This window comes from Pseudomonas sp. PDM28 (assembly GCF_019219115.1).
Lineage (GTDB): Bacteria > Pseudomonadota > Gammaproteobacteria > Pseudomonadales > Pseudomonadaceae > Aquipseudomonas > Aquipseudomonas laurylsulfatiphila.
Map to the genome: position 1 here is coordinate 340,847 of NZ_JAHUWG010000006.1, position 115,343 is coordinate 456,189.

The 115,343-nt window shown below is 60.4% G+C and carries 99 protein-coding genes, 1 tRNA gene and 4 pseudogenes (1 of these 104 cut by a window edge); 61 read left to right on the top strand and 43 right to left on the bottom strand.

What is annotated here, in order from left to right:
- Together KW841_RS15995 and KW841_RS16000 are read left to right on the top strand one after the other, a co-directional pair.
- On the top strand, positions 1-4,000 hold the 3' portion of the coding sequence (locus tag KW841_RS15995) for a hypothetical protein (protein WP_218477919.1). The gene continues 3,422 nt to the left of window position 1, outside the view; 4,000 of the gene's 7,422 nt are visible here — the last part of the coding sequence; its start codon lies beyond the left edge, outside the window; it ends in the stop codon at positions 3,998-4,000.
- An 82-nt stretch (positions 4,001-4,082) separates the two neighbouring features.
- Positions 4,083-5,918, top strand: coding sequence for a tetratricopeptide repeat protein (locus KW841_RS16000; RefSeq protein WP_218477921.1), 1,836 nt, complete (start codon positions 4,083-4,085; stop codon positions 5,916-5,918).
- Between the two features lie 163 nt (positions 5,919-6,081).
- Here KW841_RS16000 and KW841_RS16005 read toward each other — a convergent pair whose 3' ends face one another.
- From KW841_RS16005 to KW841_RS16035, 7 genes are all read right to left on the bottom strand, one after another.
- Positions 6,082-7,410, bottom strand: coding sequence for a TolC family outer membrane protein (locus tag KW841_RS16005; protein ID WP_218477923.1), 1,329 nt, complete (start codon positions 7,408-7,410; stop codon positions 6,082-6,084).
- The gene (locus KW841_RS16010) at positions 7,407-8,741 is read right to left on the bottom strand and encodes an HlyD family type I secretion periplasmic adaptor subunit (RefSeq protein WP_218477925.1); all 1,335 of its coding nucleotides are present in this window, start codon (positions 8,739-8,741) and stop codon (positions 7,407-7,409) included. The genes KW841_RS16005 and KW841_RS16010 overlap by 4 nt, the downstream gene beginning before the upstream one ends.
- Before the next feature lie 7 nt (positions 8,742-8,748).
- Positions 8,749-10,470, bottom strand: a complete 1,722-nt coding sequence (locus KW841_RS16015; protein WP_218477926.1) for a type I secretion system permease/ATPase — start codon at positions 10,468-10,470, stop codon at positions 8,749-8,751.
- Positions 10,471-10,791: 321 nt separating this feature from the next.
- Positions 10,792-11,955: a DUF4350 domain-containing protein gene (locus tag KW841_RS16020; protein WP_218477929.1), complete on the bottom strand. Its 1,164-nt coding sequence runs from the start codon at positions 11,953-11,955 to the stop codon at positions 10,792-10,794.
- Positions 11,952-13,496, bottom strand: a complete 1,545-nt coding sequence (locus KW841_RS16025; protein ID WP_218477930.1) for a DUF4129 domain-containing protein — start codon at positions 13,494-13,496, stop codon at positions 11,952-11,954. The genes KW841_RS16020 and KW841_RS16025 overlap by 4 nt, the downstream gene beginning before the upstream one ends.
- The gene (locus KW841_RS16030; RefSeq protein ID WP_218477932.1) at positions 13,483-14,460 is read right to left on the bottom strand and encodes a stage II sporulation protein M; all 978 of its coding nucleotides are present in this window, start codon (positions 14,458-14,460) and stop codon (positions 13,483-13,485) included. The genes KW841_RS16025 and KW841_RS16030 overlap by 14 nt, the downstream gene beginning before the upstream one ends.
- Positions 14,457-15,182, bottom strand: a complete 726-nt coding sequence (locus tag KW841_RS16035) for an RDD family protein (protein WP_218477935.1) — start codon at positions 15,180-15,182, stop codon at positions 14,457-14,459. Before KW841_RS16035 ends, KW841_RS16030 begins: the two co-directional genes overlap by 4 nt.
- Positions 15,183-15,381: 199 nt before the next feature.
- Between KW841_RS16035 and sbcB the strand changes: the two genes are divergently transcribed.
- On the top strand, positions 15,382-16,812 hold the full coding sequence (gene sbcB / locus KW841_RS16040; RefSeq protein ID WP_218477937.1) for an exodeoxyribonuclease I: 1,431 nt from the start codon (positions 15,382-15,384) through the stop codon (positions 16,810-16,812).
- A 100-nt stretch (positions 16,813-16,912) separates the two neighbouring features.
- On the opposite strand, the gene mvaT is transcribed toward sbcB, so the two are convergent.
- A complete protein-coding gene (gene mvaT / locus KW841_RS16045) occupies positions 16,913-17,290 on the bottom strand; it encodes a histone-like nucleoid-structuring protein MvaT (protein WP_218477948.1) in 378 nt (125 codons plus the stop codon).
- Positions 17,291-17,626: 336 nt separating this feature from the next.
- On the opposite strand from mvaT, the gene purU reads away from it, so the two are divergent.
- Both purU and KW841_RS16055 read left to right on the top strand, forming a co-directional pair.
- On the top strand, positions 17,627-18,475 hold the full coding sequence (purU, locus tag KW841_RS16050) for a formyltetrahydrofolate deformylase (protein WP_007977367.1): 849 nt from the start codon (positions 17,627-17,629) through the stop codon (positions 18,473-18,475).
- Positions 18,476-18,561: 86 nt separating this feature from the next.
- Positions 18,562-18,738 carry a hypothetical protein gene (locus KW841_RS16055; RefSeq protein WP_193601762.1) on the top strand — a complete coding sequence of 59 codons (177 nt, stop codon included), beginning with the start codon at positions 18,562-18,564 and terminating at the stop codon, positions 18,736-18,738.
- Between the two features lie 52 nt (positions 18,739-18,790).
- Here KW841_RS16055 and KW841_RS16060 read toward each other — a convergent pair whose 3' ends face one another.
- The 4 genes from KW841_RS16060 to KW841_RS16075 form a co-directional block, all read right to left on the bottom strand.
- Entirely contained in the window at positions 18,791-19,786 is a 996-nt protein-coding gene (locus KW841_RS16060; protein WP_218477950.1) for a lysylphosphatidylglycerol synthase transmembrane domain-containing protein, read from the bottom strand.
- Entirely contained in the window at positions 19,783-20,559 is a 777-nt protein-coding gene (locus KW841_RS16065; RefSeq protein ID WP_218477952.1) for a DUF2334 domain-containing protein, read from the bottom strand. The genes KW841_RS16060 and KW841_RS16065 overlap by 4 nt, the downstream gene beginning before the upstream one ends.
- Complete coding sequence (locus KW841_RS16070; protein WP_104449226.1) at positions 20,552-21,664, bottom strand: glycosyltransferase family 1 protein; 1,113 nt, start codon at positions 21,662-21,664, stop codon at positions 20,552-20,554. The genes KW841_RS16065 and KW841_RS16070 overlap by 8 nt, the downstream gene beginning before the upstream one ends.
- A gap of 225 nt (positions 21,665-21,889) precedes the next feature.
- On the bottom strand, positions 21,890-23,779 hold the full coding sequence (locus KW841_RS16075) for a methyl-accepting chemotaxis protein (RefSeq protein WP_218477954.1): 1,890 nt from the start codon (positions 23,777-23,779) through the stop codon (positions 21,890-21,892).
- Positions 23,780-23,967: 188 nt separating this feature from the next.
- On the opposite strand from KW841_RS16075, the gene KW841_RS16080 reads away from it, so the two are divergent.
- Positions 23,968-25,446, top strand: a complete 1,479-nt coding sequence (locus KW841_RS16080) for a helicase HerA-like domain-containing protein (protein ID WP_218477956.1) — start codon at positions 23,968-23,970, stop codon at positions 25,444-25,446.
- Positions 25,447-25,565: 119 nt separating this feature from the next.
- On the opposite strand, the gene KW841_RS16085 is transcribed toward KW841_RS16080, so the two are convergent.
- Positions 25,566-26,021 (bottom strand): DUF721 domain-containing protein, encoded by a 456-nt coding sequence (locus KW841_RS16085; RefSeq protein ID WP_007977359.1) that lies wholly within the window; start codon positions 26,019-26,021, stop codon positions 25,566-25,568.
- A gap of 307 nt (positions 26,022-26,328) precedes the next feature.
- On the opposite strand from KW841_RS16085, the gene secA reads away from it, so the two are divergent.
- The 4 genes from secA to KW841_RS16105 all read left to right on the top strand — a co-directional run bounded on the left by secA (position 26,329) and on the right by KW841_RS16105 (position 32,138).
- Positions 26,329-29,064: a preprotein translocase subunit SecA gene (gene secA, locus KW841_RS16090; protein WP_116582969.1), complete on the top strand. Its 2,736-nt coding sequence runs from the start codon at positions 26,329-26,331 to the stop codon at positions 29,062-29,064.
- 120 nt (positions 29,065-29,184) lie between these two features.
- Positions 29,185-30,402 (top strand): bifunctional glutamate N-acetyltransferase/amino-acid acetyltransferase ArgJ, encoded by a 1,218-nt coding sequence (argJ, locus tag KW841_RS16095; RefSeq protein WP_218477958.1) that lies wholly within the window; start codon positions 29,185-29,187, stop codon positions 30,400-30,402.
- A 162-nt stretch (positions 30,403-30,564) separates the two neighbouring features.
- Entirely contained in the window at positions 30,565-31,197 is a 633-nt protein-coding gene (locus KW841_RS16100; RefSeq protein ID WP_218477960.1) for a glutathione S-transferase, read from the top strand.
- Positions 31,194-32,138: a Nudix family hydrolase gene (locus KW841_RS16105; RefSeq protein ID WP_218477962.1), complete on the top strand. Its 945-nt coding sequence runs from the start codon at positions 31,194-31,196 to the stop codon at positions 32,136-32,138. The genes KW841_RS16100 and KW841_RS16105 overlap by 4 nt, the downstream gene beginning before the upstream one ends.
- Before the next feature lie 135 nt (positions 32,139-32,273).
- Here the strand turns inward: KW841_RS16105 and KW841_RS16110 are convergent, their stop codons facing one another.
- Genes KW841_RS16110 through KW841_RS16120 form a run of 3 tightly spaced genes read right to left on the bottom strand, consistent with a single transcriptional unit; the run spans position 32,274 to position 35,857 of the window.
- Positions 32,274-32,855: a cob(I)yrinic acid a,c-diamide adenosyltransferase gene (locus KW841_RS16110; protein ID WP_218477964.1), complete on the bottom strand. Its 582-nt coding sequence runs from the start codon at positions 32,853-32,855 to the stop codon at positions 32,274-32,276.
- Positions 32,856-32,857: 2 nt separating this feature from the next.
- The gene (locus KW841_RS16115; protein ID WP_218478273.1) at positions 32,858-34,894 is read right to left on the bottom strand and encodes a PAS domain-containing sensor histidine kinase; all 2,037 of its coding nucleotides are present in this window, start codon (positions 34,892-34,894) and stop codon (positions 32,858-32,860) included.
- Positions 34,895-34,939: 45 nt separating this feature from the next.
- Positions 34,940-35,857 (bottom strand): putative 2-dehydropantoate 2-reductase, encoded by a 918-nt coding sequence (locus KW841_RS16120; protein WP_218477966.1) that lies wholly within the window; start codon positions 35,855-35,857, stop codon positions 34,940-34,942.
- A 135-nt stretch (positions 35,858-35,992) separates the two neighbouring features.
- Here KW841_RS16120 and KW841_RS16125 point away from each other — a divergent pair, with 135 nt between their 5' ends.
- Complete coding sequence (locus KW841_RS16125; RefSeq protein ID WP_007977344.1) at positions 35,993-36,478, top strand: YajQ family cyclic di-GMP-binding protein; 486 nt, start codon at positions 35,993-35,995, stop codon at positions 36,476-36,478.
- 138 nt (positions 36,479-36,616) lie between these two features.
- The gene (locus tag KW841_RS16130; RefSeq protein ID WP_218477968.1) at positions 36,617-37,459 is read left to right on the top strand and encodes a mechanosensitive ion channel family protein; all 843 of its coding nucleotides are present in this window, start codon (positions 36,617-36,619) and stop codon (positions 37,457-37,459) included.
- Between the two features lie 137 nt (positions 37,460-37,596).
- On the opposite strand, the gene KW841_RS16135 is transcribed toward KW841_RS16130, so the two are convergent.
- A complete protein-coding gene (locus KW841_RS16135) occupies positions 37,597-38,925 on the bottom strand; it encodes an OprD family porin (protein ID WP_007977342.1) in 1,329 nt (442 codons plus the stop codon).
- Positions 38,926-39,833: 908 nt separating this feature from the next.
- Here KW841_RS16135 and KW841_RS16140 point away from each other — a divergent pair.
- Both KW841_RS16140 and KW841_RS16145 read left to right on the top strand, forming a co-directional pair.
- Positions 39,834-40,259, top strand: a complete 426-nt coding sequence (locus tag KW841_RS16140; RefSeq protein ID WP_218477970.1) for an HIT domain-containing protein — start codon at positions 39,834-39,836, stop codon at positions 40,257-40,259.
- A gap of 3 nt (positions 40,260-40,262) precedes the next feature.
- On the top strand, positions 40,263-40,469 hold the full coding sequence (locus tag KW841_RS16145; protein ID WP_007977339.1) for a SlyX family protein: 207 nt from the start codon (positions 40,263-40,265) through the stop codon (positions 40,467-40,469).
- 92 nt (positions 40,470-40,561) lie between these two features.
- Here KW841_RS16145 and KW841_RS29930 read toward each other — a convergent pair whose 3' ends face one another.
- Entirely contained in the window at positions 40,562-41,164 is a 603-nt protein-coding gene (locus KW841_RS29930) for a cold-shock protein (protein WP_095965394.1), read from the bottom strand.
- Positions 41,165-41,696: 532 nt separating this feature from the next.
- Between KW841_RS29930 and KW841_RS16155 the strand changes: the two genes are divergently transcribed.
- The 18 genes from KW841_RS16155 to nadA all read left to right on the top strand — a co-directional run bounded on the left by KW841_RS16155 (position 41,697) and on the right by nadA (position 56,137).
- Positions 41,697-42,032, top strand: a complete 336-nt coding sequence (locus KW841_RS16155) for a ribbon-helix-helix domain-containing protein (protein WP_218477971.1) — start codon at positions 41,697-41,699, stop codon at positions 42,030-42,032.
- A gap of 137 nt (positions 42,033-42,169) precedes the next feature.
- Positions 42,170-42,391, top strand: coding sequence for an FmdB family zinc ribbon protein (locus tag KW841_RS16160; protein WP_007977333.1), 222 nt, complete (start codon positions 42,170-42,172; stop codon positions 42,389-42,391).
- 121 nt (positions 42,392-42,512) lie between these two features.
- Positions 42,513-44,288 (top strand): aspartate--tRNA ligase, encoded by a 1,776-nt coding sequence (aspS, locus tag KW841_RS16165; protein ID WP_102698376.1) that lies wholly within the window; start codon positions 42,513-42,515, stop codon positions 44,286-44,288.
- 128 nt (positions 44,289-44,416) lie between these two features.
- Positions 44,417-45,163 carry a YebC/PmpR family DNA-binding transcriptional regulator gene (locus KW841_RS16170; protein WP_217836214.1) on the top strand — a complete coding sequence of 249 codons (747 nt, stop codon included), beginning with the start codon at positions 44,417-44,419 and terminating at the stop codon, positions 45,161-45,163.
- Positions 45,164-45,321: 158 nt separating this feature from the next.
- On the top strand, positions 45,322-45,846 hold the full coding sequence (gene ruvC, locus KW841_RS16175) for a crossover junction endodeoxyribonuclease RuvC (RefSeq protein ID WP_102698375.1): 525 nt from the start codon (positions 45,322-45,324) through the stop codon (positions 45,844-45,846).
- A gap of 114 nt (positions 45,847-45,960) precedes the next feature.
- Positions 45,961-46,569: a Holliday junction branch migration protein RuvA gene (ruvA, locus tag KW841_RS16180; protein WP_116582961.1), complete on the top strand. Its 609-nt coding sequence runs from the start codon at positions 45,961-45,963 to the stop codon at positions 46,567-46,569.
- Entirely contained in the window at positions 46,570-47,631 is a 1,062-nt protein-coding gene (gene ruvB, locus KW841_RS16185) for a Holliday junction branch migration DNA helicase RuvB (RefSeq protein WP_015096600.1), read from the top strand.
- A 127-nt stretch (positions 47,632-47,758) separates the two neighbouring features.
- Positions 47,759-48,226, top strand: a complete 468-nt coding sequence (gene ybgC, locus KW841_RS16190; RefSeq protein ID WP_007977322.1) for a tol-pal system-associated acyl-CoA thioesterase — start codon at positions 47,759-47,761, stop codon at positions 48,224-48,226.
- On the top strand, positions 48,216-48,911 hold the full coding sequence (gene tolQ / locus KW841_RS16195) for a protein TolQ (protein ID WP_007977321.1): 696 nt from the start codon (positions 48,216-48,218) through the stop codon (positions 48,909-48,911). Before ybgC ends, tolQ begins: the two co-directional genes overlap by 11 nt.
- Positions 48,912-48,934: 23 nt before the next feature.
- Entirely contained in the window at positions 48,935-49,387 is a 453-nt protein-coding gene (gene tolR / locus KW841_RS16200) for a protein TolR (protein WP_162130292.1), read from the top strand.
- Positions 49,387-50,466 (top strand): cell envelope integrity protein TolA, encoded by a 1,080-nt coding sequence (tolA, locus tag KW841_RS16205; protein WP_218477973.1) that lies wholly within the window; start codon positions 49,387-49,389, stop codon positions 50,464-50,466. The genes tolR and tolA overlap by 1 nt, the downstream gene beginning before the upstream one ends.
- A gap of 17 nt (positions 50,467-50,483) precedes the next feature.
- On the top strand, positions 50,484-51,764 hold the full coding sequence (gene tolB, locus KW841_RS16210) for a Tol-Pal system beta propeller repeat protein TolB (RefSeq protein ID WP_162831820.1): 1,281 nt from the start codon (positions 50,484-50,486) through the stop codon (positions 51,762-51,764).
- A gap of 52 nt (positions 51,765-51,816) precedes the next feature.
- Complete coding sequence (gene pal / locus KW841_RS16215; RefSeq protein WP_003178634.1) at positions 51,817-52,314, top strand: peptidoglycan-associated lipoprotein Pal; 498 nt, start codon at positions 51,817-51,819, stop codon at positions 52,312-52,314.
- Between the two features lie 6 nt (positions 52,315-52,320).
- Positions 52,321-53,160: a tol-pal system protein YbgF gene (gene ybgF, locus KW841_RS16220; protein ID WP_218477975.1), complete on the top strand. Its 840-nt coding sequence runs from the start codon at positions 52,321-52,323 to the stop codon at positions 53,158-53,160.
- A gap of 167 nt (positions 53,161-53,327) precedes the next feature.
- Positions 53,328-53,975 (top strand): 7-carboxy-7-deazaguanine synthase QueE, encoded by a 648-nt coding sequence (gene queE, locus KW841_RS16225; RefSeq protein ID WP_007977310.1) that lies wholly within the window; start codon positions 53,328-53,330, stop codon positions 53,973-53,975.
- A 1-nt stretch (position 53,976) separates the two neighbouring features.
- Positions 53,977-54,669 (top strand): 7-cyano-7-deazaguanine synthase QueC, encoded by a 693-nt coding sequence (gene queC / locus KW841_RS16230; RefSeq protein WP_126047263.1) that lies wholly within the window; start codon positions 53,977-53,979, stop codon positions 54,667-54,669.
- Between the two features lie 63 nt (positions 54,670-54,732).
- Positions 54,733-54,808, top strand: a tRNA-Lys gene (locus KW841_RS16235).
- 270 nt (positions 54,809-55,078) lie between these two features.
- A complete protein-coding gene (nadA, locus tag KW841_RS16240; RefSeq protein ID WP_007995624.1) occupies positions 55,079-56,137 on the top strand; it encodes a quinolinate synthase NadA in 1,059 nt (352 codons plus the stop codon).
- A 135-nt stretch (positions 56,138-56,272) separates the two neighbouring features.
- Here the strand turns inward: nadA and KW841_RS16245 are convergent, their stop codons facing one another.
- The 12 genes from KW841_RS16245 to arcD (KW841_RS16300) form a co-directional block, all read right to left on the bottom strand.
- Positions 56,273-56,761, bottom strand: a complete 489-nt coding sequence (locus tag KW841_RS16245; protein ID WP_218477976.1) for an RDD family protein — start codon at positions 56,759-56,761, stop codon at positions 56,273-56,275.
- 95 nt (positions 56,762-56,856) lie between these two features.
- The gene (locus KW841_RS16250; protein ID WP_007977299.1) at positions 56,857-57,069 is read right to left on the bottom strand and encodes a cold-shock protein; all 213 of its coding nucleotides are present in this window, start codon (positions 57,067-57,069) and stop codon (positions 56,857-56,859) included.
- 403 nt (positions 57,070-57,472) lie between these two features.
- Positions 57,473-58,597: a glycine cleavage system aminomethyltransferase GcvT gene (gcvT, locus tag KW841_RS16255; protein WP_218477978.1), complete on the bottom strand. Its 1,125-nt coding sequence runs from the start codon at positions 58,595-58,597 to the stop codon at positions 57,473-57,475.
- Positions 58,598-58,633: 36 nt separating this feature from the next.
- The gene (locus tag KW841_RS16260) at positions 58,634-60,010 is read right to left on the bottom strand and encodes an L-serine ammonia-lyase (protein ID WP_015096592.1); all 1,377 of its coding nucleotides are present in this window, start codon (positions 60,008-60,010) and stop codon (positions 58,634-58,636) included.
- Between the two features lie 204 nt (positions 60,011-60,214).
- On the bottom strand, positions 60,215-63,067 hold the full coding sequence (gcvP, locus tag KW841_RS16265) for an aminomethyl-transferring glycine dehydrogenase (RefSeq protein WP_007977292.1): 2,853 nt from the start codon (positions 63,065-63,067) through the stop codon (positions 60,215-60,217).
- A gap of 11 nt (positions 63,068-63,078) precedes the next feature.
- Positions 63,079-63,462 carry a glycine cleavage system protein GcvH gene (gene gcvH, locus KW841_RS16270; protein WP_015096590.1) on the bottom strand — a complete coding sequence of 128 codons (384 nt, stop codon included), beginning with the start codon at positions 63,460-63,462 and terminating at the stop codon, positions 63,079-63,081.
- Between the two features lie 455 nt (positions 63,463-63,917).
- Entirely contained in the window at positions 63,918-65,426 is a 1,509-nt protein-coding gene (locus KW841_RS16275; protein WP_218477980.1) for a sigma-54-dependent transcriptional regulator, read from the bottom strand.
- Positions 65,427-65,628: 202 nt separating this feature from the next.
- A complete protein-coding gene (locus tag KW841_RS16280) occupies positions 65,629-65,991 on the bottom strand; it encodes a DUF5064 family protein (RefSeq protein ID WP_102698365.1) in 363 nt (120 codons plus the stop codon).
- Between the two features lie 12 nt (positions 65,992-66,003).
- A complete protein-coding gene (arcC, locus tag KW841_RS16285) occupies positions 66,004-66,933 on the bottom strand; it encodes a carbamate kinase (RefSeq protein ID WP_218477982.1) in 930 nt (309 codons plus the stop codon).
- A 192-nt stretch (positions 66,934-67,125) separates the two neighbouring features.
- Entirely contained in the window at positions 67,126-68,136 is a 1,011-nt protein-coding gene (locus KW841_RS16290) for an ornithine carbamoyltransferase (RefSeq protein WP_007974406.1), read from the bottom strand.
- A gap of 68 nt (positions 68,137-68,204) precedes the next feature.
- The gene (gene arcA, locus KW841_RS16295) at positions 68,205-69,461 is read right to left on the bottom strand and encodes an arginine deiminase (protein WP_218477985.1); all 1,257 of its coding nucleotides are present in this window, start codon (positions 69,459-69,461) and stop codon (positions 68,205-68,207) included.
- A gap of 33 nt (positions 69,462-69,494) precedes the next feature.
- Positions 69,495-70,922 (bottom strand): arginine-ornithine antiporter, encoded by a 1,428-nt coding sequence (gene arcD / locus KW841_RS16300; RefSeq protein ID WP_218477993.1) that lies wholly within the window; start codon positions 70,920-70,922, stop codon positions 69,495-69,497.
- Positions 70,923-71,367: 445 nt separating this feature from the next.
- Between arcD (KW841_RS16300) and arcD (KW841_RS16305) the strand changes: the two genes are divergently transcribed.
- A complete protein-coding gene (gene arcD, locus KW841_RS16305) occupies positions 71,368-72,795 on the top strand; it encodes an arginine-ornithine antiporter (RefSeq protein ID WP_218477995.1) in 1,428 nt (475 codons plus the stop codon).
- Positions 72,792-73,655: a DNA-3-methyladenine glycosylase gene (locus KW841_RS16310; RefSeq protein WP_218477997.1), complete on the top strand. Its 864-nt coding sequence runs from the start codon at positions 72,792-72,794 to the stop codon at positions 73,653-73,655. Before arcD (KW841_RS16305) ends, KW841_RS16310 begins: the two co-directional genes overlap by 4 nt.
- A gap of 130 nt (positions 73,656-73,785) precedes the next feature.
- On the opposite strand, the gene KW841_RS16315 is transcribed toward KW841_RS16310, so the two are convergent.
- From KW841_RS16315 to gap, 6 genes and pseudogenes are all read right to left on the bottom strand, one after another.
- Positions 73,786-75,135: a CoA transferase gene (locus KW841_RS16315; protein WP_218478006.1), complete on the bottom strand. Its 1,350-nt coding sequence runs from the start codon at positions 75,133-75,135 to the stop codon at positions 73,786-73,788.
- 170 nt (positions 75,136-75,305) lie between these two features.
- On the bottom strand, positions 75,306-76,061 hold the full coding sequence (locus tag KW841_RS30075) for a methyl-accepting chemotaxis protein (RefSeq protein WP_371319514.1): 756 nt from the start codon (positions 76,059-76,061) through the stop codon (positions 75,306-75,308).
- Positions 76,062-76,211: 150 nt separating this feature from the next.
- Positions 76,212-77,444: pseudogene (locus KW841_RS30080) on the bottom strand (chemotaxis protein); the annotation flags it as partial.
- A gap of 201 nt (positions 77,445-77,645) precedes the next feature.
- Positions 77,646-77,774: pseudogene (locus KW841_RS16325) on the bottom strand (DUF454 domain-containing protein); the annotation flags it as partial.
- 5 nt (positions 77,775-77,779) lie between these two features.
- Positions 77,780-78,244 (bottom strand): methylglyoxal synthase, encoded by a 465-nt coding sequence (locus tag KW841_RS16330; protein WP_104449192.1) that lies wholly within the window; start codon positions 78,242-78,244, stop codon positions 77,780-77,782.
- A 148-nt stretch (positions 78,245-78,392) separates the two neighbouring features.
- Positions 78,393-79,394: a type I glyceraldehyde-3-phosphate dehydrogenase gene (gene gap / locus KW841_RS16335; protein ID WP_007974423.1), complete on the bottom strand. Its 1,002-nt coding sequence runs from the start codon at positions 79,392-79,394 to the stop codon at positions 78,393-78,395.
- Positions 79,395-79,614: 220 nt separating this feature from the next.
- Between gap and edd the strand changes: the two genes are divergently transcribed.
- The 11 genes from edd to KW841_RS16390 all read left to right on the top strand — a co-directional run bounded on the left by edd (position 79,615) and on the right by KW841_RS16390 (position 93,292).
- Entirely contained in the window at positions 79,615-81,441 is a 1,827-nt protein-coding gene (edd, locus tag KW841_RS16340) for a phosphogluconate dehydratase (protein ID WP_007974426.1), read from the top strand.
- Complete coding sequence (locus KW841_RS16345) at positions 81,438-82,388, top strand: glucokinase (RefSeq protein WP_218478010.1); 951 nt, start codon at positions 81,438-81,440, stop codon at positions 82,386-82,388. Before edd ends, KW841_RS16345 begins: the two co-directional genes overlap by 4 nt.
- 176 nt (positions 82,389-82,564) lie before the next feature.
- Positions 82,565-83,296: a response regulator gene (locus tag KW841_RS16350; protein WP_007974429.1), complete on the top strand. Its 732-nt coding sequence runs from the start codon at positions 82,565-82,567 to the stop codon at positions 83,294-83,296.
- A gap of 31 nt (positions 83,297-83,327) precedes the next feature.
- The gene (locus tag KW841_RS16355; RefSeq protein WP_015096573.1) at positions 83,328-84,755 is read left to right on the top strand and encodes an ATP-binding protein; all 1,428 of its coding nucleotides are present in this window, start codon (positions 83,328-83,330) and stop codon (positions 84,753-84,755) included.
- A 242-nt stretch (positions 84,756-84,997) separates the two neighbouring features.
- Entirely contained in the window at positions 84,998-86,257 is a 1,260-nt protein-coding gene (locus KW841_RS16360; protein WP_218478012.1) for an AGE family epimerase/isomerase, read from the top strand.
- Between the two features lie 117 nt (positions 86,258-86,374).
- Positions 86,375-87,673 carry an ABC transporter substrate-binding protein gene (locus KW841_RS16365; RefSeq protein ID WP_218478014.1) on the top strand — a complete coding sequence of 433 codons (1,299 nt, stop codon included), beginning with the start codon at positions 86,375-86,377 and terminating at the stop codon, positions 87,671-87,673.
- Positions 87,674-87,857: 184 nt separating this feature from the next.
- The gene (locus tag KW841_RS16370) at positions 87,858-88,766 is read left to right on the top strand and encodes a carbohydrate ABC transporter permease (protein ID WP_007974433.1); all 909 of its coding nucleotides are present in this window, start codon (positions 87,858-87,860) and stop codon (positions 88,764-88,766) included.
- Positions 88,759-89,604 (top strand): carbohydrate ABC transporter permease, encoded by an 846-nt coding sequence (locus KW841_RS16375; RefSeq protein WP_007974434.1) that lies wholly within the window; start codon positions 88,759-88,761, stop codon positions 89,602-89,604. Before KW841_RS16370 ends, KW841_RS16375 begins: the two co-directional genes overlap by 8 nt.
- Before the next feature lie 4 nt (positions 89,605-89,608).
- The gene (locus KW841_RS16380; protein ID WP_218478016.1) at positions 89,609-90,769 is read left to right on the top strand and encodes an ABC transporter ATP-binding protein; all 1,161 of its coding nucleotides are present in this window, start codon (positions 89,609-89,611) and stop codon (positions 90,767-90,769) included.
- A gap of 207 nt (positions 90,770-90,976) precedes the next feature.
- Positions 90,977-92,323, top strand: coding sequence for a carbohydrate porin (locus tag KW841_RS16385; RefSeq protein WP_007974436.1), 1,347 nt, complete (start codon positions 90,977-90,979; stop codon positions 92,321-92,323).
- Between the two features lie 114 nt (positions 92,324-92,437).
- Positions 92,438-93,292 carry a D-hexose-6-phosphate mutarotase gene (locus tag KW841_RS16390; protein ID WP_218478018.1) on the top strand — a complete coding sequence of 285 codons (855 nt, stop codon included), beginning with the start codon at positions 92,438-92,440 and terminating at the stop codon, positions 93,290-93,292.
- Positions 93,293-93,430: 138 nt separating this feature from the next.
- On the opposite strand, the gene KW841_RS16395 is transcribed toward KW841_RS16390, so the two are convergent.
- Complete coding sequence (locus KW841_RS16395; protein WP_170948639.1) at positions 93,431-94,291, bottom strand: MurR/RpiR family transcriptional regulator; 861 nt, start codon at positions 94,289-94,291, stop codon at positions 93,431-93,433.
- Positions 94,292-94,519: 228 nt separating this feature from the next.
- Between KW841_RS16395 and zwf the strand changes: the two genes are divergently transcribed.
- The 4 genes from zwf (at position 94,520) to KW841_RS16415 (ending at position 98,316) form a co-directional block, all read left to right on the top strand.
- Complete coding sequence (gene zwf / locus KW841_RS16400; RefSeq protein WP_104449183.1) at positions 94,520-95,989, top strand: glucose-6-phosphate dehydrogenase; 1,470 nt, start codon at positions 94,520-94,522, stop codon at positions 95,987-95,989.
- A complete protein-coding gene (pgl, locus tag KW841_RS16405) occupies positions 95,976-96,689 on the top strand; it encodes a 6-phosphogluconolactonase (RefSeq protein WP_218478026.1) in 714 nt (237 codons plus the stop codon). Before zwf ends, pgl begins: the two co-directional genes overlap by 14 nt.
- Positions 96,690-96,706: 17 nt before the next feature.
- On the top strand, positions 96,707-97,372 hold the full coding sequence (locus KW841_RS16410; RefSeq protein WP_104449181.1) for a bifunctional 4-hydroxy-2-oxoglutarate aldolase/2-dehydro-3-deoxy-phosphogluconate aldolase: 666 nt from the start codon (positions 96,707-96,709) through the stop codon (positions 97,370-97,372).
- Positions 97,373-97,575: 203 nt separating this feature from the next.
- A complete protein-coding gene (locus KW841_RS16415) occupies positions 97,576-98,316 on the top strand; it encodes an intradiol ring-cleavage dioxygenase (protein WP_218478037.1) in 741 nt (246 codons plus the stop codon).
- A 2-nt stretch (positions 98,317-98,318) separates the two neighbouring features.
- On the opposite strand, the gene KW841_RS16420 is transcribed toward KW841_RS16415, so the two are convergent.
- Both KW841_RS16420 and KW841_RS16425 read right to left on the bottom strand, forming a co-directional pair.
- Positions 98,319-99,500: an aminotransferase class V-fold PLP-dependent enzyme gene (locus tag KW841_RS16420; protein WP_218478039.1), complete on the bottom strand. Its 1,182-nt coding sequence runs from the start codon at positions 99,498-99,500 to the stop codon at positions 98,319-98,321.
- Positions 99,501-99,520: 20 nt separating this feature from the next.
- Positions 99,521-99,757 carry a DUF3820 family protein gene (locus tag KW841_RS16425; protein ID WP_003227425.1) on the bottom strand — a complete coding sequence of 79 codons (237 nt, stop codon included), beginning with the start codon at positions 99,755-99,757 and terminating at the stop codon, positions 99,521-99,523.
- Between the two features lie 203 nt (positions 99,758-99,960).
- On the opposite strand from KW841_RS16425, the gene KW841_RS16430 reads away from it, so the two are divergent.
- The gene (locus KW841_RS16430) at positions 99,961-100,428 is read left to right on the top strand and encodes a PA2169 family four-helix-bundle protein (protein WP_218478048.1); all 468 of its coding nucleotides are present in this window, start codon (positions 99,961-99,963) and stop codon (positions 100,426-100,428) included.
- A gap of 125 nt (positions 100,429-100,553) precedes the next feature.
- Here KW841_RS16430 and KW841_RS16435 read toward each other — a convergent pair whose 3' ends face one another.
- On the bottom strand, positions 100,554-101,024 hold the full coding sequence (locus KW841_RS16435; RefSeq protein ID WP_007974451.1) for a MaoC family dehydratase: 471 nt from the start codon (positions 101,022-101,024) through the stop codon (positions 100,554-100,556).
- A 41-nt stretch (positions 101,025-101,065) separates the two neighbouring features.
- Entirely contained in the window at positions 101,066-102,010 is a 945-nt protein-coding gene (locus tag KW841_RS16440) for an alpha/beta hydrolase (RefSeq protein WP_218478050.1), read from the bottom strand.
- A 239-nt stretch (positions 102,011-102,249) separates the two neighbouring features.
- On the opposite strand from KW841_RS16440, the gene fadD2 reads away from it, so the two are divergent.
- Both fadD2 and fadD1 read left to right on the top strand, forming a co-directional pair.
- Positions 102,250-103,938, top strand: coding sequence for a long-chain-fatty-acid--CoA ligase FadD2 (fadD2, locus tag KW841_RS16445; protein WP_218478082.1), 1,689 nt, complete (start codon positions 102,250-102,252; stop codon positions 103,936-103,938).
- A 384-nt stretch (positions 103,939-104,322) separates the two neighbouring features.
- Entirely contained in the window at positions 104,323-106,023 is a 1,701-nt protein-coding gene (gene fadD1, locus KW841_RS16450; RefSeq protein ID WP_218478093.1) for a long-chain fatty acid--CoA ligase, read from the top strand.
- Between the two features lie 208 nt (positions 106,024-106,231).
- On the opposite strand, the gene KW841_RS16455 is transcribed toward fadD1, so the two are convergent.
- The gene (locus tag KW841_RS16455; RefSeq protein WP_008054262.1) at positions 106,232-106,609 is read right to left on the bottom strand and encodes a hypothetical protein; all 378 of its coding nucleotides are present in this window, start codon (positions 106,607-106,609) and stop codon (positions 106,232-106,234) included.
- A gap of 202 nt (positions 106,610-106,811) precedes the next feature.
- Here KW841_RS16455 and KW841_RS16460 point away from each other — a divergent pair, with 202 nt between their 5' ends.
- The 3 genes from KW841_RS16460 to def all read left to right on the top strand — a co-directional run bounded on the left by KW841_RS16460 (position 106,812) and on the right by def (position 108,678).
- The gene (locus tag KW841_RS16460; RefSeq protein ID WP_102675617.1) at positions 106,812-107,003 is read left to right on the top strand and encodes a CsbD family protein; all 192 of its coding nucleotides are present in this window, start codon (positions 106,812-106,814) and stop codon (positions 107,001-107,003) included.
- Between the two features lie 176 nt (positions 107,004-107,179).
- Positions 107,180-108,136, top strand: a complete 957-nt coding sequence (locus KW841_RS16465; RefSeq protein ID WP_217836189.1) for a YihY/virulence factor BrkB family protein — start codon at positions 107,180-107,182, stop codon at positions 108,134-108,136.
- Positions 108,137-108,138: 2 nt separating this feature from the next.
- Complete coding sequence (gene def, locus KW841_RS16470; RefSeq protein ID WP_104449174.1) at positions 108,139-108,678, top strand: peptide deformylase; 540 nt, start codon at positions 108,139-108,141, stop codon at positions 108,676-108,678.
- A 131-nt stretch (positions 108,679-108,809) separates the two neighbouring features.
- On the opposite strand, the gene KW841_RS16475 is transcribed toward def, so the two are convergent.
- Positions 108,810-109,226 (bottom strand): GNAT family N-acetyltransferase, encoded by a 417-nt coding sequence (locus tag KW841_RS16475; RefSeq protein WP_218478095.1) that lies wholly within the window; start codon positions 109,224-109,226, stop codon positions 108,810-108,812.
- Between the two features lie 328 nt (positions 109,227-109,554).
- On the opposite strand from KW841_RS16475, the gene KW841_RS16480 reads away from it, so the two are divergent.
- The 6 genes and pseudogenes from KW841_RS16480 to KW841_RS30090 form a co-directional block, all read left to right on the top strand.
- Positions 109,555-110,496, top strand: coding sequence for a fatty acid desaturase (locus KW841_RS16480; protein ID WP_218478105.1), 942 nt, complete (start codon positions 109,555-109,557; stop codon positions 110,494-110,496).
- Between the two features lie 157 nt (positions 110,497-110,653).
- On the top strand, positions 110,654-111,445 hold the full coding sequence (locus tag KW841_RS16485; protein WP_218478274.1) for a phosphate/phosphite/phosphonate ABC transporter substrate-binding protein: 792 nt from the start codon (positions 110,654-110,656) through the stop codon (positions 111,443-111,445).
- Between the two features lie 195 nt (positions 111,446-111,640).
- On the top strand, positions 111,641-112,189 hold the full coding sequence (locus tag KW841_RS16490; RefSeq protein ID WP_218478107.1) for a sigma-70 family RNA polymerase sigma factor: 549 nt from the start codon (positions 111,641-111,643) through the stop codon (positions 112,187-112,189).
- On the top strand, positions 112,186-113,199 hold the full coding sequence (locus KW841_RS16495) for an ABC transporter substrate-binding protein (protein WP_007974473.1): 1,014 nt from the start codon (positions 112,186-112,188) through the stop codon (positions 113,197-113,199). The genes KW841_RS16490 and KW841_RS16495 overlap by 4 nt, the downstream gene beginning before the upstream one ends.
- Before the next feature lie 713 nt (positions 113,200-113,912).
- Positions 113,913-114,581, top strand: a pseudogene (locus KW841_RS30085) (PAS domain-containing protein); the annotation flags it as partial.
- Positions 114,582-114,713: 132 nt separating this feature from the next.
- Positions 114,714-115,127 (top strand): annotated as a pseudogene (locus KW841_RS30090) (methyl-accepting chemotaxis protein); the annotation flags it as partial.
- Positions 115,128-115,343: the final 216 nt, after the last annotated feature.

A 115,343-nucleotide genomic window follows, 5' to 3' on the forward strand; every position in this document is an offset into this window, starting at 1 on the left:
TGCGCTGACCACCACGCAAGTGGCGGCCATGGAAACTGCCGATATCGGTGCGCTGACCACCGCCAGTGTCGTGGCCCTGACCACCGCCCAGGTCGCTGCACTGACCACGGCCCAGGTGGCAGCCCTGAAGGCGACCCAGATCAGCGCCCTGGAAACCGCTGATGTGGCGGCCCTCACCACCGCTCAGGTGGTGGCGTTGACCACGGCACAAGTCGCTGCGCTGACTACCGCCCAAGTGGCTGCGCTGACCACCACGCAAGTGGCGGCCATGGAAACCGCGGACATCGCCGCATTGACCACCGCCGGCGTCGCGGCCCTGACTACTGCGCAGGCCGCAGCCCTGACCACCGCCCAGGTGGTGGCCTTGACCACGGCCCAGGTGGCCGCGCTGAAACCGACCCAAGTGGCTGCGCTGACCACCACGCAAGTGGCGGCCATGGAAACCGCGGATGTCGCCGCACTGACCACCGCCAGCGTCGTGGCCCTGACTACCGCCCAGGTGGCGGCGTTGACCACCGCCCAGGTGGCGGCCTTGAAGGCGACCCAGGTCGCGGCCATGGAAACCGCTGACGTGGCGGCCTTGACCACCGCCCAGGTGGTGGCACTGACCACGGCACAAGTCGCCGCGCTGACCACCGCGCAAGTGGCGGCATTGACCACCACGCAAGTGGCGGCCATCGAAACTGCCGATATCGGTGCGCTGACTTCTGCTCAACTGGTAGCGTTGACCACTGCCCAGGTCGCTGCACTGACCACGGCTCAAGTGGCGGCCCTGAAGGCGACCCAGATCAGCGCCCTGGAAACCGCTGATGTGGCGGCACTCACCACCGCCCAGGTGGTGGCATTGACCACGGCACAAGTCGCAGCGCTGACCACCGCGCAAGTGGCGGCATTGACCACCACGCAAGTGGCGGCCATCGAAACCGCTGACATCGCTGCCTTGCCGGCGACCAGCATCGCGGCCCTGACCACCGCGCAGACCGCTGCCCTGACCACCGCTCAGGTAGTGGCCCTGACCACCGCCCAGGTGGCCGCGCTGAAACCGGCCCAGGTGGCTGCCCTGACCACCACGCAAGTGGCGGCCATGGAAACCGCTGACATCGCGGCGCTGACCACCGCCAGCGTCGTGGCCCTGACCACTGCCCAGGTCGCTGCACTGACCACGGCGCAGGTGGCGGCATTGAAGTCGACCCAGATCGCGGCCATGGAAACCGCTGACGTGGCGGCCCTGACCACCGCCCAGGTGGTGGCACTGAGCACGGCCCAAGTCGCCGCGCTGACCACGACGCAAGTGGCGGCATTGACCACCACGCAAGTGGCGGCCATCGAAACCGCTGACATCGCCGCATTGACCACCGCCGGCGTCGCGGCCCTGACCACCGCGCAGGCCGCTGCCTTGACCACCGCCCAGGTAGTGGCCTTGACCACAGCCCAGGTGGCCGCGCTGAAACCGGCGCAAGTGGCTGCCCTGACCACCACGCAAGTGGCGGCCATGGACACCGCGGATGTCGCCGCACTGACCACCGCCAGCGTCGTGGCCCTGACCACCGCCCAGGTGGCGGCGCTGACCACGGCCCAAGTCGCCGCGCTGACCACGGCCCAGATCGCGGCCCTGGAAACCGCTGACGTGGCGGCACTCACTACCGCCCAGGTAGTGGCACTGACCACGGCACAAGTCGCAGCGCTGAAGCCGGCCCAAGTGGCTGCGCTGACCACCACGCAAGTGGCGGCCATGGAAACTGCCGATATCGGTGCGCTGACCACCGCCAGTGTCGTGGCCCTGACCACCGCCCAGGTCGCTGCACTGACCACGGCCCAGGTGGCAGCCCTGAAGGCGACCCAGATCAGCGCCCTGGAAACCGCTGATGTGGCGGCCCTCACCACCGCTCAGGTGGTGGCGTTGACCACGGCACAAGTCGCTGCGCTGACTACCACCCAAGTGGCTGCGCTGACCACCACGCAAGTGGCGGCCATCGAAACCGCGGACATCGCCGCATTGACCACCGCCAGCATCGCGGCCCTGACCACTGCGCAGGCCGCTGCCCTGACCACCGCCCAGGTAGTGGCGCTGACCACGGCCCAGGTGGCCGCGCTGAAACCAGCCCAAGTGTCTGCCCTGACCACCACGCAAGTGGCGGCCATGGAAACCGCGGATATCGGTGCGCTGACCACCGCCAGCGTCGTGGCCCTGACCACCGCCCAAGTGGCGGCGTTGACCACGGCCCAGGTGGCGGCCCTGAAGGCGACCCAGGTCGCGGCCATGGAAACCGCTGACGTGGCGGCCTTGACCACCGCCCAGGTGGTGGCACTGACCACGGCACAAGTCGCCGCGCTGACCACCGCGCAAGTGGCGGCCTTGACCACCACGCAAGTGGCGGCCATCGAAACTGCCGATATCGGTGCGCTGACTTCTGCCCAGCTGGTAGCGTTGACCACTGCCCAGGTCGCTGCACTGACCACGGCCGAGGTGGCGGCCCTGAAGGCGACCCAGATCAGCGCTCTGCAGACTGTCGATGTCGCTGCCCTGACCACCGCCCAGGTGGTGGCGTTGACCACGGCCCAAGTGGCGGCCTTGACCACCGCGCAAGCGGCGGCCTTGACCACCACGCAAGTGGCGGCACTTGAAACCGCGGACATTGCCGCGCTGACAGTGAGTGACACTGCAAGCCTGACCACCGCGCAGGCCGCTGCCCTGACCACCGCCCAAGTGGTGGCATTGACCACCGCCCAGGTGGCGGCCCTGACCACCGCCCAGGTCGCAGCCCTGACCACCACGCAAGTGGCGGCCATCGAAACTGCGGATATTGGCGCGCTGACTTCAGCCCAACTGGTAGCGTTGACCACTGCCCAGGTCGCGGCCCTGACCACGGCGCAGATCGCGGCCCTCAAGCCGACCCAGATCAGCGCCCTGGAAACCGCTGATATAGCGGCCCTGACCACCGCGCAGATCGTGGCGATCGAAACCACCGACATGGCGGCGTTGACCACGGCGCAAGTCGCGGCGCTGACCACGGCGCAAGCCATAGTCCTGACCACGGCGCAACTGTCGCACCTGTCGATGGCCCAGGTTGATTCGTTCACCACGGCGCAACTGCAGGCAATGAGCGCCACCCAGATCGACGCGCTGGCCCTGTCCACGCCGCTGGTCCTGGACCTCAACGGCGATGGCGTGCAGACCACTCACCTGAGCAACGGCGTCAAGTTCGACCTCAATGCCGACGGCCACAAGGAAACCACCGGCTGGACCGCTGGCGGTGACGGCCTGCTGGCGCTTGACCTCAATGGCGATGGCCAGGTCAACGATGGCTCCGAGCTGTTCGGTTCCTCGTTCCGTCTGCCGGACGGTTCGTTGGCCAAGGACGGCTTCGAGGCCCTCGTCAGCCTGGACAGCAACCATGACGGCGCGGTCAACGGGGCAGACCAGTTGTTCGCGGCGCTGCAAGTCTGGGTCGATGGGAACAACGATGGCGTCAGTGAGAAGGGCGAGATGCACACCCTCAAGGAGCTGGGCATTACCCAGTTCAACCTGGATGTGGCCAAGACCGCCGAGCTCAACCATGGCAACCTGATCGGTCTCGACAGCAGCTTCGAAACCAGCGATGGCCAGAGCCATACGATCGCCGACGTCTGGTTCCGCACCGACGGCAATGGCAATCAGTCCCTGGACCTGACCAAGCTGGATTCGCCGGCAGTCGAAGCTCACTCCCTGGGTGCAATCGATCTGGCGGCCGATGGTGGCAAGGCCAGCGTACTGACCGTCGATGCCGAGGCTGTCGCCAAGCTCGGCCAGGCTGGCCAGGTGGATGTGGCCAGCGGTGCCGCAGCACCGGTGCAGATGATCGTCAACGGTGACCACAACGACACGGTCAACATCACTGGCGACAGTGGTCAGTGGCAGGCGGCGGGGACCACCACGGTCGATGGCGCCAGCTACAACGTGTTCAACGACGGCGATGTCCAGTTGTTGGTCGCAACCGACGTGCAGACTTGGATTCACTGAGTTTCAGTGGTAAACCTTGACTGATCCGATACCGGGCTCGAAAGAGCTCGGTATTTTTTTATTGGAAGAGAACTTCGCGCAAATGCTTAGACAGAATCTTGAGAGCCCGAACCTCGATGTCGTGCTGGCCGCAGCCCTGCAGCTGGCCGAGGGTATCGCTCTGGAACCGATGAAGTTGCTCGAAACCGCAGACCGGCTCAATGGCGCGCAGCGCATTGCCGATGTCGCGGCGCTCTACCAGCGCTGGCTGCAGCACTGCCATTCGTCGGTCAATTACATTATCCAGTTCAACCTGGGGGCCACGCTGTCGCAACTGGGGCAGATCGAGGCCGCAGAGGCAGCCTATCGCGCCGCCATTGCCCAGAATCCGGAATTCGCCCAGGCGTGGTTCAATCTGGGGACGCTGCTGGAGCGTCAGAACAAACCGCAGGAGGCCCTGGCCATCTGGCAGTCGATGCTCGATGACCGCATGGTCGACGCCACGCAAAGCCGCGAGCTGTACCTGATGACCTGCAACAACCTGGGCCGCCTGTTCGAGGAAACCCGGCAGTTGCAGAAATCCGAAGCCATCCTGCGCACCAGCCTGGATGCCGACCCGAATCAACCCAAGGTGATTCAGCACTGGGTGCACTTGCGCCAGAAGCAATGCGTGTGGCCGGTCTATGAGCCACCGGCAGGCTTGACCCGTGGCGATCTGCTCAAGGCGTCTTCGCCCCTGGCACTGCTCGCCGGCAGCGATGACCCCGGCCTGCAACTGGCCGCCGCGGTGCACTTCGTCAAGGAGCGGGTCAATGTACGGGTACCCGCCCTGGCTTCGGCCCAGGGCTATGGCCACCAGAAGTTGCGCATCGGCTTCCTGTCTTCGGACTTCTGCCTGCACGCGGTGTCGTTGCTGACGGTGGAGTTGTTCGAGCTGATCGATCGGCGGCGCTTCGAGGTGTACGGTTTTTGCTGGAGCCGCGAAGACGGTTCGGCCCTGCGCGAGCGGGTCAGGCAGGCCATGGATCACTTCGTGCGGATCGATGCCATGGACGATGCCACTGCCGCGCAATGCATCCGCAACCATGAAATCGACATCCTCATCGACCTGCATGGGCTGACGTCCGGGGCCCGGCCGGACATTCCGGCATACCGCCCGGCGGCGGTGCAGATGACCTACCTGGGCTTTCCCGGGTCGACCGGCCTGCCAGGCATCGATTATGTGATCGCCGATCGCTACCTGATCCCCGACAGCGAGAAGGCGTACTACAGTGAAACACCGCTGTACCTGGCGCAGATCTACCAGTGCAGCGACCGCCAGCGCCCCGTTGCGGCGTTGCCGACCCGCGCCGAGTGCGGCTTGCCGCAAGAGCGTTTCGTGTTTTGCTCGTTCAACAACAACTACAAGTTCAACGAAGAAGTGTTCGACTGCTGGATGCGGATCCTGCAGCGCGCCCCCGACAGTGTGTTGTGGCTGCTGGCCGACAACCAATGGGCCCAGGAAAACCTCTGCGCCAGGGCCCAGGCGCATGGCGTGGATCCGGCACGCCTGCTGTTCGCCCCGCGGGTTGCACCGGAGCAATACCTGGCCCGCTACAGTGCCGCGGATCTGTTCCTCGACGCGTACCCGTTCAACGCCGGGACCACGGCCAACGATGCCCTGTGGATGGGGCTGCCGGTACTGACCCGCTCGGGCCGTACTTTTGCCTCGCGCATGGCCGGCAGCCTGCTGACTGCGCTGGACCTGCCGGAGCTGATCACCACCACGCTGGCCGAGTACGAAGAGCGTGCCGTCGAACTGGCGACCCGGGCGGACCTGTTGCCCGGCTTGCGTGAGCGTCTGCACCGGGGCCGCGAGCACTCGGCGCTGTTCGACACACCACGCTTCGTCAGGGATTTCGAGGACGCGATCAGCAGTGTGGCGCCTGGCCGGGTCTGAGCTGTTCCTATCCTATTATGTAGGAGCGAGCTTGCTCGCGATGGATGTGAGAGCGCTGCGTTCAGTCAGTAAACACGCGTTATCGTTTACGACCATCGCGAGCAAGCTCGCTCCTACAGTTGAGCAGTTGAGCAGTTGAGCAGTTGAGCAGTTGAGCAGTTGATCAGAACAACCCCTGGACCTTTTCCAGCTCATTGCGGGTCATCTGGCCGGTGCGGGTGTGCAGGTTGACGTAGCTTTGCAGCATCGCCAGCTTGGTATCGAGCAGGTCACGCTTGGAAGAGAACAGGCGCTGTTGGGCGTCGAGGATGTCGACCGTCGAGCGCACGCCGGCCTCATAGCCTTTTTCCGCGGACTTCAGGGCGGTCTGGCTGGAGCGCACGGCCGTCACCAGGGCCTTGATCTTCTCGAAGCCCGCCACCACCCCCAGGTAGTTGAGCTCGAGGTCCTCGTTCATTTGCTGGAGCTGGACCTCATACCCGGACCGGGCACTCTCCAGGGCTGCGCGGGCCTTTTCCGAAGAAGCGCTGACCCCGCCGCCCTGGTACAGCGGGATATCGATGACGACGCCCACGTAGTATGTCGACTGGCGCTGGGACGTTTCGTTGATGTCGCTCTGGCCGACCTGCGCCAGCCGGCCGCTCAGCGCCACGGTCGGGTAGTGCCCGGCCTTCTGCTGGTTGAGGTTGGCTTCGGCCACTTTGATCGAAGCACGGCTGACGCCCAGTGCCGACGCGGCCTGGTCGGCCTTGATCAGCCAGTAGTCGAGGTCCTGCTCGGGGGCCAGCAAGGCGGCGGCCGGTGCCTGCTCCTGCATCTGCGGGATCTCGCTGACGGTAATCCCGGCGCGACCCGCCAGCTTGCGCAGGGCCGCACGATGCTGGGCCTGCAACTGGATTTCCTGGGCACGGATGGAATCGAGCCGGGCTTGCGCTTCTTCAAGGTCGGTGATGCTGCCTTCACCGGCTTCAAACAGGCGCCGGGATTGCTTGGCCAGTTCTTCGACCGAGGCTTTCTGCTGGATCGTCAGCTTGAGTTCGTTTTCCACCTGGGCGAGATCGAAATAGGCCTGCACCACGCGATCGAACAACTGCTGGTCGGCTCCTTCGTGCTGGACTTCGCCCAACTGTCCACGCGCCTTGGCCTGCTCGTAGGAGGCCCAGCGGCCTTTATCGAACAGCGGCTGGATAACCGACAGGGCAACGCTGTCGGAAGTGTATTGATCGTTCTGGTTATTGGCGCGGGACTGCTTTTCGAACTCTCCGCCCTTACCGTAGCGCGAGTTGATGGCGACCTGCGGCAGCAAGCCACTGCGGCCGATGGCCTCTTCCTGGCGCGATGCCTCGAAGTCATGGTTGGCAACCTGGTAGGTCGCATCGTTGAGTCGCGAGGCGTCGTAGAGGGCGACCAGTGACAACGGCGCTTCAGCGGCCAGCAGCCGGCACGAGCAGAACACGGAGAGTAGCAAGGCGATGCGTACGGACACGGTCATTCTTCCTTGAAAGCCCCGGCCATACGCTCGGTCACCGGCTGCATCAAGTAATTGGCAAGGGTGCGTTCGCCGGTCTTGACCAGTACTTCGGCCTGCATGCCTGGCTTGACATCCAGGCCCAGCTCGCGCAGATGGATGATCGCCTCGGGGCTGACCGAGACCTCCACCGAAAAGTAGGGCGAACCGGTGTGTTCGTCGATCAACTGGTCGGCCGACACCGTGAGCACCTTGCCGACGATCACCGGGGTGTGGACCCGTTGCAACGAACCGAAACGCAGATCGACCGGCAGCTCCGGCTTGAGCCGGTCGGCCATCATCGGCGGGAATTGCGCCTTGACCACCCAGCTGGAGCCTTGCGGGACAATGTCCATCAGGCGCTGGCCCGCGGGTGCGACGCCGCCGACGGTGTGCACGGTCATGCCCATCACCTGGCCGGCGACGGGCGCGACGATGGCGGCGCTATTGACTTCGAATTCCAATGACTTGATCTGGTCGATCAGGCTCGAGGTCTGCGCCACGACCTGGGTCAATTGCGACTCGGCGTCGCTGCGAAAGACCTGCCCCTGTTGCAGCGCCTTGAGCTCGCTTTCATTGATCGCCTGGCGCGTGCGGCCGATATCGGAAACGCTCGAAGCCAATTGGGCGCCCAGCTGCGCCGCACTGCTTTCCGCTTCGAACAGCCGGTTGCGTGGCAGATACCCTTCACGGGCCAGTTCCCGCAGCCCCTTGAGCGCCTGCTCCTGGAATTGCAGCTGTACGGCGTGGTTGCGCTTGATCTCTTCGAAGCCCTGGAGCTGTTCTTTGAGCGAGGCTATTTCGTGCCGGCTGATTTGCATGCGGCTGGCCAGTTCGGCACGGCGGGTGGCGAACAGATAGCCTTGCAGCTCCATCGCCGCGACGGCGCGCGGGTCACCGGCACGGGCCAGCAATGCTTCGGACCACTGCACCGTGTCGCGGTTCAGGCGTTCGGCCGTCAGCCGGTCCTCGACGGCGCGGGCGCCGAGCCACTGGCCCAGGGCGACATCGAGTTGCGACTTGGCCTGGACGGTGTTGAGCTGCATCACCACTTGCCCCTGCTGCACCCGGTCGCCTTCACGTACCAGGATGCTGTCGATCGTGCCGCCATTGCGCGACTGCACGGTCTTGCGCTCGCCGGAAACCACCACGGTGCCGCTACCGACCACGCCGCGGTCAAGCGGTGCCAGGCAGGCCCAGAGCAGGAACCCGCCCAGGCTCAGGAGCAAAAACCACACGCCGATCCTGGCAATGCCCGCGGCATCCGCATCGGGCTTGTTCTCGGGGGTCGAAATGTCGCTCGAACTGGGTTGCATTGACGCCTCAGGCTTCTTGATTGCGGGGTTCGACGGCTTTTACCGGTGTCGCAGGCACCAGGGTCTTGAGCACCTGGTCACGCGGGCCGAACAGGGTTTGTACGCCGTCCTTGAGGAACAACAGCTTGTCGACCGCGCCGAGAATGCTCGGCCTGTGGGTGACCAGCACCACGGTGCAGCCTTCGGCCTTGAGCTTGCGCACGGCCTGCACCAGTGCCGCTTCACCGGCATCGTCGAGGTTGGAGTTGGGCTCGTCGAGCACCACCAGCGCCGGTTGGCCATACAACGCGCGGGCCAGGCCGATGCGCTGCTTCTGGCCGCCGGACAACCCCAGTCCGCCAGTCCCGAGCAAGGTGTCATAGCCTTTGGGGAAGTGCAGGATCATCTCGTTGATCCCGGCCAGTTGCGCCGCTGCGATGACCTTGCCTGGGTCCACCTCGCCGAAGCGCGCGATGTTTTCGGCGATGCTGCCATCGAACAGCTCGATGTCCTGGGGCAGGTAACCCAGGTGCGGGCCGAGGGCCGCACGCGACCACTGGCCGATCTCGGCGCTGTCCAGGCGTACCGAGCCCTGCCTGGCGGTCCAGATGCCGACCATGGCGCGCGCCAGGGAGGACTTGCCCGATGCGCTCGGACCGATGATCGCCAGGACTTCGCCCTTGGCCAGACTGATGGTCACGCCGTTGACTGCGGGCTTGTGCATGCCCGGCGGGGTGATCACCAGGCGGTCGATGCTCAGGGCCCCGGTCGGTGCCGGCAGGGGCATGCCTGGCGCGGCCTTGGGGAATTCGTTGAGCAGGCGGTTCAAGCGTTCGTAGCTGCTCTTGGCGTTCCCCATCTGCTTCCACGAACCGATCAGCGCCTCGGCCGGCGCCATGGCTCGTCCCAGCAATACCGACACGGCGATCATCACCCCGGCGGAAATCTGGTTCTCGATCACCAGGATGGCGCCCAGGCCAAGGGCCAGCGATTGCCAGGTCATGCGCACAAAGCGTGACAGCGCAGCGATCCGCGAGCTGCGGTCACTGGCCTCGCCCTGCTCGGTAATGACCCGCTGCTGTACGTTGAACCAGCGCTGGCGCAAGGGCGCGAGCATGCCCATCGCCTGAATCACCTCGGCGTTCTGCAAGGTGCTGTTCACGTAGCTGGAAGACGCCACGGACAAACGGTTGGCTTCGCTCATGCTTTTGCGGGTGGTCAGCTCGTTCCAGACGCCCAGCCCGGCAAGGATCAGCGAGCCGATGACCGTGAACACCCCAAGCCAGGGATGGAACAGGAACGTCGCGATGATATAGATCGGCAGCCACGGCGCATCGAAGATGGCAATCAGCGCCGGACCGGTGACGAACTGCCGGATGCTGTTCAAATCGCTCAGCACCTGGGCCGGGTTGGCGCTGTGCTCCTTCAGGCTGCGCTCGAAGGCCGCATCGAACACTCGCTCGCCCAACTGAGTGTCCAGGCCGGCGCTCATTTTGATCATCACCTGGCCACGCACCCACTCCAGCACACAGCCGAGGGCAAAGAACCCGAGCAGGATCAGGCTCAGCATCAACAGCGTGGTTTCATTGCGGCTGGTCAGGACGCGGTCGAAAACCTGCATCATGTAGATGGACGGGACCAGCATCAGCAGGTTGATCACCCCGCTGAACAGTGCCAACACGCCGAACAGTCGACGATAACGTAGCAGCGCGGCATCAATATCTCGCTGGGGATCTAGGAAGAGTCGCATAAAGTCCGAAAGATGAAAAAAACATTGGGAAAGACGACGGTTATGTTGATGCCCGGGTGCATTGCGCGGCGGCGATGCTAGCACTTTGCCCCTTGTTAATGAACAGCTTGAAGCCAGTCGGCACCTCTATTCCATCGGCTTGAAGGAGGCGATCTTGAGTGGGTTTTCGATGAGCCGACGAGCAGTCACCAGGCCGGCTCGATGTGGGCATGGGCAAGCCCGCTTCATGCGCTGAGCAAGTCGCCTCTGGAGCGCGTCGAATCGCCCCGGATTCTCCAGGTACCTTGAAAAATCACTGCGTAATGCTTCCCAAGTACCCGTTCATAAAGCGTTCCTCAGGGATTGCAGGTGGGCGACCTGACGGCTGAATTCAACGCTTGAAAGCCGTTGGTTCGGACGCGGGCTCATGGCCTGGCTGATAGCGCGTGTGGGTTGGCCGGTCAGGCGTGCGAGCACCAACCATTGTTCGGCGACGGCGAGTTGTTCAAAGCCGGGATGGCGACGTCGCACGCGCCGCAGGATGTCCTGCTGCAAGGCTTGCAACAGGCCGGCTTGACCGTTGCGGCGCAACAGGAAGTCGGCACTGGCGCGCAGGTGCTCCTGCAGTTGCCGGCGTGCTTTCGGTGCCGGCTCCAGCAACGGCCCCTGACGCACGCCAAAGTGCCAGAAACCCAGGCCGATCAAGGCGAACAAAGCGGCCAGCGCCTGGGGGAAATAACGCAGCAGCAAGGTCGGCAGGCTGTCGTGATCGGTGTTGAAGATCAGCGTCACGCGGGTGTCGGCGGTCAGGTACCAGAGCAGCCAGGCGTTGTCGTATTGCTCGATGGCCGGGGTTTTCCACAGGTCGGCATCGGTGACCACGATGATCGAGCCGAGTCCGTAATCAAGTTGCATCATGTGCGTCGCCCTGGCGCTGTTGGCCCAGGCCTGGGCGAGGTTTTTCGGGTCTTCGAGGTGGAAGGCGGTATCGAAACCGGCATAGGCCGGGGCGTCTTCGTCTTCCAGATAGAGCTTGGTCAGTTGTGGGTAAGGATCGTCACCGATATCCGGTGGCGGCGCCTTGAGGTCTTTGCTCAAGAACTGGCGCAGCTGTACCCGGTCAAGCAGCAGGTCATTGCTGTGGCCGAGTTTTTCGTCCCACAACGACTCGGCGACGAACAGCAGCCGCCCGCCGCCTCGGGTCCAGTTCATCACCTGGTCGATCTGCCGTGGCGTCATGTTGTAGCGGTCCCCGAGCAACAACAGGCTGTGTCGATGCGGATCGAGGCTGGGGAGGATGTCCAGGCCGTTGGCGTGATCGACGCTCAGGCCTTGCCGGCGCAGGAACAGTTGCGCCGCCAGATAAGGGTTGGCCCTGGCTTCGGGAGAAGGGCCGTGGTCGATTTCGACTTGATAGGGGGTTGCCTTGAGGTACAGATAAAGACCCAGCGCAGCCAGCAGCACGGCGAGCAGTGCAATGGCGATCGTGCCCCGGCGCCGACTCAACGGAACGCTTCCGGATCGAACAACACGCGCCAGCCGTCACACAGTTCCTGTCGCACCTGTTCGGGGGGCAGGCGGTGACCGTAGGCCATACCTTGCCAGTGCCCGGTCAGGTTTTTGCTGTAGGCCAGCAAGGCCGGTTGCTGTAACTGCTCGATGCGCTGCAGCACCTGTCCTTCGGTGTCGGCGGCCTCGAGCGCGATGTTGAAATCGTGCGACAGGCGGCTGAGCAGGGCGCGATAGAGCAATCCCAGGGCTTCGCGCGGATGGCTTTGCCAGAGGCTTTCGGCGCGGGCGGCAATGTCGGCGGGCAGGGACTCGGGCTTGAGGTCCAGGCCAAACGCCTGCTGCGGCAAGGGGCGCACGGCTTTGACGTCGAGGGTCGGTCGCCGGCTGACGAACGCCTGCACCCAGTCGCGATAGCGCCAGATCAACAGGCCGACAGCACCGATGACGATGCCCCACAGCGCGATTTCAATCAGGTTCGCCAAGGCTCTGAAGTGCTGTCCCTCAAACAGCTGCAACAGGGACTTCAACCATTGCGGTGTCTGCCCGTCGCCCGACGCTTGCGCGCCCGGCGGGTCTTCGCTGAAGCGATAGCGTGTCACCGCTTCCCGGTTCTTGAAGGGTGGCTGTTCGAGGATCGTCTTGATGCCGTCCCTGGCGACCTGAGTGTTCAGGGGCTGGTCCAGCAGGCGCGGGCTGTCGGGTGAAATGGCCGGTTCGGCGGCCCACACGCTGTGTGCAGGTGACATCAGCGACATCACGGCGATCAACAGCACGCTGCTTGCGCTGATCAGACGCTGACGCATCCGGCGGAACACCAGTTCGATATCCCAGGCCTCCAGCACGGTGCGCCGGTTCAAATAAAGGCTGAAACCGCAGGCGACATAGATCGGCTCCCAGACCACCAGCACCAGTGCATAAAACAGGTTGGTCAGGTGTTCCAGCCAGCGCCAGTCCTGGGTGGCCGCAGAGATCAGCGACTGCCAGCTCCAGTCCAGCGCGACCTGTTGTGGCAGCAGCAGATAGAACAACACCATCAAGCCGATCCACAGCGCGCCTTCCAGGTGCGCGCCGATGATCGTCAGCCAGCGTGCGGCGCCGGCGTCCCGCTGCAACAGCACCTCTAAACGCTGCTGGCGCTGTTGTCCGTCGAGGCCTTCGAGTTGCGCCACCGGCATCACGAAACTGCGCTGCAGACTCAGGCGTCGCCAGGTCAGGCTGGCCAGCAATTGCCCTTTGAGCAGTCGCGGCCATTGCCGCAGGGCCTGCTTGAGCGTGGGGGCTTCGCCAAACATGGCTTTGGACAAGATGTACAAGGGCAGGCGGTCGAATGCCGGTTTCAACCACCAGAAAATCAACACTGCGAGAGACGGTGAGTCCCAGAGCCCCCAACTGAGCAACGCGAACAGCGGCAACGTGAGTAACGCCCAACTGGTCATCAGCAAGCGTCGGTGGCGTTGGCTCAGGAGCACGCCGAGGTCCATGGCTTCCCAGGTCGAGCGCGGGCGAATGACCACGCTGGCGTCATTCAGGCGCATGGCGGCGACGTCCGGCGAATACGAGATAAACCACCACCAGCAACCAGAGCGCCGCGCCGACCAGGTACTTGGTCTGGGGCAACGGGCGAGTCATCGATGACCAGTAGGCTTCGATAAACGCCGCGATCAACAGGAACAGCATGACTCCGCAGATCAGCAGCACGCTCTTGCGCGCTGCCAATCGCAAGGACTCGGCGCGGGGCAGGCGGCCCGGGGCGACCAGCGCCCAACCCAGCTTCAGACCGGCGGCGCCTGCCAGGGCGATGGCGCTGAGTTCGAAAGCGCCATGGCCGATCACGAATGACCAGAAGGTCTGCCCGTAGCCGACGTAGGTCAGGTGCCCGGCCACCGCACCGATCATCAGGCCGTTGTAGATCAGGAAGAACACACTGCCCAGGCCGAACAGCAAACCGCTGGCGAAGGTCTGAAAGGCGATGCCGATGTTGTGCATGATGTAGTAGCCGAACATCACCCAGTCTTCACTGGCGGCCCGTTCCGCCGTGCGCCCGAGGTGACCGGCAACGGGGTCGTACATGCTTTGCATTTCGCTGACCTGTTCGGCGGGGATCAGGTTGTAGATCAGGTCCGGGAACAGGTACACCAGCACCGCGAAACCGGCCAGGCTGACAAAGAACATCAGGCTGGCGGCGAGCACAAAACGCCACTGTTCGCGCACCAGGCGTGGGAAATCCGCGAGGATGAAAGCCAGTGCATTGGCCCCCAGGCGGCTGCGGTGACGGTAAAGCTGTTGATGCCCGCGCAGCACCTGTTGCTGCAACGAGTCGATCAGAAAACTGCTGTAGCCACGCTCCCGTGCCAGTGCCAGGTGTTGGCAGAGGCGTCGGTAATCCTTCGGAAAACTGCCGGCGTCGGTGACCTTGCCGTCCCGTTCCAATTGTTCGAGCAGCCCGCAGAAACGGTCCCACTCGGCTTTGTGCCGACGTTCGAAAAGGCTTTGTTTCATGTCGGCCCCAACAAGCCGCGGGCGATGCCGTTGAGCTCGGTCACCGCCTGCGCGGCCGGGACGTGCAAGGGTTGGGCGAGAATGGCGGCCAGTTCATCGGCCCGCGCCCGGGAGAGTTCGCCCTGGCGCTCGGCAAACCCGAGGATGGCCCGTTGCTCGCTGAGCGTCAGGGCAAATGTCGTGCGACGGGGTTGGGCTTCGGGGAGTTCGGGGCGGGTGTGCGAGTGTTCGCGGTAGATCACCAGGGTCCCGGCGGCGATATCGCCAAGGCGCTTGAAGTGGGGGTGTTGCAGGCAACTGATGGCCCCGACGAAGTAACCGAAGGGCAACAGGTCGACAACGCGCAACAGGTTGCGCAGCAGCGAAGCGGACCAGCCGACCGGGGTGCCATCGTCGTGCACCACCCGCAGCCCCATCCATTGCTTGCCCGGCGAGCGGCCCTGGTTGAGCGCCTCGAACAGCACCATGTACCACCAGCTCACCCCGAACAGCAGGATCGACCCGAGCCCGGCGCCCAATTTGCCGAGCATCGCCAGCGCAATGAACAGCACACCGAGGACCAGACCGCGCAAACCAAGATCGATGGCGAACGCCAGCGCACGAACCATCAACCCGGCCGGGCGCAGTGGCAGGTCGACGCCCTCCGGCGTTTCGACCTGGTACCGCGTGTCCAGTGGCGGTGACAGCGGCGCATTCCGTGGCAGTGCTGTGGTCTCGAGCATGGGCAACCTGATGATGTGGCCTGGATCGGGATTGTGTATCCATTCGATGCTAGCAGCCTAGTCGAGGGGCGGGGGCGCAGGGAAACGACATAATCCTGTATTGCATGGTGAGCCGCGCAAGGTGCTTGAATGACAGACTACTGGCCGGGGCGGGAGGTGAACGCCTAGACTTTGCCGATCTTCAGTTCAGGAATCGCCCGTGACCTCCATCTTCTGGTACGACTACGAAACCACTGGCATCAATCCCCGTTGCGACCGTCCGTTGCAAATGGCCGGCCTGCGCACCGACTTCGATCTCAATGAAATCGACGAGCCGGTCAATCTTTACTGCCAGCCCAGCGACGACATCCTGCCGCATCCGGCCGCTTGTGCGATCACAGGGATCACGCCCGGGCAACTGCAGGCGCAGGGCTTGAGCGAAGCCGATTTCATGACTCGGGTGCATGCCCAACTCGCGGCACCGGGCACCTGTGGCGCGGGGTACAACACGCTGCGTTTCGATGACGAGATGACCCGCTACAGCCTGTACCGAAACTTCTTCGACCCCTATGCGCGGGAGTGGCAGGGCGGCAACAGCCGCTGGGACCTGATTGATGTGGTGCGCGCCGCTTATGCCTTGCGTCCCGATGGCCTGCAATGGCCGACGGACGACGAAGGGCGGGTCACGCTCAAGCTCGAACGCCTGACCGCGGCCAACGGCATCGATCACGGCAATGCCCACGAGGCGCTGTCTGACGTTCGCGCGACAATTGCCCTGGCGCGCCTCATTCGGGAAAAACAGCCAAAGCTCTACGCCTGGCTGTTTCAACTGCGCAGCAAGCAAAAAGTCATGGACCAGATACGCCTGCTGCAACCGCTGGTGCATGTTTCCGGGCGCTTTTCGGCGGCGCGCAGCTATGTGGGGGTGGTGTTGCCGCTGGCCTGGCACCCACGCAACAAGAACGCCCTGATTGTCTGTGACCTGCATCTCGACCCCCAGGGCCTGCTCGACCTGGATGCCGAAAGTTTGCGTCAGCGCTTGTATACCCGCCACGACGAACTGGCCGAAGGGGAATTGCCGGTGCCGTTGAAGCTGATTCACATCAACAAGTGCCCGGTGGTGGCCCCGTTGTCGGTACTTCGTCAAGAAGATCAGCAGCGTCTGGGGCTGGACATGGCGCTGTATCAGCAGCGGGTGTTGCGGCTAAATGACGCGCGGGAAGTTTGGCTGGATAAAGTCCTGGCGATTTATGCCCGCGAAGATTTTTCCCAGAGCCAGGATCCGGAGCAACAGTTATACGATGGATTTATCGGTGATCGGGACCGGCGTTTGTGCGAACAAGTCAGAGCCGTTGACCCGATGCAGTTGGCACAAGAGCAGTGGCCTTTCGATGACGAACGCTTGCCTGAATTATTGTTTCGATATCGCGCACGCAACTTTCCCGATACGTTGAATGCCGAGGAGCAAGAGCGCTGGCGAATATTCTGTCAGAAACGTTTGTCAGACCCCGGATGGGGAGCGCCAAATACCCTCGAAAGTTTTGTAGAGGCCGCGGCCCAATTGAGCGTTAGTGCCTCTGCGTTTCAGCAGGGGGTGCTCGGTGAGTGGCAGGATTATGTCGAGGGATTGCGTCAGCGTTTGCATCTTTGAAATCGAACCTGTCGGTGCTTAAACACCGCGCATAAAAAAACGCCAGCATTTGCTGGCGTTCTTTTTTTGTCACGGATCCATCTGCGACAAGCTCTGAGGCTTAGCCCAGCAGGGTAGCCCAGCCTTCTACCACGTCGCCGCCCCACTTGGCTTTCCACTCTTTCAGAGTCTTGTGGTTGCCACCTTTGGTTTCGATGACTTCGCCGTTGTGCGGGTTTTTGTATTGTTTAACTTTGCGAGCACGCTTGGTGCCGGTAGTTTTCGCTGCGCCGCCGCGTGGTGCCTTGGTTTTCGACTCTGGATCCAACAGCGCGATGATGTCACGCAGGGACTTGGAGTATTCACCCATCAAGGTGCGCAGTTTGCCTTCGAATTCCAGCTCGGTTTGCAGTTTGTCGTCTTGGGACAGGTTCTTCAAACGGGCTTGCAGCTCTTTGATAGCTTCTTCGGTGGCGCGATATTCGTTGATCAAGGACATGGGAACTACCTTATGTTGTACGCTGGATGGCAGGTGACAGTGCGGCAATAATAGTCACGGTGTTTCATCAAGTAAACATTTGAGCCAACTTTATTTAATTTAGTTGCCGTGTCTTGGGCGCACATAGGTAATGCCGTTATTAGTGTGATCCAGGTCCGTCGGATATACATAATTTAACAATTGCCCGGCATCGCTAGAGCATCCGGACGAACCGGCACGGGTGTTGGCCGTCCAGCCGCACCGACCTTCCGGCAGGGTGAATCGTCAACAATACTGCAGTTTTGCTGCGCAATCGCTAGAATGGCGGCCTTTGCGAAGTTCTGGAGTTTCCCCCTCATGCGCACTTTTCGTCTGGTGATTTCTTGCCCGGACCGTGTTGGCATCGTTGCCAAAGTCAGTAACTTTCTGGCATCACACAACGGTTGGATCACTGAAGCGAGCCATCACTCGGACAATCTCAGTGGCTGGTTCTTCATGCGTCACGAAATCCGTGCCGACTCCCTGCCATTTGGTATCGAAGCGTTGCGCGAAGCCTTTGCCCCGATCGCCGAAGAGTTCTCGATGGACTGGCGCATCACCGATACCGAACAAAAGAAGCGTGTCGTGCTGATGGCCAGCCGCGAGTCGCACTGTCTGGCCGACTTGCTGCATCGTTGGCACAGCGATGAACTGGACTGCGAAATCTCCTGCGTGATTTCCAACCATGATGACTTGCGCAGCATGGTGGAGTGGCACGGCATTCCGTACTACCACGTCCCGGTCAATCCGCAGGACAAGCAGCCGGCTTTCGCCGAGGTGTCGCGCCTGGTCAAGCAGCACGACGCCGAAGTGGTGGTGCTGGCCCGCTACATGCAGATCCTGCCGCCCGAGCTGTGCAGCGAATACGCACACAAGGTGATCAACATTCACCACAGCTTCCTGCCATCGTTCGTCGGTGCCAAGCCGTACCACCAGGCCTCCCTGCGCGGTGTGAAGCTGATCGGCGCGACCTGCCACTATGTGACCGAAGAGCTGGATGCCGGACCGATCATCGAGCAGGACGTGGTGCGTGTCAGCCACAGCGACAGCATCGAAGACATGGTGCGTTTCGGCCGCGATGTCGAGAAGATGGTGCTGGCCCGTGGCCTGCGTTATCACCTGGAAGACCGGGTGCTGGTGCACGGCAACAAAACCGTCGTCTTCTGATAGACGCACGACGCGGTTGAAATTCGAAGGGCCTGGGCGTTCAATCGCTCCAGGCCCTTCGCCGTTTCTGCACCGAGGACATGACCATGGCCGATCCACTGGACAAAGCCACATCCCGGGCTCCCGCCACGCTGGGCGAGGGTTGCCTGAGCCGCTACGACCCGGATGACATGGGGCCTGAAGACGGTACGGAGTTTCCGGGGGCAGCCGAGTTGTGGGAGCAGCTGCAGCAGGAGTCTGACGATGAAACCGGGAAGGATTAAAAAAAATCGCAGCCTGCGTGCCCTGTAGGAGCTGCCGCAGGCTGCGATTTTTTCAGGCCTGCCTGATTTTCATCAATTTCATCAGCAGCGGCCGCCCCAGCATCAGCAAAAACACCGGTCCACCGACCAACAAGTAGAAGTAATACGTCACCGCCCGCCAAATCAGAATCGCCGCGGCGGCCGTGGATTTCCCGACCATGGGTGCCAAGAGCGCCGCCGACGTCAGCTCCGCCGCCCCGGCTCCACCCGGCAGAAGGCTGAATTGGCCGGCGCTGAGCGCCAGCATCTGGATCAGAAAACACCAGGCCCACTGCAAATCCGCGCCGAGCCCGCGCAACGCCAGATAGAGCACGCTGTAGCGCAGGAGCCAATGCACACAGGTCAGGACGAATACCTTGATCAAGGTCTGCGCGGGCAATTTCAGCGTGTCGGTAAACGCCGCCAGAAACTGCAGGAGCTTGCGCGCCCAGCGCATTCGCGTGGCCGCTTTGACATTGGCTCGGGCGAGCCATCGACCGCTCAGGCGAATCAACGAGCGGTGATAGCGGGCGACCATGGCGCAGGTGATCAAGCCGCCGAACAGCGAAACAGCGCTGACCATCAGCATCCATTCCATGCGCTGGCTGAGGTGCTGGAACAGGGCGTAAACAAGAATCCCGCTCAAGGCGCAGAGGAAAAACAGCAAGTCGCTCAGTTGGTCCATGGCAAACACGGCACTGCCCCTGGCCGGACGCACGCCGTGACGCGCCAGCAAGGCCATGATCGTCAGCGGCCCGCCGCTGCCGCCGGGCGTGGCACAGTAGGCAAATTCGGCGGCCATCACCACGCCAAGGCTCCTGAGCCGGCCGACCTTATGGCATTGATCCCCCAGCAACAGGCGCAAACGCAGGGTGTTCACGCCCCAGCACAGCAGAATCATGCCGAACATGATCAACAGCCATGGCAGCGGAAAAGCGCTCAGCCGGTAGCCAATTTCACTGCCGCCCAACAGCAGTGGAATCAGCACCGCCGCGAGCAGGCCGACGAGCAATAGCAGGGCGCGACTCATGCGGCACAGCCCATTCGGTTGTTTTGCAGTGCCAGCCACTGGGACTTGGTCATCGGAATGCGTCCATTGTCGAGCAGGCGCTCGAGGGTTCGCAGCCAGTATCGGTGCGAGAACTCATGGCGCATGTCCACCGGGTGCAAGCCCAGGCGAATCACCGGGGCGTGCTGCCAGCGTTGTTCACGACGGTCGCTGACGAGCTTCGATACACCCCGGCGCCAGGCACTGCGCGCACTCCAGACCAGCCCCGGGGCCTCGATGGCGGTGAAATCCGGTAAACGGTACAAATGCTGTGAGTCGCTGGTGTAACTCAACGGCAATTGGCGCAATGCCTGGCGAGTGCCTTGGCTCATCAACCAGGCCGGGGCGACGAACCCTTCCAGCGGCCAGTCATGCCGGTGGAACATCTCGATGCCCGAACGCAGGCGGGCGAGGGCGTCTTCTTGAGACAAACGATAAAACTCGCCTTCGTGGGTGTAGACCCGACGCATGAACCAGTCGCGGGGATTGAGAGTCATCGGTCCTTCGTCGCTATGGAAATAGCCATGCAGTGCCAGTTCGTCGCCCCGGGCGACCCTGGCACTGAGCTGGCGGCAAAACCGCGGATGGGCGTCCAGGTTGTTGTGTTTGTGGTAATCCGGAACCACCAGCCAGGTGATCGGCACGTCCCCCAAGGCGTCGACGGCTTTGACGAACGGTTGGTAATCGGCCCAGGTGGGGGGTGCCACGTCGTGCAGTACCAGCAGTAAAGCGGGCCTGTTCATGGACTCAACCATTGGCTGTCAGCGGCCATTGGCTGCCGAGCACGGCGTGGTAGTGGCACAGCAAACTGGTGACCACCGTGTCCCAGGCGTAATGTCGTTCGACATGTAACCGCGCTTGGCGGCCCAGCGCTACGCTGTCCGAGCTGAACAGTTCTCGAACAGCGGTGGCCATCGCGGCTGGATCGTTCGGCGCGCAGAGCCGGCCGCAGTCCTCGGTGACGATTTCCTCGAAAGCCCCGGCCGCCACGGCCACCACCGGAATACCGCTGGCCATGGCTTCGAGTATCACCAGGCCGAAGGTTTCCTGATCGCCGGCGTGCAGCAATGCGTCGGCGCTGGCCATCAGGCGGGCCACTTGCGGCGCCGGGCAGAACTCGTCGATCACCGTCACATTGGACGGCACGGCCGTCGGCATCGATGAGCCAACCAGCAGCAGGTGATAGCGTCGGCCCAGGCGTTTCATGCAGTCGAGCAGCACTGGCAGGTTTTTTTCCTTGGAACCGCGCCCGGCGAAGATCAGCAGCCGGGTGTTGTCGTCCAGGCCCAACTCGGCCCGCAGCTCGGGGTCCCTGGCATCGGGATTGAAGGTTTGCAGGTCGACGCCCAAGGGTTGCACGAACACATTCCTGACCCCAAGCCCGGTGAGTTTGTCGGCCATGACCCGACTGGGCGCCAGGACCCGGTCGAAGTTGCCGTAGAGCTTGCTGACATAGGCCTCGACGTTGTTGGTCACCCAGTTGCCCATGCGGTTGCTGACCAGCAGCGGCAGGTCCGAGTGGTAGAAACCTATGACCGGTACATCGAGTTGCCGCCGTGCATCCAGCGCTGCCCATGCAGTGAGGTAGGGATCACCGACCTCGATCAGGTCAGGTTGCAAAACCTGCAGGACATTGCGCCAGGGCGCGAGACGCAGCGGGAAGCGATAGCCTTTGCCGAAAGGCAGGGCAGGGGCTGGAACGGTGAAGATGCCATCCTGCTCGCTCAAGGACGATCCGGGGATCAGCAAACTGTGGCGAATGCCCGGCTTGATGCCCAGGCGACGGTGCTTTGCATCCAGATAAGTGCGCACGCCACCACTGGCAGGGGCGTAGAACATGGTGATGTCAGCGATATGCACGATGAACGATCCTCCGGTCCCGGTACTCCCTTGGTTGACCTTTATGAAGGATAGATGTTCGGTTGGGGTTGTGCGGGTGGGGTGTCAGCGGGTTTTGTCGTGTTTGACAGGCCGCCTTCGCGGGCAAGCCCGCTCCCACAGGTATTTTGAGTGTTCACACAATTTGTGCTTCACCCGGACTCCTGTGGGAGCGGGCTTGCCCGCGAAGGGGCCCGCAAGAGCGCCTCAGATCCTGAAACTTCCCACCAGCTGCTTCAGTCGAGCCGCCTGCTGCTCAAGGTCCGAGCACGCGCGCAAGGTCGATTGCAGGTTTTCCACGCCTTCCTGGTTCAGCGTGTTGATCTCGGTGATGTCGACGTTGATCGACTCCACCACGGCGGTCTGTTCTTCGGTCGCGGTGGCCACCGACTGGTTCATGCCGTCGATTTCCCCGATACGCAAGGTCACGCTGTTCAGACGTTCGCCCGCGAGGTTGGCGATTTCCACACTGTCCTGGCTGTGGCGTTGGCTGTCGCTCATGGTGCTGACCGATTCCCGGGCGCCGACTTGCAGTTCCTCGATCATGGTTTGCACCTGTTGCGCCGATTCCTGCGTGCGGTGTGCCAGGTTGCGCACCTCGTCCGCCACCACGGCAAAACCTCGACCGGCTTCACCGGCACGGGCGGCTTCAATCGCGGCATTGAGTGCCAGCAAGTTGGTTTGCTGGGAAATGCTGGTGATCACTTCGAGAATCTGCCCGATGTTCACCGTTTTACTGTTCAGCGATTCGATGTTGGTGCTCGAGGCGCTGAGCATGCTCGACAGTTGATTCATCGCCACGATGCTGCGGTCCACCACTTGCTGGCCGTCTTCGGCCAGGCTGCGGGCATCGCTGGCCTGACTCGAAGCCTGAGCGGCGTTGCGGGCGATTTCCTGGGCAGCGGCGCCGAGCTGGTTAATGGCAGCGGCGACACTGCTGGTGCGCGAGGCTTGCTGGTCGGAGTTGAACATCGAGGAGTTGGAAGCCGCGACCACGCGCAAGGCCACTTCGTTGACTTGCCCGGTGGCCGAGGACACTTCACGGATCGAGCCGTGAATGCGCTCGACGAAACGGTTGAACGCGGTGCCGAGGGTGCCGAATTCGTCATTGTTCTGGATGGTCAGGCGTTTGGTCAGATCACCTTCGCCGTCGGCGATGTCGGCCATGGCGCGGGTCATGACGTGCAACGGCTGGATCAGGATGCGAATCAACATGCCGAGCAGGGCGATGATGATGGCCACGGCAATGATGGTTGCAACCACAGCCGAGGTGCGGAATTCGCTGAGCATCGAGTAGGCTTTTTCCTTGTCGACCGACAGACCGATGTACCAGTTGACCGAAGGCAAGCCCTTGATCGGGGTAAAGCTGACGATGCGGGTCTTGCCGTCGACGTCTACTTCGCTGAAGCCGTTGCCGATGCGCGGGGTGTCTTTCGGATACGCCTCGCTCAGGGACTTCATTACCAGCGCTTTGTCCGGGTGAACCAGGATCTTGCCGTCGGCGCTGACCAGAAACGCGTAGCCCATGCCATCAAAGTCGCGGGCGCTGAGGGTCGCGATCAGGGTTTGCAGGCTCAGGTCGCCACCCACCACACCGACACTCTGTCCGGCTTTTTTCGAAGCGGTGGCCATCGAGATGATCAGTTGACCGGTTGCCGCATCGATGTAGGGTTCGGTCAGGGTCGGCGTGCTGCTGTTTTCAGCGCCTTTGTACCAGGGGCGAACACGCGGATCGAAACCGTCGGGCATCTTCGCGTCCGGACGAATGGTGAAGTGCCCGGTGGCATCACCCAGGTAGGACGCCATGAAGGTCGACGTCAGGCTTTTCTGCTCAAGCAGGCTGGCGACATTGGCTTGTTCGGGGTTGATGGCGATGTTTTGCGAGAGGTTCTCGATCAGCAAAATACGCCCGGCCAGCCAGGTCTGGATGTTGTTGGCGGTGACGTCACCCATCTCGTTGAGATAGTTATCGAGGTCTTCGCGGATGGCATTGCGCTGCAAATAGTCGTTGTACAGCGTGAACGAGGCGAAGGCGGCTATAACAATGAGGGCGGCGGCAAGCAGGATTTTATGGCTGAAACGCAGATTTTTGTTCATGGCTTGGGGTTCCGCTAAGGTCTTAATGTCCAGCGCGTGCTTTTATAAAGGGACGCACGACGGGCAAGGTTGAAAGCAATTGAATTTTCCGACTCTCCTTAGGGAAATTTCCTACCAGATCGTGTCTGACTGCTTTGTCGTTATCTCTATCGGCCGTGTAGGACCAAAGATTAATCATGGGTGACCAAATGCCTGACTCACTGCAACTCGTTATCGGCGCCGACCTCAAAGGGCAACCGATTGCCCAGGCCATGCGCCTGGCGAATCGCCACGGTTTGATCGCGGGCGCGACCGGCACCGGAAAAACCGTGACGTTGCAACGAATGGCCGAAGCTTTCAGCGATGCCGGCGTGGCGGTGTTCGCTGCCGACATCAAGGGAGACCTGTGCGGCCTTGGCGCCGCGGGCAACCCTCAGGGCAAGATCGCCGAGCGGATTGCCGGGATGCCGTGGCTCAACCACAAGCCTCAGGCTTATCCGGTGACGTTGTGGGACGTACAGGGGCAGTCCGGTCATCCTTTACGCACAACCTTGAGTGAAATGGGGCCGCTGCTGTTGGGCAGCCTGCTGGAACTGACCGACAGTCAGCAGTCGGCGTTGTACGCGGCGTTCAAGGTGGCGGACCGCGAAGGTCTGTTGTTGCTCGATCTCAAGGATCTGAAGGCGCTGCTCAATCACCTGCGGGACCACTCCGAGTTGCTGGGCGACGATGCGGCATTGATGACCACCGGCTCCAGCCAGGCGCTGCTGCGACGTCTGGCGATCCTGGAGCAACAGGGCGCCGAAGCCTTGTTTGGCGAACCGGCGCTGCAACTCGAAGACATCCTCCAACCCACTGCCGATGGCCGCGGGCGTATCCATTTGCTGGATGCCAGCCGTCTGGTGCATGAAGCGCCAAAAGTCTACGCGACGTTCCTGCTGTGGCTGCTGGCCGAACTGTTCGAGCAACTGCCGGAGCGTGGCGATGCCGACAAACCCTTGCTGGCGCTGTTCTTCGATGAGGCCCACTTGTTGTTCAACGGCACACCCCAGGCATTGCGTGATCGTCTGGAACAAGTCGTGAGGCTGATTCGTTCAAAGGGCGTGGGCGTGTATTTCGTCACCCAGTCGCCGGGTGACCTGCCGGATGATGTGCTGGCTCAGTTGGGCTTGCGAATCCAGCACGGTCTGCGTGCGTTTACCGCCAAGGAGCAAAAGTCCCTGCGCGCAGTGGCCGAAGGTTTCCGGCCGAATCCGGCGTTCGATACATTGTCGGTGTTGACCGAACTCGGGATCGGCGAAGCGCTGGTCGGCACGCTGCAGGAAAAAGGCACCCCGGAAATGGTGCAGCGGGTGCTGGTCGCGCCGCCGCAATCGCGGATCGGGCCTTTGACCGGTGCCGAGCGTACGGCGCTGATTGCCGGTTCGCCGTTGCAGGGGCGTTATGACAAGCCGATTGACCGCGAGTCGGCCTATGAAGTGCTGATGGGGCGCAAGGGCCTGGCGCCCGAACCTGAGGCGGAGCAGGGCAAACAGGAACCGAGTTTCACCGAACAGGCCGGGGAGTTCCTCGGCACGGCAGCAGGGAAGGCGCTGAAGTCGGCGATGCAACAGGCGGCGAACCAGCTTGGCCGACAGTTGGTGCGCGGCTTGATGGGGTCGTTACTGGGCGGCAGCAAACGCCGCTAGCTTGAGCGAACACAGTCAATGTGGGAGCGGGCTTGCTCGCGAAGAGGGTATGTCTGTCACCGTTATATTGTTTGACACACCGCATTCGCGAGCAAGCCCGCTCCCACATGGTTTCTGTGTCAGGTTCTGGTCTTGGCGTGCGCCGCCAGTCGCTCCAGCGCTGCCCGCAGATTCGGGTCGCTGATCCCGTCGGCCGTGGCCTGGATGGTCGCGGCCGCATCGTCCGACAGATCCATGGTATGCCCGACCGCGCCCCGCTGGACGGTAGGTGGCTGCACCTTGAACAGGATTCGCGTCAGGTTGGCAAACTCGTCGAACAGTTGCAGTTGCCGCTGCAGGCGCTTCTGCTGATAGCGCAGGCGGGTTGCCCAATGACCGTCGGTGACAATCAGCAACAAACTGCCTTCGCGCCAGGACGCCACGTGGCAATGCTCGCGAGCGGCGGGTTGCAATTGGCTTTCGAGCAAACGTTGCAAATGACCCAGGCGTTGAGCGTGGCCGAGAATGGCTTTCAGCGGCTTGGCTTCGCGTAATAGAACGGCGGGTACTTTGGCCGTAAGTGGGCGAAATGCCATGATCAGACACCTGAAGTAACAGAGGCGCCATGGTAGCAGAAAGCGCCGGATGCACCCGCCCATTGCTTTTGTGGGCGCTTTACCCATTAAATCAACAACTAACTTCTGCCTTGAACGGCTTGAAGTTGAGCAAAACGCCCCTATTTTAAGTGAGCCCCGTCAAAGCGCTGTGCCAGCATCGTGGAATATCGCCACTTTCCTCACCACCGTTTCCGGGTAGAATGCTCGTTCGCATGCGGCCATGAGGGCTGCACGGGCGACTCACGGGGCCGCCCTCCATCCCTTTAGTGTGGAAGATCCTGCCGATATGTTTGCGCCTTTGTTAAAGAAACTTTTTGGAAGCAAGAACGAGCGTGAAGTCAAACGCATGCTCAAGACGGTGCAACTCGTCAATGCCTTCGAAGAGCAAATGGTGGCCCTTTCGGACGATCAATTGCGTGCCAAGACCAGCGAGTTCAAGGCCCGCATCGCCAAAGGGGAATCCCTCGACAAGCTCCTGCCAGAAGCCTTTGCGGTCGCCCGCGAAGCCGGCAAGCGTGTCATGGGCATGCGCCACTTCGATGTCCAGCTGATCGGCGGCATGACCTTGCATGAAGGCATGATCGCGGAAATGCGTACCGGTGAAGGCAAGACCCTGGTGGCAACACTGGGCGTTTACCTCAACGCGCTGTCCGGCAACGGCGTGCACGTTGTGACGGTGAACGACTACCTGGCCCGCCGTGACGCCAACTGGATGCGCCCGCTGTATGAATTCCTCGGCCTGACGGTCGGCGTTGTCACGCCGTTCCAGCCGCCGGAAGAGAAGCGTGCTGCCTACGCCGCCGACATCACCTACGGCACCAACAACGAATTCGGGTTCGATTACCTGCGCGACAACATGGCGTTCAGCATGGAAGAAAAATTCCAGCGCGAACTCAATTTTGCCGTGATCGACGAAGTCGACTCCATCCTCATCGACGAAGCCCGTACGCCGCTGATCATCTCCGGTCAGGCCGAAGACAGCTCCAAGCTGTACATCGAGGTCAACAAGCTGATCCCGCAGCTCAAGCTGCACGTTGAAGAAGTCGAAGGCGAAGTGACCCAGGCCGGTCACTACACCGTCGACGAGAAGACCCGTCAGGTCGAACTCAACGAAGCCGGTCACCAGTACGTCGAAGAAACGCTGACCCGCATCGGCCTGCTGGCTGAAGGCGAAAGCCTGTACTCGGCGCACAACCTGAGCCTGCTGACTCACGTCTACGCCGGCTTGCGTGCGCACAAACTGTTCCATCGCAACGTCGAATACATCGTGCAGGACGGTCAGGTCGTACTGGTCGACGAACACACCGGCCGTACCATGCCGGGTCGCCGTTTGTCCGAAGGCCTGCACCAGGCCATCGAAGCCAAGGAAAACCTGAATATCCAGGCCGAAAGCCAGACGCTGGCGTCGACCACCTTCCAGAACTACTTCCGTCTGTACAACAAACTGTCCGGCATGACCGGTACGGCCGACACCGAAGCGTTCGAGTTCCACCAGATCTATGGCCTGCAGGTCATGGTGATTCCGCCGAACAAGCCGCTGGCGCGTAAAGACTACAACGACCTGGTGTTCCTGACCGCTGACGAGAAATACGCGGCAATCGTGGCCGACATCAAGGAAAGCATGGCCGCAGGTCGTCCGGTGCTGGTGGGTACCGCCACCATCGAAACCTCCGAGCACATGTCCAATCTGCTCGTGAAGGAAGGCATCGAACACAAGGTTCTGAACGCCAAGTTCCACGAAAAGGAAGCCGAGATCATTGCCCAGGCCGGTCGCCCGGGTGCACTGACCATCGCCACCAACATGGCCGGTCGTGGTACCGACATCCTGTTGGGCGGCAACTGGGAAGTGGAAGTGGCTTCCCTGGAAAACCCGACCCCTGAGCAGATTGCCCAGATCAAGGCCGACTGGCAGAAGCGTCACCAGCAAGTGCTCGAATCGGGTGGTTTGCAGGTGATTGCGTCCGAGCGTCACGAATCGCGCCGTATCGACAACCAGCTGCGTGGTCGTGCGGGTCGTCAGGGCGACGCCGGTTCCAGCCGTTTCTACCTGTCGCTGGAAGACAGCCTGATGCGCATCTTCGCCTCTGACCGGGTGAAGAACTTCATGAAGGCCCTGGGCATGCAGCCTGGCGAGGCGATCGAGCACCGCATGGTGACCAACGCCATTGAAAAGGCCCAGCGCAAGGTTGAAGGCCGCAACTTCGACATCCGCAAGCAACTGCTCGAGTTCGACGACGTCAACAACGAACAGCGTAAAGTGATCTATCACATGCGTAACACGTTGCTGGCCGCCGACAACATCGGCGAGACCATCGCCGACTTCCGTCAGGACGTGCTCAACGCCACCGTCAGCGCACACATTCCTCCGCAATCGCTGCCTGAGCAGTGGGACGTGGCCGGTCTGGAAGCTGCGTTGCAGAGCGACTTCGGTGTGACACTGCCGATCCAGCAATGGCTCGATGAAGACGATCACCTGTACGAGGAAACCCTGCGCGAGAAGCTCATGAACGAGCTCATCGCGGCGTACAACGAGAAAGAAGACCAGGCGGGCGCCGAAGCGCTGCGCACCTTCGAGAAGCAAATCGTTCTGCGCGTTCTGGACGACCTGTGGAAAGACCACCTGTCGACCATGGATCACCTGCGTCACGGTATCCACTTGCGTGGTTATGCCCAGAAGAACCCGAAACAGGAATACAAGCGCGAGTCGTTCACCCTGTTCTCCGAGTTGCTGGACTCGATCAAGCGCGACTCGATCCGCGTGCTGTCCCACGTTCAGGTTCGCCGCGAAGATCCTATCGAGGAAGAGCAGCGCCTGCGCCAGGAAGCCGAGGCATTGGCCGCTCGCATGCAGTTCCTGCATGAAGAAGCGCCAGGCCTGGACCAACCGGAAGTGCTGGGCGAAGAGGTCGATGTGGCGCTCGCCGCCGCCCCGGTTCGCAGCGAGCATAAGCTGGGTCGCAATGAGCTGTGCTACTGCGGTTCGGGCAAGAAGTTCAAGCATTGCCACGGGCAGATCCAGTAAAACCCGTTTCAATCGCTGAAATACCCGCGCCGCGACCGGCTTCTGCCGTCGCGGCGTTTTACCATTCGAACCACCGTCTTGCTGAAACGGTGCTGACATTATTTATAAAGGAGCGCATTCATGGCTGTTGGTCTTGGTCCTTTGCCAACGTTGCACCCGGTTGCCGGTTTTGAACTCGGTATCGCCTCGGCTGGCATCAAGCGCCCGGGGCGCAAGGATGTTGTGGTCATGCGCTGTGTTGAAGGCTCCACGGTAGCCGGCGTGTTCACCCTGAACGCCTTTTGCGCTGCCCCGGTTATCCTGGCCAAGCAGCGCGTACAAGGCCCTGTGCGTTACCTGCTGACCAACACCGGCAATGCCAACGCCGGTACCGGCGAGCCAGGCCTGGCCGCTGCCGAGCGCACTTGCGCCAAACTGGCCGAGCTGACCGGCGTCGAAGCCAGCCAGGTGCTGCCGTACTCCACCGGTGTGATCGGCGAACCGTTGCCTGTCGAGAAAATCGAGGGTGCACTGCAAGCCGCTCTGGACGACCTGTCGATCCACAACTGGGAAGCTGCCGCCACCGGCATCATGACCACCGACACCCTGCCCAAAGGTGCCAGTCGTCAGTTCCAGCACGATGGCGTGACCGTTACCGTGACCGGTATCAGCAAAGGTGCCGGCATGATTCGCCCGAACATGGCAACCATGCTCGGTTACATCGCGACCGACGCCAAAGTCTCCCGCAATGTGTTGCAAAACCTGATGCTCGATGGCGCCAACAAGTCGTTCAACCGCATCACCATCGATGGCGATACGTCGACCAACGACTGCTGCATGCTGATCGCCACCGGTCAGGCTGCGCTGCCGGAAATCACCCGCGCCGAGGGCGAACTGTTCGCCAAGTTGAAGCAGGCGGTGTTCGATGTGTGCATGGACGTGGCCCAGGCCATCGTTCGCGACGGCGAAGGCGCGACCAAGTTCGTGACCGTTGAAGTCAACGGCGGCGGCAATCACCAGGAGTGCCTGGATGTCGGCTACACCGTGGCTCACTCGCCGCTGATCAAGACGGCGTTGTTTGCTTCCGACCCGAACTGGGGCCGTATCCTGGCCGCCGTTGGTCGTGCCGGTGTGCCGAACCTGGACGTGAGCAAGATCGACGTGTTCCTCGGCGACGTGTGCATTGCCAGCCGTGGCGCGCGCGCCGCGACCTACACCGAAGCCCAGGGCGCGGCGGTGATGCAGCAGGAAGAGATCACCATTCGTATCGAGCTGGGTCGTGGCGATTGCAGCGAAACCATCTGGACCACCGACCTGTCCCACGAGTACGTGAAAATCAACGCCGAGTACCGTACCTAAGACCGCGTCGACCCGATCGCGGGCAAGCCCGCTCCCACAGGTTCAGTGGCGTACACAAAGGTTGTGTTCAGCGCGGTCACTGTGGGAGCGGGCTTGCCCGCGATGACGGATGACCAGACGCTAGAGATTTTGGCCTGTCCCCCTCATCACAAGGTCCCGACTATGAGCCTGCACCTGATCATCGGCGACAAACTGCATTCCTCCTGGTCCCTGCGCGGCGCTCTGGCCCTCGATCTGGCCGGCGCGGCCTACACCGAAGAACTGATCAAGCTGAACCAGCCGAACACCCGCGAGCGTCTGCTCAAGCATTCGCCGACCGGGAAGGTCCCGCTGCTGAAGACCGAACACGGCACCATCGCCGACTCCCTGGCGATTGCCGAATACCTGGCGGAACAGTTCCCGTCCGCCAACCTCTGGCCGACAGACACCGCCGCCCGTGCCCAGGCGCGTTCGGCGTGTGCACAGATGCACAGCGGCTTTTTCGCCATGCGCGGCAACATGCCGTTTGACCTGAGCCATGACGCAGCGCTGTCGCCGGTCCCGGCCGATGTCCAGGCGGACATCGAGCGCATGTCGGCGCTGTGGGCCGAGTGCCGTGCTGTCGCAACCGAGAGCGGTCCGTACCTGTTTGGCCGCCTCACGTTGGCCGACGCGTTCTTTGCACCCATCGCCGTGCGCCTGCGCACCTATCGGGTGAAGCTGTCCGCGGCTGACGAAGCCTATGTTGAAACCCTCTACCAATGGCCGGCGTTCAAGGCCTGGCAGAAGGCCGGACTGGAGGAGTTGGAAAAGTGAAGCGAGTCCATGTCGCCGCTGCCGTCATCCGCGATGGCAGTGGCCAGATCCTGATCGCCCGCCGTGCCGATTCGCAGCACCAGGGCGGCCTGTGGGAGTTTCCCGGGGGCAAGGTCGAGGCCGACGAGTCGGTCGAAACCGCACTGGCCCGCGAGCTCCATGAAGAGCTGGGCATCGTGGTCGACGCGGCGCGCCCGCTGATCAAGGTCCGGCACGATTACCCGGACAAGCAGGTGTTGCTGGATGTCTGGGAGGTCTCGGCGTTTACTGGCGAACCCCACGGCGCCGAAGGCCAACCGCTGGCCTGGGTGTCGCCCCGCGATCTGCCGGGTTACGAGTTCCCGGCGGCCAATCAACCGATCGTCGCGGCGGCCCGATTGTCATCGCAGTACCTGATTACCCCGGAAGATCTGGAAACCCCGGCGTTGCTGCGTGGCATCCAGAAGGCCATTGCCGGTGGCATCAAGCTGATCCAGTTGCGCGCACCGAATGGTTACGATCCCAAATATCGCGACCTGGCTGTCGATGCGGTGGGCCTGTGTGCCGGCAAGGCACAATTGATGCTCAAGGGGCCGTTCGAATGGTTGGGCGACTTCCCGTCCGCGGGTTGGCACATTACCTCGGCGCAGTTGCGCAAATACGCAGCGGCTGGCCGACCGCTACCGGCATCGCGCTGGCTGGCGGCCTCGTGCCATAACGCTGAAGAGCTGGCGCTGGCCGAACAGATGGGCGTGGATTTCGTGACCCTGTCGCCGGTTCAACCCACCCTGACGCATCCTGGCGCGGAGCCGTTGGGTTGGGAGCAGGCGTCGAGCTTGATCGAGGGCTTCAGCAAGCCGGTGTTCCTGCTGGGTGGCGTTGGCCCGACCGAGGTCGAGAAAGCCTGGGCGGCGGGTGCGCAGGGTGTGGCGGGGATTCGGGCGTTTTGGCCTGAGGGTTAATTCTCTAGCGAGCCTACAGGCCCCTTCGCGGGCAAGCCCGCTCCCACAGTGTTCAAGGTGAAACACAGATTGTGTGAGCACTAGCAATCCCTGTGGGAGCGGGCTTGCCCGCGAAGGGGCCCTGACAGGCGCTGATTAAGCTTCAGGCTTCGCCGCAGGCTGCCAAAGAATTTCCGCCACGCCCTGACGCTTGGCAATCAGCCGCGCCACTACAAACAACAAATCCGACAACCGATTGATGTACGCCAGGCCAACCCCGGCCAACGGTTCAATCGCATTCAATTGCTGACACCGCCGCTCGGCACTGCGCGCCAGGCTACGGCAGACATGGGCCTGGGCAATCAACGCTGAACCGCCGGGCAAGATGAAGTTTTCCAGTGGTCCCAACTCTTCATTCCACACATCGATTGCCGCTTCCAGGCGCTCGATTTCCGCTGTATTCAAGGCCTGATACTCCGGCATTGCCAGCTCACCGCCCAGATCAAACAAGCGATGCTGGCAGGGCGCCAAAACCTCGATCACTTCCTGCAAGCCTGCAACAGTATCCGTTTGTGCGGCCAACCCCGCCAGCAACACGCCCACCTGACTGTTGAGCGTATCGACTTCGCCAATGGCCTCGATCCGCGGGTGATCCTTGGGGACGCGACGGCCATCGCCCAGCCCGGTCTCGCCTTTGTCGCCAGTGCGGGTGTAAATCTTCGACAAACGAAAGCCCATGGTTACCTCGATAGCAGATTGAGTTCTTGCGTGACAGGTGGCGTGCTCGCCAGGGGCAGGCGCAAGGTGAAGCAAGTGCCTTGGCCCAGGGTCGATTGCACTTCCATCTGCCCCTTGTGGTTATTGGTGATGATGAAGTACGACACCGACAGCCCAAGTCCGGTGCCTTGGCCGATTTCCTTGGTGGTGAAGAAGGGTTCGAAGGTGCGTTTGCGCACGCTTTCACTCATGCCGATGCCGTTGTCCTCGACCTGGATTTCCGCCCACGGCGGGTTCAGCCGGGTGCGCAGAATGATCCGCCCCGGCTCACTGTCGTCCTCGCGCTGGTGAATGGCTTGCGCAGCGTTTTTCAGCAGGTTGAGCAGTACTTGCTCCAGTTCGTTGGCGGTGCCGGGGACCGGGCCCAGCGCCGGGTCGAACTGACGAATGATGGCCTGGCCCTTGAAGTCGAAGCCGATCGCCAGGTCGAAATCGTTGCCGGCGATTTCCACCGCCTGATCAATCAGGGCGGGCAGGTCGCATGGGGCCATCTGGCGGGTGCTGCGACGGCTGAAACTGAGCATGTGGGTGACGATTTTGGCGGCCCGGGCACCGGCCTGCTGGATACCGTCGAGCAACTGCGGCACTTCGCGGATTTTCAGATACTGATTGACCGTATCCAGTTCGATGCCGGCCTGTTCGGCCACTTCAAGGTTCTTCGGCAGGTCGGGGGACAGGCGTCGGCGAATGTTTTGCACGTTGTGCAGGATCGCACCCAGCGGGTTGTTGATCTCGTGGGCCATGCCGGCGGCAAGACCGCCTACCGACAGCATTTTCTCCGACTGCACCATCATTTCTTCCAGGGACAGGCGCTGGGTGATGTCGTCGATCCGTATCACTACGCCACGGCCGGCACCGCCCATCAATGGATAGAACGTCAGGGCGTAGTGGCGGGGTTCGTCGTCCTTGAGCCAGGTGACACGTTCGATTTTGGCCACCGTATGCTGTTCGACCGTTTCCTTGAGTTGCGGCAAGAACGGCTTGAGCGGTTCGAAGGCGAGGAAGATGGGCTGGTTCAGAGCTTCATCCAGGCGTGTGCCGGACAGGGCGCTGGCTTCCTGGTTCCATTGAGTCACGTAGAGCTGTTCGTCGAGGGCGATCAGCGCCGACGGCATGGAGTCGATGATGCTGTTGAGGTAGTTCTGGAAGCCGGTGAGCTTTTTCTCGATCTTGCTGCGCACCTGGACTTCGAGCTCCAGTTTGCGGTTGGTATGACGAGTTTCTTCCGCCAGGCCCTGGGCCTGGTCGTAAGCGGCCTGGGAGTCGTCCCGAGCCCGCTTGAGTTGCTGCTCCCTGGCCTCGATCCGCGAGAGCATGGTGTTGAACGCCTCCGCGAGGCTGCCGATTTCATCGTGGTTTCCTCGTGAAGCGCGCAGTGCGTAGTTTTCTTCACGGGTGACCTGCCGCGACAACTCTTCGAGCTGGTGGATCGGCCGGGTAATCAGGCGCTTGATCTGGCGGGCAATGATCAGCCATAGCAGCACGCTGAAGATCAGAATACCCAGACTGGCTGTCAGGGTCCCGGTATAGAACGCCACTGGCAGTTCACTGCTGGCGACCAGCAGCAAATGTCCCGGTGCAGCGCCGGGGCGGGAGAGGGTGATGACTTGATTGGTGCGAAACTCGGTGACCTGCCAGTCTTCGATATGCCGGAAATGTTTGGGCAGCTCGAGATTGTCGCCATGCTGCAATTGCGCCAATCGCTCACCCTTTGCGTCATACAGGGCGGCCGCGCGCAAAGGCGAATAGCTGTTGAGTTCATTCAGCAGGCGCTCGGCGCTTTGCGGTGACGCCAGGGCTTCGGAGGCCAGGCTCGGGTTGGATACCAGCCGGCCGATGGTCTGCAGGGCCTGGGGCGCCATGCTTTCCTGGGAGATGTAGTACGCGGCGCTGATAAAGGTCAGGTTGGCAACCAGCAGGACGGTGACCATCAGTACCAGCAGGGCGGCTAGCAGTTTCTGGCCGACGGGCAGGTTTTCAAGGCGCTGGCGCAATGGCATCGGATTCATCGCAGACAAGGAACAAGTGGCCAGCGTAGCCGCTGCTCAGTCGCTGGGCAATCCAAGGCTTTGCAGGCGAGCGATCAACCTTGCCTGAAGTTGATTGAGGTGAGGCAGGTTCAGTTGATGTCGTCCGGCCACTTTGCAGGCGTAGCCCAGCAAGTAGCTGATTTCCGTGCGGCGCTGGCTCGTGACGTCCTGATGCATCGACGAGTAGTTGGCCGCGGTGGCGTGAATCACCCGTTCGACTTCCTGCTGCAGGTTTTCGCCCGCCGCCGGCTGACCGCAACGCTCGAGCAACTCCACCAGTTCACCGCACAGGGTGGCCACTTCGCACTGATGTTGTTGCAAACCGCCGTTGCGGCAATCGTGCAGCACCGTCAGCGGGTTGATCGCGCAGTTGAGGGCCAGCTTGCGCCACAGCCTGGTCAGAATATCGGTGCTCCACTCGTGAGGGATGCCGGCAGCGCTCAAGTCATCGAGCCAGATCGGCGCGACCGGATGGCTCGCATCCCCCAGCCAGGTGAAGCCATGGCCAGCAAACACCACGCGCCAATCGCCATCGCGGAAGGCGCCTTCGGTGCTCGAGGCATAGATGCAGCGTGCCTGGGGAACCTGTGCGGCCACCGCGTCCTGACTGCCCAGGCCATTTTGCAGCAGGATCAGTTCGGCGTCGGGAGCCAGGCGTGACGTCAGTAGGGCCACCGCGCTTTCGGTATCGTAGGCCTTGCACGCCACCAGCAGGCGGTTGATCGGCTGGCGGCTGTCCGCTGTTTCGGCGGGCACCGCGTAGTGTTGCGCCTGGCCGTGTTCCACCAGTGTCAATCCGCCTGCAGCCTCATAGGCCTGCAGTCTCGCGGTGTCCCGCAGGATCAGCCGGACCGGCACGCCAGCCCGGGCCAGACGTGTCGCCCATAAAGTGCCGAGGCTGCCGGCGCCGAGTACATGCCAGGTGGTGGACATCAGCTTTTTGCTCTGTTTAAGGCGTGCATCGGCAGCTCACAGTGAATGATGGGAAAGACCCGTTATAATCAGCGCGGATTTTAACCGCAAGCCAGGCGCGCTCCATCGGTGCGCCTTTAAATTTGGAGAGATTACATGCCGTCGTTCGACGTGGTATCCGAACTGGACAAACACGAAGTCACCAACGCGGTCGAGAACGCCGTCAAGGAACTCGATCGTCGTTATGACCTGAAAGGCAAAGGCAGCTTCGAGTTCAAGGAAAAAGACCTGACCGTCAACCTGACCGCAGAAGCGGATTTTCAGCTCGAAGCGATGATTGAGATCCTCAAGCTGGCTCTGGTCAAGCGCAAAATCGACGTGCAGTGCCTCGAAGTCAAGGATGCCTTCGCGTCGGGCAAGCTGATGAAGCAGGAAGCCGTCCTCAAGGAAGGCATCGACAAGGAACTGGCGAAGAAAATCGTCGCTCACGTCAAAGATGCCAAGCTCAAGGTTCAGGCAGCCATTCAGGGCGAGCAGGTTCGTATTACCGGCAAGAAGCGTGATGACCTGCAAGAAGCCATTGCTGTGCTGCGGGCCAAGGAGTTCGGTATGCCGCTGCAGTTCAACAACTTCCGCGACTGACTTTGAAAACGGGAACCTCCTGGCGTTTGTGACGTCGGAGGCCCAAGCAACGGCAGAAACGATTGAATCCGTCGCGGTTCGATCTTTCTGCCGCTTTTTTTTACGTATGCCGCATAGCCGGAAAACAGGAGAAAGTAGATGGATTTAAGCGCTGAGGTAGACAACCTGGTCAAGGTATCCCAAACCTGGATCCCGATGATCATGGAATACGGCAGTCGCGTACTGCTGGCGGTCATCACCCTGGCCATCGGCTGGTGGCTGATCAACAAAGTCACGAAAAAGCTCGGCGGTCTGATTGCGTTGCGCAATGCCGACCTGGCGCTGCAGGGCTTTATCAGCAGCCTGGCGAACATCATCCTCAAGATCCTGCTGGTCGTCAGCGTGGCCTCGATGATCGGTGTGGAGACCACTTCGTTTGTGGCAGCAATTGGTGCGGCGGGCCTGGCCATTGGCCTGGCTTTGCAGGGCAGCCTGGCGAACTTCGCCGGCGGCGTGTTGATTTTGCTGTTTCGTCCCTTCCGTATCGGCGACTGGATCGAGGCTCAGGGGGTTGCCGGTACCGTCGACAGTATCCAGATTTTCCATACCGTACTGCGCACCGGTGATAACAAGACCATCATCGTGCCCAACGGAAATCTGTCGAACGGCATTATCACCAACACCAATCGCCAGCCGACCCGCAAAGTGGTGTTTGATGTAGGCGTCGATTATGAAGCGGACTTGCAGAAAGCCCGGGAAGTGTTGCTGGAGTTGGCCAGGGATCCGCGTGTATTGACTGACCCGGAACCTCAGGCAGTCATCTCGACATTGGGTGACAGTTCTATCACTGTTTCCCTGCGTGTCTGGGTGAAGACAGCGGATTATTGGGATGTGATGTTCATGTTCAACGAACTGTCCCGTGATCGTTTGAGAGAGGCTGGTATCGATATTCCATTTCCACAGCGGGTTATTCGCGTGGTTCAGGAGTCCGCAGTGCAGTGATAGACCTATAGTTGTCTGACTTTTCGGTCAGGCATGTAGGGCGATTGTTCAATAATTGAACAATTTGCGCGGACAACAAAAAAGGCCCATCCGAAGATGGGCCTTTTGTTTTGTTACCGCAAACTAACTGGATGCGATTACAAAACCGACAGCGGGTAGTCGACGATGAAACGGAACTCTTTCACGTCGCCTTCACCTTCGTCAGCGTTAGCGAAGTGCCATGCTTGACGAATACGGAAGGAGAGGTCTTTTGCCGGGCCAGTCTGAACAACGTACTTGGCTTCGAAGTTGGTCTCGTTGTGCTTGCCGTCTTCGCCATACAGGCCAGCGTAAGGGCTGCCAACTGGAGTTTTGGTGCCGTCGATGTCCCAGCCTTTAACGTAACGGGTCATGAAGCTCAGACCTGGAACGCCGTACTCAGCCATTTTCAGGTCATAACGAACCTGGGCAGACTTCTCGCCTGGGGCGTTGAAGTCAGAGTACTGGATGGAGTTGGCGAGGAAGATCGAGTCGCCGCCGCGGTTGTTCTTGCCCACACCGATGTAGTCGAACGGAGTGTCACCGTTAACCTTCTGGAAGGCGAGGGTGATGGTGTGTGCTTTCATGAACGAGAAAGCGGCTGCCAGGGAGTAAGCAGTGTTGCTGATCTCGCCTGCTTTGGCATCACCAGTGTCTTTGGTGTTGTAGATGTTACCGTCCAGGTTCAGCGACTCGTCGCCGCCCAGCGGGATGGTGTAGTTCAGGTTGGCGTAGTACTGGTTCCAGATGTCTTCCAGCTTGGCGCCGTACAGCGATGCCGACAGGTTGTCGGTGATGCCGTATTTGCCACCGAAGTAGTCGATGGAGTTGGCTTCTACGCCAGCGTAGGTTGCAAACAGGCCGCCGTCACGAGCGTTGCGGTCCTGGCTGGTCGCCGAGTAGAAGTGACCGGCTTCGAGGTCAAGGTCTTTGACTTCGCTGCTTTGCAGTTGGATACCGCTGGCAGTTTGAGGAAGGATACGGGAACCGCCAACAGCGAACACTGGAGCAGTGCTTGGCTGCATGTCGCCGACTTTCAGCTCGGTTTTCGATACGCGGAACTTAACAGCGCCGCCGGCTTTGCCCTGGCTGTCGTTAACTTCGCCATCGGCGTCGCGGCTCATGTTACCGGTGCCGCCGGTGCCATCACCGCCGTCCAGTTTGATTGCCAGGTAACCGAAAGCGTCAACACCAACACCGATCAGGCCTTGGGTGTAACCGGAGCTGAAATTGCCCCAGATACCTTGGGTCCAGTCTTTCTGGTCGGTTGCGCCATCTTTGCGGTCACGGTTGAAGTAGTAGTTGCGAACCAGCAAGTTCAGGGAGCTGTCTTCAACAATACCTTTGGCTTCAGCCTGGTCACTTACGAAAGGGGCGGCCGTAGCCAATTGGGTACTGGCTGCTGCTGCAACTGCCAGTGCGATCATGCTCCACTTCATCACGCGCATCGTGATTTGCTCCTTTGGTTTTAGAAGAGTACTGCCGTCCCACCTGTTTTATTATCTGGGCGGCTCTTTCTTTTTGTGTCGGCGCAAACTTATATCACGCCGACAATGTTGGCGATACTTGCGTATCTAACCTTTCGCCTTCTTTACGACCATGTCGCAAACAGCGAGGTAGATGTCGCAAATTTCGAGCTCCGACGCAACCGGGCTGACAACTTTAATGCTGTTTTCTGAGCCTTGGTGTCGGTAAAAAGAGTCCTGGTGAAACGTTTGAATCTCCATCGGGCTACCTTGCCACTGTCTTTTTTGCCTGAATGCCCCCCACTTCCAGCGGGTGTCACTCAGGTGATGTTGGGTATGTATGCAACAAGCGTGCACAAAAGCATATTTTCTTTCGGTTTTTTCAAATTAACGCTCTGGCGCTGTAAAAACCTCATAAAACCGGGGGGTTCAAGAGCCTTTGGTTTGGGCTTGACGCTTCGCTTCGCATCATGTTGCACCCTTTGGTCGACTGCATGACAACCAAAAATGTTACCGGTTCACCCCGCCAGTGAGTAAATGGCGGATGTCGAAGCATTCAGCGTAGACCCACTGTGCGGTTTTGGTGCAAAAAAATTTTAATCTTGTGCTGAATTCGCTCCTGATGGTCGAGTGTCTGGCGCGAACTCTTCGTTGTTAATCAGTCATTTCGGCGTTTTTTTCGGCTGGCCGGTTCTGTAGTGGTGCGCGGTGTCGAAAATTGTCTCATTCGGGGGCGGGCTGTCAGCTTTTCGCTGGCACTCTTGGCGTCTGTGCAAGGTTCGCCGTGAAGCGTGTGCCATTCACAGGTATGCTGCCGTCCGGTCGCTTGGTGCGCCGCTCCTCTGGATGGACGCTAAGCTGAAAATGATGACCCGGCGGGAGTACGCGCAGTGTTTGCTTTAGATCCACGACTTCAACAAGACACGTTACCGATCGGGGACTTTCCGCTCTGCCGGTTGCTGTTGTCCAACGACTCGAACTATCCCTGGTTCATCCTGGTACCTCGTCGTGAGGCTATCAGCGAGATATTTCAGTTGGATGTCGCAGACCAGCGACAGCTTTGGCAGGAGACGACGGCGCTTTCGCAAGTGCTCAAGGACTCGTTCGATGCCGACAAGTTGAATGTTGCGGCCTTGGGCAATGTCGTCAGCCAGTTGCACATGCACGTGATTGTGCGCAAGCGCGAAGATGCCGCCTGGCCGGCGCCGGTTTGGGGTAGGCATCCGGCAAAACCCTACAGTTCGGAGCAGATTGCTGCAGTTCGCGAGCGTTTGCGCCTGATATTGACCGATGATTTTACGTTTCTGGAGGGCTGAACCATGAGCCTGGAAGAACGCGTTACCGATCTTGAAAGCCGCCTGGCCTTCCAGGATGACACCATCCAGGCATTGAATGATGTGCTGGTCGCGCAGCAGCGGGTGGTCGAGCGTCTTCAGCTGCAAATGGCTGCGTTGCTCAAGCGGCAGGAGGAAATGGTCGGCCAGTTCGAATCGTTCGAAGAGGAAGCGCCACCGCCGCACTACTAAGTAACCTGCAGCAAGCACCTGCAGTAAGCAATGTGCAGGCATGAAAAAACCGCGTACAGCCAGGCTGTGCGCGGTTTTTTTTCAGCCTTGAATCAGCGACGCGGCAGTGCGGCGATCACATCTTCGGCTTGCAGGCCCTTGTCACGATTCATGACAGAGAACTCCACGCGCTGGCCTTCTACCAGGACGCGGTGGCCTTCGCCGCGAATGGCCCTGAAGTGGACGAAGATATCGTCGCCGGAGTCGCGGGAAATGAAGCCGAAGCCTTTGGATGTGTTGAACCACTTGACGGTGCCGGTATCGCGGTTGCTCATGTCGTAGCTTGGCGAGGCCGCGACCGGTGACGATTTGTAGAAGCTGATGCCCAGGTGCAGGGCGACAGCGATCAGGGCTGCGACCAGGCTGAACAGAACGGCAGGTTGACCGGCGATGACAGGCATCGGCGCGATCAGCGTCAGGGTCTGCAGTACTACCGCCAGAGCCAGCAGGACGCTGACCAGGTTTTGCAGTTGGTGGCGCGGACCTTTGTTCCAGTAAGGGATGACAGGTGCAAGCGTGAGATTGAGCAGGCCGAAAAAGGCCAGGTACAGCGCATCAGGTTGTTGCAGGTAAGGTAAGGCTTCAGGGTGCAGGCTAGGGATGAAGGACAGCAGCAAGGCTGCTGCGCCTATCAACAGATGGACGATTTTCAACATTTTGATTAACTCACGTTAAGACAGCTCACAAGGAAGAGCTGATGGCGCACGGTTCGCTTCAAGACAATAAAGAGGCGTTGGACACGTGCCCGGTATCAGCCTATGCGCCATGCCCGGAAAAATAGGCACTGGCGACACGTCGTCTATTTAACAGCAAAGCCGCAGGCTACTCAAATCAGGGCGTCCGGCGGCTCTTTGGTGGTGATTTGCCCCAGGTTGCCCGAAGTTACGGGGCTGCGGTAAGGCGGGTGATTTGCTGATCCGCGTATGCGGGTGCATGAAAAAACTGGCGCGGCTGCTTGGTGCTCTTCTTTCCTACGTCATTCCATGGGGAGTTTCTGACGGGGGCTTCGTTTCGCTGCGTGGGAAAACGTCTGGAGTAGGACGATCTCCGGGGTCTGCCAAAAGTTGTTGGCTTATCCTACGTCGAGGGCCATAAAGTCGGCTGGAAAATACCTTTGCACCTGCGTTTTTATAAGTCGACACATAGTTGCGCTTTAACAAACCAGGATGGCAAAGGAGTGTCAGCGTTATGGTTTATCAAAGGCAAGAAGAGGGGCGATACGGTTCGCGCAGGGATGTAAGGGTCGATCCGTTTGTTCGCGAATTCGATATGGGATTGGCCCAGCCCCTCTCCCGTTCCGTGCGATTGAACGGCTTCGCTACCTGTTTGCGGCTTGAGCAGGTTTATTGGGATATTTTGGGAGCAATGGCCCGGGCCAACGGTTGTTCGGTCAGTAGCCTGTTATCCCATGTGGATCGCGAAGTTCACTTGCGTCATGGGGGCGTGAGGAATTTCAGTGGGTTGGTGCGGGTCGTCTGTGTCGTACACAGCCTCAAGGAAGCGGGGTGCATGGTCACTGCCTAGTCTGGGCGGTGAAAGCGGCAGAGTGTCGGTCTGTGCAGTCTTACGGCTGCACAGGCCGCATTTAATGGATATAATCCCGCTCTTTGCCGCGAAACCCCTGCGTGTGCGGTAGCAATCTGATCGCCGAGACAACCTCCATGCCGATGTACGATTATCAATGTGCTTCCTGTGGTCATCAGTTGGAAGCCATTCAAAAGATCAGCGATGCACCGCTGGTCGACTGCCCTGCCTGTCAGGCGCCAGAGCTTAAGAAAATGCTGTCCATGCCGGGCTTTCGCCTCAGCGGCACGGGTTGGTACGAAACCGATTTCAAGACCGGTTCCAAGAAGAACCTGGCCGGCGGCGACAAAGCTGACTAAGGTCCTGAACCTGAATTGAACGACACACGCGAGCTCTTGCATCACCCGGTGACTTTTTAAAGGCGGGGCTGCTGTAGGATCTCCAACCGAATTTCGAATTACGAGAAGTGAAACCACGACCATGATGCGCAGCCATTATTGCGGCCAACTGAACGAAAGCCTGGACGGCCAGGAAATTACCCTTTGCGGATGGGTTCACCGTCGCCGTGACCACGGTGGGGTGATTTTCCTCGATATCCGTGATCGTGATGGTCTGGCCCAGGTCGTGTTCGATCCGGACCGCGCTGAAACCTTCGCCGCGGCCGATCGCGTGCGCAGCGAATACGTCGTGAAGATCACCGGCAAGGTTCGCCTGCGTCCGGCCGGTGCGACCAACGCCAACATGGCGTCGGGCATGATCGAAGTCCTCGGCTACGAGCTGGAAGTGCTGAACGAATCGGAAACCCCGCCGTTCCCGTTGAACGAGTTCTCCGACGTCGGTGAAGAAACCCGCCTGCGCTATCGTTTCCTCGACCTGCGTCGCCCGGAAATGGCCGAGAAGCTGCGTCTGCGTTCGCGCATGACCACCAGCATCCGTCGCTTCCTGGACGAGAACGGGTTCCTCGACGTAGAAACGCCGATCCTGACCCGTGCTACCCCGGAAGGCGCGCGCGACTACCTGGTGCCGAGCCGTACTCATGCCGGTTCGTTCTTCGCCTTGCCGCAATCGCCGCAGCTGTTCAAGCAGCTGCTGATGGTGGCCGGCTTCGACCGTTACTACCAGATCGCCAAGTGCTTCCGCGACGAAGACCTGCGCGCCGACCGCCAGCCGGAATTCACCCAGATCGACATCGAGACCAGCTTTCTCGATGAAAAAGAGATCATGGGCCTGACCGAGCAAATGATTCGCAACCTGTTCAAGGAAGTGCTGGGCCTGGAGTTCGGCGAGTTCCCGCACATGACCTTCGAAGAAGCCATGCGCCGCTACGGTTCCGACAAGCCAGACCTGCGTAACCCGCTGGAACTGGTTGACGTGGCCGACCAGCTCAAGGAAGTCGACTTCAAGGTGTTCAGTGGCCCGGCCAACGACCCGAAATGCCGCATCGCCGCCCTGCGCGTGCCTGGCGGCGCGAGCATGCCGCGCAAGCAGATCGACGACTACACCAAGTTCGTCGGCATCTACGGTGCCAAGGGCCTGGCGTACATCAAGGTCAACGAGCGCGCGAATGGCGTTGACGGTCTGCAATCGCCGATCGTGAAGAACATCCCTGAAGCCAACCTCAACGTGATCCTGGATCGTGTTGGTGCAGTTGACGGCGACATCGTGTTCTTCGGTGCCGACAAGGCCAAGATCGTCAGCGAAGCCTTGGGCGCATTGCGCATCAAGCTCGGTCACGACCTGAGCCTGCTGACCTGCGAATGGGCTCCGATGTGGGTCGTTGACTTCCCGATGTTCGAAGAGAACGACGACGGCAGCTTCAGCGCCTTGCACCACCCGTTCACCGCGCCGAAGTGCTCCCCGGCGGAGTTGGAAGCCAACCCGGCGGGCGCTCTGTCCCGTGCCTATGACATGGTGTTGAACGGCACCGAGCTGGGTGGCGGTTCGATCCGTATCCACCGCAAAGAGATGCAACAAGCGGTCTTCCGTCTGCTGGGCATCAACGAAGCGGAACAGGAAGAGAAATTCGGCTTCCTGCTCGACGCGCTGAAATACGGCGCACCGCCGCACGGTGGCCTGGCCTTCGGCCTGGACCGTCTGGTGATGCTGATGACCGGCGCCCAGTCGATCCGTGAAGTGATCGCCTTCCCGAAAACCCAGAGCGCGGCCGATGTCATGACCCAGGCGCCGGGCCAGGTGGATGCCAAGGCATTGCGCGAGTTGCACATTCGTCTGCGTGAAACGCCTAAGGCCGAGTAAGGCTGATCCGAAGGGCGCATCCGCGGATGCGCCCTTTCTTTATAGGCAGAGTTGTTCAAGATTTTTGTTTGCCGGCCAGCGCAATACAGCGCAGCGGGCAATGTTTCAAAGAGAATTCGGAGCGAGTTATGGCAGGTCATTCCAAGTGGGCGAACATCAAGCACCGCAAAGAACGTCAGGATGCCAAGAGGGGCAAGATCTTCACCAAGTGGATTCGTGAGTTGACCGTCGCTGCCCGTCAGGGTGGTGGTGATCCAGGCTCCAATCCGCGTCTGCGCCTGGCCCTGGACAAGGCTCTGGGTGCCAACATGAGCCGTGACATCATCGATCGTGCCATCGCCCGCGGTACCGGCGCTGCCGATACCGACGACGTGGTCGAGCTGACCTACGAAGGTTACGGTCCAGGCGGCGTGGCGGTGATGGTCGAATGCATGACCGACAACCGTAACCGTACCGCGGCCGCGGTTCGCCATGCGTTCAGCAAGTGCGGCGGCAACCTCGGGACTGACGGTTCGGTGGCCTATCTGTTCGAACGCAAGGGGCAGATCTCCTTCGCCGCCGGCGCTGACGAAGACGCGCTGATGGAAGCGGCCATGGAAGCCGACGCCGATGACGTGGTGACCAACGAAGACGGTTCGATCGACGTGTTCACCTCGTTTGCCGGATTCTATTCCGTGCGTAACGCACTGGAAGCGGCGGGTTTCAAGGGTGACGACGCGGAAATCGTCATGCTGCCGACCACCAGCGCCGAACTCGATCTGGAAGGCGCCGAGAAGGTCCTCAAGCTGATCGACATGCTCGAAGACCTGGATGACGTGCAAAACGTCTACTCCAACGCGGAAATTCCGGAATCGGTGGCCGCGCAGCTCGGTTAAAGGGTGGCCACGATCCATGTGGGAGCGGGCTTGCTCGCGAAAGCGGTTTAATATTCAGCAACGATGTTGTCTGATAGTCCGCATTCGCGAGCAAGCCCGCTCCCGCATTTATTATTCGCTGAGTTGAAGATCGTGTTTTTTCTTATCCCGCAGGCGTTATGACTTTAATTCTTGGTATCGACCCCGGTTCGCGCATCACCGGTTACGGTGTGGTGCGTGATACCGGCCGTGGCTGCGAGTACGTCGCCTCCGGTTGTATCCGCACCGGTGCCGGCGAGCTGGCTGAGCGACTGCAGATTGTCTATCGCGGTGTGCGGGAGATCATTCAGACCTACCATCCGGTGACCATGGGGATCGAAAAGGTGTTCATGGCCCGTAATGCCGATTCCGCCCTGAAACTGGGGCAGGCCCGTGGCGCCGCGATCGTGGCAGGCGCCGAGGAAAGCCTGGAAATTGCCGAATATAGCGCAACCCAGGTCAAGCAGGCGGTGGTAGGCACCGGTGCGGCCAACAAGGAGCAGGTGCAGATGATGGTCATGCACATGCTCAAGCTGACCAGCAAGCCGCAGATCGATGCTTCGGACGCCCTGGCCATTGCCATCTGCCATGCTCATACCCGCTCCAGTCTGCTGCCCCATGGTCTCGGGGCGGCACGCAGTCGTGGCGGGCGCCTGCGTCTCTGATAGCATCAGCAATCATTTTCATGGGGTGAGGGCGTTTCGCCTGGGTTGTCGGCGCTACTCCCTTGCTCCATCAGTCGCTGGCCCAGAGCTGGCCAACGCTCAAGGATTTGTAACGTGATTGGACGTTTGCGCGGCACCCTGGCTGAGAAGCAGCCTCCACACTTGATTCTGGATGTGAACGGTCTGGGTTATGAACTCGAAGTGCCGATGACGACCCTCTATCGCTTGCCGTCGGTCGGTGAGCCGCTAACCTTGCACACCCATTTGGTCGTGCGCGAAGACGCACAGTTACTCTATGGTTTTGTCGGCAAGCGTGAGCGCGACTTTTTTCGCGAATTGATCCGCCTCAATGGTGTCGGGCCGAAACTGGCGCTGGCCTTGATGTCGAGTCTGGAAGTCGACGAACTGGTTCGTTGCGTACAGTCCCAGGACACTTCGGCGCTGACCAAGGTGCCAGGCGTGGGCAAGAAAACCGCCGAACGATTGCTGGTGGAACTCAAGGATCGCTTCAAGGCCTGGGAAACCGTACCGGCCATGTTCGCCCTGGTGCCGAACCAGCCGGATGGACCGGCCCCGGTGAACACTGCCGAGACTGACGCGGTCAGCGCCTTGATTTCCCTGGGCTACAAGCCGCAGGAAGCCAGCAAGGCGGTGTCTGCGATCAAGGAGAAAGGTTTGAGCAGTGAAGACATGATCCGCCGCGCCTTGAAGGGAATGATCTAAGTGATTGAAGCTGATCGTCTGATCGCTGCCACGCACAGTCCGCGTGAGCGCGAAGAAGTCCAGGACCGGGCCATTCGCCCGGTCAGCCTGGCGGAATACATTGGCCAACCGACCGTTCGCGAGCAGATGGAGTTGTTCATTCAGGCGGCTCGCGGTCGTAACGAGTCCCTGGATCACACGCTGATCTTCGGGCCGCCGGGCCTGGGCAAGACCACCCTCGCCAACATCATCGCCCAGGAAATGGGGGTGTCGATCAAGAGCACTTCGGGACCGGTGCTGGAGCGTCCGGGTGATCTCGCCGCGCTGTTGACCAACCTTGAGCCTCACGATGTGTTGTTCATTGACGAAATCCATCGCCTGTCGCCCATCGTTGAAGAAGTGCTGTACCCGGCCATGGAGGACTTTCAGCTCGACATCATGATCGGTGAAGGTCCGGCCGCGCGGTCAATCAAGCTTGATCTGCCGCCGTTCACCCTGGTCGGCGCAACGACTCGGGCAGGCATGCTGACCAACCCGTTGCGCGACCGTTTCGGCATCGTTCAACGTCTTGAGTTCTACAATAACGCCGACTTGTCGACGATCGTCAGTCGTTCGGCGAGCATCCTTGGTTTGCCGTTGGACCCGGAAGGCGCCTTCGAGATCGCCCGCCGTGCCCGTGGCACGCCCCGGATTGCCAACCGACTGTTGCGCCGGGTACGAGATTTCGCCGAAGTTCGCGCCAAGGGGCATATCACCAAGCCGATTGCCGACCTGGCGCTGAACCTGCTGGACGTCGACGAACGCGGCTTCGATCACCAGGACCGGCGTCTGCTGCTGACCATGATCGAGAAATTCGATGGCGGGCCGGTCGGGGTCGACAGCCTGGCCGCCGCCATCAGCGAAGAGCGTCACACCATTGAAGACGTACTTGAGCCTTACCTGATCCAGCAGGGTTACATCATGCGCACGCCAAGGGGGCGAGTGGTGACGCGGCATGCCTATCTGCATTTCGGTTTAAACATTCCGTCACGATTGGGCGAAATGCCCGTGGCAGACGAGTTCCTCGGTGCCAGTGACGATTAATTAACGTTGCGTGCTGATTTTTTCGGGCAATGTAGGGTCCCAGCACCGTACTTTCGCAAGAAAGCCGCAGATCAATGAAAAACAGTTGCCTGGCCGGATTGGCAACCTGAGGAGTAAGCACTAGAGTATGCGCGCGCAAAACGGGCTTGAGCCATTCGCACATCGTTGTCGCGTTTATTACGAGGACACCGATGCGGGCGGCATCGTGTATTACGTCAATTACCTCAAGTTTATGGAACGGGCTCGAACCGAGCGGCTGCGAGACCTGGGCTTTGCCCAATCGCAACTGGCAGGGGAGGACCTGTTGTTCGTCGTGCATTCCAGCGAAGCGCGCTACCACGCGCCGGCGCGACTGGACGACGAACTGCTGGTAAGCGCTGAAGTAAGCGAATTGAACCGTGCCAGCCTGCGCTTCAAGCAGCAGGTCAGGCGGGCAACGGATAATGTGCTGCTCTGCGAAGGGCAGTTTCTGGTGGCCTGTGTGCGCACTGAAAGTTTGAAACCCCGGGCCATTCCCGAAGCTCTACGAGCGGCCTTTGCCGACGTGAGCGGCGCGGGTACACACTCAAAGCAGGAGATAAAGCGTGGAAGCTAACGTCGTCGACCATTCCTCCATGTGGAGCCTGGTCAGCAATGCCAGTATCGTGGTGCAACTGGTAATGCTGACCCTGGTAGCCGCATCGGTGACCTCGTGGATCATGATCTTTCAGCGCAGCAACTTGCTGCGCGCCGGTCGACGTGCCCTGGAGAGCTTTGAAGAGCGCTTCTGGTCGGGTATCGACCTGTCCAAGCTGTACCGCCAGGCCGGCAGCAACCCGGACCCTGATTCGGGTGTCGAGCAAATCTTCCGTGCCGGTTTCAAGGAATTCTCCCGCCTGCGCCAGCAGTCAGGCGTTGACCCGGAAGCGGTCATGGAAGGCGTGGCCCGTGCCATGCGCGTTGCGATTTCCCGCGAGGAAGAAAAGCTCGAACAGAGCCTGCCCTTCCTCGCCACTGTCGGTTCCGTCAGCCCCTACATCGGCCTGTTCGGTACCGTCTGGGGGATCATGAACTCCTTCCGTGGCCTGGCCACCGCCCAGCAAGCGACCCTGGCCACTGTGGCCCCGGGTATCGCCGAAGCACTGATCGCCACGGCCATCGGTCTGTTCGCGGCCATTCCAGCCGTTATCGCTTACAACCGTTTTGCTGCTCGCAGCGAAACCCTGCTGGGCCGCTACTACACCTTCGCCGACGAGTTCCAGGCGATCCTGCACCGCAAAGTGCACACCAGCGAAGAATAAGCAGGTAATTCCCAATGGCTTTAATCGCTCGAGCTCGCAAAAAGCGCAAGCCGGTCGCCGAGATGAACGTGGTGCCTTACATCGACGTGATGTTGGTGCTGCTGGTCATCTTCATGGTGACCGCGCCGATGCTCAATCAGGGCGTGAAAGTTGATCTGCCCAAGGTTTCCAGCGAAGCCTTGCCGCAGGACAACAACACCCAGGTCCTGACCATTTCCATCAAATCCGACAAGACCTACTACTGGAACCTTGGCAGCGAAGTCGACACGGACAAGCAGCAGGACCGGGCCATGACGTTGCCGCAGATGACTGACGCCGTGACCAAGATCATTCGCGTCGGCAATGAAAACGGCAAGCACACCCAGGTCTTCATTCGCGGCGACAAATCCGTCGATTACGGTTCCGTCATGGGGGCCATGGGCGGGTTGCAGAAAGCCGGGGTCGGTAATGTTGGCTTGATTACCGAGGCGCCCTGATGCAGCAACAGCGAGAGCCGTCCGCCTCGGAAAGCTACTTCTGGCCTAGTGTCTGGGCGATTGGCTTGCACGTGCTGGTGTTCGGCATGTTGTTCGTCAGTTTTGCCTTTACCCCGGAGCTGCCGCCGGCCAAGCCGATTGTCCAGGCGACCTTGTACCAGCTGAAATCGAAAAGTCGGGCGACCACCCAGACCAATCAGAAGATTGCCGGTGAGGCGCAGAAATCTGCTGCACGTCAGACCGAAGTCGAGCAGATGGAGCAGAAAAAGGTCGAGCAGGAAGCGGTGAAGGCTGCGGAACAAAAGAAAGAAGAGGCGGCTCAAAAGGCCGAGGAAGCCAAGAAGGCCGACGAGGCGAAGAAAGCGGACGAGGCGAAAAAGGCTGATGAAGCCAAGAAAGCCGACGACGCGAAGAAAGCCGCGGAAGCCAAGAAGGCAGAAGAGAAACAATTGGCTGATATAGCCAAGAAGAAATCTGAAGAAGAAGCCAAGAAGGCTGCTGAAGAAGAGGCCAAGAAAGCGGCCGCTGAAGAAGCCAAGAAAAAGATCGTCGAAGACGCGAAGAAGAAAGCCGCGGAAGACGCCAAGAAGAAAGCCGAGGCTGAAGAGGCGAAGAAGAAAGTCGCCGAGGAAGCGAAGAAGAAAGCTGCTGCCGATGCTGCGAAGAAGAAATCGCAGGACGCGGCACGTAAATCCGCCGAAGACAAAAAGGCTCAGGCCCTGGCAGATTTGCTTTCCGACACGCCGCAGCGTCAGCAGGCCTTGGCCGATGAGCAGGGCGACGAAGTCGCCGGCAGTTTCGATGACCTGATTCGTGCGCGTGCAGCGGAAGGCTGGGCTCGTCCACCTTCGGCACGTAAAGGCATGACGGTCGTGTTGCAGATCGGCATGTTGCCGGACGGTACGGTGACCTCGGTCAGCGTGTCCAGGTCCAGTGGCGACGGCCCGTTTGACGCCTCGGCTGTTGCAGCAGTGAAGAATATTGGACGTTTGACAGAAATGCAGGGAATGAAGCCGAGTGATTTCGCTCCGTATCGTTCATTCAAGATGACATTCACACCTGAGGATCTAGCCTTGTGAGAAACCTTCTTCGAGGAATGCTGGTCGTTATCTGCTGCATGGCAGGGATGGCGATGGCAGATGAGAAAAACATTCTGGTTACCAGCGGCAGCGATCGGGCGACCCCGATCGCCGTTGTACCGTTCGGCTTCCAGGGCGGTAGCGTGCTGCCGGACGACATGGCGGAAATCATCGGTAACGACCTGCGCAACTCGGGTTACTACTCACCGATTCCAAAGCAGAACATGATCAGCCAGCCGAGCCAGGCCGGCGAAATCATCTTCCGTGACTTCAAGGCACTAGGTGCCCAGTACGTCATGGTCGGCAGCATTGTTCCGGCGGGCGGTCGCCTGCAGGTGCAATATGCACTGTTCAACGTAGCCACCGAGCAGCAAGTGCTGACCGGCAGCGTGTCGGGCGGTGTCGATCAGTTGCGCGACATGGCGCACTACATCTCTGACCAGTCGTTCGAAAAACTCACGGGTATCAAGGGTGCCTTCTCGACTCGCCTGTTGTACGTAACGGCCGAGCGTTTCTCCGAGAACAACACTCGCTACACCCTGCAGCGTTCGGACTACGACGGTGCTCGCGCCGTGACCCTGCTGCAATCGCGTGAGCCGATCCTGTCGCCGCGTTTCGCACCGGATGGCAAGCGCATCGCTTATGTCTCGTTCGAGCAGAAGCGTCCGCGTATCTTCATGCAGAATATCGACACCGGTCGCCGTGAGCAGATCACCAACTTCGAAGGCCTGAACGGTGCACCTGCCTGGTCGCCGGATGGCAATCGCCTGGCGTTCGTGCTGTCCAAAGACGGCAACCCGGACATCTATGTGATGAACCTGGGCTCGCGTCAGATCAGCCGCGTCACCAATGGTCCTGGTATCAACACCGAACCGTTCTGGGGCAAGGATGGCTCGACCATCTACTTCACTTCCGACCGTGGCGGCAAACCGCAGATCTACAAGACCAGCGCCGGTGGCGGCGGTGCCGAACGCGTAACTTTCGTCGGCAACTACAACGCCAACCCTAAATTGTCGGCTGATGAAAAGACGCTTGTCATGATTCACCGTCAGGATGGCTTCACCAATTTCAAGGTGGCGGCCCAGGATTTGCAGCGCGGTAGTGTAAAAATCCTCACTGATAGCACTCTGGACGAGTCGCCTACTGTCGCGCCCAACGGCACCATGGTAATCTACGCCACCCGCCAGCAGGGCCGGGGAGTCTTGATGCTCGTGTCCATAAATGGACGCGTAAGGCTCCCGCTTCCTACCGCACAAGGCGAAGTCAGAGAACCTTCCTGGTCCCCTTACCTGAACTGACGCGGCGCTATACGTTTTACTTAACACACTGGGGTTCATTAGGAGTTTCACGATGGAAATGCTGAAGTTTGGTAAATTTGCTGCGCTGGCACTGGCCATGGCTGTAGCTGTAGGTTGCTCGTCCAAAGGCGGCGACAATGCCGGTGAAGGCGCGGTAGATCCAAACGCTGGTTATGGCGCAAACACTGGTGCAGTTGACGGCTCCCTGAGCGAAGAAGCTGCACTGCGCGCTATCACCACTTTCTACTTCGAATACGACAGCTCGGACCTGAAGCCAGAAGCCATGCGCGCTCTGGACGTTCACGCCAAAGACCTGAAAGCAAACGGCGCTCGCGTTGTTCTGGAAGGCAACACCGACGAACGTGGTACTCGTGAGTACAACATGGCACTGGGCGAGCGTCGTGCGAAAGCCGTTCAGCGTTACCTGGTACTGCAAGGTGTTTCCCCAGCTCAGCTGGAACTGGTTTCCTACGGCGAAGAGCGTCCAGTTGCTACCGGCAACGACGAGCAGTCCTGGGCTCAAAACCGTCGCGTCGAACTGCGTAAGTAATTCGTCATGCGAACGTGCCGTCGTGCTGTAACTGTTCTGGCTCTCAGTCTCGCGCCGCTTGCGGCGTGGGCTGCGGTTCCTGTGGTCGATAATGACTCCGGCTATAACAATAGCGGGAGCAGTTATCCGCCTGCAGGTTACGGTACGAACGGCGCCTATGCCGGGGGAGGGGTTTCGACCCCTGTCTCGGCACAGGGCCAGCTGTTCAACCAACTGCAACAAATGCAGGAGCAGATCTCGCGCCAACAGGGTGTGATCGAAGAACTGCAAAATGATGTAGCGCGCATGAAGCAGGAAAGCCTGGAGCGATACCAGGATCTTGATCGGCGCATAGGATCCGGCGTTGCACCAGCCGCGACTCCTGAAAATTCTTCCACCGGTGGTGACGTGAACACCGCCGGTGCAGCCGCAGGTGCAGCAGCTGGCGCAACCGCCGCTCAAGCACCTGCCGCGGGTAGCGAACCGGCAGATCCGGCGAAGGAAAAGCTCTATTACGATGCTGCCTTCGACCTGATCAAGGCCAAGGATTTCGACAAGGCCAGCCAGGCTTTCGCCGCATTCCTGCGCAAATACCCGAACAGTCAGTACGCGGGCAACGCCCAGTATTGGCTGGGCGAAGTGAACCTGGCCAAGGGCGATCTGCAAGGTGCAGGTCAGGCCTTTGCCAAGGTTTCGCAGTTGTATCCCAAGCACGCCAAGGTGCCTGATTCGCTGTACAAGCTCGCAGATGTAGAGCGCCGTCTCGGTCATACCGACCGGGTCAAAGGCATTCTGCAGCAGGTCGTGTCCCAGTATCCGGGCACTTCCGCTGCTCAGCTGGCACAGCGTGATCTGCAGAAAATGTAAGGCGGCTTGAGCCGTTTCAAAGAAACCCGCGCTCGTCGCGGGTTTTTTCGTTAGAATTCACCCCCTTTTTTCTGAAACACGCTTTTTGGGATCTGCGCATTGCCGGGGTTCCTTGAAGTGCCTGACGGAGGCGGACAGCCTGTTTAGCTGTTACGCCCGTGGCGACTATGCAAGACACATTGAGAATCACCGAAGTTTTCTACTCGTTGCAGGGTGAAACTCGGACTGCCGGTCTGCCCACGGTTTTTGTGCGCCTGACCGGTTGCCCGTTGCGTTGCCAATACTGCGACAGCGCCTACGCGTTCACCGGCGGAACCATTCGCACCCTCGACGACATCCTCGAGCAGGTCGCCGGTTTCCGCCCGCGTTATGTCTGTGTCACGGGTGGCGAGCCCCTGGCGCAACCCAACGCCATTCCCTTGCTCAAGCGCTTGTGCGACGCCGGTTACGAAGTGTCACTGGAAACCAGTGGCTCTATCGATATCTCGCCGGTAGATTCCCGGGTCAGTCGCGTTGTCGACCTGAAAACCCCGGGTTCGAAGGAAGCGCACCGCAATCGCTACGAAAACATCGAGCTGCTCACGCCCAACGATCAGGTGAAGTTTGTCATCTGTTCGCGGGAGGACTATGACTGGTCCGTTTCCAAACTGATTCAGTACGGTCTGGACCAGCGCGCCGGCGAAGTCCTGTTTTCGCCAAGTCACCATGACCTCAATGCCCGGGATCTGGCGGACTGGGTGGTGGCGGACAACCTGCCAGTGCGTTTGCAATTGCAGCTGCATAAATATCTATGGAATGACGAGCCGGGGCGCTGAAATGACTGAACAACTCAACACTGCTGAAAAACGTGCGGTCATCCTGCTGTCCGGTGGCCTGGACTCGGCGACCGTGGTGGCCATGGCGCGCGCCGAAGGCTACAGCTGCTACACCATGAGCTTCGACTACGGTCAGCGCTCTCACGCCGAACTGCACGCCGCCGAACGCGTGGCGCGGGATCTGGGTGTGGTCGAGCACAAGGTGATCGGCCTGAACCTGAACGGCATGGGCGGCTCGGCGCTGACCGACCGCAGCATCGATATACCGGAAGAGCTGGGTGAGGGCATTCCTGTCACTTACGTGCCTGCGCGTAACACGGTGTTCCTGTCCCTGGCCTTGGGCTGGGCTGAAGTGCTCGGTGCGCGGGACATCTTCATCGGCGTCAATGCGGTGGATTACTCCGGTTACCCGGACTGCCGTCCCGAGTTCATCGAGTCGTTCGAGCGCATGGCCAACCTGGCAACCAAAGCCGGCGTGGAAGGCAATGGCTTCCGCATTCAGGCGCCGCTGCAAAACCTCAGCAAGGCGCAGATTGTCCAGGCGGGCGTGAAGCTTGGCGTGAACTACGGGCTGACTGTTTCCTGCTATCAGGCCGACGATGATGGCCGTGCGTGCGGCAAATGCGACAGCTGCCGACTGCGCGCGGAAGGCTTTGCAGCGGCCGGAATCAGCGATCCAACACCTTATTTTTGATTTTTTTCAAAATAGGTGTTGAATAGTCCTTAAAAATCAGTATTATACGCGCCACCACACAGCGGGTCGTTAGCTCAGTTGGTAGAGCAGTTGGCTTTTAACCAATTGGTCGTAGGTTCGAATCCCACACGACCCACCATTTTTAGCAGTTTTAAAAGTCTGGAAGGCCCACGCAAGTGAGGATTTCCGGATTTTTTTTTGCCTGCGATTCAAGTCCGCCTCGCTTCGGGCTGCTGCGCAAGGCGCAGGTCAGAATCATCTTTTGCATCTGTCGGATATTCTGTAGCCTTGCGCAGCTTCAACGCTGTCCGTGCCTGATGAATACCCACTTTCCCGGCGGTACCCTGAAGGGTCCGGAGCCGGGTGTATACTCGACTTTCGCGCGAATGCGCTTGCAGGTCTTGCGAACATGACGCAAATATCCGAACGCCTTCTGGTTCAAGCCCACCTCGACGCCAAACAGCCCAAACCGCTGACCGCCGATGAAGAGGCTTACTACCGTGCCGCCATCGCTGCCGAGCTCAAGGCTCAGGACGCGGTGCTGGTGGCCCACTTCTATTGTGACCCTGTCATTCAGGCGCTGGCCGAAGAGACGGGGGGCTGTGTCTCCGACTCGCTGGAGATGGCCCGCTTCGGCAATGCCCATCCGGCCAAGACCGTGGTGGTCGCCGGCGTGAAGTTCATGGGGGAGACGGCCAAGATCCTCAATCCGGAAAAACGCGTGCTGATGCCGACCCTCGAAGCGACCTGTTCGCTCGACCTGGGGTGCCCGGTGGACGAGTTTTCCGCGTTCTGCGATCAACACCCGGAGCGCACGGTCGTGGTGTACGCCAACACTTCCGCTGCGGTAAAAGCCCGCGCGGATTGGGTGGTGACTTCAAGCTGTGCACTGGAAATCGTCGAAAGCCTGATGGACAACGGCGAGACCATCATCTGGGGCCCGGACAAGCACTTGGGCACCTACATCCAGCGTCAGACCGGTGCCGACATGCTGCTGTGGGACGGTGCCTGCATCGTTCACGAAGAGTTCAAGTCCAAGCAGCTTGAAGACATGAAGGCGCTGTACCCGGATGCGGCGATCCTGGTGCACCCGGAGTCGCCGACGTCGGTGATTGAACTGGCCGACGCCGTGGGCTCCACCAGCCAGTTGATCGCGGCGGCACAGAGCTTGCCGAACAAGACGCTGATCGTTGCCACCGACCGCGGCATCTTCTACAAGATGCAGCAGCTGTGCCCGGACAAGGTCTTTATCGAAGCTCCGACGGCGGGTAACGGCGCGGCGTGCCGCAGTTGTGCACATTGCCCGTGGATGGCCATGAACACCCTTGAGCGCACGCTCAAGGCGTTGAAAGAAGGCGCGAACGAGATCTTTGTCGATCCGGCGCTGATCCCGCAGGCGATTCGACCGCTCAAGCGGATGCTGGACTTTACCCAGGCGGCGCGGATGAAACTGGCCGGGAACGCCTGAGGTTTATCAGGCAGGTCGCAAAAATTGTGGGAGCGAGCTTGCTCGCGATAGCGGCGTATCAGTCACCATCAAAATTGACTGACACTACGCCATCGCGAGCAAGCTCGCTCCCACAGTGGTTTCTGCGTCGGGAAATTATTTGGTCTTCTTTGGGATCCGCACGATCTGGGTATTGGAATACATGTCATGCCAGCTGCGTTGCTGTTTGTCGAACAGCGACCAGAAGAACCCAAGGCCAACACACAGCAAGGAAGCGATCGACACCACAAAGCGCAACAGCGCCTGCCACAGGCTGATGGATGAGCCGTCGGCGTTCTGTACGCGAATGCACCAGACCTGCATGCCCAGGGTCTGACCCGACCAGGTCCAGAATTTGGCGAAGAAGCCGAACAGTACGAACAGCAGGACTGTGGAGAGCAGGGGATCGCCGTCCAGCGCGCCGGCTTCGGTAAGGGTGCGCATCCTTTCTTCGCCGATGATCGCCATCTGGATCATCTTGTAGAGGCCGCTGGTGACGATCAGCAGGGCGGTGCACAGCAGGAAATCATAGAACATGGCTGCCAGACGACGACCCAGACCAGCGGCAGGAAAGTCGCCCTGGGGAGTAAGCAGGTGTTTCGACATGGCAGGCTCTCGGCGGAAAAAGAAGCCATTTTACGGATTTACGCGCACAAAAAAGCCCCTGATGTCAGCATCAGGGGCTTTTTCGTTACAGAAGATTAGGCTTCTGCTTGTACTTCGTCAGCCTGCATGCCTTTCTGGCCCTGCACGGCGATGAAAGTCACTTTCTGGCCTTCTTTCAGGCTCTTGAAGCCGTTGCCCTGGATGGCGCGGAAATGCACGAACAGATCCGGACCGCTTTCAGGAGTGATAAAACCAAAACCTTTCTCGTCGTTAAACCACTTGACGGTACCGCTCTGACGTTGGGACATTTCTTATTTCCTTTGACGCAAAAAATTAATGACAGTCTCCTTCTCATGAAAGAGTACTGGGGCTGGTTGCAGGAGAGTAAGAAGACGTCGAACGGGATGTAGCTAACTTGTAGGCTACTGCCCAGGTCACGATTCCAAGCGACCCATGCAAACACAGTGAACAAACTCTACGCCAACTACGGGAGAAAAAACAAGCCCTGTGAAGGCCCCGTATTTCCTCAGGTTGATGGCAAAGTCAGTCCACTAGTGGGGCCTTATACGCTAGCGCTGTTCAAATGTTTTCGATCGTTATAAGCAAAGTTCATAATCGAAGCTTAGAGCCAAACAATGCACTATTTTATGGCGGTTGCGTTACACATTAGTGCACAGTTAACGCAACCGCGTTACTTATAGGAACATTCAATCAGCCGCGATAGTAGCGTTGTGGAACAAATGGCATTTTGCTTACAAGCAAAGGCACCTTTTTCCCACGCACAATCGCCCAGACGGGTGTGTCCAGTGCGATATAGGCACTGTCGACATAACCCATGGCCAGCGGCCCACCCAGGGTCGGCCCGAAACCGCCGCTGCAGACGCTACCGATGATGTCGCCGGCTTCGTTGACGATCTCGGCACCCTCGCGCACCGGTGTGCGTTCCTGCGGTAACAGGCCGACGCGTTTGCGGCTGACACCTGCCTGTTGCTGGGCGAACACGGTTTCGGCGCCAGGGAAGCCGCCGGCCCGAGCGCCATCGGCGCGACGCGGCTTGGAGATCGCCCACAGCAGGCTCGCTTCGATCGGGCTGGTCTCGGTGTTCATGTCATGCCCGTACAGGCACAAGCCCGCCTCAAGGCGCAGGGAGTCGCGGGCGCCAAGGCCGATGGCGGCCACTTCCGGTTCGGCCAGCAGGGCGCGAGCCAGGGCTTCGGCGTTGGCGGCGGGGACGGAAATTTCGAAACCGTCTTCGCCGGTGTAACCCGAGCGGCTGACAAAACAGTCCACGCCCAGCAGCTTCACGGGGGCGAACTGCATGAAGGTCATCTTGGCCACTTCAGGTGCCAGGCGCGCCAGTACCGTCACGGCTGCCGGACCTTGCAGGGCGAGCAATGCGCGCTCCTCGAACAACGGCTCGATCGTGCACTGCTCACCGATGTGCTTGCGCAGGTGGGCCAGGTCCTGATCCTTGCAAGCGGCGTTGACCACCAGGAACAGTTCGTCGTTGCCCAGGTTGGCGACCATCAGGTCATCGAGGATGCCGCCCGTCGCATTGGTGAACATCGCGTAACGCTGCATGCCCACCGGCAGGTCGATGATGTCCACCGGCACCAGGGTTTCCAGGGCCTTGGCGGCATCGGCGCCGGTCAGGCGGATCTGGCCCATGTGCGAGACATCGAACAGCCCGGCCTGGTCGCGGGTGTGCTGGTGTTCTTTCATCACGCCCAGCGGGTATTGAACCGGCATGTCATAGCCGGCGAACGGCACCATGCGCGCGCCGAGTTCGATGTGCAGTGCGTGCAACGGGGTTTTCAACAGTTGTTCGGTGGACATATTCAGCTCCTGAAGAAGGGTGCAGATGAGCGCGCATCAGCACTCGATAATGTTGACCGCCAAACCGCCACGGGCGGTTTCCTTGTATTTGCTTTTCATGTCGGCGCCGGTCTGGCGCATGGTGCGGATGACCTTGTCGAGGGAGACGAAGTGTTGCCCGTCGCCGCGCATGGCCATGCGCACGGCATTGATGGCCTTGACCGAACCCATGGCGTTGCGCTCGATGCAAGGCACCTGCACCAGCCCGCCAATCGGGTCGCAGGTCAGCCCGAGGTTGTGTTCCATGCCGATTTCCGCGGCGTTTTCCACTTGCTGCACGCTGCCACCGAGTACTTCGCACAAGGCGCCGGCGGCCATCGAGCAGGCGACGCCGACTTCACCCTGACAGCCGACTTCGGCGCCGGAAATCGAGGCGTTTTCCTTGTACAGAATGCCGATGGCGGCGGCAGTGAGCAGAAAGCGCACCACCCCGTCGTCATTCGCGCCGGGGATAAAACGCATGTAGTAATGCAGCACCGCCGGAATGATCCCGGCCGCACCATTGGTGGGCGCCGTGACCACGCGTCCGCCGTTGGCGTTTTCTTCGTTGACGGCCAGGGCGTACAGGTTGACCCAGTCCAGCACTGACAGCGGATCGCGCAAGGACGATTCAGGGTTGCTGCACAATTGCCGATGCAGCGCTGCCGCCCGGCGCTTGACCTTCAAGCCACCGGGCAGGATGCCTTCATTACGGCAACCGGCGGCGACGCAGTCCTGCATGACCTGCCAGATCTTCAGCAGGCCGGCGCGGGTTTCCGCTTCCGGGCGCCAGGCGCTTTCGTTGGTCAGCATCACCTGGCTGATCGACAGGCCGTATTTGGCGCAATGAGCGAGCAAGTCCTTGGCGCTTTTGAAGGGGAAGGTCAGGGGCGTGGCGTCTTCGACGATGCGGTCGGCGCCAGCGGCGTCCTCATCAACGACAAACCCGCCACCCACCGAGTAGTACTCGCGGCTGCGGATCTGCAAACCCGCCGCATCGAAGGCGCGAAAAATCATGCCGTTGGGGTGGTAGGGCAACGGTTTGCGAATCATCGCCAGGTGTTCTTTCTCGTTGAACGCGATGCTGTGTTCGCCGAGCAGGTTCAAGCGTGCGTTGCTGCGGATCTCTTGCAGGCGCGCAGCGACGGTTTCGGTATCCACGGTGTCCGGGTGTTCGCCTTCCAGGCCCAGCAGCACAGCCTTGTCACTGCCGTGGCCTTTGCCGGTGGCGCCGAGCGAGCCGTACAGCTCGACCTTGACGCAGGTGGTGGCCGTCAGCAGCCCTTCACGGCGCAGGCCTTCGACGAAGCGCACAGCGGCGCGCATCGGGCCGACGGTGTGGGAGCTGGAGGGGCCGATGCCAATCTTGAACAGGTCGAACACGCTTAACGACATGGTGGTTCTCCGGTTTCTTGTTATAGGAATTCACGGAACATAAGACTTGGCACAGATCCCTGTGGGAGCGAGCTTGCTCGCGATAGCGGTCGTTCAGTCGACATTGATGGTGGCTGTCAGTCCGTCATCGCGAGCAAGCTCGCTCCCACAGGGTTGTGGGGTGTTCTGGAAATCGGGGGCGGGATCAACCGCCCCCTGATTGCTTTAAGCGTAGCTTTCGATCGACGGGCAGGCGCAGACCAGGTTGCGGTCGCCGAACACATTGTCGACGCGACCGACCGGCGGCCAGTACTTGCCTTCGATCAGCGACGCAACCGGGTAAACCGCTTGCTCGCGGCTGTACGGGTGCGACCACTCGCCCACCAGTTCCTTGGCGGTATGAGGAGCGTTTTTCAGCGGGTTGTCGTCCTTGTCCAGGGTGCCGTTTTCCACCGCGCGGATTTCTTCGCGGATGCGGATCATGGCGTCGCAGAAGCGGTCCAGTTCTTCCTTGGATTCGCTTTCGGTCGGCTCGATCATCAGCGTGCCGGCTACCGGGAACGACATGGTCGGCGCATGGAAACCGAAGTCGATCAGGCGCTTGGCGACGTCATCGACGCTGATGCCGCTGCTGTCTTTCAATGGACGCAGGTCGAGGATGCATTCGTGCGCCACCAGGCCGTTGCTGCCGGTGTACAGCACTGGATAGTGCTCTTCGAGGCGACGGGAGATGTAGTTGGCATTGAGGATCGCCAGCTGCGAAGCACGCTTGAGGCCCGCGCCACCCATCATGCGAATGTACATCCAGGTGATCGGCAGAATGCTCGCGCTGCCGAACGGTGCCGCACAAACGGCGCCTTCCTTGCGCTCCATTTGCGCGTGGCCCGGCAGGAACGGCGCCAGGTGCGATTTCACACCGATCGGGCCAACGCCCGGGCCGCCACCACCGTGCGGGATGCAGAAGGTCTTGTGCAGGTTCAGGTGCGACACGTCGCCACCGAACTTGCCTGGCGCGCAGAGGCCGACCATGGCGTTCATGTTGGCGCCGTCGATGTACACCTGGCCACCGTTGTCATGAACGATGCCGCAGATTTCGCGGATGCCTTCTTCGAACACGCCGTGGGTCGACGGGTAGGTGATCATCAACGCGGCGAGGTGTTCGCGGTGCTCGATGGCCTTGGCGCGCAGGTCTTCGATGTCGACGTTGCCACGGGCATCGCACGCGGTCACGACCACACGCATGCCGGCCATCTGAGCGGTGGCCGGGTTGGTGCCGTGGGCCGACGACGGGATCAGGCAGATGTCGCGGCGGTCTTCGCCACGGCTCTGGTGGTAGGCACGGATCGCCAAGAGACCTGCGTATTCACCCTGGGAACCGGCGTTCGGTTGCAGCGAAACCGAATCGTAGCCGGTCGCTGCGCACAGCATGGCTTCCAGTTCGTCGGTCAATTGCTGATAGCCGGCGCTTTGCTCGGCCGGGGCGAACGGGTGCAGAGCACCAAACTCGGCCCAGGTCACCGGGATCATTTCGCTGGCGGCGTTGAGTTTCATGGTGCACGAACCCAGCGGGATCATGGTGCGATCCAGCGCCAGGTCCTTGTCCGCCAGTTTGCGCAGGTAGCGCATCAGCTCGGTTTCCGAGTGATAGCGGTTGAACACCGGGTGGCTGAGAATCGGCGACTGACGTACCAGCGCGGCCGGGATGGCGCTCTGCACCGAGGCGGCGAGGGCGGCGAAGTCCGGCAGGGCCTTGCCGTCGGACAGCAGGCTCCACAGGGTTTCAACGTCGGCCTGAGTGGTGGTTTCGTCCAGGGACAGGCCCAGGCGCTCACCATCGACCACGCGCAGGTTGATGCGCTGGGCGTGCGCCTTGTCGTGCAGGGCGGCGGTTTGAGCGCCGGTCTTCACGGTCAGGGTGTCGAAGAAGTTCGCTTGCTCGACGTTCAGACCCAATGCGCTCAAGCCTTTGGCCAGGATCGCAGTCAGGTGGTGCACGCGATTGGCGATCTGCGTCAGGCCTTTCGGACCGTGGTACACGGCGTACATGCTGGCGATGTTGGCCAGCAGCACTTGCGCGGTGCAGATGTTCGACGTGGCTTTCTCGCGACGGATGTGTTGCTCGCGGGTCTGCATGGCCAGGCGCAGGGCCGGGTTGCCGAAACGGTCTACGGAAACACCGACCAGGCGGCCCGGCATGTCACGCTTGAAAGCATCCTTGGTGGAGAAGTACGCCGCGTGCGGACCACCGAAGCCCAGCGGCACACCGAAACGCTGTGCGCTGCCGATGGCCACGTCGGCACCGAATTCGCCCGGTGCGGTCAGCACGGTCAGGGCCAGCAGGTCGGCCGCCACGGCGACCAGGGCGTTGGCGGCGTGGAAGCGTTCGGTCAGCTCGCGGTAATCGAACACGTCACCGTTGCTTGCTGGGTATTGCAGCAGGGCGCCAAAGAACGGCGTCACGTCGGTCAGTTCACGCTCGTCGCCAACCACCACGTCGATGCCCAGAGGCTCGGCACGGGTGCGCAGTACGTCGAGGGTCTGCGGGTGGCAATGCACGGAGGCGAAGAACTGATGGCTGCCTTTGTTCTTGCTCAGGCGTTTGCAGAAGGTCATGGCTTCGGCAGCGGCGGTGGCTTCGTCGAGCAGCGAGGCGTTGGCGATCGGCAGGCCGGTGAGGTCGCTGATCAGGGTCTGGAAGTTCAGCAGCGCTTCGAGACGGCCCTGGGAGATTTCTGGCTGGTACGGGGTGTAGGCGGTGTACCAGGCCGGGTTTTCCAGCAGGTTGCGCAGGATCGGCGACGGCGTGTGGGTGCCGTAGTAACCCTGGCCGATGAAGGTCTTGAACAGCTGGTTTTTGCTCGCGATGGACTTGATCAAGGCCAGGGCATCGGCTTCGCTCAGGCCGTCTTCCAGGCCGAGGACGCTGGTGCCCTTGATGCTCTCGGGAATCACGCTGGCGCTCAGGGCTTCCAGGGAGTCGAAGCCGAGGCTGTTGAGCATGGCTTGCTCGTCACCGGCGCGCGGGCCGATGTGACGGGCGATGAATTCATTGGCGGTGGTCAGATTGATCTGGGTCATGTCAGTGCTCCTCAGGCTTCGGCTTGGGCTTTGATCAGGCGGTCGTAGGCGTCCTGGTCGAGCAGTTGGCCGACAGCGCAGGCATCGGCAGGTTTGAAACGGAAGAACCAGCCTTCGCCCAGCGGATCTTCGTTGACCAGCTCAGGGCTGCTGTCCAGCGCCGGGTTCACTTCCAGCACTTCGCCGTCCAGCGGCATGTACACGCCGCTGGCAGCCTTTACCGATTCCACGGTGGCGGCTTCGGCGCCTTTGTCGTAGGACTGCAGCTCAGGCAGTTGAACGAAAACCACGTCGCCCAGGGCGTTCTGTGCGAAAGCGGTGATGCCGACCGTGACGCTGCCGTCAGCTTCGGTGCGCAGCCATTCGTGATCTTCAGTAAAACGCAACTCGCTCATGGAAACTCCTAAGGGGCCAGACTCGTCTGGTGGACGCGATTGAATGCTTGGGCGATGCCCTGGTGATGGAGAACTACATAGCAAGAACGCGGCCAACGTTGTTTTTATTGTTATTGATCAATGATTTAGGAGATTTCGACAAAGGCTGAAATTCATTCGCTGTAGCGAAATCGATACGGCATATGTCAATGATAAAAGCCGAGGTGGATCAAAGCCTTGCACAGCCGTGACCGGAGAGGGGTGTAGCGATATCGTTCCGCTGTAGCGCTTTCAGTACAGGTGGAGGTCGTTTTTGGCGCGATTTCATGTCGAACACAAAAAACTGTGGGAGCGAGCTTGCTCGCGATGAGGGCGTGTCAGTCGACATTTTTGTTGAATGTGACTCCGCAATCGCGAGCAAGCTCGCTCCCACAGTGGTTCGGTGCTGCTGGTGAGTAACATGTTCCGGCAGTGCCTCAGGCCTTGCCTGGAATGCCGTACTTGCGCAGCCGATGGGCAATCGCGGTGTGGGAGGTTTGCAGGCGGGTCGCCAGTTGCCGGGTCGAGGGATAGCTGACGTAGAGTTTTTCCAGCAGGGTTTTCTCGAACTCGTCCATGGCCTGTTCCAGGCTGTCGACGTCATGGTCGCTCTGGCGCGCCACCGAGGTGCCGGCGATGTCGAGGTCGCCAATGTCCACCAGGCTGCTTTCGCAAATCGCCGCGGCACGGAAGATCACGTTCTGCAATTGCCGCACGTTACCCGGCCAGCGGTTGCCCAGCAGCGCCGGGTAAGTGCCCGGCGCCAGGCGACAGATCGGTCGCTGGATCTGTGCACAGGCCTGCTGCATGAAGTAGCGGGCCAGCAGCAGAATGTCCTGGCCGCGCTCGCGCAGGGGCGGGACTTCGACGTTGAGGACGTTGAGGCGATAGAACAGGTCTTCGCGGAACAGGCCTTCGCTGACCATTTTTTCCAGGTCGCGGTGGGTCGCGCTGAGGATCCGTACGTTGACCTTGACCTCACGGTCGCCGCCGACCCGGCGAAAACTGCCGTCGTTGAGGAAACGCAGCAGCTTGGCCTGCAAATACGGCGACATCTCGCCGATTTCATCGAGAAACACCGTGCCCTGGTTGGCCAGTTCCATCAACCCCGGTTTGCCACCGCGTTGCGCGCCGGTGAAAGCGCCGGGGGCGTAGCCGAACAGTTCACTTTCGGCGAGGTTCTCTGGCAATGCCGCGCAGTTCAACGCCAGAAAGGGTGAACTGTGTCGGGCGCTGATGGCGTGACAGGCACGGGCTACCAGTTCCTTGCCGGTGCCGGTTTCGCCCTGGATCAGCAGCGGTGCATCGAGGGCCGCCACCCTCTGCGCGCGTGCCTTGAGGGTGCGGATCACCGGGGACTCACCGAGCAGTGCATCGAAACCTTCGGCGTGGTCATGGTGCAGTGCGGAAAGACGTTCGCCGATGCGGTTCGGCTGGTACAGGGTCAGCAGGGCGCCGGCGTCAGTGATCGGTGTGGCGTCGAGCAGGAAGGTCTGGCCATTGACGATGATTTCCCGCAGGGGCAGGCGAAAGCCGTGTTCGAGCAGGGCGTCGAGCAAGGCCGGGTCGGCAAACAGCTCGGCCACACTTTCACCATTCGGTTCGCGGCCGTACAGGGCGATCAACGCCGGGTTGGCCAGCAGCACCTTGCCGTCGCTGTCCAGTGCCAGCACCGGGTCGGTCATGGCGGCCAGCAACGCGTCGAGCTGCAAGTGCCGACGCTGGCCGGGCAGGATATCGACCACCGTCACCGCTTGCACGCCACGCACGCTGAACAGGGCATCGCGCAGTTCCTCAAGGACTTGCGGGCTCAGGGTCGGGGCGTCGATATAAACATTGGGCGGGACCATTTCCACCGCATCCAGATTCAGATTGCGCCCGCCAAGCAGGGCCAGGACTTCCTGGGTAATACCGACGCGGTCGATGAAGCTGACGTGGATACGCATGGGGCGGTTTCGGGTTCTGCAGTGCGGAGGGTGGCAAGTATGCCTTGGGGCGGGCTAATGGTGAAATCCTGCGCGGACTTCAATAGAGCGAGGATCCCCCCTGTGGGAGCGAGCCTGCTCGCGAAGGCGTCGTGTCAGGCACCATTGATAGTGACTGATACACCGCTTTCGCGAGCAGGCTCGCTCCCACAGGGAATGTGGGCTACTCGAATTTCTCGAGATCTATCGGGTCGCCGGATTTCATATTCAGTTGCGTGCGGATGTCTTCGAACATCAGGTCGTAATGTTCGTGTGACGAACCAATGGCGATTTTTTCTTTGGGAATGCCATATTTCTCGGCGATTTTCGTCACATTGCTGGCGAAGTTGTAGGCTTCCTCCTTGGGCAGGAAGAAGGGCTCCTTCAGGTCCTTGCCCTGAATGCTGCCATGCATGGTGAACTGAATGCCTTTTTCCCCTTTGGGGTTCTTGCTGACTTCATAGTCTAGGTGAATGTTGTAGCTCACATCATCCTTGTTCAGCGCATGGCGCTCGATGTGCAAGTGACCTGGATCAAACGTTGCCATAAACGCCTCTCTCTACAAGTAAGTAATGCCGGCGGTCGCCGTACTGATGCGCGTACCGGCCTTGCCCTGGACGATCGCTTCGATGTCCGCGAGCGAGCCGATCACCGCCACTTTTCCAGTATGGCGCGCGAATTCGCAGGCTGCCTGCACCTTCGGTCCCATGGAGCCGGCGGCGAAGCCGAGTTTTTCCATTTCGTCGGGGTGCGCCTGGGCGATGGCTTTCTGCGAGGGTTTGCCAAAGTCGATGAAAGCGGCGTTGACGTCGGTGGCGATCACCAGCAGATCGGCTTCAAGCTGTTCGGCCAGCAGCGCCGAGCACAGGTCCTTGTCGATGACCGCTTCGACGCCCTCGAGTTTGCCGGGCGAGGTATACATGGTCGGAATGCCGCCGCCGCCGGCGCAGATCACGATGCTGCTTTTTTCCAGCAGCCATTTGATCGGACGGATTTCGAAGATGCGCTTGGGTTTCGGGCTGGCGACCACGCGGCGGTACTTGTCGCCGTCCGGGGCAATGGCCCAGCCTTTTTCGGCGGCGAGTTGTTCCGCCTCGGCCTTGCTGTAGACCGGGCCGATGGGCTTGGTCGGGTTCTTGAAGGCCGGGTCATTGGCATCGACTTCGACCTGGGTCAGCAGGGTCGCGAAGGGCACTTCGAAGTCCAGCAGGTTGCCCAGTTCCTGTTCGATGATATAGCCGATCATGCCTTCGGTTTCGGCGCCGAGCACGTCCAGCGGGTAGGGCGAAACCGAGGTGTAGGCCGCTGCCTGCAATGACAGCAGGCCGACCTGGGGGCCATTGCCGTGGGCGATGACCAGTTGGTTGCCGGGATGGATCTTGGCGATCTGTTCGGTGGCGATCCGGATGTTGGCGCGCTGGTTGTCAGCGGTCATCGGTTCGCCGCGGCGGAGCAGGGCATTACCGCCCAGAGCAACGACGATACGCATGGTGTCAGTCCTTCTAAGCAAAGAGGTTGCAAGCAACGCGGTCTTTTCTGTGGAACCCGGACCAGTGTGGGAGCGGGCTTGCTCGCGAATACGGCGTGTCAGTCGACATCATTGTTGTCTGATACACCGCTTTCGCGAGCAAGCCCGCTCCCACAGAGGGGCGTGTTCCGTCAGTGGGAGCCGAGTCAGCCGTTAAAGGTCAGCCAGCGTCGACACCAGAATCGCCTTGATGGTGTGCATGCGGTTTTCCGCTTGCTCGAAGGCGATGCAGGCCGGCGACTCGAACACGTCATCGGTCACTTCGATGCCGTTGCTCAGGTGCGGGTACTGCTCGGCAATCTGCTTGCCGACTTTGGTATCACAGTTGTGGAATGCCGGCAGGCAGTGCATGAACTTGGTGCGCGGGTTGCCGGTGGCTTTCATCAGTTCGGCGTTGACCTGATACGGCAGCAGTTGCTGGATGCGTTCGGCCCAGGCTTCAACCGGTTCGCCCATCGACACCCAGACATCGGTGTGGATGAAGTCGACGCCCTTGACCGCCGCTTTCGGGTCTTCGGTGAGGGTGATGCGTGCGCCGCTTTCTTCACCGTACTGTTTGCAGCGGGCGACCAGGTCGTCCGCCGGCCACAGGGCTTTTGGCGCGCAGATGCGCACGTCCATGCCGAGCTTGGCGCCGATCAGCAACAGCGAGTTACCCATGTTGTTGCGCGCGTCGCCGAGGTAGGCGTAGCTGATTTCGTGGATCGGTTTGTCGGCGTGTTCACGCATGGTCAGCACGTCGGCGATCATTTGTGTCGGGTGATATTCGTCGGTCAGGCCGTTGAACACGGGTACGCCAGCGAACTTGGCCAGCTCCTCGACGATTTCCTGCTTGAAGCCACGGTACTCGATGGCGTCGTACATGCGCCCGAGCACGCGGGCGGTGTCCTTCATGCTTTCCTTGTGGCCGATCTGCGAGGAGTTCGGGTCGATGTAGGTGACGTTGGCGCCCTGGTCATAGGCTGCAACTTCGAACGCACAACGGGTGCGGGTCGAGGTTTTTTCGAAGATCAGCGCGATGTTGTTGCCCTTGAGATGCTGCTGTTCGGTGCCGGTGTACTTGGCACGCTTGAGGTCGCGGGACAGGTCGAGCAGGTAGCGCAATTCGCGAGGGGTGTGGTGTTCCAGGCTCAGCAGATTGCGGTTATGGATGTTGAACGCCATTTTGGATCTCCTAAGGTGTCGGTTATCCCCTTGGCCCGAACTCGGTAAGTGCGGGCCAAGGTAATAGGTTAGTAGTCGATCGGATCGCGGATGATCGGGCAGGTCATGCAATGGCCGCCGCCCCGTCCCCGGCCGAGTTCGCCGGCGCTGATGGTGATGACCTCCACCCCGGCCTTGCGCAGCAGGGTATTGGTGTAGGTATTGCGGTCGTAGCCGATGACCACGCCCGGCTCCACGGCCACCACGTTGTTGCCGTCGTCCCATTGCTCGCGTTCGGCGGCGAAGCTGTTGCCGCCGGTTTCTACCACGCGCAACGCTTTGAGGTTGAGTGCCTGGGCGACGGTGTCGAGGAAGTTGGTGTCTTCGCGTCGGATGTCGATGCCGCCGGCCTTGCTTTCATCGGGACGCAGGGTGAAGGCGACAATCTGGTTCACCACTTCCGGGAAGATCGTGACGAGGTCGCGATCGCAGAAGCTGAACACGGTGTCCAGGTGCATCGCCGCGCGGGATTTCGGCAGGCCGGCGACTATCACTTTCTCGGCGGCCTTGTTCTTGAACAGGTTCACCGCCAGTTGGGCAATGGCCTGGCGCGAGGAGCGCTCGCCCATGCCGATCAACACCACGCCGTTGCCGATCGGCATCACATCACCGCCCTCAAGGGTGGAGTTGCCATGCTCCTTGTCCGGGTCGCCGTACCAGATCTGGAAGTCGGCGTTGGTGAACTCGGGGTGGAATTTGTAGATGGCGGTGGCCAGCAGGGTTTCCTGACGGCGCGCCGGCCAGTACATCGGGTTGAGGGTAACGCCACCGTAGATCCAGCAGGTGGTATCGCGGGTGAACTGGGTGTTGGGCAGCGGCGGCAGGATGAAGCTGGAGTGGCCGAGGAAGTCGCGGAACATCTCGATGGCCTTGCCGCCGAAACTGGTCGGCAAGTCGTCGCCCGATACGCCGCCGATCAGGAATTCGGCGATGTGACGTGGCTCCAGGCTGCGCAGCCACGACGCGGTTTCGTTGATCAGGCCCAGGCCCACCGAGTTGGCGGTGATCTTGCGTTCCAGAATCCAGTCCAGGGCTTCGGGAATGGCGACGATGTCGGTCAGCAGGTTGTGCATTTCCAGCACGTCGACGTTACGTTCGCGCATCTTGGTGACGAAGTCGAAGTGGTCGCGCTTGGCCTGGGCCACCCACAGCACATCGTCGAACAGCAGTTCATCGCAGTTGTTCGGGGTCAGCCGCTGATGGGCAAGTCCTGGGGAGCAAACCATGACTTTGCGCAGTTTGCCGGCTTCGGAATGGACGCCGTACTTAACTTTTTCCGTGGTCATTACAGTGATCCTCCAGATGACAAAACAATTGCATTACAGGGTCAGGAAGCCGTCGTAGAGACCGTAGGCCGCCACCACGGCGCCGACGACCACCGCAGCGAAAATCAGCTTCTCGACGTTGGTGAAAACCGGTTTGTCAATTTCCAGCTTGGCCTTGGCGAACAGGATCACGCCGGGGGCGTAGAGCAGGGCGGACAGCAGCAGGTATTTGGTGCCGCCGGCGTACAGCAGCCAGATCGCGTAGACCAGGGCCACGGCGCCGATGATGAGATCTTTCTGCCGACCGCCCGACGCGCCCTCGTAGGTTTCGCCCCGCACGGCCAACAGCAGTGCGTAGGCCGCCGACCACAGGTACGGCACCAGGATCATCGAGGTGGCGAGGTAGATCAGCGACAGGTAAGTGCTGGCCGAGAACAAGGTGATGACCAGGAAGATCTGCACCATGGCGTTGGTCAGCCACAGGGCATTGACCGGTACATGGTTGGCGTTCTCCTTGCGCAGGAACGCCGGCATGGTGTGGTCCTTGGCAGCGGCGAACATGATCTCCGCACACAGCAGCACCCACGACAGCAAAGCCCCCAGCAGCGAGATGATCAGGCCGACGCTGATCAGTACTGCGCCCCAGTGGCCGACCACATGCTCCAGCACCGCCGCCATCGACGGGTTCTGCAATTTGGCCAGTTCCGGCTGGGTCATGATCCCCAGCGACAGCACGTTCACCAGCACCAGGAACAGCAGCACGGTGATAAAGCCGATCACGGTGGCTTTACCCACGTCGCTGCGCTTTTCCGCCCGGGCCGAAAAGATGCTCGCGCCTTCGATGCCGATGAACACCCACACGGTGACCAGCATCATCTTGCGCACCTGGTCCATCACGCTGCCCAGGTCCGGATTCTTGAGGCCCCAGATGTCAGCGGTGAAGATGTCCAGTTTGAAGGCGAACAACGCGATCAACATGAACAGCACCAGCGGCACGATCTTGGCGACGGTGGTCACCAGGTTGATGAACGCGGCTTCCTTGATGCCTCGCAGTACGAGGAAATGCACGGCCCAGAGCAGCACCGAGGCACCGATCACGGCAGCAGGGGTATTCCCCTCCCCGAATAGCGGAAAGAAGTAGCCGAGCGTGCTGAACAGCAAGACGAAGTAACCGACGTTGCCCAGCCAGGCACTGATCCAGTATCCCCAGGCGGACGAGAAGCCCATGTAGTCGCCGAAACCGGCCTTTGCGTAGGCGTAGACCCCGCCGTCCAGGTCGGGTTTGCGATTGGCCAGGGTCTGGAACACGAACGCCAGGGTGAGCATGCCGACGGCGGTGATTGCCCAACCGATCAGAATGGCGCCGACATCGGCACTGGCGGCCATGTTTTGCGGCAAGGAAAAGATCCCGCCACCAATCATCGAACCGACGACTAATGCAACCAGTGCGCCGAGTTTGAGTTTTCCGGGAGCTTCAGACATTGCATGACTCCAATGCAGGAGAAGAGAGGCCAGCAGATTAATTCCGTTGGTTATCCAATCAGCTGACTTGGATCACTAAATGAGAGCGCTCCCAGTTTGTTGGCGGAGTGCCATCATTTCAAGGCGGCTGCTTGTAATGCCTGATTTAGAGCCTTTGAGTGGATTATTTCAGTTGTTTTGTATTCTGTTTCGAATTATGACGCTAGTTGGTTTTTCAGAATTCGCCAATCTTTCTCACGGGTTTTTTGTACAAAATTGATGTATTGGAAAAGCGTATACAGCAAATGATTATATCGGCGCCTTTAATAGCCATTTTGTGCAAGTAAAAAGACATGGGTTGGCGTTATCCAATAAACGTTATTACGCTTCAACAGTTTAGTTGACGCCCGATATGTGACGATCTCGCGGCAGTTGTCGCCCCCCCGAAAAAAATGGAGATGCAACGATGTCGCAATCACCGAGCAAGCTTCGCCTGAGCGCATTGATCGCCCTGGTGGTGGGTTCGATGATCGGTGGCGGGATCTTTTCCCTGCCGCAAAACATGGCGGCCAGGGCCGATGCCGGGGCGATCCTGATCGGTTGGGCGATCACCGCCGTCGGCATGCTGACCCTGGCGTTCGTGTTCCAGACCCTGGCCAATCGCAAGCCGGAGTTGGAGTCCGGGGTGTATGCCTATGCCAAGGCCGGGTTCGGCGACTACATGGGCTTCTCGTCCGCCTGGGGGTACTGGATCAGCGCCTGGTTGGGCAACGTCGGCTACTTCGTGCTGCTGTTCAGCACCCTGGGTTATTTCGTTCCGGTCTTTGGCGAAGGCAACACGCCGATCGCCATCGCCTGCGCTTCGGTGTTGCTCTGGACCGTGCATTTTGTGGTGATGCGCGGGATCAAGGAGGCGGCGTTCATCAACCAGGTGACCACCGTGGCCAAGATCGTGCCGTTGATCATGTTCATCGTGATTGCCGCCGTGGCGTTCAAGGCGGACATCTTTACCCTCGATATCTGGGGGCGTAACAACCCGGAATTCGGCAGTGTGATGGATCAGGTTCGGCACATGATGCTGGTCACCGTGTTCGTGTTCATCGGCATCGAAGGGGCCAGTGTCTATTCGGCCCGGGCGGAGAAACGTTCCGACGTGGGCCGGGCGACGGTGATCGGGTTCATTGGGGTATTGGCACTGTTGGTGCTGGTGAACGTGCTGTCGCTGGGGATCATGACCCAGCCGGAACTGGCGAAACTGCAGAACCCTTCGTTGGCGGCGGTGCTTGAGCATATCGTCGGCCACTGGGGGGCAGTGCTGATCAGCGTCGGCCTGGCGATCTCGCTGTTGGGGGCGTTGCTGTCCTGGGCACTGTTGTGCGCCGAAATCCTGTTCGCCACGGCGAAAGACAAGACCATGCCGGCATTCCTGACCAGGGAAAACGCCAACCGTGTGCCGGTCAATGCCATGTGGCTGACCAACTCGATGATCCAGTTGTTCCTGCTGATCACGCTATTTTCCGCCGGCACCTACACCAGTCTGATTTATCTGGCGTCATCGATGATTCTGGTGCCGTACCTGTGGTCGGCGGCCTATGCGGTGTTGTTGTGCGTGCGCGGGGAAACCTACCAGCAGGCAAGCGCCGAGCGGAGCAAGGATTTGCTGGTTGGCGTCATCGCCTTGAGTTACGCGGTGTGGTTGCTGTACGCCGGCGGCCTGAAGTATTTGCTGCTGTCGGCGTTGCTGTATGCGCCGGGTGTGATCCTGTTTGCCAAGGCCCGCCATGAACAGGGCATGCCATTGTTCACGACGCTCGAGAAAGGCGTTTTCACTGCGGTCATCGGCGGCGCCGGGCTGGCGGCTTATGGGTTGTATAGCGGGTTGCTGAGTCTGTGAAGCTGCTGCTGGCGTATCAGCCACCCTATGACTGGCCGGCCATGCTGGGATTTTTGTCGGCACGGGCGATTGCAGGACTGGAAACGGTTGCCGACGGCGTCTACTCGCGCAGCATCGATCTGAAGGGGATGCACGGCAGCTTTTCTATCCGGCCTACCACGTCTGACGCCCTTGAGCTGACGCTGGACTTTCCCGACCCGAGCGCCGTGCCCGACATCGTCGCAAGCGTGCGGTGGATGTTCGATCTCGATGCCGACCTCGCCACCATCCATCGGCATTTAGCGGGTGATCCGCTGATGGCCCGGTTGATTGCCGAGCGTCCCGGGCTGCGTGTGCCGGGGGCGTGGGACGGGCTGGAACTGGCGATCCGCGCGGTGCTGGGGCAGCAGATTACGGTGGTCGCGGCGATTCGCCTGGCGGGGAAACTGGTGGCGCAATATGGCGTGCCACTGGGTAAGCCATTAGCGGGTTTGAGTCATGTGTTCCCCACGGCGCAGGTGTTGGCGCAGGCCGATCTGGCTGCGTTGGGCATGCCGAAAAGCCGGGGGCGGACCTTGTCGGGTGTGGCTCAGGCATTGCTCGATGATCCGCGATTGTTTGAGCCCGGCCGGGAGGGGGGCGTAGCGCGGTTGCTGGCGTTGCACGGGATTGGTGACTGGACGGCGCAGTACATTGCGTTGCGCCAGTTGCGGGAGATGGATGGATTTCCCAATGGCGATGTGGGGCTGGTCAATGCGTTGGCGGCACTGGAGGGTGGGCCGGTGACGGCGAAGCAGCTGTTGGCGCGGGCGGAAGCGTGGCGGCCTTATCGAGGGTATGCGGCGCAGCTTCTTTGGACTTCGTTGAGTCGGGTGGACTGAGTTGATCCGGGTTTTTTGTTGCCTCTTCTGGCGTCATCGCGAGCAAGCTCGCTCCCACAGGTGACCGAGTTCTACAGGACGACCGCGATCAACTGTGGGAGCGGGCTTGCCCGCGATGGCGATCTGACGATCACCACCACTGCGCGGGATGTGAACCCAGTTCCGTTGCCGGAAGCGTCCACTGCAACAGCGTCCCAGTCACCTTCAATGGGGCGTGCAACCGATGCGCCGGTCCCCAGGGTGTCCGCTCCACGTTTAACCCCTGATCCCGCACATCTTCCGCGCGCAACGACTCATCCGTGCCAGGCCCCTGCTCGATCAACAACTTCGCGGTGCGCGCCAACGACAATCGCGCCGAGCCACCTGTGCCGTCGCTCAATCGTTGCGCCAACAACCTGATCGCACTGGCCGCCATCAAATACCCGGTGGCGTGATCGAGTGCCTGCACCGGCAACGGCGTCGGCTTGTCCGCCGACTTCCAGCGCATGCCCGCTTCGGCAATGCCACTACTCATCTGTACCAGGCTGTCGAAGCCCCGGCGATTTTGCCAGGGGCCACTCCAGCCATAGGCGTTGAGGCAAACATCTATCAGGCCGGGGTTCAGTTGCCGGCGTTGATTCGTGCCCAAGCCAAGTCGCTCCAGCGCATCGGCACGATAGCCGTGGAGCAGAATGTCGGCGTCCTTGAGCAGGGATTCGAATACGCCGCGGTCGGACTTGTCGCTCAGATCAAGACGCGCACAGCGTTTTCCCAACGTGACTTCCGGCACCACCCCCGGCTCGTTCCAGGTCGGCGGATCGATGCGCAGGACATCGGCGCCCAGGCCTGCCAGAAAGCGGCTGGCGATGGGCCCTGCCAGTACCCGGGTCAAGTCCAGCACCTTGATGCCGGCCAGTGGTCGAGCCACTGAACCTGTCCACGGTTTGCTGCCCTGGCCGGGGTGGCTAGCGAGTTGAATCAAGCGTTCGGTATTGACCGCCTGGCCTTGAGGATGGACCTGCCATTGGTCCCAGGTGCGCATTTCGGCGGCACAACCACCGGCATCGACTACCGCCTGTTCCAGCTCGCTTTTCGCCCATTGCGCCACTTTGCCGGCCATCGCGGTACGTTCGGCACAGGCACCGAGCACGCGTTCGGCAGCGGCGCGGTGATGGGGCGCGTTGGTGTGCAGGCGAATCCAGCCGTCGCGGGTGGCGTAATCACCGGCCACCGGGTCCCACAGCGGCGGAACGCTCCAGCCGATCGGGCGAATCGAGGTCGCGAACCAGAAGGACGCGAGGCGTCGATCAACTTCAAGCTCGGGCCGGCGTCCGGTCTGTTGGTGCAGCAGTTCGCTGGCGGCCTGGCCGGCGGCGGCGATGCTCGCGCAGGCCAGTTCGGTGACGGCAAATGCCGAGGGCAGGGCGCCCGTGGCGGTGAACGAGATCGGGGTGTTGGGCAAGCCGAGCGCGGCTTGAATGGACGTGAGTAAACCAGTCATCGAAGGCCCTCCGGAGCGAGAGCCAGATCTTAGATCAAATCAGGTGACAAGCCAGGTGAAACCTGTGGGAGCGGGCTTGCTCGCGAAGACGGAGTGTCAGTCGACATCATTGTTGTCAGACACAACGCTTTCGCGAGCAAGCCCGCTCCCACATTTATCGGTGGTGCTGCTTACACCCGGAACTGATCCATCAATTTCATCTGGTGTGTGGTCAGCGAGTTGAGCTGGCTGCTGATCTGCGCCGACTCGGTGGCCTGGCCGGTCAGGGTTTCGGTGACGGTGCGGATCGCCGAGACATTGCGGTTGACCTCTTCGGCGACGGCGCTTTGCTGCTCGGCGGCGCTGGCGATTTGCAGGTTCATGTCGCTGATCACGGTGACCGCGTCGCTGATTTTGCTCAGGGCCTGGACCGCCTGCTGAATCTGCCCGGCGTTGCTGTGGGCCTGGGTCTGGCTCGAGTGCATGGTGGCGACCACACCGCGGGTACCGGACTGGATGCGTTCGATCACCAGGCGAATTTCCTCCACCGAATCCTGGGTGCGTTTGGCCAGGTTGCGCACTTCATCGGCGACCACCGCAAAGCCGCGACCGCTTTCGCCGGCACGGGCCGCTTCAATCGCCGCGTTGAGGGCCAGCAGGTTGGTTTGCTCGGCGATGCTGCGGATCACTTCCAGCACCGAGCCGATCTGTTCGCTGTTCACCGCCAAGGCTTCGACTTCGTTCACGGCCTTGCTGACTTCGTCGGCCAGTTGATTGATGTCGCGGGTACTGCGCTCGATGATTGACATGCCATCGCGGGCCGACTGGTCGGCACCCTTGGCGGCGTTGGCCGCGTTCGAGGCGCTGTTGGCGACATCGTGAGCCGTGGCGCTCATCTCGTTGGACGCGGTGGCGACCTGGTCGATTTCGCGGAACTGCACCTGCATGCCTTCACTGGTCTGGCGGGCGATTTCCGAAGACTGGTCGGCCGTGCCACGAGCATCGGTGATGCTTTGCTTGATCTGCGCGATGGTCGGTTGCAGCTTGTCGAGGAAACGGTTGAACCAGCTCACCAGTTCGCCCAGTTCGTCCTGCTTGCTGTAGTGCAGGCGCTGAGTCAGGTCACCGTCGCCACTGGCAATCGCCTTGAGCATTTGCGCCACGCTGTTGATCGGTCGGGTCACGCCGGACGCGGTGAGCCACATCAGCAGCAGGCCGATCACACCGGCAATCACCGCCACCGACAAGGCCTTGATCGTGCCGCTTTGCTGGGCATCGTCGAGTACTGCTTGCAGCTTTACCGAGTCGGCCAGCAGCACTTGTTTGGGCAGGTCGATCACCACGGCCCAGGCCTTGGCATCGGCAATCGGGCTGACCGGGTACACCGCACGGATCAGGTCGCCTTGCTGGAGAATCTTCGGTGCACCGCTGCCAAGCAGTTGCAGGATGTCCTTGCCGTCGGCACCCAGGGTGTCGCCGATGCTCTTGCCGACTTTACCGGCATCGACACTGTAGGCGGCCAGCACGCCAGTGCCGGAAACGATGAGCATGTGCCCGGCACTGTTGAACAGGTCGCGCTGAGAGTCGACCGCCGCCGCTTGCAGGGCGTCGAGGGCGATGTCGATACCGACCACGCCGATGGACTTGCCATCCACCAGCAGCGGGACGGAAATGGTGGTCATCAACACTTCCTTGCCGCCGACGGTATCGGCGTAGGGGTCGAGCAGGCAGGTGCGATTGCTGTCCCGAGGGCAGGTGTACCAGACGTTGTACGGCGTGCCGCTGAGGTTCAGGGTGGTTTTGGTCATGTCCTCTTCGACCATGATCGTGTTCAGCGACTCACCCCCGGCACGGCTGAAATAGGTAGCGAAGCGACCGGCCTCGTTGGATTGGCGGGCGGCGTCGTTGACGAACTCGCTGTCCTTGCCGTCCAGGCCGTTGGGTTCGAAGGCCAGCCAGATGCCCAGCACCTTGCCGTTGCGTTCGAAGGCGGTTTTCAGGCTCTGGTTCAACTCTTCACGCAAGGCGCCGGGCTCAAGGGAGCGCTTGGCGGCCATGGCGCGCATGTCCTTGATCTGATCCGCCAGGGCGGTCACCACCGTCAGGGTTTCACCGAAGGTCTTCTGCACCCGCACCGCCTGCTCGGCGGCCTTGGCCTGGAGCAGGTCCTGCACACTGGTAGTGAGCATTCTGCTGCTGGAATCGCTGACCAGATCATCGTTCTGATTGGTCTGGTAGATGTTCATGCTAACTATCAGGGCGACCACCCCCAGCAGGCACAGACCGGACAGCAGGACGATTTTCAGGCGGATGGACAGTGAGTCGAACATAGGGCGAACTCGCGAATGGATGAAGTGTTGGCTGTGAGCCGTTGCGGCTCACTCGCTAAATCCATTTAGCGCCGATCAATGCACATCGGCGTGAAGGCCAGGTTACATGAATGGGCTGCCGACGAACGGTAGTGGTTGAACGTTTGCGCAGAAAAATGTGCCGAAAATGGGGGTAAAAAGAGGAAAAAGCGCGGGGTGAATTCAGGCGGGTTGCGGCAGCGATTCCGGTCGTGACCAGATCCACAGAATGCCCAGCCCCATCCCGGCAATCGCCAGGTAGATCGGCCAGCCGTGATCGAGCGTCAGCAGCATCAGACCGGCACCAAACAGAAGCTTTACGCGCGACCCTGCAAATAGCTCGCGTAATCGGGAATGCGATGGGGATGCGCCTGGTCCATCAACGGGCTGCTGAGCAGGTAATCGGCGCTGCATTCGTTGCACGCCACCGGGATGTTCCACACGGCTGCGACCCGCAGTAATGCCTTGATATCCGGGTCGTGGGGTTGTGGCTCGAACGGGTCCCAGAAGAACACCAGCATGTCGACCCGCTGCTCGGCGATTTGCGCACCGAGCTGTTGATCGCCACCCAGGGGGCCACTGATCATGCTCTCCACGGGCAGGTCGAGGCGTTGTTGCAACAACAACCCCGTGGTGCCGGTAGCGACCAGATCATGCTGGGCCAGCTTGTCTTTCTGCCGTTCGGCCCAGTCGAGCAAGAACACCTTGCAGTGGTCATGGGCAACCAGGGCGATACGCTTGCGCGCCGCCAGGGTCTTTTGCGTAAAACTGATGCCGATCATCGATTGTTACTCCAGACATGACACGCACCTTGTAGGAGCGAGCCTGCTCGCGATGGACTGTAGAGCACCGCGGGGCATCAGGTTCCCCGCGTTATCGTTAACGACCATCGCGAGCAGGCTCGCTCCTACAAAGAAGGGGGCGTACTGCTTATTCGGCGTTACACAGCGCCAGGCAGTTATCGAGCATGCGGTTGGAGAAGCCCCACTCGTTGTCGTACCAGGCCAGGACCTTGAGCAGTTTGCCGCTGGACTTGGTGTGGTTGGCGTCAAAGATCGACGACAGGGGGTTGTGGTTGAAGTCGCTGGAGACCAGCGGCAGGGTGTTGTACCCAAGGATCTTCGAGTGCTGGCTAGCCTCTTTCATCAGCGCATTGACCTCATCGGCCGACGCTTCGCGCTTGAGCTGCACGGTCAGGTCCACCAGCGACACATTGATCACTGGTACGCGCACCGACATGCCGGTCAATTTGCCCGCCAGTTCCGGCAGCACCAAGCCCACCGCTTCAGCAGCACCGGTCTTGCTCGGGATCATGTTCTGGGTGGCCGAACGGGCGCGGTACGGATCGACGTGATAAACGTCGGTCAGGTGCTGGTCGTTGGTATAGGCGTGAATGGTGGTCATCAAGCCGCTTTCGATGCCCAGCTCGCGGTGCAGCACCTGGGCCACCGGGGCCAGGCAGTTGGTGGTGCACGACGCATTGGAGATGATCTGGTGCGATTGGCGCAGAATGTCGTGGTTCACCCCGTAAACGACGGTGGCATCGGCGCCTTTGGCCGGGGCCGAGATGATCACTTTGCGCGCGCCCGCCGTAATATGCGCGGCGGCTTTGGCCCGGTCGGTGAACAGGCCGGTGCATTCGAATACCACATCAATCTTTTCCGCAGCCCAGGGCAGATCGGCCGGGTTGCGGATGGCACTGACCGAAATGCGGTCGCCGTTGACCGTCAGGCTCTCCTGGTCATGCTGGACATCGGCATCGAACGTGCCGTGAACGGTGTCGTACTTGAGTAGATGAGCATTGATCGCACTGTCGCCCAGGTCGTTGATGGCGACGATCTGCAGATCCTGACGGTAGCCCTGGGTATAGAGTGCGCGCAGGACATTACGGCCGATGCGGCCAAAACCATTGATTGCGATTCGAAGAGTCATAGTGCGGCGCTACCGTCGTTTTGTTGTTGGAATTACAAGATTATTCGCAAAAAAATAGAAAACAAGCCTTTTTGATGGCAATATTTTGTTCAATCTACAACGAGTGACCTGAATCAACTGGTCCAACCGATCAAGAAAACCGTCTGTCATCCCATCGACACCGGCCTTTGATCAGCATAGACAATCAGGTCGCCACATCCGTTAGCCTGGAGTTCTACACATGCATCCCCGCGTCCTTGAGGTCACCGAACGGCTTATCGCCCGCAGTCGCGCCACGCGTGAGGCTTACCTTGCATTGATTCGCGGTGCGGCCAGCGACGGGCCGATGCGCGGCAAGCTGCAATGCGCCAACTTCGCCCATGGCGTGGCCGGTTGCGGCAGCGACGACAAGCACAGCCTGCGGATGATGAATGCCGCAAACATTGCGATTGTTTCGTCATATAACGACATGCTCTCGGCGCACCAGCCGTACGAAGTCTTTCCGGAACTGATCAAAAAGGCCCTGCGCGAAATCGGCTCCGTCGGCCAGTTCGCCGGTGGCACGCCGGCCATGTGCGATGGCGTGACCCAGGGCGAGCCGGGCATGGAGCTGAGCCTGCCGAGCCGCGAAGTGATCGCGCTGTCCACCGCCGTGGCGCTCTCCCACAACATGTTCGACGGCGCGCTGCTGCTCGGCATCTGCGACAAGATCGTGCCGGGCCTGATGATGGGCGCGCTGCGCTTCGGCCATCTGCCGATGATCTTCGTGCCGGGCGGGCCGATGGTCTCGGGCATTTCCAACAAGCAGAAAGCCGACGTGCGGCAGAAATACGCCGAAGGCAAGGCGACCCGCGAGGAGCTGCTGGAATCGGAGATGAAGTCCTACCACAGCCCTGGCACCTGCACCTTCTACGGCACCGCCAACACCAACCAGTTGCTGATGGAAGTCATGGGCCTGCACCTTCCGGGCGCGTCCTTCGTCAACCCGAACACGCCGTTGCGTGATGCCCTGACCCGCGAAGCCGCGCACCAGGTCACGCGCCTGACCAAGCAGAACGGCGACTTCATGCCGATCGGCGAAATCGTCGACGAGCGTTCGCTGGTCAATTCGATTGTCGCGTTGCACGCCACGGGCGGCTCGACCAACCACACCCTGCACATGCCGGCCATCGCCATGGCGGCGGGCATTCAACTGACCTGGCAGGACATGGCCGACCTCTCCGAAGTCGTGCCGACCCTGAGCCACGTCTACCCGAACGGCAAAGCCGACATTAACCACTTCCAGGCTGCGGGCGGCATGTCGTTCCTGATCCGCGAACTGCTGGAAGCCGGGCTGCTCCACGAAAACGTCAACACCGTGATGGGCCATGGCCTGAGCCGCTATACCCAGGAGCCGTTCCTCGACAACGGCGAGCTGGTGTGGCGCGAAGGCGTGACCGACAGCCTCGATGAAAGCATCCTGCGTCCGGTCGCCCGTGCATTCTCGGCCGAAGGTGGCCTGCGGGTGATGGAAGGCAACCTCGGTCGCGGGGTGATGAAAGTCTCCGCCGTCGCTGTGGAGAACCAGATCGTCGAAGCGCCGGCCATGGTGTTCCAGGATCAGCAGGACCTGGCCGATGCGTTCAAGGCCGGTTTGCTGGAGAAGGATTTTGTCGCGGTGATGCGCTTCCAGGGGCCGCGCTCCAACGGCATGCCCGAACTGCACAAGATGACGCCGTTCCTCGGCGTGTTGCAGGACCGCGGCTTCAAAGTGGCGCTGGTGACTGACGGACGCATGTCCGGGGCGTCGGGGAAAATCCCGGCGGCCATTCACGTCAGCCCCGAAGCTTATGTCGGCGGCGCTTTGGCGCGGGTGCAAGAGGGCGATATCATCCGCGTCGATGGCGTCAAAGGCACCCTGGAGCTTAAGGTGGACGCCGAAGAATTCGCAGCGCGCACACCGGCCAAGGGCCTGTTGGGCAACAACATCGGCACCGGTCGCGAACTGTTTGGTTTCATGCGCATGGCCTTCAGCTCGGCGGAGCAGGGCGCCAGCGCCTTCACTTCTGCCCTGGAGACGCTTAATTGAAACTGGCTTTGGTCGGTGACATCGGTGGGACCAACGCACGTTTCGCGTTGTGGAAAAACCAGCAGCTGGAATCGGTCCAGGTGCTGGCAACGGCGGACTTCCCCAGCCCGGAAGAAGCGATCAGCCTCTACCTCAACGGTCTGGGGCTGGCGCCGGGTTCGATCGGTTCGGTGTGCCTGTCGGTGGCCGGTCCCGTCAGTGGCGATGAGTTCAAGTTCACCAACAATCACTGGCGTCTGAGCCGCAAGGGTTTCTGCCAGACCTTGCAGGTGGATCAACTGTTGCTGGTCAACGACTTCTCGGCCATGGCCCTGGGCATGACCCGTTTGCAGCCCGGCGAATACCGCGTGGTCTGCGAAGGCACGCCGGAGCCGTTGCGCCCGGCCGTGGTGATTGGCCCGGGCACCGGCCTGGGCGTCGGCACCTTGCTCGATCTGGGCGAGGGCCGGTTTGCGGCGTTGCCAGGGGAGGGCGGCCACGTCGACTTGCCTTTGAGCAGCCCGCGTGAAACCCAACTGTGGCAGCACATTTTCAACGAGATCGGCCACGTCAGTGCTGAAACCGCATTGAGCGGCGGCGGCTTGCCCCGCGTCTACCGGGCGATCTGTGCGGTGGACGGGCACACGCCGGTGCTCGACACGCCGGAAGCCATCACCGCCGCCGGGCTGGCGGGCGACCCGATTGCCGTGGAAGTGCTTGAGCAGTTCTGCTGCTGGCTCGGTCGCGTGGCGGGCAACAACGTGCTGACCAGCGGTGGACGCGGTGGCGTGTACATCGTTGGCGGAGTGATTCCACGGTTTGCCGATTTCTTCCTCGAAAGCGGTTTCGCCCGCTGCTTCGCCGACAAGGGTTGCATGAGCGATTACTTCAAGGGGATTCCGGTGTGGCTGGTGACGGCGCCGTATTCGGGACTTGTTGGCGCGGGAGTAGCGCTCGAACAGGCTTGAGATCGAGTCGCCTTCATCGCGGGCAAGCCCGCTCCCACAGGATCACCGGCATTTTCAGAATGTGTACATAACCTTGTGGGAGCGGGCTTGCCCGCGATGAGGCCAGAACAGGCAACAATTTTTCAAGGTTCATCAGGCATAATCCGCCCAATTCAAACAACAAGGATGCCTTCGAAGTGAGCTCAGTCAACAAGTCGATTTTGTTGGTCGATGACGATCAAGAGATACGCGAGTTGCTGGACACCTACCTGACTCGCGCCGGGTTCCAGGTACGTGCCACTGCCGATGGCGCCGGTTTTCGCCAGGCGCTGAACGAAGCGCCGGCCGACCTGGTGATCCTTGACGTGATGTTGCCCGACGAAGACGGCTTCAGCCTGTGTCGCTGGATTCGCCAGCATCCGCGCCAGGCGCAGGTGCCGATCATCATGCTCACCGCCAGTTCCGACGAAGCCGACCGTGTCATCGGCCTGGAACTGGGCGCCGACGATTACCTCGGCAAGCCGTTCAGCCCACGGGAATTGCAGGCGCGGATCAAGGCGTTGCTGCGCCGCGCGCAGTTCGGTCAGGAGCGTAACGGCGGTGAGGTGTTGGCCTTCGATGACTGGCGCCTGGACATGGTCAGCCATCGGTTGTTTCACATCGATGGCGAAGAGGTGATTCTCTCGGGCGCCGACTTCGCACTGCTGAAACTGTTCCTCGACCATCCGCAGGAAATCCTCGACCGCGACACCATCGGCAACGCGACCCGTGGCCGTGAACTGATGCCGCTGGATCGCATCGTCGACATGGCGGTCAGTCGATTGCGCCAGCGCCTGCGCGACACGGAAAAACCGCCACGGTTGATCCGCACCGTACGCGGCAGCGGCTACCAACTGGCGGCCAATGTGGTTGCCGGCAATGGCCACTGAGTTGTTCCGCAAGCTCGCCGCCAGGGTGCCGATGCCGCGTTCGCTGCTCGGGCGGATGTTGTTGTTGACCTTGCTGGCCGTGCTGTTCGCCCAGGCGTTGTCGAGCGTGATCTGGGTGTCGCAACTGCGCGCCACGCAGCTCGAGGGCCTGGTTACCAGCGCCCGCAGCCTGGCCCATTCGATGACGGCCAGTGTCAGTTATTTTCGTTCGTTGCCGGTGGCGTTTCGGCCCCTGGTGCTCGATCAGTTGCGCAGCATGGGCGGCACCCGGTTCGTGGTTACGCTCAACGACAAACCCCTGGGCATGGAAGTGCTGCCCATCACCCCGCGCAAAGAGGCGGTGCTCAAGGCGGTGGACGAGGTGCTGCGCCAGTCCCTCGGTCAGGACACGGACATCTCGGTGACCTTCGTCAGCCCGGAAGACCTGCGCATCTTCAATGGCGGCCTGAAACTCGATGAGTTGCCACGTTCCTGGGCGCACTACGCCTTGACCCTGGAACCGGTGAACCCGCCGGTGCTGGTCACGCAGATCCAGATGGCGCCGGGCGAATGGCTGTACATCGCCTCACTGCTGCCCGAGCCCTACACCAGTCTTGAAGAACAGGGGCTGCCGGCGCAGCAGGTGTGGTTTATCGTCCTGACCAGCGGCTTTCTGCTGTTGTTCATCGGCCTGCTGGTGCACTGGCAGAGTCGTCCGCTCAAGCGCCTGGCGCGGGCCGCGCGCGATCTGTCGCTGGGTGCCGACGTCGAACCGGTGGCCGAGGGCGGTGGCAGTGAAGTGGTCGAGGTCGGGCGTGCCTTCAACACCATGCGCGAGCGCATCAGCCGTTACCTGACCGAGCGCAGCCAGTTGTTCAGTGCGATATCCCACGACCTGCGCACGCCGATCACCCGTTTGCGCCTGCGCGTTGAATTGCTCGAAGACGAAACGCTGCAAGCCAAGTTCGGGCGCGATCTGGACGAACTCGAATTGCTGGTCAAGGGCGCACTGCAATGCGTGAAGGACACCGACATCCACGAGAACATCGAGCCGGTGGACCTCAACCATGTGCTCGACTGTCTGGTGGAGCCGTACCTGGCCCCCAACGGCAATGGTCGCGTGACCCAGCAGGGGCGGGCGCTGGCGGCGTATCCGGGCAAACCCCTGGCGCTCAAGCGCTGCATCGGCAACCTGATCGACAATGCGTTGAAGTACGGGCAGAACGCGCACCTGCACATTGATGACGATGACCGCGCGTTCATCCTGCATGTCGATGATGAAGGGCCCGGCGTGCCGGAGCAGCGGCTGGAACAGGTGTTCGAACCGCATTTCCGCCTGGCCGGGCAGCAGCAGGGGTATGGGTTGGGACTGGGGATTGCCCGCAACATTGCCCATAGCCATGGTGGTGAGGTCAGCTTGCAGAACCTGCGTGAGGGCGGATTGCGGGTGACACTGCAGTTGCCACGCAGTGTCGACTAGAGATACCGCGTTATCGTTCATCGCGGGCAAGCCCGCTCCCGCAAGGTTTCGTGTTGACCACTATATTGTGATCGACACAAAACCTGTGGGAGCGGGCTTGCCCGCGATGGCGCCAGACCATTCAACACATCTCTCACGGCAAATGTCACAGCCTGGTGACATAACCCACCCCCTTCGTTACAAGCCCGCCGCCTTCCGTTGTTTATGCTGCCCCTCAGTCATAACAACAAAAAAGGTACGCCATGGACACCCTCCAACCCGCCTTCAGCAGTTGGCTGAACGCACCGGCCCATCAGCAATGGCTCGCCGCCGAAGGCCTGCGCCTGTTGAGCTTTGCCAAGGCTTCCAAGCTCCCTGAAGGCTTCGGCAACCTCGATGAAAGGGGCCGCCTCCCGGCCGATGCGCAAGCCCAGACCATGAACACCGCACGCATGACCCACAGCTTCGCCATGGCCCATATCCAGGGTTTGCCAGGCTTTGCCGAGCTGGTCGATCACGGCGTCGCGGCACTGCGCGGGCCACTGCGCGATGCGGTTCACGGCGGCTGGTTCGCCACCGCCGAACATCGCGATGGCAACACCGGCAAGAACGCCTACCTGCATGCCTTCGTCGCGCTGGCCGCCAGTTCTGCGGTGGTCGCACAGCGTCCCGGTGCGCAAGCCTTGCTCGATGATGCCATCGACATCATCGACACCTGGTTCTGGAGTGAAGAAGAAGGCGCGATGCGCGAATCCTTCAATCGCGACTGGAGTGAAGAGGAAGCTTATCGCGGCGCCAACAGCAACATGCACGCCACCGAAGCCTTCCTCGCCCTGGCCGATGTCACTGAAGACAACCGCTGGTTGTGCCGTGCACAGCGCATCGTTGAGCGGGTGATCCATGGTCACGCCGCTGCCAACGATTACCTGGTGATCGAACATTTCGACCGCGACTGGCAGCCACTGCGGGACTACAACCGTGACAATCCGGCGGACGGTTTTCGCCCCTACGGCACCACCCCGGGCCACGGTTTCGAGTGGGCACGGCTGTTGCTGCACCTCGAAGCTTCGCGGGTGAGCGCGGGGATGCTCACGCCGGGCTGGCTGGTCACCGACGCGCAAAAACTCTTCGAGCACAACTGTCGACACGGCTGGAACATCGATGGCGCGCCGGGGATTGTCTACACCCTGGACTGGGACAACAAAGCGGTGGTCCGCCATCGCCTGCACTGGACCCATTGCGAAGCCAGTGCCGCCGCCAGCGCGCTGATCAAACGCACGGGTGACCTGCAGTACGAGCAGTGGTACCGGCTGTTCTGGGAATTCTGTGACAGTCATTTCATCGACCGCTGTGATGGCAGCTGGTATCACGAACTCGATCCGCAAAACCGCCCGAGTGCCGATATCTGGCCCGGCAAGCCTGACCTTTACCATGCCTGGCAAGCCGTGCTGATTCCGCGCCTGGCGCTGGCGCCGAGCATGGCAACGGCGCTGGCGCAGTTGTCCCAGAGCGGTTCTATGTAACCATGCGGTGACATTCGCGCATCCCTTCGTTACCTGCGAGGGGATATCCCCTGTTTAGAATCCTATGCAGCGCAAGCAACAGACTTGCATGCATAACAACAAGAAAGGTGCTCCTAGATGAATGCGATTTCTCGCCTCGCTACTGTCATTTCTCTCGCTTCCCTGTCTGCGCTCCCCCTCAGTGTCCTGGCCGCCGAATCCAAAGGTTCCGTTGAGGTCGTTCACTGGTGGACCTCCGGTGGTGAAAAAGCAGCGGTCGATGTCCTGAAGGCTCAAGTCGAAAAAGACGGCTTCACCTGGAAGGACGGCGCAGTCGCCGGTGGCGGCGGTTCCACGGCCATGACCGTACTCAAGAGTCGCGCCGTAGCCGGCAACCCGCCAGGCGTTGCGCAGATCAAGGGTCCGGACATCCAGGAATGGGGCAGCACCGGCCTGCTCAGCACCGACGCGTTGAAAGACGTTTCCAAGGCGGAAAACTGGGATGGCCTGCTGTCGAAGAAAGTCTCCGACACCGTGAAGTATGAAGGCGACTACGTCGCCGTGCCGGTGAACATCCACCGCGTCAACTGGCTGTGGATCAACCCGCAAGTGTTCAAGAAAGCCGGGATCGAAAAAGCCCCGACGACCCTCGAAGAATTCTATGCCGCCGGCGACAAGCTCAAGGCCGCCGGCTTCATTGCGCTCGCCCACGGCGGTCAGCCTTGGCAGGACAGCACCGTGTTCGAAGACGTGGTGCTCTCGGTGATGGGCGCCGACGGTTACAAGAAAGCCCTGGTCGACCTGGACCAGAAAACCCTGTCCGGCCCGGAAATGACCAAGTCGTTCGCCGAGCTGAAAAAGATCACCGGCTACATGGACCCGAACCGCGCCGGTCGTGACTGGAACATCGCCGCCGCCGACGTCATCAATGGCAAGGCCGGCATGCAGATGATGGGCGACTGGGCGAAAAGCGAGTGGACCGCGGCCAATAAAGTCGCGGGCAAGGACTACCTGTGCGTAGCGTTCCCGGGCACTGAAAAGGCCTTCACCTACAACATCGACTCCCTGGCGGTGTTCAAGCTCAAGGCCGATCGCAAGGGCGATATCGCAGCCCAGCAAGACCTGGCCAAGGTCGCATTGGGCACCGACTTCCAGAAAGTCTTCAGCATGAACAAGGGTTCGATCCCGGTGCGTAACGACATGCTGGGCGAAATGGACAAGCTCGGCTTCGACGAGTGCGCCCAGAAGTCGGCGAAGGACTTCATCGCGGACGACAAGACCGGCGGCCTGCAACCGAGCATGGCGCACAACATGGCCACCTCCCTGGCCGTGCAGGGTGCGATCTTCGACGTCGTCACCAACTTCATGAACGACAAGAACGCTGACCCGGCCAAGGCCAGCGCCCAACTGGCTTCGGCTGTCAAAGCTGCCCAGTAATCCCTGACACAACCCGTTCCTGACTGGAATGGGATTGTGTGGGAGCGGGCTTGCCCGCGATGCAGGCGACTCGGTTTGACTATGAACCCGGTTGATCTCATCGCTGGCAAGCCAGCTCCCACAGGATCCTGCTCCAGCCAGGGGTCCTTGTGTCGCTTCATTTCTCTAAACCTGGATTATCCCGATGAGCTCTGTGGCGGTTTTCAGCAAAGCCTCACCGTTCGATGCGCTGCAACGCTGGCTACCCAAATTGGTACTCGCGCCGAGCATGCTGATCGTGTTGGTTGGCTTCTACGGTTACATCATCTGGACGTTCATTCTGTCCTTCACCAATTCCAGCTTCATGCCGAGCTACAAGTGGGTCGGCCTGCAGCAATACATGCGCCTGATGGACAACGACCGCTGGTGGGTCGCGAGCAAGAACCTCGCGGTGTTCGGCGGCATGTTCATCGGCATCAGCCTGGTGCTGGGCGTGTTCCTCGCCGTGCTGCTGGACCAGCGCATTCGCAAGGAAGGCTTCATCCGCACCGTCTACCTGTACCCGATGGCGCTGTCGATGATCGTCACCGGTACCGCATGGAAATGGCTGCTCAACCCTGGCCTGGGCCTGGACAAGATGCTGCGTGACTGGGGCTGGGAAGGCTTTCGTCTCGACTGGCTGGTGGATCAGGATCGCGTCGTCTACTGCCTGGTGATCGCCGCCGTGTGGCAAGCCTCCGGGTTTGTCATGGCGATGTTCCTGGCCGGCCTGCGCGGTGTCGATCAATCGATCATCCGCGCCGCGCAAGTCGATGGTGCCAGCCTGCCGACCATCTACCTGAAGATCGTTTTGCCGAGCCTGCGTCCGGTGTTCTTCAGTGCCTTCATGATCCTCGCGCACATCGCGATCAAGAGCTTCGACCTGGTCGCGGCGATGACCGCGGGCGGCCCGGGTTATTCATCCGACCTGCCGGCGATGTTCATGTATTCCTTCACCTTCAGCCGTGGCCAGATGGGCATCGGTTCGGCCAGCGCCATGCTGATGCTCGGCGCCGTGCTGACCATCCTCGTGCCGTACCTGTACTCCGAGCTGCGAGGCAAACGCCATGACTAATCAACTCGGAAAATCGGGCATCAGTTTCAGCCGCATCGCGATCTACGCCACCCTGCTGTTGGCAGCGGCGGTCTACCTGATCCCGCTGGTGGTGATGCTGCTGACCAGCTTCAAATCCCCGGAAGACATCCGCACTGGCAACCTGCTGAGCTGGCCGACCGTGATCGACGGCATTGGCTGGATCAAGGCCTGGGACGTGGTCGGCGGCTACTTCTGGAACTCGGTGAAAATCACCGTGCCGGCGGTGCTGATCTCGACCTTCATCGGCGCGATGAACGGCTACGTACTGTCGATGTGGCGCTTCCGTGGCTCGCAGTTGTTCTTCGGCCTGCTGCTGTTCGGCTGCTTCCTGCCGTTCCAGACCGTGCTGCTGCCGGCCTCGTTCACCCTCGGCAAATTCGGCCTGGCCAACACCACCACCGGCCTGGTGCTGGTGCACGTGGTCTACGGCCTGGCGTTCACCACGCTGTTCTTCCGCAACTACTACGTGAGCATTCCGGATGCGCTGGTCAAGGCCGCAAGGCTCGATGGCGCAGGCTTCTTCACGATCTTCCTGAAAATCCTGCTGCCGATGTCGATCCCGATCGTGATGGTCTGCCTGATCTGGCAGTTCACCCAGATCTGGAACGACTTCCTGTTCGGCGTGGTCTTCGCCAGCGGCGATGCCCAGCCAATTACCGTGGCCCTGAACAACCTGGTCAACACCAGCACCGGGGCCAAGGAATACAACGTTGATATGGCCGCCGCGATGATCGCCGGGCTGCCGACACTGCTGGTCTACATATTCGCTGGCAAGTATTTCCTGCGTGGGCTGACGTCCGGCGCGGTCAAGGGGTAGAAAGATGGCAACTCTCGAATTACGCAACGTCAACAAGACCTACGGCCCCGGCTTGCCGGACACCCTGAAAAACATCGAACTGAAAATCGATGACGGTGAGTTCCTGATCCTGGTCGGCCCGTCGGGCTGCGGTAAGTCCACGCTGATGAACTGCATCGCCGGCCTGGAAACCATCAGCGGCGGTGCGATCCTGGTGGATGACGCCGACATCAGCGGCATGAGTCCCAAGGATCGTGACATCGCCATGGTGTTCCAGTCCTACGCGCTGTACCCGACCATGAGCGTGCGCGACAACATCGCCTTCGGCCTGAAGATCCGCAAAATGCCGACCGCGGAAATCGACGAGGAAGTCGCTCGCGTATCCAAGCTGCTGCAGATCGAACACCTGCTCAGCCGCAAACCCGGCCAGCTCTCCGGCGGCCAGCAGCAGCGTGTGGCGATGGGTCGTGCATTGGCGCGGCGGCCGAAGATTTATCTGTTCGACGAACCGCTGTCCAACCTCGACGCCAAGCTGCGGGTCGAGATGCGCACCGAAATGAAACTGATGCACCAGCGCCTGAAAACCACCACGGTCTACGTGACCCACGACCAGATCGAAGCCATGACCCTGGGCGACAAGGTGGCGGTGATGAAGGACGGGATCATCCAGCAGTTCGGCACGCCGAAAGACATCTACAACAACCCGGCCAACCTCTTTGTGGCGAGCTTCATCGGTTCGCCGCCGATGAACTTCATCCCGCTGCGCCTGCAGCGCAAGGACGGTCGCCTGCTGGCGCTGCTCGACAGCGGCCAGGCCCGTTGCGAGCTGCCGCTGGGCATGCAGGACGCCGGTCTCGAAGATCGCGAAGTGATCCTCGGCATGCGCCCTGAACAGATCATCCTGGCCAACGGTGAAGCGAACGGTTTGCCGACCATTCGTGCCGAAGTCCAGGTCACCGAACCGACCGGGCCGGACACCCTGGTCTTCGTCAACCTCAATGACACCAAGGTCTGCTGCCGCCTGGCACCGGACGTGGCGCCGGCGGTGGGGGAGACCCTGACCCTGCAATTCGATCCGGCGAAAGTACTGCTGTTCGATGCCAAGACAGGGGAGCGCCTGGGGGTGGCCGGCGTGCCGAAAACCGAAACGCACAGCGCCAACGTCGCCCAATTCAAAGGCCGCTGAAGAATAAACCTGTAGGAGCGAGCCTGCTCGCGATGGACGTCAACGATGACACTGGAAACCTGATATCCCACGGCGTTCTCAGGTTTCTCGCGAGCAAGCTCGCTCCTACAGGGGGGGATTCGCAATGCACGGCCTGTCGCGCATTGCACCGGATGTAACCGCGTTAAAAAAAAGAAAAGTTAATAACAATAAAACGAGGATGTAGGGATGAAGATGAAGAACAAGGCCCGGTTGATCTGCCAGGTTTCAGCAGCGGCAGCACTGGTTCTGGCCGGCAATGCGATGGCCGATGAAGCGTTCAGCTCCGACTCCAAGTGGATGACGGGCGATTGGGGTGGCGAGCGTACCAAGCTGATCGAGCAAGGCATCGACATCAAGATGGACTACGTCGGTGAAGTCGGCGGCAACCTGCATGGCGGCTTCAACGATGACAAGACCGCGCGCTACGCCGACCAGTTTGGCCTGGGCGCGGCGCTGGACCTGGAAAAACTGTTCGGCTGGGACAACACCCAGGCCAAGATCCAGCTCACCAACCGTAACGGCGAGAACATCTCCAATGACCGTATCGGCGACCCGCGTGCCGGCACCTTGAGTTCCTCCCAGGAAGTCTACGGTCGTGGCCACATGGTGCGTCTGACCCAGTTGTGGATTCAGCACCAGTTCTTCGACAACAAGCTGGACGTCAAGGCCGGTTACTTCGGTGAAGGTGAGGACTTCAACACCTTCCCGTGCGAATTCCAGAACCTGGCGTTCTGCGGATCCCAGGTCGGTAACTGGGCCACAAACATCTGGTACAACTGGCCGGTCAGCCAGGCAGCGATCCGAGTGAAGTACCACATCAATGACGAGCTTTATGCTCAGATCGGTGCGTACAACCAGAACCCGACGCAACTGGAACACGGTAACGGCTTCAAGCTCAGCGGCAGTGGTACTGAAGGCACCGTGTTGCCGGTCGAGCTGGTCTGGTCGCCGAAGGTCAACAACCTGCCGGGCGAATACCGTGTCGGTTACTACAAAAGCACAGCCAATGCCGACGACGTTCTCAAGGACGACAACGGCCAGGATGCCGCGACCACTGGCAACCCTTATCGCGTCCACGATAGCAAGCACGGCTACTGGTTCGTCGCACAGCAGCAACTCACCAGCCACAACGGCGATGCTTCCCGTGGCCTGAACATCGCGGCCAACGCCACCTTCCACGACAAGGACACTAACTTCATCGACAACTACCAGTCGTTGATGTTCGTGTACAAGGGCCCGTTCGACGCACGTCCGAAGGATGACGTGGGCATCGGTTTCGCCCGTATCCATGTCAACGATGACGTGAAGAAAAACGCCGAGCTGACCAACGCGGCCAACGGTGTTTCGGAATACGACAATCCGCTGTTCTCGCCCATTCGTGAAACCGAATACAACTACGAGATCAACTACGGCTTCCACGTGACCAACTGGCTGACCGTACGTCCCAACCTGCAATACGTCACTCACCCGGGTGGTGTGGATGAAGTCGACAACGCGCTGGTGGCCGGCCTGAAAATTCAGTCGGTGTTCTAACGCGTCTGCGATAAGCTTCTCTCCATGTGCGCATATTTGCGGACAGCCATGGCTGTCCGCTTTTTTTTGCGGGCCGCGCACCCCGGTGACAGATGATTTTCAGGACCGTGGCACATGCTTGAGCATCCGCTACAACGCTTCTTCAAATCCTTGCGCGAACGTCCGGTGTTCGCGTGGGAGCGCTATCAGATGCGCGACGTGCTGGTGATCGATCATCCGCTGTGTCAGGCGGTGTTCAGTCGGCAGGGCGCGCAGTTGCTGCACTTCCAGCCCAAGGGGCAAAAGCCCTGGCTGTGGTGCGCGGCAAAGTGGCCGCAGGTCGGGGCCATTCGCGGGGGGGTGCCGGTGTGTTGGCCCTGGTATGGCCGGCATCCGAGCGAAAACGCCTGGCCGTCCCATGGCTGGGCGCGGCTGCTCGACTGGAAGCTCCTCGACAGCAACAGTGACGACGAAGGCGTGCGATTGCACTGGCAGCTGAAGTTGTGCGACTGGCAGGTGGACCTGCATGCGCACCTGGGTGAGCGCATGGACTTGCGCCTGAGCACCGAGCACCAGGACGACATGCCGTGCCAGATGAGCCAGGCTTTGCACGCTTACTGGCGTATTGGCGATGTCAGTGAGATAGCGCTGTCCGGGCTCGAAGGCGCGCAGGGTTATGACCAGTTGAGCCGACAGGTTTGTCAGCAGGAAGGCGAGTTGCGCGTGGACGGCGGTTGCCAGCGGGTGTTCCAGCATGACGGCGAATTACAGCTCAACGACCACGCCTGGCAGCGGGCGTTGTGCATCGACACGGGCGAAACGGCCGACACGGTGGTGTGGCATCCCGGTTCGCGACCGTTGCTCGGCGTGACCTGGAACGAGATATCCGAATTTGTTTGCGTAGAGGCAGCAAGCGGTGGCACCGACAGCCTGTGCCTGAAGCCTGGGGAGCGGGCGCATTTGAGTTTGCAGGCGCGGGTGGGGGGTTAGATTTGTGCTGTTGCTGCTGGCCTCATCGCTGGCAAGCCAGCTCCCACAGGTTTCATTGGCGCTCGCGAATTTTAGGTTCGGCGCGGACACTGTGGGAGCGGGCTTGCCCGCGAAGAGGCCAGAGCCGGCAATAGAGATCTAGTTGAACTCATCCCCCACCGGATACCGGCTGGCATTCAAGCTTTCCTTGATCTTGCGCAAATGCGGCTGGAAATCCACGCCCCGGCGCAAGGTCATGCCCGTGGCGAGAACGTCCAGCACGGTCAGCTGGATGATCCGCGACGTCATCGGCATGTAGATGTCGGTGTCTTCCGGCAGCGGAATGTTCAGGCTCAGGGTGCTGGCCTTGGCCAGCGGCGAGTTCTCGGCGGTCAGGCCCAGCACCGAGGCGCCGTTTTCCCGGGCGATACGCGCCACTTCCACCAGTTCGCGGGTGCGACCGGTGTAGGAAATGATCACGAACAGTTCGCCGGTATGGGCCACCGAGGCAATCATGCGCTGCATCAGCACGTCGGCGTGGGCGGTGACGGCGAGGTTGAAGCGGAAGAACTTGTGCTGCGCATCCAGTGCCACCGGGGCCGAGGCGCCGAGGCCGAAGAAGTGGATCTGCCGGGCCTGGATCAGCAGGTCGACGGCGCGGCTGATCAGGTTCGGGTCCAGTGCCTGGCAGGCGCTGTCCAGCGAGGCGATGGCGCTGCCGAAGATCTTCTGGGTATAGGCCTCCGGATTGTCATCGGCCTCCACCGCGCGGCTGACGTACGCAGCACCACTGGCCAGGCTTTGGGCCAGTTGCAGCTTGAGTTCGGGGTAGCCGCTGACGCCGAACGAACGGCAGAAACGGTTGACCGTCGGCTCGCTGACCGAGGCGGCCTGGGCGAGGGCGGCGATGCTGAAGCGGGTGGCCTGCTGCGGGTTGAGCAGGATCACCTCGGCGACTTTGCGCTCGGCCTTGTTCAGCTCTTCAAGGCGATTCTGGATCTGCTCCAGTAAATTTCGCACGCGGTCCATATAAGTATCCTTGATTCACCGGCGCCGATAAGCGCGCGGCTAATGCAAAAAGGGCCTTTGGTGAGGCCCATGACGGTGGCCTATCCTACTGATGGCTCAGACCGACCACCACTCGGAATCTGTATTTTGCGAAAATGTTGTGGTTATTACTACATTTTCCCTTGAGTGATGCCTTGAAAAAAGGTATTTGTAGCTTAACTTGATAAAAGAACAAACATCATGCTCTCGATTACGGTTGAACCGTGCACCTTTGCCTTGTTCGGCGCCCTTGGCGATCTGGCCTTGCGCAAGCTGTTTCCTGCCCTTTATCAACTCGACGGCGCCGGCCTGTTGCATGAGGACACGCGAATCATCGCGCTGGCACGTGAGCCGGGTAGCGAGCAGGAACACCTGACGTTCATCGCCTCCGAGCTGCGCCGCTATGTCGGTGCCAAAGAGCTGGATGAAGCCGTGCTCGAGCGCTTTCTGGCGCGCCTGAGCTACCTGCACGTCGACTTCCTCAAGTCCGAAGATTATGTGGCCCTGGCCGAAGTGGCCGGTACCACGCAACGGGTCATTGCCTACTTCGCCACGCCGGCCGCCGTCTACGGCGCAATCTGCGAGAACCTGGCCAAGGTCGGCCTGGCGCAAAACACCCGCGTGGTGCTGGAAAAGCCCATCGGTTCGGACCTGGAATCCTCGCGCAAGGTCAACGACGCCGTGGCGCAGTTCTTCCCGGAGAACCGCACCTACCGCATCGACCACTACCTGGGCAAAGAGACCGTCCAGAACCTGATCGCCCTGCGTTTCGCCAACAGCCTGTTCGAAACCCAGTGGAACCAGAATTACATTTCCCACGTGGAAATCACCGTGGCCGAGAAGGTCGGCATCGAAGGCCGCTGGGGTTACTTCGACAAGGCCGGCCAGCTGCGCGACATGATCCAGAACCACCTGCTGCAACTGCTCTGTCTGATCGCCATGGACCCGCCGGCCGACCTGTCCGCCGACAGCATCCGTGACGAGAAGGTCAAGGTGCTCAAGGCCCTGGCGCCGATCAGCCCGGAAGGCCTGACCACCCAGGTGGTGCGCGGCCAGTACATCGCCGGCTACAGCGAAGGCAAAGCGGTGCCGGGGTACCTGGAAGAACCCAATTCCAACACCCAGAGCGACACCGAGACCTTTGTCGCCCTGCGTGCCGACATCCGCAACTGGCGCTGGGCCGGCGTGCCGTTTTACCTGCGTACCGGCAAGCGCATGCCGCAGAAGCTGTCGCAGATCGTCATCCACTTCAAGGAACCGTCGCACTACATCTTCGCTCCCGAGCAGCGCCTGCAAATCAGCAACAAGCTGATTATCCGCCTGCAGCCCGACGAAGGCATTTCCTTGCGTGTGATGACCAAAGACCAGGGCCTGGACAAAGGCATGCAGCTGCGCAGTGGTCCGTTGCAGCTGAATTTTTCCGACACCTGGAGCAGCGCACGGATTCCCGATGCCTACGAGCGGTTGTTGCTGGAAGTGATGCGCGGCAATCAGAACCTGTTTGTCCGTAAAGATGAAATCGAAGCCGCGTGGAAGTGGTGTGACCAGTTGATCGCCGGGTGGAAAAAATCCGGTGATGCGCCCAAGCCGTACGCGGCCGGGTCCTGGGGGCCGATGAGCTCCATTGCTCTGATCACGCGGGACGGGAGGTCGTGGTATGGCGATATCTAAACTGAAACTGCCGCAGGGCGTCAGCGCCCATGCGTTCAAGAGCCCGGTGTTGCTGGCTGAAAGCCTGGCACTGAATGTGGCCAAACAATTGAGCGACGCGATCGACACCCAGGGCACTGCGACCCTGGTGGTCTCCGGTGGCCGCAGTCCGGTGGCGTTTTTCCAGCACTTGGCCAAGCAGTCGCTGGACTGGTCGAACGTGGTGGTCAGCCTGGCCGACGAGCGTTGGGTGCCGGTGGAACACGCCGACAGCAACGCGGGCCTGATCAAGCGTTATCTGTTGCAAGGTCCTGCGGCCAAGGCGCAGTTCCTGAGCCTGTACAGCGCCAGCGCCAACCTTGAACAGGCGGCGGAGCAGGCCGACCGCTTGCTGTCCGAACTGCCGGTGATCGACGTGCTGATCCTCGGTATGGGCGATGACGGCCACACCGCGTCGCTGTTCCCCAACAGCCCGAACCTTGCCGAGGCATTGCAGGCCGATGGCGTGCGTCGTTGCTGGCCGATGCTGGCGCCGACCGTGCCACATCAGCGCCTGACCATGAGCCGCGCGCTGCTGGCTTCGGCCAAGCATAAGGTTCTATCGATTTCCGGTCAGTCCAAGCTGACCACCCTGAGTACCGCACTGGCCGGCGACGATATCGCCGCAATGCCGGTGCGCGCATTTCTGCAACCCACGTTAGAGATTTTCTGGTGCCCATGAGCCAAGGAACAGCCGCTATGACAAACCCATCCCCGACCGTTTCCATGGCGGACAAAGTTGCCCTGATCGACAGTCTCTGTGCGAAAGCGCGGATCCTGCCGGTGATCACCATCGCCCGCGAGCAGGACGTCCTGCCGCTGGCCGACGCGCTCGCGGCCGGTGGCCTGACAGCCCTGGAAGTGACCCTGCGTTCGCAATTCGGCCTCAAGGCCATCCAGATTCTGCGCGAGCAGCGTCCGGAATTGGTGACCGGTGCCGGCACCGTGCTGGATCGCCAGATGCTGGCGGCGGCGGAAGCGGCGGGCTCGCAGTTTATCGTCACGCCGGGCATCACCCGTGACTTGCTGGAAGCCAGCGTCGCCAGCCCGATTCCACTGTTGCCAGGCATCAGCAATGCTTCGGGCATCATGGAAGGCTACGGCCTGGGTTACCGCCGCTTCAAGCTGTTCCCGGCCGAAGTCAGCGGTGGCGTTGCGGCCATTAAGGCGTTGGGCGGCCCGTTCGGCGAAGTGAAATTCTGCCCGACCGGCGGCGTGGGCCCGGCCAACATCAAGAGCTACATGGCGCTGAAAAACGTCATGTGCGTGGGCGGTAGCTGGATGCTTGATCCGGAGTGGATCAAGAACGGCGACTGGGCCCGCATTCAGGAATGCACCGCCGAGGCCCTGGCGCTGCTGGACTGATCGCTTCACCCTACACTTCGTTGTGTGTTCTACGGCTTTACGGTGCGCTTGGTCGGTGCACCGTTTTTTTTGCCTGTCGTATTTGATCACAGGAACTAACGTCATAACTTAAAACATAATGCCGCCCTGTTTTTACTCAGTTTGGATATTCTGAGCCGGCCACCTGTATGGAACAGGTATTAAAAATGAATAGGGATATTAAAATGGAAGATTTCATTAAAGCTGCGCACTCTAACGATCTTGAAAAGACCCAGGCAACCCTGTGTGTGTTTTCGCCCGAGCAAATTGCCGGACCTTATTTCCGGAACGACCGACTTGAACGATATGACATAACCGAGGGTGCCGATGGAGTGCCGATGGAGTTGGTGCTCAACGTCGTCAACTTTAACACCTGCGAGCCTGTCGAAGGTCTGTTGGTGGATATCTGGCATTGTAATACCCAAGGGCTTTACTCGGGATGGAGTGAGGTAGACCCCGATCAGGAGGCGCCTTCCGGCGAGATTGGCTCGATACCGCGAACCGATGAGGACAGCTACCTCAGGGGTTGTGGCTTTACCAACGAGTACGGTAATTGCAGTTTTCTCTCGGTGTTTCCCGGATTCTATGCCGGCCGATCCGTCCATATCCATGTGACGGTCAGGAAGTTGGATGAACAGCATAACGACCGGCATGTGGCCTATGTTGGACAACTGTATGTGCCCGAACTTATCTCTGCGCAGATCAATGAGCTTCCAGGCTACGCTGGTCGAAAGATTGCCCGGCTGAGAAATGAACAGGACGAAATCTACAGTGAAATGCACGGATCCGGCACACTGTTGAATATTGACTGGGTCAACCGGGGCACAGCTCAAGAGCGTTTATTGGGAACGGTCGTGATCGGTGTGGATCCTGACGCCTTTTCTACTTACATCACCCCCGAAGACTTTGATAAAGACACCGTCTGACGTCAGCCCAGTTCAGTCAGTGCCCTGACCAGCACATCCATGTCGGCCGCCCTGGTCGTCAGCCCCGGTGTAATGCGGATGCACGGACCGCATGCCGCACCGCTGCGGGTCACGGTGAACAGGTTGTACTCATTGAGCAGGCGCTCGGTCATGACTTGCTGGTCGGCCTGCCGGGTAAAGCGCATCGAGGTGATGCCGCAATACAGGCGCGGGTCATCCGGAGTCAGGACTTCAACGCCCGGCAACCGCCGCGCCGCACTGACCCAGCGGTTGCGCAGGTAATTGAGCCGCGAGCCCTTGGCCGCGGCCCCTCCCATCGCCCAATGTTCTTCGAGCACCAGCGGCAGGGTCAGCAGCGCCGGAATGTTGGGGGTGCTGTACGAGGTCCGGGCGCGGATGTCGGTGAGCGGGAAATGCATCTCGCCCATGTCCGGGTCGATGTCGGCCAGGCGTTCGGGGGCGATGTAGATATAGCCGAGCGTCAGCGGTGCACCGATCCACTTGTGCAGGTTGTAGCCGGCGAAGGCGATGCCCAGTTCTGTCAGGTCAAAGTCGAGTTGGCCGAGGGCATGGGCACCGTCGAGGATGACGTCGATGCCCTGTTCCTTTGCAGCGGCCGCAATCGCCTGCACCGGCATCACCAGGCCCGTGCGATGGGTGACGTGGGTCAGGGCCATCAGCTTCAGCCGTGGGTGCCGGGCGAAGGTTTCGCGGTAGGTGTTCAGCAGGCTGTCGAAGGTGGCCGGGTGTGCGTGCTCGATTTCGATCACTTCAACGCCGCGATTACGCGCCAGCCAGTGCATGGCGCCTTTGACCGTGTCGTATTCCAGATCGCAAACCAGTACCTGATCGCCGGGCTGCAGCCGGTTGTAGTTGCGGATCAGCGACTGCAAACCTTCCGACGCGTTGCGGGTCAGGGCGATGCTGTCGCCGGGGACGCCTGTCAACCTGGCCAGTTGCGCGCGGATCTTCAGGCTGTCGCCCTGTTCGAAGCGCTGGCGCACGTACACCGAATTGCTGCGATTGATCAGCTCGATGTTGCGGTGGTACTCCTCCACGACCGTGCGCGACATGCGTCCGAAGTAACCGTTCTCCAGGTTGAGCGGGCCGGGTTCGACATCGTAGCGGTCGGCAAAGGTTTGCCAGAAGGCTTCATCACGGGCACGGCGGGTGTTGTCAGGCATGAGGGTGCTCGGTAGGTGATTCAGTGACGCGGGGCCGGTTTGCCGTGTTTGGCGCGCAGCGGTTCGAGCAAGTCCGACAAACCGTTGTGATCGATTTCCTGCATCAGGGCCAGCAGGCCGCCCAATTCGCCGTGAGGGAAACCCTCCCGGGCGAACCAGTTCAAGTAAGGACCGGGCAGGTCGGCAATGATTCGACCCTTGTATTTGCCGAAGGGCATTTCACGGGTGATCAGCAGTTCGAGCTTTTCAGGATTCATCGATCGGTCGTCTTGATTCAGTCAGTCTGGAAAATACAGGCATTCTGCATGCAGGCCAAATGACAGATCATGCAAATAAAACGGATACAGATTTTTTGATAATTGATAACTGTTTGAAAAATAACGAATAGTTAAACGATTCCGAGCTGGCATGCGGGGTGCAACGGTTATTGCATCTTTCATCAACCGCAAGGAATTGAAAAATGACTGACATGAATAAAGAAGCGATTTCTGTACTCAACGACCTGATTGAAACCAGCAAGGACGGTCAGGCAGGGTTCAAGACTTGCGCTGAAGACATCAAGCACCCGGAACTCAAAACCCTGTTTATCAAGCGTTCGACCGATTGTGCTACGGCCGCTGCGGAGTTGCAGTCCGCGGTGCGTTCGATGGGTGGCGATCCGGAAACCTCCACCAGTGTCAGCGGTGACCTGCACCGTCGCTGGGTCGACGTGAAGTCGATGTTCACCGGCAAGGACGAGGAAGCCGTGCTCAATGAAGCCGAGCGCGGTGAAGACCATGCATTGAAGGCTTATCGGGATGCCATGGAGAAAATCAACAAGCACAACCTGGTGGGCATTCGTGACCTGGTTGAGCGCCAGTACCATGGTGCGCAACGCAATCACGATCAGGTCAAGGCCCTGCGTAACCAGGCGCGTGCGCGTTCGTAAGCCTGGCCGAAACCACTGTGGGAGCGAGCTTGCTCGCGATGAGGGCCTGACATTCAACATTGATGTTGACTGATCTGGCGCTATCGCGAGCAAGCTCGCTCCCACATTGTTTTTTAACTGGTCAATCAGCCGATGCTGATCGCCGGCAGCTCCGTCAGCGTCACGCTCTGTTGTTTGCGTGGCGCGAGGATTTCCGCTTCGCCATCCACCACCAGTTCATCCCGCTGATTGAACACGCGAGTGGCAATGCGTACGCGAAACTTCGGCAGCTTTTCCAGAATTTCCAGGCGCACGGTCAGGGTGTCGCCGATCTTCACCGGTTTCTGAAAGCTCATTTGCTGGCCGATGTAGATGGTGCCCGGCCCAGGCAATTCACAGGCGACCGCCGCGCTGATCAACGCACCGCTGAACATGCCGTGGGCGATGCGCTCCTTGAACATGGTGCTGGCGGCGTATTCGGCATCCAGGTGCACCGGGTTGTGATCGCCGGACATCGCGGCGAACAACTGGATGTCACGCTCTTCGACCGTCTTGCTGAAGCTGGCGGTCTGGCCCACTTCAAGGGCTTCGTAAGGGGTGTTGGTAACCTGGGTCATCTGTCTCAATTCCTGTTACGAATTAAAAAGTCCACAAAAAACTATTCGGATCGGTGCGGCCGAGGCGTGCTCAAGGCCTGGGCGATCCAGTTCAGCACATCGGCGACGATTTCATCGCGGTTGCTCTCGTTGAACAGTTCGTGCCGGGCCTGCGGGTAAACGGTCAGTTGCAGGTGCCGGCTGCCGGCCGCCCGCAACGCGTCAGCCAGATCCTTGAGACGTTTGCCTTCGCTCACCGGATCACATTCGCCACCAATCACCAGCAGCGGCAGGCCCGGGTCAATCTGGGCGAGATTGGACGCTTTGCTGATTTGCTGCAAGCCACCGAGCAAATCGATCCACAGTTGATTGGTGCAGCGGAAACCGCAGAGCGGGTCGTTGACGTACAGGTCGACCTGCGCCGGATCACGACTGAGCCAGTCGAACGGCGTGCGTGCCGGTTTGAATCTGTTGTTGAACGAACCGAATGACAGCCATTCGATCAATGCGCTGCGGCCTTTGCCGCCCTGGCGCAGGCGTTCGAAACGGGCGATTTGCCGTGCCGCGCGATAAAGCGCCACGGGCTGGAAGTTCGAGCCGCTGAGGATGGCCCCGTGCAGGCTGGCACTGTGGTGCAGCAGATAGGCCTGGGCTATGTAACTGCCCATGCTGTGACCGAGCAGCACGATCGGTATGCCAGGGTGCTGTTGGCCGATGTGCTGGTTGAGGCACGCCAGGTCGCTGACGACCTTGCACCAGCCGTCGTCATCGGCGAAATGCCCCAGCGTCCCGTTTTCGGCAGTTTTGCCATGTCCACGCAGGTCCGGCGCACACACGCCGTAGCCCTGATCACAGAGTTTTTCCGCAAGGGCTCCATAACGGCCGCTGTGTTCGGCCATGCCATGGGCCAGCAGAATCATTGCCTTGAGACTGCCGTCGGGTAGCCACTGGTTGACGAAGAGGCGGCTGTGGTCGCTCGTGGTCAGCCAGAAAGTGTCATGGATCATGGCGGTTCCTTTGCACTGAGTCGTTGCATTGTATAGCGCATCCCGTTGCATGCGTCTGATCAGCCCACAGCAAGGCAGGAAGATTCACGCGATCAATGACGGCTTTGCGCATATTTGCCTGAATCGCCATAGCTGCTAGTGTCCGTGAAGCTCCGCTTTTCGCTTTCTGCCTTTGAGGGATCAGGGAGAAATGACAGAAATGCGGCCCCGGATAGATTCAGGTAAAGAGGACAAGAACAATGCAACCTGATTTCTGGAATGACAAACGCCCGGCCGGCGTCCCCCTGGATATCGATCTGGGTGCCTACAAGTCGGTGATCGAGGTGTTCGAGCGTTCCTGCAAGAAGTTTGCTGATCGCCCTGCGTTCAGCAACATGGGCGTGACCCTGACCTACGCCGAACTGGAACGCCAGAGCGCTGCTTTCGCCGGCTACCTGCAAGCCCACACCGACCTGGTGCCAGGTGACCGCATCGCCGTGCAGATGCCCAACGTCCTGCATTACCCCATTGCCGTGTTCGGCGCTTTGCGCGCCGGGTTGATCGTGGTCAACACCAACCCGTTGTACACCGCGCGGGAAATGCGTCACCAGTTCAAGGATTCCGGTGCCCGGGCGCTGGTGTACCTGAACGTGTTCGGCCAGAAAGTCCAGGAAGTGCTCCCCGACACTGACATCCAGTACCTGATCGAAGCGAAGATGGGCGACCTGATGCCCACCGCCAAGGGTTGGCTGGTCAACACTGTGGTGAGCAAGGTCAAGAAGATGGTCCCGGACTATTCCTTGCCCCAGGCCGTCTCTTTCAAGAGCGCATTGCGCATGGGCCGTGGCCTGGGCATCAAGCCGCTGAAGGTCGGCCTCGACGACATCGCCGTGCTGCAATACACCGGTGGCACCACGGGCCTGGCCAAGGGCGCGATGCTGACCCACGGCAACCTGGTGGCGAACATGCAGCAGGCACGGGCCTGCCTCAGCCAGTCGGCCAGCGACGGTCAGCCGTTGCTGCGTGAAGGCCAGGAGGTGATGATCGCGCCGCTGCCGCTGTACCACATCTATGCCTTCACAGCGAACTGCATGTGCATGATGGTGACGGGCAACCACAACGTACTGATCACCAACCCACGGGACATCGCCGGCTTCATCAAGGAACTGAAGAACTGGCGGTTCTCGGCGCTGCTGGGGCTCAACACACTGTTCGTCGCGCTGATGGATCACCCGGATTTCAAGACCCTGGACTTCTCCAGCCTCAAGCTCACCAACTCCGGTGGCACCGCACTGGTCAAGGCTACGGCCGAGCGCTGGGAACAACTGACCGGTTGCCGCATCACCGAAGGTTACGGCCTGACCGAAACCTCGCCGGTGGCTTGTACCAACCCCTATGGCGACCAGTCCCGGATCGGCACGGTCGGCCTGCCGGTGCCGGGCACCACGCTGAAAGTCATCAACGATGACGGCGTCGAACAACCTTTGGGTGAGCGCGGCGAGTTGTGCATCAAGGGCCCGCAGATCATGAAGGGCTACTGGCAGAAACCTGAAGCCACGGCCGAAGTGCTGGATGCCGAGGGCTGGTTCAAGTCCGGTGACATTGCGGTGATCGACCCGGACGGTTTCGTGCGCATCGTTGACCGCAAGAAGGACATGATCATTGTCTCGGGTTTCAACGTGTACCCGAACGAAATCGAGGACGTGGTGATGGCTCACCCGAATGTCGCCAACTGTGCGGTCATCGGTGTGCCTGACGAACGGTCGGGGGAGGCGGTGAAACTGTTCGTGGTGGCCCGTGAAGCGGGCGTCAGCCTTGAAGAGCTGAAGGCTTACTGCAAGGAGAACTTCACGGCGTATAAAGTACCGAAGCACATCGTGCTGCGTGAGTCGCTGCCGATGACGCCAGTGGGCAAGATCCTGCGGCGGGAGTTGCGTGATATCGCCTGATCGGTGAATGGCCGCGCTTCGCGCGGATCGCGGGCAAGCCACGCTCCCACAGATTCACTGTTGTGCACACACTTTGTGTACGACGCGGACCTTGTGGGAGCGGGCTTGCCCGCGATGCTTTTCGGCGTACGCTAGAGCCCCGAATTCCGTGGCTTTCAGGGCTTAATAGGTTTTTTGCTCTAAAATGACTGTTTGTAAGTCTTGAGTCACAAATGTGACCGTAGAGGCCGCTTTTGGCTCTAGTCGACCCTTGGCAAAGCTGCTACTCTCGGCGCGCTTTGTGACTTCTCGGCCTTCTATCAGCCAGATTCACCAATGACCAAACACCAATAATAATCGCATCAAATGCGGTGCTGAATTCGCGTTGCTGAGGAGTGGGCTTCCATGATCGAAGACTTTTGGAAGGATAAGTACCCAGCTGGAATTGCTGCCGACATCAATCCAGACGAGTATCCGAATATTCAGGCAGTGTTGAAGCAATCCTGCCAACGCTTCGCCAACAAGCCGGCGTTCAGCAACCTGGGCAAGACACTCACCTACGGTGAACTGTACGAATTGTCCGGTGCGTTTGCCGCTTATCTGCAACAGCATACCGATTTGCAGCCTGGCGATCGAATCGCCGTGCAACTGCCCAACGTATTGCAGTACCCGGTTGCCGTCTTCGGCGCCATCCGCGCCGGGCTGATCGTGGTCAACACCAACCCGCTGTACACCGCGCGGGAGATGGAACACCAATTCAACGACTCCGGTGCCAAGGCCCTGGTCTGCCTGGCCAACATGGCGCACCTGGCGGAAACCGTGGTGCCGAAAACCGGCGTCAAGCACGTGATCGTCACCGAAGTCGCCGACCTGCTGCCGCCGCTCAAGCGTCTGCTGGTCAACAGCGTCATCAAGTACGTGAAGAAGATGGTGCCGGCCTATCACTTGCCAAAAGCCGTCAAGTTCAACGACGTGCTGAGCAAAGGCCAGGGCCAGCCAGTGGCGGAAGCCAATCCGGCCAGCAGCGATGTCGCGGTGCTGCAATACACCGGCGGCACTACCGGTGTGGCCAAGGGCGCGATGCTGACCCACCGCAACCTGGTGGCGAACATGCTGCAGTGCAAGGCGCTGATGGGGTCCAACCTCAATGAAGGCTGCGAGATCCTGATCACACCGCTGCCGCTGTACCACATCTATGCCTTCACGTTTCACTGCATGGCGATGATGCTGATCGGCAACCACAACATCCTGATCAGTAACCCGCGTGACCTGCCGGCGATGGTCAAGGAACTGTCGAAGTGGAAGTTCAGCGGCTTCGTCGGTTTGAATACGCTGTTCGTGGCGCTGTGCAACAACGAAGGCTTCCGCAAGCTGGACTTCTCCGCGCTGAAAGTCACCTTGTCGGGCGGCATGGCCCTGCAACTGGCCGCGGCCGAACGCTGGAAGGCGGTCACCGGTTGCGCCATCTGCGAAGGCTACGGCATGACCGAAACCAGCCCGGTGGCCACGGTCAACCCGATCCAGCACATCCAGATTGGCACCATCGGCATTCCGGTGCCGTCGACCCTGTGCAAAATCATCAACGATGCCGGTGTCGAACAACCGATGGGCGAAATCGGCGAACTGTGCGTGAAGGGTCCGCAGGTCATGAAGGGCTACTGGCAGCGACAGGAAGCCACCGATGAAATCCTCGACAGCGAAGGCTGGTTGAAGACCGGTGACATCGCGCTGATCCAGCCTGATGGCTACATGCGTATTGTCGATCGCAAGAAAGACATGATCCTGGTGTCCGGTTTCAACGTGTACCCGAACGAGCTCGAAGACGTGCTGGCGACCCTGCCGGGCGTGCTGCAATGTGCGGCCATCGGTGTGCCGGACGAGAAGTCGGGCGAAGCGATCAAGATTTTCATCGTCGCCAAGCCAGGCGTGACCCTGACCAAGGAGCAAGTGATGGAGCACATGCGCGCCAACGTCACCGGCTACAAGGTCCCGCGCTCCGTGGAGTTCCGCGATGCACTGCCGACCACCAACGTCGGCAAGATCCTGCGTCGTGAATTGCGCGATGAAGAGCTGAAGAAGATCAACGCGAAGAAAGCCACCGCGTAATCAACAAAAAGCCCCGCAGATGCGGGGCTTTTTGTTGGTGCCGACTTTTGGCGAAGGGGCTTTGGTGGCGAGGGGGCTTGCCCCCGTTGGGCTGCGAAGCGGCCCCAAATCCTGCAGTTGCGGTAACTCAGGCACACCGCGCAGATTGAATTGGCGACGGCTGCGCCGCCGAACGGGGGCAAGCCCCCTCGCCACAAAGTTCTGTGAATTATTGGCGAAACGGCGCGAAGTTGACGTTGGTGCCCGCCGGGCGCATGTCTTGCAGGAAGGAGTCCTTGTCGGCGCTCAGTTCCAGGCTCAATGCCGCCTTGCGCTTGCCTTCATTACGTACCACCAGCCCCTCGAGCTTCTCGCGCAGGAACACGGTCGGCACCTTCAGGTGCAGCAGTTCGTCGGTGGCCGGCGTGTGCATCAGCAGGTGGATCCACTCGTACTGACCGATTGCCAGGCGCGTCACCGGGAGGTCGAACCACCAGATGTTGCGATTACGGTTCAATTCGGCGAAGTGGCAGTTGTTGACGCCAAGCACAGCACCGCCGAGTTCCTGGTTTCTGCGGGCAATGGCCTGCTTTTTATCGAGTTTCATAACATTCCTACGGGATTGGATCTTCAGCGCCATGGCCTGAACGTGTTGCGCATTCTCGGGGGTTGGCCCGCAAACATAAAGCGCAACCTGCACTGAACGATGAAATGTCGTGGTGAAAATAAATGAAACTCCCTGCAAAAGCCCTCGGTCAACCTTGTGTAACGACTTTTCTTCCCAATGAACTGTTCACAGGAGAATCACCATGAGCAGCACAACCGATAAAGTCAAAGGCATGGCCAATGAAGCCGCCGGCAACGTCAAGCAAGGGGTGGGCAAGGCCACCGGTAACGACAAATTGCGCGCCGAAGGCGTGATGCAGGAAAAGAAAGGCGAAGCCCAGCAGGCGGTTGGTAAAGCCAAGGATGCACTGAAAAAAGGCATCGACAAGGCGTGATCCGGCCTTTAATAAAGTTAAGAAGCGGCCATCCTCAGATGGCCGTTTTTGTGTCAGCCTGAACTTGAGGGAGGAAAATGTTTCAAAGTCGCGAAACAGGCTGATTTGATGTAGAAAACGGCCCCTGAGTCGCCACGACTTCAACCCAATTCCGTATGCGGCGAATGGAGACGCGAATGATTTTTCCGGACATGAGAGGCATGCCCCTGCACCGTGTGATGATGCGCACGGTCACCGAGTTCATCGCCGACGAGATGTCGACCTATGCCTCGGCGCTGGCCTATCAAATGCTGTTTTCGCTGTTTCCGTTCATCCTGTTCCTGATTGCCCTGATCGGCTTCCTGCACCTGCCGGATTTCTTCTCCTGGCTGCGCCTGCAATCGGAGCTGGTGCTGCCGCCCCAGGCGCTGGAACAGGTCAACCCGGTAATCGACCAGCTTCAGCAGGCCAAGGGTGGTTTGCTCTCGGTGGGTATCGTGATTGCGCTGTATACCGCCTCTGCCGGTGTGCGGCTGATGATGAGCGCGATGAACGCGGCCTACGACGTGGTTGAAGGGCGCCCGCTGTGGAAACGCTTCCCGTTGTCGATCATCTACACCGTCGGCATTGCCGGCATGCTGCTGATCGCCGCCGCGCTGATGGTGCTCGGGCCGCAGGTGATGGGCTGGATCGCTGCGCAAGTCGGCCTTGAGTATTTCATCGTCACGCTCTGGACCCTCTTGCGCTGGCCGGTGATCGTGATTCTGCTGATGGTCGCGGTGGCGCTGATCTACTACGTCATGCCCGACGTCAAACAGGAATTCCGCTTCATCACGCCGGGCTCGGTGCTGGCGGTGGTGGTGTGGATCATTGCCTCCCTGGGCTTCGGTTTGTACGTCAAGGAGTTCGCCAACTACAACGCCATGTATGGCAGTATCGGTGCGATCATCGTGCTGTTGCTGTACTTCTACATTTCCGCCGCGGTGCTGCTGCTGGGCGCGGAGATGAACGCGGTGATCGAACACATGTCGCGAGAGGGCAAGGACCCTGGGGAAAAAGTGGCTGGCGAGCATGGTCCCGTCCATGAGGAAAAACACCACGTCTCGGGCCTGGGCCGCGATCACTCAATCAAACCGACCATTGATGAAACCTGATCATGATTCGTGAAATTCTGAAAATGGGCGACGAACGCCTGCTGCGCATTGCCCCGCCAGTCCCGGCCGAGATGTTCGACAGCCCCGAGCTGTGGCAACTGATCGATGACATGTTCCAGACCATGGAAAGTGTGGGGGGCGTTGGCCTGGCGGCTCCGCAGATCGGCGTCGACCTGCAACTGGTGATCTTCGGTTTCGAGCACAGCGAGCGTTATCCGGATGCCGAGGCCGTGCCGCAGACGATCCTGATCAACCCCTTGATCACGCCGCTGAGCCCGATCATGGAGGAGGGCTTCGAAGGCTGTTTGTCCGTACCCGGCCTGCGCGGCGCGGTGCAGCGTTACCAGCAGATCCGCTACGAAGGCGTCGACCCCAAGGGCGAGCCCATCGTGCGCGTTGCTTCGGGGTTCCACGCTCGGGTGGTGCAGCATGAGTGCGACCACCTGATCGGCCGCCTGTACCCGTCGCGCATCACCGATTTCAGCAAGTTCGGCTTCACCGAAGTGATGTTCCCGGACCTGGACCCCAACGCGGATGAATAGACTCGCTGCATACCCTGTGGGAGCGAGCTTGCTCGCGATGGCGGTGTATCAGTCGCCAACAATGTTGACTGACCGGGCCTCATCGCGAGCAAGCTCGCTCCCACATTGGATCTCCAACAGGGTTGAGTAAGTTAAATGCCTGGCGCCAACCCCATCGCAATCATCGGCTTGCTGCGCGCATACCGGCTCAACCGTTCAACCATCGCATAAGGCATCGGTGGGTCGAAAGTAAACCCGTGCCGCTCATAAAACCCGCGCAAGTCCGGATGGCAGAACAACCACACCGGCAGTTCGCAATCCTTCACCGCTGCCGCAATCAATCCGGCGGCTATGCCTTGTTCCCGGCACTGCGGATCGACAAACAACCCGGTCAGCCAATGCCCGCCGGACACCGGACGCAAACACAGAGCAGCAACTATCTGGTCACGCCGGGCCACCCAGAGCTGCGCGTCGCGCACGGCTTTCATCGACGATTGGTGAGCGCGATAGAACTTGTTCATCAATGGCCATAACGGCTCGTCGAGCAGGGTGTAGTGGGTGTCGGGCATGGTCTCGGACTGTCGGTGGGCAAAGCGGCGATTATAAAAGAACACGCGCGCCGGGATAGGTGTATACCTGATCTCACATCCCCATGAGTGGAGTACGCATCATGTCCAAAGGTATGGATTCAAAGAAAGCAGACAAGAAAAAGCCGGCGAAAACCGCTATCGAAAAGCGCGCCGACAAGAAAGCCAAAAAGGTCAATGTGTTCGGGCATTGAACCTGCGCTGACCGATCGCTCCCGCGCAATGCGGGAGCGATCACATTGAAAATAATCTGCAAGAAATCCGGGCGTCGTTGCACAGAAGAGGATTGGTTCCCGATCCGAGCAATGCCATGCCTCATTATTTCGATGCAGCCCACCGAGAAGAAATCGAAACCCTGCGCCAACGCCTCACCGCCCGCACCGAGTGGCCGACCTGGTTGCTGTTGATCGGCGTGTACGGCGCGTGGTTCACCCTTGTTCTGGGCAGTGATTCATTGGGTCTGTGGTTGAGCACGTTGTTGCTGATTCCCGTGGTGGTGCTGTGGCTGTCGGTGCAGCACGAACTGCTGCACGGTCATCCGACCCGCTGGCCGCTGTTGAACAAAATCCTCGGCTACGCACCGTTTGCCGTCTGGTATCCCTACACCTTGTATCGCGACAGCCATTTGCTGCACCACCGCGATGAAGACCTGACCATCCCCGGTCGCGATCCGGAAAGCCGATACCTGAATGCCGAGCAGTGGCAGGGCAGTTCATTGTTCGAACAAGGCCTGCACTGGTTGAACAAAACCGTGCTCGGGCGCTTTCTGCTCGGTGCGCCAATCGCCTTGCTGACGCTGGCCCGGGAAGAGCTGCAACGCCTGAAAAGCGGCGAGCGCCAGGCATGGTCGATGTGGCTCAGCCATGGCGCCTTGACCCTGTTGATGCTGCTGTTCATCGCGCGCTACAGCGTGTTGCCGGTGTGGCATTACCTGTTGCTGGTCAGCGTGCCGGCGCTGTCGATTGCGATGATTCGCTCCTACTATGAACATCGACCTCACGCGGCGCCGGAGCAACGAACCGTGCTCAATGAAGCGGCGTGGCCGTGGCGCTGGCTGTTCCTGAACCTCAATTTCCACCTGGTGCACCACGAGTTGCCGGGGTTGCCCTGGTACGATTTGCCCCGCGCCTATTGGGCCCGCCGCGAGCAATGGCTGGCGCGTAGCGGTGGATTCCTGGTGCAGGGTTATGGGCAGCTGTGGCGAGAATACGGCGTAAAGGCCATCGACAGCCCGAGGCATCCGTTTCACTGATTTTTTTGCCAGACGCTTTCCCCCTGTGGGAGCGGGCTTGCCCGCGATGGCGATTTCAAATCCAGCACACCTGGTGACTGATCCAACGCTATCGCGGGCAAGTCGAATCGTCGCACCGCCGCTCCCACAGGGAACTTCGTTGTATGGAGATACGATGATGACCCAACACATCGCCGAACTGCTGATGTACACCCCCCCCGACCCCATCCACCAGGCCAACGAACGCTGGCTGGCGCGAATCCTCGAGCACCTGGGCGAAACCCGCGGCGATGCCGCAGGCCTGTCACTGATGGATATGTGGTTGTCGCCGCATTTGCTGCTCACCCAAACCTGCGGCTATCCACTGATGACGGCATTGCGCGGCAAGGTCCGGGTGCTGGGGCGGCCGCGTTACGAGCTGCCGGACAGCAGCGGCGGCAATCACTGCAGTCTGATCCTGGGACGGGTCGATGATCCGCGCCAGACCCTGGCGGATTTTCGCAACAGCCGAGGCGTGATCAATGGCCATGACTCCAACAGCGGCATGAATTTGCTGCGCCACCGGTTGGCGCCGTTGCAGCGTGACGGGCGTTTTTTTGCCGAGGTCGGCATCAGCGGCAGCCATCGCGAAAGCCTGCGCTGGTTACGCGAGGACCTCGCCGATCTGGCGGCCATCGACAGCGTGACATTTGCCAATCTGGCCCGGTACGCCGAGGAAGAAGTGACCGGTTTGCGCGTGATTGCCCGCAGTGCATTGAGTCCGACGTTGCCCTACATCACGGCAGCCACCGTTAGCGATCAGCAGGCTGAAGGGCTATTGCAGGCGATGAATCAGGCGTTGTGCGAATTGCCTGACGTCGCCGAAATCCTCGGGTTGCCAGAGGTGCTGCCGGCTAGCGAAAGCGACTATCAGGTTGTGTTCGATTATCAGCGTGAGGCCGAGGCGCTGGGGTATGGGGATTTGCGATAGGGCGCAAATGTCGGGTCGACAGGTCCATTTTTCGCGGGCAAGCCACGCTCCCACAGGGTTTCGGTGTACCTGTGGTTTAATTCCATAAGTGAATATAAAAATAAGTTTTAAGTATTATTAATGAATAAGGCTCCTTGCTAGGATTCGCCTCACCGGACCACCGGACATTCAGCGACCCCTAACCCAGGAGCCCCTATGTCCGGCGCCGATATTCTTCACCGCAAACACGTGGACGGACTGTTCCGCGCTCACTACCACTGGCTCTGCACACGTCTGCGTCAGTCTCTGAACGATGCCGCCGCTGTCGAAGACATTGCCTGCGAAACCTTCCTGCAGCTGCTCCAGGCGCCAAGCCTGACGGCCATCCGTGAACCCCGTGCCTTGCTCACCACCATCGCCCGGCGCCTGCTCTATCAGCGTTGGCGTCGAGGTGACCTGGAGCGCCAGTACCTTCAGCAACTGCATCAGGCCGAGCCGATCCACGCCGAATCGCCGGAGGAACTGGCTCAACGGTCCCAGACCCTGACCCGTGTGGAGCGCAGTCTTCAGCGGCTGCCCGGCAAAGTGCGCTCGACCTTCCTGCTGTCGCGGATCGACGGCCTGACCTATCCGCAAATTGCCGCTGCGCTGGGCATCTCCCTGCGCTCGGTCAGCGACTACATGACCCGTTCCCAGGCCCTGTGCGACCGGCACAGCGCCAATCAATCCCTGAACCGCCCACTCCAGAACAAGAGGTCCGCATGAGATCGATCAAAACCCTGCTCGGCAGTTCGCTGCTGGCCCTGAGCCTGTTGTCCCACCCTGCATCGGCCACGGAAAAAGCGGCGCCTATCCATTTTGGCGACATCACGTGGGAAAGCGGCAGCCTCATCACCGAAATCCTGCGCCTGATCGTTGAAAAAGGTTACGGCTACCCGACCGACACGCTGCCGGGCAGCACCGTCAGCCTGGAAGCAGCGCTGGCCAAAAACGATATCCAGGTCATCGGTGAAGAGTGGGCCGGACGCAGCCCGGCCTGGGTCAAGGCTGCCGCCGAAGGCAAGGTCTTCGGCCTCGGCGATACGGTCAAAGGTGCCACCGAAGGTTGGTGGGTGCCGGAGTACGTGATCAAGGGCGACCCCGAGCGCGGCATCAAGCCCTTGGCCCCGGAGCTGAAGTCCGTTGCCGACCTGGCGAAGTACAAGGATGTATTCCGCGACCCTGAAGACCCGAGCCGCGGACGCTTCCTCAACAGCCCCACCGGCTGGACTTCGGAAATCGTCAACAGCCAGAAACTCAAGGCTTATGACCTGACCGCCAGCTACGTCAACTTCCGCACCGGTTCCGGCGCAGCGCTGGACGCAGAAGTGGCGTCGTCGATCCGCCGTGGCAAACCGGTGCTGTTCTACTACTGGTCGCCGACGCCACTGTTGGGGCGATTCAAACTGGTGAAGCTCGATGAACCGCCTTTCGACGCCGAAGCCTGGAAAACCCTGGCCGACGCCAACAACCCGAACCCCAAAGGCACGCGCTCGATGCCGGCGAGCCTGGCCATTGGCGTGTCGGCACCGTTCAAGGCGCAATACCCGGACCTGGTGACGTTCTTCGAAAAGGTCGACCTGCCGATTGATCTGTTGAACCAGACCCTGGGCCAGATGAGTGAAAAACGCCAGAAACCCCGCGAAGTCGCCGAAGCGTTTTTGCGTGAGCAGCCGCAGGTGTGGAAGGGCTGGGTGCCGGGGGAGGTGGCTAGCAAGGTGAGTGCGAGTTTGTAGTTTTGTAATGTCTGGAAAGTAGCCATCGCGAGCAAGCTCGCTCCCACAGGGGAACTGCAGCGGACGCAGTATTTGGGAACCCCAAAATCCTGTGGGAGCGAGCTTGCTCGCGATTCGATTTGAAGTCTTACGCCAGTTCGGCGGCCAACGCCGCTTTAACCGCCGGCCGCTGATCTACCTTGATCGACGAGCAATCCCCCCCAACAAGCAGCTGAACCGTTTTTGTCCTCAATGCTGGCCGACTAGTGGCCTTGCAAGCCCAAGGTTGCTGTCTATGATCAGCTGTAACTGGTTATGTCGACCGTGATGAGGCGGTCGACTGGCCGCCAGAGTGCGCAATCAAAGGCACCAACACTTGAACACAGGGAGCTGTCCGCTAAATGGAATTTGATTCGAACCTGTTAGGGCTGGCCCGCATGCGGGCTATCAAGAGAAGGATGTCTTGATGAGCGTGTCGCTACAAGGACCCTCCGATTGATCATCATTTATCACCTGACTAGTCCTTCTTTTTGGAGGGATGCGTGTGCCTGTTCCACGGAACGTAGTGGTGGATGTGAAAGACCTGCAACTTTCATTAATCAAAAAATCGCGCGGAAGGTGATACAACAATGTTCAACCTACATCACAAGGCTGACCTGCTGGAAATCGAACGCTTCAGCTGTGCGCTGACCGAGGCCAACGCCAAGCTGGCGGCGGTCAGTCGTTCGATGGCGATGATTGAATTCACCCCGGATGGCATCGTCATCGATGCCAATGAAAACTTTTGCAGTGCCATGGGTTACAGCGCCGAAGACGTACGCGGCAAGCATCACCGGATCTTTTGTGAAGAGCAGTACTACCGCAGCGACGACTACACCAAACTGTGGCGCGACCTGGCGCGGGGCGAGCCGCTGAGCGGGACCTTTTTGCGCTTGCACAAAAGCGGCCGTGAAATCTGGCTCGAAGCCAGCTACATGCCGGTGCTGGGCCCCGACCGGCAGGTCAAGAGCGTGATCAAGGTCGCTACCGACATCACCGACCGGGTCAACAAGGAGCACGAAAACGAAAGCCGACTCGCCGCGATCGGCTGCTCCATGGCCGTGATCGAATTCACGCCCGAAGGCAAGGTCATCAGCGCCAACGACAACTTCCTGAAAACCATGCAGTACTCGCTCAACGAAGTGGTGGGGCAGCATCACAGCCTGTTTTGCCACCGTGCCGAAGCCGAGTCCCAGGGTTACCGCAATTTCTGGGCTTCGCTCAACCGCGGCGAATATCACTCCCATCGTTTCGAGCGCCGGAACAAGCAAGGTCAGACGGTATTCCTCGAAGCGTCCTACAACCCCTTGTTCGACGCCAAGGGGCGTTTGTACAAAGTGGTCAAGTTTGCCAGCGACATCACTCACCAGATGACCACCCTGCAAACCGCCGCCGAATCGGCCCACAGCACCTCGGTGCAAAACGACGTCTGCGCGCGCAAGGGCTCCGAAGTGGTGCAGCAGACGGTGCAGATCATCCAGGACATTTCCCGCGACCTGAACGAAGCGGCACTGAGTATCGATGCCGTGAGCAAACAGTCCGACATCATCGGCACCATCGTGCAGACCATCCGCGGCATTGCCGATCAGACCAACCTGCTGGCACTCAACGCGGCGATTGAAGCGGCGCGGGCCGGTGAGCACGGGCGCGGGTTTGCGGTAGTGGCCGATGAGGTGCGCAGCCTCGCGGCGCGTACCAGCCAGGCGACGCTGGAGATCGTCGAGGTGGTGCGCAAGAATCACGACTTGTCGCTGAGCGCGGTGTCGAGCATGCAATCGAGTCTGAGTCGAACCGGCCTGGGCGTGGAACTGGCGAACGAGGCAGGGGAGGTGATCCTGGAAATCCAGCAGGGCTCACGGCATGTGGTGGATGCGATCAGTCAGTTCAACTCGACGTTGCAACTGAACTAGTCGCGGTAAATGAAAAAGGGTCCCGGTAGAGGGCCCCAAAAAAAGTCGGAAAAAAGCGCGCTGACACGAGGGCCAAAAAGGTTGGGGCGTTCGGTCATTGAGCCAGCTTTGACGGAGCCCGGCAATCGGGCTCCGTTTTCACATCCAAGCCAATAAGCATTCGATCTGCAAGATTTCCCTGCGCCGTTGCCTGAAAGGAGACAGGGCCAACTTTGT

What these genes read in the sequence shown, in the direction of transcription:
- KW841_RS16000 (WP_218477921.1), top strand. Translation starts at nt 4,083, where the DNA reads ATGCTTAGACAGAATCTTGAGAGCCCGAACCTCGATGTCGTGCTGGCC.
- KW841_RS16005 (WP_218477923.1), bottom strand. Translation starts at nt 7,410, where the DNA reads ATGACCGTGTCCGTACGCATCGCCTTGCTACTCTCCGTGTTCTGCTCG.
- KW841_RS16010 (WP_218477925.1), bottom strand. Translation starts at nt 8,741, where the DNA reads ATGCAACCCAGTTCGAGCGACATTTCGACCCCCGAGAACAAGCCCGAT.
- KW841_RS16015 (WP_218477926.1), bottom strand. Translation starts at nt 10,470, where the DNA reads ATGCGACTCTTCCTAGATCCCCAGCGAGATATTGATGCCGCGCTGCTA.
- KW841_RS16025 (WP_218477930.1), bottom strand. Translation starts at nt 13,496, where the DNA reads ATGCGCCTGAATGACGCCAGCGTGGTCATTCGCCCGCGCTCGACCTGG.
- KW841_RS16030 (WP_218477932.1), bottom strand. Translation starts at nt 14,460, where the DNA reads ATGAAACAAAGCCTTTTCGAACGTCGGCACAAAGCCGAGTGGGACCGT.
- KW841_RS16035 (WP_218477935.1), bottom strand. Translation starts at nt 15,182, where the DNA reads ATGCTCGAGACCACAGCACTGCCACGGAATGCGCCGCTGTCACCGCCA.
- mvaT (WP_218477948.1), bottom strand. Translation starts at nt 17,290, where the DNA reads ATGTCCTTGATCAACGAATATCGCGCCACCGAAGAAGCTATCAAAGAG.
- purU (WP_007977367.1), top strand. Translation starts at nt 17,627, where the DNA reads ATGCGCACTTTTCGTCTGGTGATTTCTTGCCCGGACCGTGTTGGCATC.
- KW841_RS16055 (WP_193601762.1), top strand. Translation starts at nt 18,562, where the DNA reads ATGGCCGATCCACTGGACAAAGCCACATCCCGGGCTCCCGCCACGCTG.
- KW841_RS16060 (WP_218477950.1), bottom strand. Translation starts at nt 19,786, where the DNA reads ATGAGTCGCGCCCTGCTATTGCTCGTCGGCCTGCTCGCGGCGGTGCTG.
- KW841_RS16065 (WP_218477952.1), bottom strand. Translation starts at nt 20,559, where the DNA reads ATGGTTGAGTCCATGAACAGGCCCGCTTTACTGCTGGTACTGCACGAC.
- KW841_RS16075 (WP_218477954.1), bottom strand. Translation starts at nt 23,779, where the DNA reads ATGAACAAAAATCTGCGTTTCAGCCATAAAATCCTGCTTGCCGCCGCC.
- KW841_RS16080 (WP_218477956.1), top strand. Translation starts at nt 23,968, where the DNA reads ATGCCTGACTCACTGCAACTCGTTATCGGCGCCGACCTCAAAGGGCAA.
- KW841_RS16085 (WP_007977359.1), bottom strand. Translation starts at nt 26,021, where the DNA reads ATGGCATTTCGCCCACTTACGGCCAAAGTACCCGCCGTTCTATTACGC.
- secA (WP_116582969.1), top strand. Translation starts at nt 26,329, where the DNA reads ATGTTTGCGCCTTTGTTAAAGAAACTTTTTGGAAGCAAGAACGAGCGT.
- argJ (WP_218477958.1), top strand. Translation starts at nt 29,185, where the DNA reads ATGGCTGTTGGTCTTGGTCCTTTGCCAACGTTGCACCCGGTTGCCGGT.
- KW841_RS16100 (WP_218477960.1), top strand. Translation starts at nt 30,565, where the DNA reads ATGAGCCTGCACCTGATCATCGGCGACAAACTGCATTCCTCCTGGTCC.
- KW841_RS16110 (WP_218477964.1), bottom strand. Translation starts at nt 32,855, where the DNA reads ATGGGCTTTCGTTTGTCGAAGATTTACACCCGCACTGGCGACAAAGGC.
- KW841_RS16115 (WP_218478273.1), bottom strand. Translation starts at nt 34,894, where the DNA reads ATGCCATTGCGCCAGCGCCTTGAAAACCTGCCCGTCGGCCAGAAACTG.
- KW841_RS16120 (WP_218477966.1), bottom strand. Translation starts at nt 35,857, where the DNA reads ATGTCCACCACCTGGCATGTACTCGGCGCCGGCAGCCTCGGCACTTTA.
- KW841_RS16125 (WP_007977344.1), top strand. Translation starts at nt 35,993, where the DNA reads ATGCCGTCGTTCGACGTGGTATCCGAACTGGACAAACACGAAGTCACC.
- KW841_RS16130 (WP_218477968.1), top strand. Translation starts at nt 36,617, where the DNA reads ATGGATTTAAGCGCTGAGGTAGACAACCTGGTCAAGGTATCCCAAACC.
- KW841_RS16135 (WP_007977342.1), bottom strand. Translation starts at nt 38,925, where the DNA reads ATGCGCGTGATGAAGTGGAGCATGATCGCACTGGCAGTTGCAGCAGCA.
- KW841_RS16145 (WP_007977339.1), top strand. Translation starts at nt 40,263, where the DNA reads ATGAGCCTGGAAGAACGCGTTACCGATCTTGAAAGCCGCCTGGCCTTC.
- KW841_RS29930 (WP_095965394.1), bottom strand. Translation starts at nt 41,164, where the DNA reads ATGTTGAAAATCGTCCATCTGTTGATAGGCGCAGCAGCCTTGCTGCTG.
- KW841_RS16155 (WP_218477971.1), top strand. Translation starts at nt 41,697, where the DNA reads ATGGTTTATCAAAGGCAAGAAGAGGGGCGATACGGTTCGCGCAGGGAT.
- KW841_RS16160 (WP_007977333.1), top strand. Translation starts at nt 42,170, where the DNA reads ATGCCGATGTACGATTATCAATGTGCTTCCTGTGGTCATCAGTTGGAA.
- aspS (WP_102698376.1), top strand. Translation starts at nt 42,513, where the DNA reads ATGATGCGCAGCCATTATTGCGGCCAACTGAACGAAAGCCTGGACGGC.
- KW841_RS16170 (WP_217836214.1), top strand. Translation starts at nt 44,417, where the DNA reads ATGGCAGGTCATTCCAAGTGGGCGAACATCAAGCACCGCAAAGAACGT.
- ruvC (WP_102698375.1), top strand. Translation starts at nt 45,322, where the DNA reads ATGACTTTAATTCTTGGTATCGACCCCGGTTCGCGCATCACCGGTTAC.
- ybgC (WP_007977322.1), top strand. Translation starts at nt 47,759, where the DNA reads ATGCGCGCGCAAAACGGGCTTGAGCCATTCGCACATCGTTGTCGCGTT.
- tolA (WP_218477973.1), top strand. Translation starts at nt 49,387, where the DNA reads ATGCAGCAACAGCGAGAGCCGTCCGCCTCGGAAAGCTACTTCTGGCCT.
- tolB (WP_162831820.1), top strand. Translation starts at nt 50,484, where the DNA reads ATGCTGGTCGTTATCTGCTGCATGGCAGGGATGGCGATGGCAGATGAG.
- pal (WP_003178634.1), top strand. Translation starts at nt 51,817, where the DNA reads ATGGAAATGCTGAAGTTTGGTAAATTTGCTGCGCTGGCACTGGCCATG.
- ybgF (WP_218477975.1), top strand. Translation starts at nt 52,321, where the DNA reads ATGCGAACGTGCCGTCGTGCTGTAACTGTTCTGGCTCTCAGTCTCGCG.
- queE (WP_007977310.1), top strand. Translation starts at nt 53,328, where the DNA reads ATGCAAGACACATTGAGAATCACCGAAGTTTTCTACTCGTTGCAGGGT.
- queC (WP_126047263.1), top strand. Translation starts at nt 53,977, where the DNA reads ATGACTGAACAACTCAACACTGCTGAAAAACGTGCGGTCATCCTGCTG.
- nadA (WP_007995624.1), top strand. Translation starts at nt 55,079, where the DNA reads ATGACGCAAATATCCGAACGCCTTCTGGTTCAAGCCCACCTCGACGCC.
- KW841_RS16245 (WP_218477976.1), bottom strand. Translation starts at nt 56,761, where the DNA reads ATGTCGAAACACCTGCTTACTCCCCAGGGCGACTTTCCTGCCGCTGGT.
- KW841_RS16250 (WP_007977299.1), bottom strand. Translation starts at nt 57,069, where the DNA reads ATGTCCCAACGTCAGAGCGGTACCGTCAAGTGGTTTAACGACGAGAAA.
- gcvT (WP_218477978.1), bottom strand. Translation starts at nt 58,597, where the DNA reads ATGTCCACCGAACAACTGTTGAAAACCCCGTTGCACGCACTGCACATC.
- KW841_RS16260 (WP_015096592.1), bottom strand. Translation starts at nt 60,010, where the DNA reads ATGTCGTTAAGCGTGTTCGACCTGTTCAAGATTGGCATCGGCCCCTCC.
- gcvP (WP_007977292.1), bottom strand. Translation starts at nt 63,067, where the DNA reads ATGACCCAGATCAATCTGACCACCGCCAATGAATTCATCGCCCGTCAC.
- gcvH (WP_015096590.1), bottom strand. Translation starts at nt 63,462, where the DNA reads ATGAGCGAGTTGCGTTTTACTGAAGATCACGAATGGCTGCGCACCGAA.
- KW841_RS16275 (WP_218477980.1), bottom strand. Translation starts at nt 65,426, where the DNA reads ATGCGTATCCACGTCAGCTTCATCGACCGCGTCGGTATTACCCAGGAA.
- KW841_RS16280 (WP_102698365.1), bottom strand. Translation starts at nt 65,991, where the DNA reads ATGGCAACGTTTGATCCAGGTCACTTGCACATCGAGCGCCATGCGCTG.
- arcC (WP_218477982.1), bottom strand. Translation starts at nt 66,933, where the DNA reads ATGCGTATCGTCGTTGCTCTGGGCGGTAATGCCCTGCTCCGCCGCGGC.
- KW841_RS16290 (WP_007974406.1), bottom strand. Translation starts at nt 68,136, where the DNA reads ATGGCGTTCAACATCCATAACCGCAATCTGCTGAGCCTGGAACACCAC.
- arcA (WP_218477985.1), bottom strand. Translation starts at nt 69,461, where the DNA reads ATGACCACGGAAAAAGTTAAGTACGGCGTCCATTCCGAAGCCGGCAAA.
- arcD (WP_218477993.1), bottom strand. Translation starts at nt 70,922, where the DNA reads ATGTCTGAAGCTCCCGGAAAACTCAAACTCGGCGCACTGGTTGCATTA.
- arcD (WP_218477995.1), top strand. Translation starts at nt 71,368, where the DNA reads ATGTCGCAATCACCGAGCAAGCTTCGCCTGAGCGCATTGATCGCCCTG.
- KW841_RS16315 (WP_218478006.1), bottom strand. Translation starts at nt 75,135, where the DNA reads ATGACTGGTTTACTCACGTCCATTCAAGCCGCGCTCGGCTTGCCCAAC.
- KW841_RS30075 (WP_371319514.1), bottom strand. Translation starts at nt 76,061, where the DNA reads ATGCAGGTGCAGTTCCGCGAAATCGACCAGGTCGCCACCGCGTCCAAC.
- KW841_RS16330 (WP_104449192.1), bottom strand. Translation starts at nt 78,244, where the DNA reads ATGATCGGCATCAGTTTTACGCAAAAGACCCTGGCGGCGCGCAAGCGT.
- gap (WP_007974423.1), bottom strand. Translation starts at nt 79,394, where the DNA reads ATGACTCTTCGAATCGCAATCAATGGTTTTGGCCGCATCGGCCGTAAT.
- edd (WP_007974426.1), top strand. Translation starts at nt 79,615, where the DNA reads ATGCATCCCCGCGTCCTTGAGGTCACCGAACGGCTTATCGCCCGCAGT.
- KW841_RS16355 (WP_015096573.1), top strand. Translation starts at nt 83,328, where the DNA reads ATGCCGCGTTCGCTGCTCGGGCGGATGTTGTTGTTGACCTTGCTGGCC.
- KW841_RS16360 (WP_218478012.1), top strand. Translation starts at nt 84,998, where the DNA reads ATGGACACCCTCCAACCCGCCTTCAGCAGTTGGCTGAACGCACCGGCC.
- KW841_RS16365 (WP_218478014.1), top strand. Translation starts at nt 86,375, where the DNA reads ATGAATGCGATTTCTCGCCTCGCTACTGTCATTTCTCTCGCTTCCCTG.
- KW841_RS16370 (WP_007974433.1), top strand. Translation starts at nt 87,858, where the DNA reads ATGAGCTCTGTGGCGGTTTTCAGCAAAGCCTCACCGTTCGATGCGCTG.
- KW841_RS16375 (WP_007974434.1), top strand. Translation starts at nt 88,759, where the DNA reads ATGACTAATCAACTCGGAAAATCGGGCATCAGTTTCAGCCGCATCGCG.
- KW841_RS16380 (WP_218478016.1), top strand. Translation starts at nt 89,609, where the DNA reads ATGGCAACTCTCGAATTACGCAACGTCAACAAGACCTACGGCCCCGGC.
- KW841_RS16385 (WP_007974436.1), top strand. Translation starts at nt 90,977, where the DNA reads ATGAAGATGAAGAACAAGGCCCGGTTGATCTGCCAGGTTTCAGCAGCG.
- KW841_RS16390 (WP_218478018.1), top strand. Translation starts at nt 92,438, where the DNA reads ATGCTTGAGCATCCGCTACAACGCTTCTTCAAATCCTTGCGCGAACGT.
- zwf (WP_104449183.1), top strand. Translation starts at nt 94,520, where the DNA reads ATGCTCTCGATTACGGTTGAACCGTGCACCTTTGCCTTGTTCGGCGCC.
- pgl (WP_218478026.1), top strand. Translation starts at nt 95,976, where the DNA reads ATGGCGATATCTAAACTGAAACTGCCGCAGGGCGTCAGCGCCCATGCG.
- KW841_RS16410 (WP_104449181.1), top strand. Translation starts at nt 96,707, where the DNA reads ATGACAAACCCATCCCCGACCGTTTCCATGGCGGACAAAGTTGCCCTG.
- KW841_RS16415 (WP_218478037.1), top strand. Translation starts at nt 97,576, where the DNA reads ATGGAAGATTTCATTAAAGCTGCGCACTCTAACGATCTTGAAAAGACC.
- KW841_RS16420 (WP_218478039.1), bottom strand. Translation starts at nt 99,500, where the DNA reads ATGCCTGACAACACCCGCCGTGCCCGTGATGAAGCCTTCTGGCAAACC.
- KW841_RS16425 (WP_003227425.1), bottom strand. Translation starts at nt 99,757, where the DNA reads ATGAATCCTGAAAAGCTCGAACTGCTGATCACCCGTGAAATGCCCTTC.
- KW841_RS16430 (WP_218478048.1), top strand. Translation starts at nt 99,961, where the DNA reads ATGACTGACATGAATAAAGAAGCGATTTCTGTACTCAACGACCTGATT.
- KW841_RS16435 (WP_007974451.1), bottom strand. Translation starts at nt 101,024, where the DNA reads ATGACCCAGGTTACCAACACCCCTTACGAAGCCCTTGAAGTGGGCCAG.
- KW841_RS16440 (WP_218478050.1), bottom strand. Translation starts at nt 102,010, where the DNA reads ATGATCCATGACACTTTCTGGCTGACCACGAGCGACCACAGCCGCCTC.
- fadD2 (WP_218478082.1), top strand. Translation starts at nt 102,250, where the DNA reads ATGCAACCTGATTTCTGGAATGACAAACGCCCGGCCGGCGTCCCCCTG.
- fadD1 (WP_218478093.1), top strand. Translation starts at nt 104,323, where the DNA reads ATGATCGAAGACTTTTGGAAGGATAAGTACCCAGCTGGAATTGCTGCC.
- KW841_RS16455 (WP_008054262.1), bottom strand. Translation starts at nt 106,609, where the DNA reads ATGAAACTCGATAAAAAGCAGGCCATTGCCCGCAGAAACCAGGAACTC.
- KW841_RS16460 (WP_102675617.1), top strand. Translation starts at nt 106,812, where the DNA reads ATGAGCAGCACAACCGATAAAGTCAAAGGCATGGCCAATGAAGCCGCC.
- KW841_RS16465 (WP_217836189.1), top strand. Translation starts at nt 107,180, where the DNA reads ATGATTTTTCCGGACATGAGAGGCATGCCCCTGCACCGTGTGATGATG.
- def (WP_104449174.1), top strand. Translation starts at nt 108,139, where the DNA reads ATGATTCGTGAAATTCTGAAAATGGGCGACGAACGCCTGCTGCGCATT.
- KW841_RS16475 (WP_218478095.1), bottom strand. Translation starts at nt 109,226, where the DNA reads ATGCCCGACACCCACTACACCCTGCTCGACGAGCCGTTATGGCCATTG.
- KW841_RS16480 (WP_218478105.1), top strand. Translation starts at nt 109,555, where the DNA reads ATGCCTCATTATTTCGATGCAGCCCACCGAGAAGAAATCGAAACCCTG.
- KW841_RS16485 (WP_218478274.1), top strand. Translation starts at nt 110,654, where the DNA reads ATGACCCAACACATCGCCGAACTGCTGATGTACACCCCCCCCGACCCC.
- KW841_RS16490 (WP_218478107.1), top strand. Translation starts at nt 111,641, where the DNA reads ATGTCCGGCGCCGATATTCTTCACCGCAAACACGTGGACGGACTGTTC.
- KW841_RS16495 (WP_007974473.1), top strand. Translation starts at nt 112,186, where the DNA reads ATGAGATCGATCAAAACCCTGCTCGGCAGTTCGCTGCTGGCCCTGAGC.